Here is a 114601-nt window from a genome sequence, read left to right as displayed (position 1 = left end):
GCCTGGTGCGCGAGCACGGCGAGATCGGCCTGATCATGATCGACTACCTGCAGTTGATGCAGATCCCCGGTTCCAGCGGCGACAACCGTACCAACGAGATCTCCGAGATCTCTCGCTCGCTGAAGGCGCTGGCCAAGGAGTTCAATTGCCCGGTGGTGGCGCTGTCGCAGCTCAACCGCTCGCTCGAGCAACGCCCGAACAAGCGCCCGGTGAACTCCGACCTGCGAGAATCCGGCGCCATCGAGCAGGATGCCGACGTGATCATGTTCGTCTATCGCGACGAGGTGTATCACCCGGACACCGAGCACAAGGGCATTGCCGAGATCATCATCGGCAAGCAGCGTAACGGTCCGATCGGTTTCATCCGCCTGGCCTTCATCGGCAAGTACACCCGCTTCGAGAACCTCGCTCCGGGTAGCTACAACTTCGACGACGACGAGTAAATGCGCTGTTCGGATTTCCCGTTGGAGCGGTCCATGGCCGCGAATGAGCGGTGCGGTTGGGTCAGGTACACCGCGTTGGGGCTTTCGCGGCCGCTGACCGCTCCTACAGCAGGGATCCAGGTTCAACGAGCTCTGCAGGCGGAAAATTCGCCAGCCATTTCCGACTAAAGCCATCGGAATTGGTTATTTTTTGTGCTATATTCCGCGCCCGCGATTTTTCATACGGTCATCGACATGCAAGCAGCCAAGCCGCTTTTTGACTATCCCAAATACTGGGCCGAATGCTTCGGCCCAGCGCCTTTCCTGCCTATGAGCAGGGAGGAGATGGATCAGCTTGGCTGGGATTCCTGCGACATCATCATCGTCACCGGTGATGCCTATGTCGACCATCCGTCGTTCGGCATGGCCATCATCGGCCGGCTGTTGGAAGCCCAGGGGTTTCGCGTGGGCATCATTGCCCAGCCGAACTGGCAGTCCAAGGACGACTTCATGAAGCTGGGCGAGCCTAACCTGTTCTTCGGTGTCGCGGCCGGCAACATGGATTCGATGATCAACCGCTATACCGCCGACAAGAAGGTGCGTTCCGACGACGCCTACACGCCCGGCGGCCAGGCCGGCTCGCGGCCAGACCGCGCCAGCCTGGTGTACAGCCAGCGATGCAAGGAAGCCTACAAGCATGTGCCGATCGTGCTGGGCGGCATCGAAGCATCGCTGCGCCGCATCGCGCACTACGACTACTGGCAGGACAAGGTTCGTCATTCGATCCTGATCGACGCCTGCGCCGATATCCTGCTGTACGGCAACGCCGAGCGCGCCATCGTCGAAGTGGCCCAGCGCCTGTCGTACGGTCAGAAGGTCGAAGAGATCACTGACATTCGCGGCACCGCGTTCATTCGCCGCGATACGCCCAAGGACTGGTACGAGGTCGACTCGACCCGTATCGATCGGCCAGGCAAGGTCGACAAGATCATCAACCCGTACGTCAACACTCAGGACACCCAGGCCTGCGCCATCGAGCAGGAGAAAGGCAACGTCGAAGACCCGAACGAAGCCAAGGTCGTGCAGATCCTGGCCAGCCCGCGGATGACGCGGGACAAGACGGTGATTCGCCTGCCTTCCTTCGAGAAGGTGCGCGGCGATGCCGTGCTGTACGCCCACGCCAACCGCGTGCTGCACCTGGAAACCAACCCAGGCAATGCCCGTGCCTTGGTGCAGCGGCATGGCGAAGTGGACGTGTGGTTCAACCCGCCGCCCATTCCCATGACCACCGAGGAAATGGACTACGTGTTCGGCATGCCCTATGCCCGGGTTCCGCACCCGGCGTACGGCAACCAGAAAATCCCGGCCTACGACATGATTCGTTTCTCGGTGAACATCATGCGCGGCTGTTTCGGTGGCTGCACCTTCTGCTCGATCACCGAGCACGAGGGGCGGATCATCCAGAACCGTTCCGAAGAGTCGATCATTCGCGAGATCGAAGAGATCCGCGACAAGGTGCCAGGTTTTACCGGAGTGATCTCCGACCTTGGCGGGCCGACCGCCAACATGTACCGCATCGCCTGCAAGAGCCCGGAAATCGAATCCGCGTGCCGCAAGCCGTCGTGCGTGTTCCCGGGGATCTGCCCGAACCTCAACACCGACCACTCGTCGCTGATCCAGCTGTACCGCAGCGCGCGGGCACTGCCGGGCGTGAAGAAGATCCTCATTGCCTCGGGCCTGCGCTACGACCTGGCGGTGGAGTCCCCCGAGTACGTCAAGGAGCTGGTGACGCACCACGTCGGCGGCTACCTCAAGATCGCCCCGGAGCATACCGAGGAAGGTCCGCTGAATCAGATGATGAAGCCGGGTATCGGCTCGTACGACAAATTCAAGCGCATGTTCGAGAAATTCTCGAAAGAAGCGGGCAAGGAGCAGTACCTGATCCCGTACTTCATCGCCGCCCACCCCGGCACCACCGATGAAGACATGATGAACCTGGCGCTGTGGCTCAAGGGCAACGGTTTCCGTGCCGACCAGGTGCAGGCGTTCTACCCCTCGCCGATGGCTTCGGCCACCGCGATGTACCACTCGGGCAAGAACCCGCTGCGCAAGGTCACCTACAAGAGCGACAACCTGACCATCGTCAAGAGCGAGGAACAGCGTCGCCTGCACAAGGCATTCCTGCGCTATCACGACCCCAAGGGCTGGCCGATGCTGCGCGAGGCACTGGAACGCATGGGCCGTGCCGACCTGATCGGTCCGGGGAAACACCAGCTGATTCCGTTGCATCAGCCGGCTACCGACACCTATCAGAGTGCGCGACGCAAGAATTCCACCCCGGCCGGCAGCCACAAGGTGGCCAAGGAAACCCGCATCCTGACCCAGCACACCGGCTTGCCGCCGCGTGCCAGCGACGGTTCCAAGCCGTGGGACAAGCGCGAGCAGGCCAAGGCTGCCGCCGAGGCGCGCAGCAAGCAGGCCGCCAAGGATCGCCAGCAGGCTGCCAAGCCCGGCAAGGGCAAGGGCAAGCCGACCCGCCAGCCGGTCCTGCCGCGCTGATGCACGTTGCGCTGCCGTGAGCGCGATGGCTTACGGCTCGGTGTGACCGTCAGGCTCGGTGTCGTTCGACTTCGGCTGCGCCCGTCGCGGTGGGCGGGCGGCGATGGCGTCGTGGGCTGGGTTGTCGGTCGTGTCCAGCACTCCGTCTCTGGTCGCACTGCGGATGGCGTCGATCAGTGCCTGGGTGGGGCGCAACGACGTCTTGCGCTGTCTTGAAGGCTGCGCGGTGAGCAGGGCTTGCGCAGCGGTGTCTTGGTCGGTTGGCATGGGAATATCTCCTGATTGAATGAGCGCCCACATTAAGGTGAGCGCCTCCTGCCTGGGCAATACAGGTTTATCGCACCACGATGCGTCCAATGTATGCGACGCTGGCACACGCCGAACGAGGGCAACCGTTCGATCGGATGTCCCGCTTCGCAGTGCAGTGGCTGAACCCTCCACATGGCATAAGTCTTGCGCCGTGCACTTACCTTCCAGGCTCGCAGGAGGCACGTCGTGTCGATTCATGTCGCACTGAACCATGTCACCCATTATCGCTACGACCGCGCCGTCGATGTCGGCCCTCAAGTGGTGCGCCTGCGCCCCGCGCCGCACAGCCGCACGCGGGTGCTTTCCTATGCCTTGAAAGTGTCGCCAGCGCAGCACTTCATCAATTGGCAGCAGGACCCACAGGGCAACTACCTGGCCCGCCTGGTGTTTCCGGAGAAGGCCACCGAGCTGCGCATCGAAGTGGACCTGGTTGCCGAGATCGCGGTGTTCAATCCCTTCGATTTCTTTCTCGAACCGCATGCGCAGCAGATGCCCTTCGCATACACCGACGAAGAGCAGCATGAGCTGGCTCCCTACCTGGAAACCCTGGCCCTGACGCCCAGGTTTCAAGCGTACCTGGACGGCATCGACCGTACGCCGATCCCCAGTATCGATTTCCTGGTCAGGCTGAACCAGCAACTCAGCCATGACATTCGCTACCTGCTGCGCATGGAGCCGGGCGTGCAGACGCCCGAGCACACGCTGCTCACCGGTGCCGGTTCGTGCCGCGATTCAGCCTGGCTGCTGGTGCAGCTGATGCGCCGACTGGGGATTGCCGCGCGCTTCGTCTCCGGCTACCTGATCCAATTGGTCGCCGACGAGCAGGCCCTCGACGGTCCGTCCGGTACCGATGTCGATTTCACCGACCTGCATGCCTGGTGCGAGGTGTATTTGCCGGGCGCTGGCTGGATTGGTCTGGACGCCACGTCCGGGCTGTTTGCCGGGGAGGGCCACATTCCCCTGGCGTGCAGTCCCGAACCTTCTTCGGCGGCGCCGATCAGTGGCCGGGTGGAGCCCTGTGAGGTGACGTTTTCCCACCGGATGTCGGTGCAGCGTATCTGGCAGACGCCACGCGTCACCTGGCCGTTGAGCGAAGAGCAATGGGCGGACATGCTGGCCCTGGGGCAGCGGGTCGATGCCGATCTGCGCGCAGAGGACGTGCGCCTGTGCATCGGCAGCGAGCCGACCTTCGTGGCCATGGATGGCGCCGATGCCGCAACGTGGGAAGCTCGAAGCGACGCACCTGCCAGTGGTTTCAAGGCTACGTCGATGCCAGGCGTGTTCAAGGTCGACGTGCCGCCATCCACAAGCTGGGCGCAGTCGGTCCAGGGTGTGGATGAGCTGTACGAGCAGGCCCGGCAGGGTCGCCTGGAGGCCCAGCGATTCATGATCGACGGTCGGCAGACCGGCACCGGCGCGGGTAATCCGTTGCTGCTGGGTGGGACGACGGCGGCGGATTCGCCGTTTCTGCGCCGGCCCGACCTGCTGCGCAGTCTGATCGGCTATTGGCATGATCATCCGGCGCTGTCGTATCTGTTCAGTGGCACGGCCTGGCCGACCCCGCGGGTCGACGAAACGCGCGGCGATGCGTTGTACGAACTCGAGATCGCTCTGGCGCAATTGCCCGTTCCCGGCGTGCCGTGCCCAACAGGGCTGATCGACCGTGTGCTGCGCCATCTGTTGGTGGATATGACCGGTAACCCTGCCGGCGCGCAGTTCTGCATTGCCCGTCTGGACGGTGACGGACCAGGGGAGCGCGCGGGGCTGCTGCGCCTGCAGGGCCTGGAAATGCCACCCCATGGGCGCATGAACCTGGCTCTGCAACTGTTGCTGCGCAGCCTGGTGGCGCGCTTCTGGCGCAAGCCCTACGCACCGGCCAGGCTGACCCGCTGGGGTACACAGCTGCACGACCGCTTCATGCTGCCGTACTTCATCGAGCGCGATTTCGCCGAGGTGATCGACGATCTGAATGCACACGGCTATGCCGTGGATGCCGGATGGTTTGCCGCACAACGGGCGTTTCGCTTCCCCACGATGGGCGACTGCGTTGTAGAGGGGATTGCCGTGGAGCTGCGCCATGCCCTGGAGCCTGGCCCCGGACGAGGCAGTGCCAGTGGCGCGCCGCAGTCGCCGGACGCATCGCTGGAGCGCCTGCAGGTGCGCGTCAATGGGTTGCTGGCCGATCGTTACCGGCTGGCTGTCAATGGCCAGCCCCTGCCGCTGACCGCTACCGGTCGTGCCGGCGAGTTCGTTGCGGGAGTGCGCTACCGTGCCTGGCAGGCCGATCACGGCGATGACGTCGCCGGCCAGGCGCATGTGCCGCTGACCTTCGACATCGTCGACACCTGGACGCAGCGCTCGCTGGGTGGGTGCCAGTACCATGCGGTGCACCCCGGCGGGCGCAGCTACGACAGCCCACCGGTGAATGCCAACGAAGCCGAAAGCCGGCGTCTGGCGCGGTTCTTTCGGATCGGCCACAGTCCCGGCAGGCTGGTACTGCCAGCGCTCAAGGTGGACGATGACTTGCCGATGACCCTGGACATGCGCCGCGTTCCTCAAGGCGGGGTGTGAGCCATGGACGGTATCCGCGCACCGTGCAGGCTGCGATAATCGTTCTTCTCAACGCTGCCCCCGAGCTTCGCCATGTCTGACCTGCTCGATCGTTACTCGCTGTCCGGCGGGTCCTATCATGAAATGCTCGAACCCGATGGCGGCGTGCGCCCGCACTGGCGGCGCCTGTTCGAGCATCTGCAACGCAGTGCGCCAGGCCAGTTGTCGCAGCGCCAGGCGTCGCTGACACGGCAGATCCAGGAAAACGGCGTCACCTACAACGTCTATGCCGACCCCAAGGGGGCCGATCGGCCGTGGGAACTGGACCTGCTGCCGCACATCATTCCTGCCCACGAATGGCGCCAGGTCGCGGCGGGTATTGCCCAGCGGGCACGCTTGCTCAACGCCGTGCTGGCCGATATCTATGGCCCGCAAACGCTGATTGCCCAAGGGCTGCTGCCCGCCGAGCTGATCTTCGGGCACAACAACTACCTGTGGCCGTGCCAGGGCATGCAGCCGCCGCAAGGCACGTTCCTGCACCTGTATGCGGCGGACCTGGCGCGCACGCCCGATGGACGCTGGTGGGTCACCGCCGACCGGACCCAGGCGCCCTCCGGCGCAGGCTATGCGCTGGAAAACCGCATGGGCCTGTTGCGGACCTTTCCCGAGCTGTACCGCGACTTGAAAGTCGAGCACATGGCCGGCTTTTTTCGCACCGTGCAGGACACCATGAGCCGACTGGCCGCCAGCGCCAACGAGGCGCCGCTGGTGGTGCTGTTGACGCCTGGGCGGTTCAACGAAAGCTATTTCGAGCATCTGTACCTGGCACGCCAGCTCGGCTATCCGCTGGTCGAGGGCAGTGACCTGACCGTGCGCGAGGCGACCGTCTACCTGAAGACCTTGAGCGGTCTGCGCCGGGTGCACGCGATCATGCGTCGCCTGGACGACGATTTCTGCGACCCCCTGGAGTTGCGCACCGACTCTGCCCTGGGCGTGCCCGCCCTGCTCGACGCCGTGCGCCAGGGCAATGTGATGGTGGCCAATGCCTTGGGCAGCGGCGTGCTCGAATCGCCCGGGCTGCTGGGTTTTCTGCCGCGCATCTGTGAGCATCTGTTCGGCGAAACCTTGATCCTGCCGTCAATCGCCACCTGGTGGTGCGGCGAGCCGCCGGTGCTGGCCCAGGCCCTCGAGCGGCTGGACGAGCTGGTGATCAAGCCGGCCTTCCCGTCGCAGAACTTCGGCCCGGTGTTCGGTCGGGATCTGGACGCCGCCCAGCGTCAGGCGTTGACCGAACGCATTCAGGCCCGACCCTATGCCTACGTCGCTCAGGAAATGGCGCAGCTGTCCCTGGCGCCGGTGTGGCATGGCCACGGCAACCACCTGCAACCCAGGGCGATCGGCATGCGCGTGTTTGCGGTCGCCGCCGCCGACGGTTACCGGGTGTTGCCCGGCGGCTTGACCCGAGTGGCCACGGACGCCGATGCCGAAGTGGTGTCGATGCAGCACGGCGGCGCCAGCAAGGACACCTGGGTGTTGGGCGAGCACGCTCCGGTCGGCGAGCAGTGGCGGGCGCAGCGGAGCATCGGGGTCCATGACCTGGTGCGCATGGACCCCTACCTGCCTTCGCGGGTGGTGGAGAACCTGTTCTGGTTCGGCCGTTACTGCGAGCGTTGCGACGGCAGCGCACGACTGCTGCGGATCATTCTCGGCCGCTATCTGGACGGCGACGATCCTCAGGCGCTGCAGGCCGCTGTCGATCTGGCCGAGAGCCTGCACCTGTTGCCCGAGGAGGGCGACCTGCGCGAGCGCCTGCTGATGGCCCTGCGCGGTGAGGATTGGGCGTTCAGCCTGCGTGCCAACCTGCAGCGTCTGCAATGGGCGGCGTTTCAGGTGCGCGGCAAGCTGTCGCGAGAGAACTGGCAGGCGTTGGGCGAACTGCAGCGCGAGTCACTGGTGCTTGAAGTCGACGTGCCGGACCTGGGCGAGCTGCTCGACTTCCTCAATCGACTGGTGATGAACCTGGCTGCACTGTCCGGTTTTGCGCTCGACGACATGACCCGCGATGAAGGCTGGCGTTTTCTGATGATCGGGCGACGCATCGAACGCCTGCAGTTTCTCAGCAATGGCTTGTCGGCGTTTCTGGCAAGCGATGCGCTGGACGAACAGGCTGGCCTGGACTGGCTGCTCGAGTTGGGCAACAGCAGCATCACCTATCGTTCACGCTACCTGGCCGTGCCGCAGTTGATTCCGGTGCTGGACCTGCTGTTGCTCGACGCCCAGAACCCCCATGCCGTGTTGTTCCAGCTCAAGCTGGTGGCGCGGGCCGTACGCCGCCTGAGCGATGAATTCGACCTGCCGGTGGATCGCGCCCTGGAGCCACTGATCGAGCGCGTGGCGCGCTTCGATCTGGGTACCCTGGAAAACGCGCTGTTCGGTGAAGCCAGCGTGCGCGCCGTGCTCGACGGACTGCGCAGCCTGCTGGAGGATATCGCCAGTGTCAGCGTGCAGGTATCGGACCGCCTGGCGTTGCGCCATTTCGTCCATGTCGACGATGTCAGCCAGCAAACGGTGTCGGTGTGATGAGTGCGCATTACCAGATCGTTCACGACACCCGTTACTGCTACGACAGCCCAGTGTCGCTGGCCAAGCAGCTGGCTCACCTGTGGCCGAGGCCTTGCGCCTGGCAGGTGTGCCATGAGCACGCACTGCAGATCAGCCCCGAACCGACCCGGCGTACCGATGAGCTCGATGTGTTCGGCAATCCGCTGACGCGGCTGGCGTTCGAGCGCCCCCACGATGAACTCAAGGTTGGCGCGCGCCTGCATGTCGAGGTGCTGCCACGAGCGCCGGTCGTGCTTGCCCTGTCGCCGGCCTGGGAGTCGACCCGCGATGCCCTGTGCTATAGCGGCCGGCCAGTCGCCGCGCAGGTGCTGCAAGCCTGTCGCTACCGCTTCGAATCCCCCTACGTGCGCCTGAAGAAAAGCTTCGTGGCGTTTTCCGCCAGTTGCTTTCCGTCCGGCAGGCCGATGCTGCAGGGTGCCCAGGCCTTGATGCAGAAAATCTTCAGCGAGTTCACCTTCGATGCCATGGCTACCCAGGTGGCGACGCCGCTGGTCGAGGTGTTGGAGAACCGTCGGGGCGTCTGCCAGGACTTCGCCCACCTGATGCTGGCCTGCCTGCGCTCGCGCGGTTTGGCGGCACGGTACGTCAGCGGCTACCTGCTGACCCAGCCACCGCCAGGGCAGCCGCGAATGATCGGCGCGGATGCGTCGCATGCCTGGGTGTCGGTGTTCTGCCCGGTGCTGGGATGGGTCGATTTCGATCCCACCAACAACGTTCAACCGGGGCTGGAACACATCACCCTGGCATGGGGGCGTGATTTCAGCGACGTGTCGCCCTTGCGCGGAGTGATTCTGGGCGGGGGTGGGCACGATCCCGAGGTGCGCGTGACCGTTCTGCCGATGGTTTGAGCCGAATGTTTACAGCGAATGTCTGACTGCTGGCAGAGTGCTGCAGCCTGCGGCCAATCGTGAAATGATTGCCGCCGTAGCCATTTCCCCTGCCTGGAGACTCACATGTTTGCAAAAGCTGTAGCGGTATCGGTGCTTGCCCTGGCCAGCGGTCAGTTGCTGGCGGCCGAGTGCTCGACCACCGTCGATTCGACCGACCAGATGACCTTCGGCAGCAAGGCTATCGAGATCAGCAAGAGCTGCAAGACGTTCACGGTCAACCTGACCCACTCCGGCAGCCTGCCCAAGGAAGTCATGGGCCACAACTGGGTCCTGAGCAAGGAAGACGATGCCCGCGGCATCGCGATGGACGGCATGAGTGCCGGCATCGACAACAGCTACCTGAAGAAAGGCGACGAGCGCGTGATTGCGTACACCAAGGTCATCGGCGCCGGGGAGAAGGATTCGGTGTCGTTCGACGTGTCGAAACTGTCGGCAGACCAGAAATACCTGTTCTTTTGCTCGTTCCCGGGTCACCTGGCCATGATGAAGGGGGCGGTGACCCTGGTCGATTGAGTGTTCGCTTCGACCACGTAGGAGCGGTCATCGGCCGCGAAGCAGGCGACGCGGTATGCCTGATTCACCGCGTTGACCTTTTCGCGGCCACGGACCGCTCCTACAGGACGTCCGCCATTGCGTGTACTGGCTTCAAGCAGGCACCTTGAACACGTGGCGCAGGTAGGCGACGAAATTGGGGTCGCGGCATTGGGTCTTGGCGGCTTCGTCGGAAATCTTCGCCACCGGTTGGCCGTTGCAGTCGGTCATCTTCAGCACGATGTTCATGGGTTCCACGCCTGGAATGTCGCAGGTCAGGTTGGTGCCGATGCCGAAGCTCACATTGATGCGCCCGCGCAGTGCGCGAAATATCTGCAGGGACTTGGGCAGGTCCAGCCCATCGGAAAACACCAGGGTCTTGGTCATCGGATCGATGCCCAGCTTGCGGTAGTGGGCGATGGCCTTTTCCGCCCAGACCACCGGGTCACCCGAGTCGTGGCGCAAGCCATCGAAGAGCTTGGCGAAGTACAGGTCGAAATCCCCCAGAAACGCATCCATGGTGATGCAGTCGGTGAGCGCGATGCCAAGCAGGCCACGGTACTCGCGCACCCAGCAATCGAGTGCGGCGATCTGGCTGTCGATCAAGCGCGGCCCCAGTTGCTGGTGAGCCATGATCCATTCATGGGCCATGGTGCCCAGCGGCTTGAGATCCAGCTGACGGGCCAGGTGCATGTTGCTGGTGCCGACGAAGCGCCCCGGAAACTCGTGCTTGAGCACCGTGACCACTTCCTCCTGCACCTTGTAGGAAAAGCGTCGACGAGTGCCGAAGTCGGCCACCTGCAATTCGGCCAGCTCTTCGCTGCTGGCATTGGCCTGCAGCCATTCGAACTTGCGATAGAGTTTTTCCCGCGGCTGGCTGAGCAGCACATCGGGATAGCGAATGCGATTGCGTACCTCGCTGACCGTGGCCAGCAGTGGCACTTCGAACAGGATCACGTGCAGCCACGGCCCGCGCAGGCGAATGAACAGCTGGTCGTTCTCGATGCCGATGCTCAGGTAGCGCAGGTTGAAGCGAAACAGACCCAGGAAGCGCAGGAAGTCGGGCTTCATGAAATTGATGCCTTCCAGAAAGCTCAGCTGGTCCGGGCCCAGACTCAATTCGGAGAGCTGCTCGAGCTGTTCGCGAATGTCGTTCAGGTAGGGCCGCAGGTCTTCGCCGTTGCGACAACGAAACTCCCACTCGACATCGACGTTGGGGTAGTTGTGCAGTACAGCCTGCATCATGCTCAACTTGTAAAGATCGGTGTCGAGCAGGTTTTGCACGATGCGATCGGCGAATACGCTCTCGCTCATCAGGGTCTCCAGAACCGCGTGCCTCATTTGGAACGGCGGTGGCGCACAGTAGGGGCACATTCTGCCAGCTTTTTGGAGAGCGGGTGGATGTGACGTGCCTTCCCCTGCGCGACCCGTGCCAGTGCCCTGCGCAGGCCCGCGAAGAGAGACGCGAAGTGGCCTGCACCCGGCACTGCAGGAGGATCCTGTGGTGCGCGGTGTAGCGGTTATGCACCGACAGTGTGCACTTCGGTTACGTCGGCGGTTACAGCGTGGTTGCCCACGGGCGCTGCGTGGGGTTGCAATGATGGCGCGCACGGGTTGTACCCGCACTCTTTGCGGGTTCCACCATTCCCGTGCCAGACGGTTGCACGACCTGTAGAAAATGGTTCCGGGGCAGTGAAGTGCTCCTGAAAATGAAAACTGCGCAAGTTGGGCAAATGCGCTGGCACGGCCCTTGCTCTGAGCAATGCGCTGAAGCTGTAGTGCCAACCAAAAAAATTCAGGAGCACCACTCATGTCGCAGACGTTCTACAGGAAAGGTTTTCTGGCTCTCGCAGTGGCAGCTGCGCTGGGCGCTTCGTCGATTGTTCAAGCCGACATCAAGATCGGCGTAGCAGGGCCGATGACCGGTGCCAACGCATCGTTCGGTCAGCAGTACATGAAGGGTGCACAGGCGGCAGCCGATGCCATCAACAAGGCCGGCGGCGTGAATGGGGAAAAGATCGTCCTGGTTGCCGGTGATGACGCCTGCGAGCCGAAGCAGGCCGTGGCCGTCGCCAACCGGCTGGCCGATCAGGACAAGGTCGCAGGGGTGGTGGGGCACTTCTGTTCCTCGTCCACCGTTCCGGCATCCGAGGTGTATGCAGACGCCGGCGTGCTGATGATCACCCCTGGCTCGACCAACCCGACCGTGACCGAACGTGGCCTGCCGGCGGTATTCCGCATGTGCGGTCGCGACGACCAGCAGGGCATCGTGGCCGGCGACTACATCGTCGACGTGCTCAAGGGCAAGAAAGTCGCAGTGATCAACGACAAGGACACCTACGGCAAGGGCCTGGCCGATGCCACCTCGGCACAGCTGACCAAGCGCGGTGTGAAGCCGGTGCTGGAAGAAGGCCTGACCCGCGGCGAGAAAGACTTCAGCGCCCTGGTCACCAAGATCCGCTCCACCGGCGCCGATGTGGTGTATTTCGGCGGCCTGCACCCCGAAGCCGGGCCACTGGTTCGGCAGATGCGCGAACAGGGCCTCAAGGACGTCAAGTTCATGTCCGACGACGGCATCGTCACCGACGAACTGGTCACCACCGCTGGCGGTGCGCAATACGTCGACGGCGTGTACATGACCTTCGGCGCCGATCCGCGCATGCTGCCCGACAGCAAGGCGGTGGTTGAGGAGTTCCGCAAGTCCGGCTACGAGCCAGAGGGCTACACTCTGTACGCCTACGCTTCGTTGCAGGCCCTGGCTGCAGGCTTCAACGGCGCCAAGTCGAACAAGGGCGAAGAGGCTGCCAAATGGCTGAAGGCCAACCCGGTCAAGACCGTCATGGGCGAGAAGGCCTGGGACACCAAGGGTGACCTGAAAGTGTCCGACTACGTGGTCTACCAGTGGAACGCCGAGGGCAAGTACAAGCAGCTGGAACAGCAGAAGTAGGACGTTTGCACTGGCGCATGCCAGTCCGGGCCGCCCTTGAGGTGGCCCACGTTTCCCTCAATACCGCCTGACAGGTGGCGGGCGGGCCGAGGCCTGTCCGCACCTTGCGCGGTGCGCGGTTCCAGACGTTCGTGAGAGTGCATGATGGACGGTATCTTCCTGCAACAAATGATCAACGGCCTGACCCTGGGGTCGGTGTACGGCTTGATCGCCATTGGCTACACCATGGTCTATGGCATCATCGGCATGATCAACTTTGCCCACGGCGACGTTTACATGATCAGCGCCTACCTGGCCGCCATAGGTCTGGCCGTGCTGTCGTTCTTCGGCCTCGAATCCTTTCCGTTCCTGATCCTTGGCACATTGGTGTTCACCATCGTGGTGACCGGTGTGTACGGCTTCGTGATCGAGCGCGTGGCCTACAAGCCGCTGCGCAACTCGACCCGGCTGGCGCCGCTGATCAGCGCCATCGGCATATCGCTGATTCTGCAGAACTACGCGCAGATCAGCCAGGGCGCTCGCCAGCAAGGCGTCCCGACCCTGCTCGAAGGGGCCTGGCGCCTTGAAGTGGGCACCGGTTTCGTGCAGATCACCTACACCAAGATCTTCATCCTCATTGCCGCCTTCGTGGGCATGGGCGTGCTGACCTACATCATCAAGTTCACCAAGCTTGGGCGCATGTGCCGCGCCACCCAGCAGGATCGCAAGATGGCCTCGATCCTGGGCATCAACACCGACCGGGTCATTTCCTATGTGTTCATCATCGGCGCGGCCATGGCGGCGCTGGCCGGCGTGTTGATCACCATGAACTACGGCACGTTCGACTTCTATGCCGGGTTCATCATCGGCATCAAGGCGTTCACCGCAGCGGTACTGGGCGGCATCGGCTCATTGCCCGGCGCCATGCTCGGTGGCCTGATACTGGGGGTTGCCGAATCGCAGTTCTCCGGCTTGATCAACTCCGACTACAAGGATGTGTTCAGCTTCGGCCTGTTGGTGCTGATCCTGATCTTCCGTCCCCAAGGCCTGCTGGGTCGCCCACTCGTGGCGAAGGTATAAGTATGTCCGCACCTACTGCCAAACCTATCGATATCAAGAAAAGCCTGGTCGACATGGTCATTGCCGGCCTGCTGGCGCTGATCGTGTTCGGCCCCATCGTCGGCATCGTGCTCGACGGCTACAGCTTCAACCTGCAACCGGCCCGCGTCGCCTGGCTGGTGGCAGCGGTGATGGCCGGGCGCTTCCTGCTCAGCCTGTTCCTGCAGACGCCGCGTGGCCGCAGCATTTCCCAGAGCTTCGAAAGCTCGGGGTCGGGCGTGCACGTGCTGCCGCCGGACTACAAGTCGCGGCTGCGCTTCATCATTCCAGCGCTGATCGTGATCGCCATCGTGTTCCCCATCTTCGCCAACAAATACATCCTCACCGTGGTCATTCTCGGGTTGATCTATGTGTTGCTGGGCCTGGGCCTGAACATCGTGGTCGGGCTGGCCGGCCTGCTCGACCTGGGCTACGTGGCGTTCTATGCCATCGGCGCCTACGGCCTCGCATTGGGCTACCAGTACCTGGGCCTGGGCTTCTGGTCGGCGTTGCCGCTGGCTGCGATCGCGGCGGCGCTGGCGGGGTGCATACTGGGTTTCCCGGTGCTGCGAATGCACGGGGACTACCTGGCCATCGTGACCTTGGGCTTCGGCGAAATCATTCGCCTGGTGCTCAACAACTGGTTGTCGTTCACCGGCGGTCCCAATGGTGTGCCGGTACCTTCGCCCACCTTCTTCGGCCTGGAGTTCGGTCGTCGTGCCCGTGACGGCGGGGTGCCGATCCACGAGTACTTCGGCTTCGAATACAACCCCGACCTGAAATTCCTGTTCATCTACGCCGTGCTGTTCCTGGTGGTACTGGCCGTTCTCTACGTCAAGCATCGACTCACCCGCATGCCGGTAGGGCGTGCCTGGGAAGCCCTGCGCGAGGACGAGATCGCCTGCCGCTCGATGGGCCTGAACCACGTGTTGGTCAAGCTTTCGGCCTTTACCATCGGTGCCTCCACCGCAGGCCTGGCCGGGGTGTTCTTCGCCAGCTACCAGGGCTTCGTCAACCCGACCTCGTTCACCTTCTTCGAGTCGGCGCTGATCCTTGCCATCGTCGTGCTGGGCGGCATGGGCTCCACCGTGGGTGTGGTGATTGCTGCCTTCGTACTGACCGTGGCCCCGGAGCTGCTGCGCAGTTTCTCCGAGTACCGAGTATTGCTGTTTGGCGTATTGATGGTACTGATGATGATCTGGCGGCCACGTGGCCTGATCCGTATCAGCCGTACCGGCATCAAGCCAGTCAAGGGCGCATTGATCGACGCCAAGGGGACTACGCCATGAGTAACGAAGTCATTCTGTCGGTCGAGAAGTTGATGATGCATTTCGGTGGCATCAAGGCCTTGAGCGATGTCAGCCTGCAGGTCCGGCGCAACTCGATCTTCGCCCTGATCGGCCCCAACGGCGCCGGCAAGACCACCGTCTTCAACTGTCTCACCGGGTTCTACAAGGCCACCGGTGGACGTATCGAACTCAACGCTCGCGGCCAGAAGACCAATGTCATCAAGTTGCTGGGCGAGCCGTTCCAGGCCACTGATTTCGTCTCGCCACGCAGCTTCGCCAGCCGTGTCTGGTACAAGATGTTCGGCGGGACTCACCTGGTGAACCGCGCCGGGCTGGCCCGGACCTTCCAGAACATTCGTCTGTTCAAGGAAATGTCGGTGCTGGAAAACCTGCTGGTCGCCCAGCACATGTGGGTCAACCGCAACATGCTGGCAGGGATCCTCAACACCCGTGGTTATCGCAAGGCCGAAGAGGACGCTATCAAGACCGCGTTCTACTGGCTGGAAGTGGTGGACCTGGTGAACTGCGCCAACCGCTTGGCCGGTGAGCTTTCCTACGGCCAGCAACGGCGTCTGGAGATCGCCCGGGCCATGTGCACGCGGCCCCAGGTGATCTGCCTGGACGAACCGGCGGCGGGCCTCAACCCGCAGGAAACCGAGGCCCTGAGCGGCATGATCCGCCTGCTGCGTGACGAGCACGACATGACGGTGGTGCTGATCGAACACGACATGGGCATGGTGATGAGCATTTCCGACGACATCGTGGTACTGGACCATGGCAATGTGATCGCCAAGGGCGGGCCGGAGCAGATCCGCAACGACCCCAAGGTGATCGCCGCCTACCTGGGTGCCGAAGAGGAGGAGCTGGTATGAGTACGCCCATCCTCGAAATGAAGGAGATCGACGTTCACTACGGCCCGATCCAGGCGCTGAAGAAAGTATCGCTGCACATCAACGAGGGCGAGACGGTCAGCCTGATCGGTTCCAATGGCGCGGGCAAGTCGACGCTGTTGATGTCGATTTTCGGCCAGCCGCGCGCCAGTGCGGGGCAGATCATCTACCGGGGTACCGACATCACCCAGAAGTCGTCCCACTACATCGCCTCCAACGGCATTGCCCAGTCGCCGGAAGGCCGTCGGGTGTTTCCCGACATGTCGGTGGAAGAAAACCTGATGATGGGTACCATCCCCATCGGCGACAAGCATTCGAGCGAAGACATGCAGCGCATGTTCGAGCTGTTTCCACGGCTCAAGGAACGGCGCAATCAGCGCGCCATGACCATGTCCGGAGGCGAGCAGCAGATGCTCGCCATTGCGCGTGCGCTGATGAGCCGGCCCAAGCTGTTGCTGCTCGACGAGCCGTCGCTGGGGCTGGCGCCGATCGTGGTCAAGCAGATCTTCTCGACCCTGCGCGAGCTGGCCCAGGGCGGCATGACCATCTTCCTGGTCGAGCAGAACGCCAACCACGCCCTGCGGCTTTCCGACCGTGCCTATGTGATGGTCAACGGCGAGATCCGTCTGACCGGCACGGGGCGTGAGTTGTTGAGCAACGACGAGGTGCGCAACGCGTATCTGGGCGGGCATTGAGCAGATGTGAAAGGCTTGCCGAACGCCCCGTCAGGGGCGTTTTTCGTCACCCTGCCCAATTGTGGAAAACAAATTCGCTGCAGTGTCAAAGTGCGACATAAAACCACTGTTGGTCACTGAAATGCCACAAAGCACGCTTGTCCCCAATTGCTGTGGAACCGGTTGTGGACAAGTTGGTGGTATACCTCTGCAGGCCACGGTACACGGGGCCTGCAGTCAGTTGATCAAAAATCGAACAACAAGTTGGACAGTCGCGCGAACGGGCTTTGTCAACTGTTTTATCCACCGTGCCAATCAGAGTGACAGCACTCGCACAGGCTGTGGATAAGTCTGTGAACAAGCCTTGGAAATACTTCGAAAAGTGGCGGTTTCACTGGCGTTGCGCCTTTGGTCGTATGACCACTGCAGACGCAGTGCCGTACCTGCATGCGCAATACACCTCACCGGTCAAGCCAAAAAATTCTAATGGCTCCCGGCCAGCTTGGCCCCAGGGGTTGCCGTGCAGAAGGGAGTTGCCCCCAATCTCTGTGGAACGGCTTGTGGATAAGTTGCGGGTAACCGCACTGGGACCCGCAACCACGAGGGTCTGCGGGCGCTGTTCGATTATTGATCAGTTGCATACGGCCCGTACGCCGGGCATTCTGCAAAACCCCATTCACGGTGGCGACGATTCGAACGGCCTGCGCATTGCGTGGGCACGCTCCGTGGCTATCCCCGCAGGAGACCCGCATGACTTCCACGGTATTCATCACTGGCGCCACGTCCGGATTTGGCGAAGCCTGCGCGCGACGTTTCGCCGAGGCAGGCTGGTCGCTGATTCTCACCGGCCGTCGCGAAGAGCGCCTGATGGCGCTGAGCGAAGAGCTGTCGGCAAAGACGCGGGTGCATCCGCTGGTGCTCGATGTGCGCGATAGAAAGGCCATGGAGGCAGCGATTGCCGGGTTGCCTGAGGAGTTCGCCAGCATCAGCGGGTTGGTCAACAACGCCGGCCTGGCCTTGGGTGCCGATCCTGCACCCAAGTGCGACCTGGACGACTGGGACACCATGGTCGATACCAACGTCAAGGGCCTGATCTACGCGACGCGGCTGTTGCTGCCGCGCCTGATTGCCCACGGCAAGGGGGCTACCATCGTCAACCTGGGTTCGGTGGCGGGTAATTACCCGTATCCCGGCAGCCATGTGTACGGCGCCACCAAGGCTTTCGTCGGGCAATTCTCGTTGAGTCTGCGCTGTGACCTGCAGGGCACCGGCGTGCGCGTCACCAACCTGGAACCCGGGATGTGCGAAAGCGAGTTCTCGCTGGTGCGTTTCGGCGGCGACCAGGCACGTTACGACGCCACCTATGCCGGCGCCAATCCGATCCAGCCGCAGGACATCGCCGAAACCATCCACTGGATTCTGACCCAGCCGGCGCACATCAACATCAACAGTCTGGAAGTGATGCCGGTCACGCAATCGTGGGCCGGCTTCGCCGTGGAGCGTCCTGGCAAGGCTTGATCGGCCCTGGCGTCAGAGGAACGCCTGCAGGCCCTGGTAGCAGGTCAGCAGGTGGTAGGGGGTGGTCGATGGCATGTCGGTGCGGCTGACCACCCCGGTGCCATCGCGGCATTCGTGCCAGCCGCCGGTGTGCAGGAAGCGCTCGCGCAGTACCTGCAACTGCGCGGCCACCGCCGCACCGGGCTGCAAGGTCAGCGCCCGCAGGTATTCGGCCTGTGCCCAGATACGCTGGGTGGCGTCCAGCACCTGGCCGTCGAGCGTGAGCATGCCCGTGACCACGCCGTCCCGAACGCCCGTGCGTTGCGCATAGGTGAAGGCGCGTTGCAGGGAGAGGTGCAGCGCACTGCCCTGCAACAGCGGTGAGGTCTGCACGAGGAACAGCCATTCGAACTGATGACCGGGCTCGAACCAGTTATCCACCGCTCCGCGCGGCTTCTCCAGCATGATCCCGTGCTCGGGTTCCACGAAGCGCGCCTGCATCGCTTCGCATAGCGCCTGCAGCGCCGTTTGTGTGGGCTGGTCGCCACGCACTGCCAAGGTTGCCAGGAAGCCCTCGGCCAGGTGCATCAAGGGGTTCTGCAGTGGGCCGGTGCCCAGGTTGGCCCAGCCTTCGCCGAGCACGGCTTCGTAGAGCCCATCATCTGTGGAAAAGCGCGTGGCGATGACCTCGAGGGCGGCATTGAGCACCGATTCCACCAGCGGTTCGCGCACCTTGGCCCAGTAGTGCGCACAGGCGAAGACAATGAATGCGTGGGTGTAGAGATCCTTGCGTCGGTCCAGCGGGCGGCCTTGGGCGTCGATGCTGTAGAACCAGCCGCCGTGTTCGGCGTCGTGGAAATGCCGTTGCAGGGAACGGAACAGGGTGGCGGCGTGTTCGCGCGCACCGGGTTGCTCGATCAGGCTGGAAAAGACATACAGTTGGCGGGCGCAGGCCATGGCGCGGTAGCGCTGCACCGGCAACGGCTGGCCGGCAGCGCTCACCGCTTCGAACGGCAGGCCGAGTTCGCTATCGAAGCCGGCGCCTTGCCACAACGGCAATACGATTTCGCGAAAGTGCGCTTGGGTGGCCGCCAGGGCGGCGTGCAGCGTTGGGTCGGGCATTGGCGGGATCATCGGAGGCGTTTTGCGCGACATGGTAGCAGGTGTCGGCCACGGCGCCCAAGACAAGGCCCCCGGGCAGGGGGCTTGGCGCGATCAGCCGGTAAGCAGCCATGCGCCGGTCATGGCCGACAGCGCACCGGCCACGCGTACCAGTGGCGCGGCTGCCGTTGGCAGGAACCGAACGACGCCATAACCCGCCGCATGCAGTGCTGCGGTCGCCATGACGAAACCGGCAGCATAGGCAACCGGGCTGGACATCTCCGGCAATTCCAGGCCGTGAGCGACGCCGTGAAACAATGCGAACAGCGCAGTGGCCACCACCGCCAAGGCTAACGGTGGCCGCACGGCCAGTGCCACGGCCAGGCCCAGGGCCAGTACCGAGGCGGCAATGCCGCTTTCCAGTGCAGGCAGTTGCAGGCCGGCGAAACCCAGCAGGCCACCGATCAGCATGGTGCCGACGAAGGTGCAGGGCAGGGCCCAGCGTGCCGCGCCTTGCTGCTGCGCCGCCCACAGGCCGACGGCGAGCATCGCCAGCAGGTGGTCGAGGCCACCCAGGGGGTGACCGATGCCGGCCAGCAGGCCATTGTCGCCGTGTCCCGGATGAGCGAAGGCCACCGCCGGTGTCAGCAGCAGGGCTGCGCAGGTGAGAAGCGTCTTGAAGGTCATGCGGGTCTGTTCCTTATCGTCGTGTTCACGGTAGTTGCGAGCAAGGGTGCGCTGGGTTCAGGCGGCGTCGAGCAGGCCTTGGCGTTCGATGAAGGCAATGATCTGTTCCAGGCCCTGACCGGTCTTCTGGTTGCTGAAGACGAACGGCTTATCGCCGCGCATGCGTCGGGTGTCGCTGTCCATCATTTCCAACGAGGCCCCTACCAGCGGCGCCAGGTCGATCTTGTTGATCACCAGCAGGTCGGACTTGCAGATGCCAGGGCCGCCCTTGCGCGGCAGCTTGTCGCCGGCGGACACGTCGATCACGTAGATGGTCAGGTCCGACAGCTCGGGGCTGAAGGTGGCGGACAGGTTGTCCCCACCCGATTCCACGAGGATCAGGTCCAGGCCCGGAAAGCGCCGGTTGAGCTGGTCCACGGCTTCCAGATTGATGGAGGCGTCTTCGCGGATGGCGGTGTGCGGGCAGCCACCGGTTTCCACACCGATGATGCGCTCGGGCGCCAGGGCCTGGTTGCGTACCAGGAAGTCGGCGTCTTCGCGGGTGTAGATATCGTTGGTGACCACGGCCAGGTTGTAGCGCTCGCGCAGGGCCAGGCACAAGGCCAGGGTCAGCGCGGTCTTGCCAGAGCCTACCGGGCCTCCGATACCGACACGCAGGGGTTGGGTATTCATGGTGACTCTCCTAGGAACGGAACAGGCGGCTGTACTGGCGCTCGTGGGCCATGCTCGCCAATGACAGGCCGAAAGCGGCGCTGCCGTAGTGTCGGGGATCCAGTTCGGTGGCTGCGAACTGGGCCTGCTGCAGCGTCGGCAGCAGTTGTGTGGTAAGTCGCTGAGCAGCCTGCTGGCCCAGGGGCAGGGTCTTCATGAGCACCGCCAACTGGTTTTCCAGCCAACTCCACAGCCAGGCCGCAAGGGCGTCCTGCGCAGGGATGTTCCAGGCGCGCGCGGCCAGTGCCCAGCCCAGGGCCAGGTGGGGCTCTTCGATCTGAGCCAGATAGTGGCGGGCCGTAATGTCCAGTTCGGCAAGGCCGAGCAGCAGTTGCTTGAGCGAATAGCCCATTTGCCGGCTTTCGAGTTGCAGTTCGCGGGTTTCGCGGCTCGAGCGATGTTCGGCACCTAGCTCCAGCAGTTGTCCCCAGTCCTCTTCGGCGGCAGCCACGCAGTGGGCCAGCAGCAGGGGCGCCTCGAAACGGGCCAGGTTGAGCAGCAGTTGGTCGGCGATCCAGCGATGGGCGCTTTGCGCATCGGTCACCGTGCCGTTTTCCACGGCCATCTCCAGGCCCTGCGAGTAGCTGTAGCCACCGATCGGCAGTTGCGGGCTGGCCAGGCGCAGCAGGGCCCAGGCGTTGTTCACGTGCGCACGCCGAACTGGTGCAGTTTGGGCGCGTAGTTGAAGTCTTCCTCGCCATGGCGCGAATGGTGATGGCCACCGCCATAGGCGCCATGTTCGGGATGAAAAGGTGCCAGCAGGGGTTGGGTCTGGGCGCCGAGTTGTTCGAGCATGGCCTTGAGCACGTAGTCGTCGAGCAGGCGCAGCCAGCCGTCACCCACCTGCAGGGCCACGTGGCGGTTGCCCAGATGGTAGGCGGCGCGAGTCAGCTCGAAGGCGCTGCTGCAGGTGACATGAAGCAGCGCCTCGGGCCGTGCGCAGACCCGCACCACGCGGCCGTCTTCGGCCTGCAGGCACTCGCCGTCGTGCAACGGAGGTTGACCGCGTTCCAGAAACAGGCCGACGTCTTCACCTTCGGCACTGAAACAGCGCAGGCGACTCTTGCTGCGGGCTTCGAAGTTGAGGTGCAGTTCGGCAGCCCATTGGCTTGCGGGCGCGATTCTGCGATGGATAACCAGCATTGGACGTTTCCATTGAAGGGCAGTGGCCAATGCAGAGCAAGTGTCTTGCCAACCGGTAGTGAGCTAACGGGGCTGCGGGATCAGGATGAACGAGACTCGGCGCAATGCACTCGTGCGGTGCGTAGCGGCTTGAGACGCACCAATTCGAGGCGAACGAGTTATTGGTTGAGACCTTTCCAGTATTTGGCGCCGATGAAAATGAAGCGCAGTTGCTGGCCGATCTTCGCCTCGGGGGTCAGGTGGGCCGGCAGGTCGGCAGCGGGTGGGTCGATCAGTTCGGGAAGCGTGGCAAACACGGCCTTGACGACAAGGTCAGCCATCACCTGCAGTGACGCTCCGCTCAGGTGCTGCCATTTGGGCATGGACCCCAGGTCGGTGGCCAGGTCGGCGCTGATGCCGGCGCGCAAAGTGGCAATGGCCTGGCGCACGGGCAGGGACCCTCCGTATTGCTCGCGGGCGAGGAACAGGAATTGCGGGCGATTGGCAGCCACTCCGTCGAGAAAGATGCGGACGGAAGCCGCTGTGAGGCCGCCGACCACTATTTCATGGTGACGAACCAGGCGCAGCGTAGCGCGGAACGTGGCGTCGACTTCGTTGACCAGGGCCAGGCCGAGCTGATCCATGTCGTCGAAATGGCGATAGAAACCGGTGGGTACGATGCCAGCAGCCTTGGCGACTTCGCGCAGGCTGATACTGCCGAAGCCTCGACCGGCCGCCATCAGTTGGCGTGCGGCTTCGAGGAGGGCGAGACGGGTCTGCTGTTTCTGTTCGGCGCGAGGCAACATCGACGGAGCTTCTGTGAAGGACAGCGCAGAACTCTAGCAAATTGACAGGCGGGGCGTCGAACCAAGCGGGTGCAGCGATGGATTACGCGGGGGCGGCAAGCCCGGCTTGGGGAGGCCGGGCTTCGTCGGATACCTCAAACCACTGCCTCATGCGTTGGCTTGGTCTTGACGATCGAGCAGACGCTGCGAGCCGTTCTCGGCGAAGGTACCTTGTGGGGTGCGATCCGAACCGTCCTCAGCGAAAGTGGCCTGTGGCGTACGGTCGGAGCCGTTCTCGGCGAAGGTGCCTTGTGGGGTGCGATCCGAACCGTCTTCGGCGAAAGTAGCCTGTGGCGTGCGGTCGGAGCCGTTCTCGGCGACAGCGCCTTGTGGGGTGCGGTCGGAACCGTCTTCCGCCAGGTAGGGCTGGCTGAAGCTGGCAGCGCTGGAACGCAGTTCGGCGGAAACACTTTGATCGGCGGCTGGCATGGCGAAGGCGTTGGCAGCGAGGACCGAGAGAGTCAGGGAAAGCAGCAATTGGCGTTTCATGATGGTGGCGCTCCTTGGGAGGGCAGTAATTGGGTACAGAGCTAATGCTACTCTTTGAAATTCGATAGAAAAGTTCATAAAGGCAATGGTAACAATCAACGAAAATGATGTTTTGCCGTGAGGGCTCTAGATCGAGGGTTTCAGTGCACCAGCACAGTGAATTCTCGGGCCCTGAGCACCGTTGTCGAGCGTCACCATCGGTAACGTTGATAGTGGAAGAAGCATGTTGCTTCTGCATTGGACGCGTTGTGTCAGGCGGATCGCATGCACCGCTGACGCGGCTTGCGCCGCTGCTACAGGGAGTAGACCGCGATCCCTGTAGCAGCGGCGCAAGCCGCGTCCGGGTTCATCGCATTGCATCAGGCACACCGCATCCGCCGTTGAAGCGGCTCGCGTCCGGGCTCGAAAAGCCAAAAACTAAACCCTCGAGGCGTTTATCAGTCCTACCCTTGTTAGGTAGCACCCCCTGTGCTCGCGGGAGCACGCAGTCTCAAGGAGCCCGCAATGACGCGCCCACGTAAAATCATCGCCTGGACCCTGGGCAGCCTGTTGGTCCTGCTGGTGATATTGGTGGTGGTGATCGCCACCTTCGATTGGAATCGAATCAAGCCCACGCTCAACGAAAAAGTGTCCGAAGCCCTGCATCGCCCTTTCGCCATCAATGGCGACCTGGCTGTGCATTGGCAGCGCGAAACGGATGAGGGCGGCTGGCGGGCCTGGGTGCCATGGCCGCGCTTCGTCGCCCAGGACATCACCCTGGGCAACCCCGACTGGTCGCAGAAGCCCCAGATGGCGAGCCTGCAGAAGGTCGAGTTTCGTCTCTCGCCCTTGCCTTTGCTGGCCCAGCGGGTGGTCATACCGCGTATCAACCTGACCGGGCCCGACGTAGCCCTGCAGCGCCTGGCGGATGGACGCGCCAACTGGACCTTTCAGTTCGACGAAAAAGACCCCGATGCCGAGCCCTCCAAGTGGGTCATGGACATCGGTGCCATAGGCTTCGACAAAGGCGTGGTGGCTTTCGACGACCAGACGCTCAAGACCTCGGTCAAGGTGTTGATCGATCCATTGGGCAAGCCCATCGCGTTCAGCGATATCGTCGGCAGCGGTGCGGCCAAGAAAGTCGCCGACCAGGGCGCCAGTGCGCAGGATTATGCCTTCGGCTTCAAGGTCGATGGCCGCTACAAGGACCTGCCGCTGTCGGGGTCGGGCAAGATCGGCGGGCTGCTGGCGCTGCAGGATGCAACACGACCGTTTCCGGTGCAGGTCGACGTGCGCATTGCCGATACCCGCGCAGCGGTTGCCGGTACCCTGACCGACCCACGCAATCTCGGTGCCCTGGACCTGCGCCTGCGCCTGAGTGGCAGCAGCCTGGGCAACCTGTATCCACTGACCGGGGTGACCCTGCCGGATTCGCCTGCGTACGAAACCGACGGGCACTTGCTGGTCAAACTGCACGAGCCCGGCGGCGCGTCGTTCCGCTATGAAGGCTTCAACGGCAAGATCGGCAACAGCGACATCCATGGTGATCTGGGCTTCGTCGCCAGTCAGCCAAGGCCCAAGCTGAGTGGCGCGCTGGTCTCGAACCAGTTGCTGTTTGCCGACCTCAAGCCTTTGATCGGCGCTGACTCCAATACCGAGCAGAAGGCTCGTGGCGGCGCAAGCAAGCAACCCACCGGCAAGGTGTTGCCAGTCGAAGAGTTCAAGACCGACCGCTGGCGTGCCATGGACGCCGATGTCGAATTTACCGGACGCAAGATCGTCCACAGCGAAGAATTGCCGTTCACCGATCTGTACACCCATGTGGTGTTGAACGACGGCAACCTGCGCCTGGAACCTCTGCGCTTTGGCGTGGCCGGCGGCAAGCTGGATGCACAGATCTCGCTGAACGGGCGCACTACGCCGTTGCAGGGCAGGGCCAAACTGACCGCCCGCGGGTTTCAGCTCAAGCAGCTGTTTCCCACGTTCGAACCCATGCGCACCAGCTTCGGCCAGCTCAACGGCGATGCCGACATCACCGGTACCGGTAATTCAGTCGCAGCGCTACTGGGTTCGGCAGATGGCAATTTGAAGATGCTGGTCAATGATGGCGCCGTGAGCCGCGACCTGATGGAAATTGCCGGGCTCAATGTCGGTAACTACCTGGTGGGCAAGATCTTCGGCGACAAGGAAGTGGAGATCAACTGTGCGGCGGCCTCGCTGGGCATCAAGAACGGGCTGGCCAGCACCGATCTGTTCGTTTTCGATACCGAGAACGCGATCATCTACGTCGACGGCACGGTGAATTTCAAGCAGGAACAACTGGACCTGAAGATATCGCCGGAATCGAAGGGCTTCCGCCTGCTGTCGCTGCGCTCGCCGTTGTATGTGCGCGGCCCGTTCGCCAAGCCCAATGCCGGGGTGCAAGCCGTGCCACTGCTGCTGCGCGGCGCGGGCATGATTGCGCTGGGCGCTACCATCGGGCCGGCGGCCGGGTTGCTGGCACTGGTCGCGCCTAGTGGCGGTGAGCCGAACCAGTGCACGCCATTGCTCGAACAAATGAAGTCGGGCAAGGCGCCCAAGACGGTGCCTGCTTCCTGAGGCTCGGTTGGAAGGCGGCTCCCCCGGAATGACCCGCACCTGTGTGGGAGCGGGCTCTGCCCGCGAAGCGGGCGCCGCGGTGTATCAGGTGAATTGAGGCGCGCCCTTCGCGGCCACGGACCGCTCCTACAAGCAGGCGTGGTACTCCTGTAGGAGCGGTCATCGGCCGCGAAACGGGCCTTGCGGTGTATCAGGTGAATTGAGGCGCGCCCTTCGCGGCCACGGACCGCTCCTACAAGCAGGCGCGGTACTCCTGTAGGAGCGGTCATCGGCCGCGAAACGGGCCTCGCGGTGTATCAGGTGAATTGAGGCGCGCCCTTCGCGGCCACGGACCGCTCCTACAAGCAGGCGCGGTACTCCTGTAGGAGCGGTCATCGGCCGCGAAACGGGCCCTGCGGTGTATCAGTTGAAACACATCTCCGCTGACGCGACCGTCAGGCACAAAAAAGCCAGAACCTGAGTTCTGGCTTGGGACTTGCGGCAGGTTGTTACAGCGAGCCGTAGATGTCCGCCATGTCATCGGCGTGTTCTTCTTCCTGAGCCAGGATGTCTTCGAAGATACGGCGAGTGGTAGGGTCTTTGTCGCCAATGTACTGGATGATTTCGCGGTAGCTGTCGACGGCGATCCGCTCGGCCACCAGGTCTTCGTAGACCATTTCCTTCAGGCTGTTGCCAGCCACGTACTGGGCGTGGGAATTCTTGCTCAGCAGGTCCGGGTTGAACTCCGGCTCGCCGCCCAGCTGCACGATACGTTCAGCCAGCTTGTCGGCGTGCTCGGCTTCCTGTTCGGCGTGCTCGAGGAACTCGTCGGCCGCGACGCTGGCCTTCAAGCCACTGGCCATGAAGTAATGGCGCTTGTAGCGCAGCACGCATACCAGCTCTGTCGCCAGCGAGCTGTTGAGCAGCTTGATGATCTCTTCGCGGTTGGCATCGTAGCCTTCGGTGACCGCACCGTTCTCGACACCTCGGCGCGCACGGGCACGCAGTTCATCGACGGGAGTCATTTTGGAAGTTTCTAGGTCGATCATGTTCGTCTCCAGCTATACGGTTTTGGCCGTCGCGCTCTGTTGCCCCGAATTCGGGGCCCGGCGGGATCGGTACAGAAGTCTTGCTACACAGATGTGAGTCGTGGCGGCGACGAAAAGTTTTATTACAAATGGCCCGGGGAGGGCCTTTCGTCAGCCGCCTGGGGCAGGGTTACGGTGCGGTTTCGTTGAGCTTGCGTTGCTCGCAAGTCATGAAGCCCTTGGTGGCGACGTGGCCAGAGCTGTCGAAACTCACGTAGTAAGGCTGCTGATGGCCTTCACGGGTCAGGATGTAGTTATTGCAGGTGCCGTACATGGAGTTGGCAGTGCCGGCAACGACGGTCGAAGGCGTGCCGCCGATGGCCAGCACCTGTTGCATGGTCATGCCTTTCTCGACCTGCTTGACCAGTGGCGCGTCACGGTAGGTCACGAAGTCCACCGGGTTCTGCACCGTGGTGTTCGATGAACAGCCAGCCAGCGCGGCTACGGCAAAGAGTGCTGCCAAGGATTGCTTGTACATGGGGAGTCGCTCCTTCGATGGGCCGTGAGTGGCCCCGTGATGCTTTGAGCGCATCGACCGCGCGATAGTTCTGAAATCTTTCAGGCAGCAAAGCGTCTGCAGGGCCGTTGAAAACGGGCTGCGGCGGAAAACAAATGACGCAATTTAGCCGGGGCTCGGCATGCGTCCGCCTACTGGCCCTTCGCTCACAACGCTGGCAGACTGCCTGTCCTTTCGAATCGCTCGCTTCTGAGGCTTTATGCCCATGTTTTCTTCGCGTCAAGTGCTGATCGCCAGCTGGATTCTGGTGTTCGGCGGCCTTCTGCTGGTCTTGCCGATGCGCTTGCTGCCGAGCTTGCTGGCTGGCCTGCTGGTATTCGAACTGGTCAACATGCTCACGCCGCAACTGGAGCGACTGATTGCCGGGCGGCGTGCACGGTGGGTGGCGGTGGCGTTGCTGGGCACCTTGGTGGTCAGCAGCCTGGCGTTGCTGTTCGCCGGCGTCATCAGTTTCATCCTGCACGAGGCAGAAAACCCCGGTGCTTCGCTGAACAAGTTCATGGGCGTGGTGGATCGAGCCCGCGGCCAGTTGCCGCCTTTCATCGACGCCTACCTGCCGGCCAGTGCCGCCGAGTTTCGGGTGGCTATCAGCGGCTGGCTGAGCAAGCACCTGAGCGATCTGCAACTGGTGGGCAAGGATGCGGCGCACATGTTCGTGACCTTGCTGATCGGCATGGTACTGGGCGCCATCATCGCCCTGCAGGCGATCCCCGATCCCGAAAACCGCAAGCCGTTGGCCGCGGCGCTGTTCGACCGCCTGGCCCTGCTGGTGCGAGCCTTTCGCAACATCGTTTTCGCGCAGATCAAGATTTCACTGCTGAACACCTTCTTTACCGCCATTTTCCTGGCCGTGGTGTTGCCGCTGTGCGGGATCAAGCTGCCGCTGACCAAGACCCTCATCGTGCTGACCTTCCTGCTCGGGTTGTTGCCGGTGATCGGCAACCTGATCTCGAACACGCTGATCACCATTGTCGGGCTGTCGCTGTCGATCTGGGTGGCGGTTGCGGCGCTGGGCTATCTGATATTGATCCACAAGGTCGAGTACTTCCTCAACGCGCGGATCGTGGGCGGTCAGATCAGCGCCAAGTCATGGGAACTGCTGCTGGCCATGCTGATATTCGAGGCAGCGTTCGGACTGCCCGGGGTGGTGGCGGGGCCGATCTATTATGCCTATCTGAAAAGCGAGTTGAGGCAGGCGCAGTTGGTCTAGGGTTCACTGGCCTCTGCCCGCGAAGAGGGCTCGCCGCCCGCCCCGCTCCCACAGGTATTGTGGGAATGGGCATTGTAGAAATGGGCAGTGTGGGAGCGGGCTCTGCCCGCGAAGAGGCCGGACCTGCCTTACTCGGTGCCGTAGCGCTTGCGGGCCTCGATGGCCAGGCCGCTGCCGATGCTGCCGAAGATATTGCCTTCCACATGCCGCGCGTTGGGCAGCATGGCCGCCACGCCATGGCGCAGGGCCGGGATACCGCTGGAGCCGCCGGTAAAGAACACCGTGTCGACCTGCTCAACGCCCACGCCTGCCCGGTTCAGCAACTCGGACACACTGCCACGCACCCGTTCGAGCAGGCCGTCGATGGCGGCTTCGAACAAGGCCCGGCTCAGCTCCACGCTCAGCCCCGGCTCGATGCGGTCCAGTGGCAGGTGACGGCCGGCAGCTTGCGTCAGCTGGATCTTGGTTTCCTCGACTTCCATCGCCAACCAGTGCCCGGCTTTCTGCTCGATCAGCTTGAACAGGCGGTCGATACCGTCCGTGTCCTGGATGTCGTAGCGCATGCTGGCCAGGGCCAGTTGCGCCTTCTGCAGGTACACCGAGTTGATCGTGTGCCAGGTCGCCAGGTTCATGTGGTGGCTGGTCGGCATGAAGGCGCCGCTCTTCATCCGGCTGCCATAGCCGAACAGCGGCATGACGCCCTGCAGGCTGAGCTGCTTGTCGAAGTCGGTGCCGCCGATGTGCACGCCTCCGGTCGCCAGGATGTCGTCCACGCGGTTGTCCAGCGCACGTCGCTCGGGTGCCAGGCGCACCAGGGAAAAGTCGGAGGTACCACCGCCAATGTCGACGATCAGCACCAGCTCCTCACGCTCGATGGTGGACTCGTAGTCGAACGCCGCTGCAATCGGCTCGAACTGGAAGGACACGTCCTTGAAGCCGATCTTTTTCGCCACCTCGGCCAAGGTGTCTTCGGCTTCTTGGTCGGCGGCCGCGTCGTCGTCGACGAAGTGCACCGGTCGCCCCAGCACGACCTGGTCGAACTCACGCCCGGCGTTGGCTTCGGCGCGCTGTTTGAGCTCGCCGATGAACAGGCCCAGCAAGTCCTTGAACGGCATCGCCGTGCCCAGCACACTGGTGTCGTGCTTGATCAGCTTGGAACCGAGCAGGCTCTTGAGCGATCGCATCAGGCGGCCTTCGTAGCCTTCCAGGTATTCGTGCAGCGCCAGACGCCCGTACACTGGACGCCGCTCTTCGAAGTTGAAGAAGATCACCGAGGGCAGGGTGATCTTGCCGTCTTCCAGGACGATCAGCGTCTCGCTGCCCGGGCGGTGCCAGCCGACAGTGGAGTTGGAAGTACCGAAGTCGATGCCGCAGGCGCGGGCCGGGGATGCGTTTTTCATGGCAAGGCAGGTCTGTTCAAAAAACGGCCGCGCAGTGTATGCCAGTTGCGTACAGAATCAAGGCCTGCGACCGCCTTGAAAGCGCGCCGGCGGCCCCAACCTTCTAGCCATCGACCGCGCTGTACAACCCACTGTTCACATCCAGTGGCCTGCAGCCGATAAACTTCCCATGCGTTGCCGAGTCCGACCAGTAGGCGCGGGCGGCGCGCATTCGCTCATTGATGGTGATGCTTAGATGGATTTCAAAGACTATTACAAGATTCTGGGCGTCGAGCCGACAGCGGACGAAAAGGCGATCAAGACCGCCTACCGCAAGCTGGCGCGCAAATATCACCCCGACGTCAGCAAGGAAAAGGACGCCGAAGACAAGTTCAAGGAAGCCAGTGAGGCCTATGAGGCGCTGAGCAATGCCGACAAGCGCGCTGAATACGACGAGCTGCGCAAGTATGGCCAGCATGGCCGTCCGTTCCAGGGCCCGCCCGGTTGGCAGGGTCGCGGTGGCGGTGGTTTCCATGAAGAGAACGCAGGCGACTTCTCCGATTTCTTCAGCACCATCTTCGGTAACGGCGGTGGTCGTGGTGATCCCGGTGGCAATCCGTTCGGCCGTGGCGGTCAACAGCGCAGCGCAGCGCGCAAAGGTCAGGACGTGGAAATGGAACTGACCGTGTCGCTCGAGGAAACCCTGGCCGAGGAATCGAAGAAGATCAGCTTCAAGGTGCCGCAGTACAGCGCCGCTGGCCAACGCCTGACCGATGTGGTCAAGAACCTCAACGTGAAGATTCCCGCAGGCGTTGCCGACGGCGAGCGCATGCGCCTCAAGGGCCAGGGCGCGCCCGGCGTTGCGGGCGGTGCCAGCGGCGATCTGTTCCTGACCTTGCGTCTGGCGGCCCACCCTCTGTTCGAGGTGGACGCTCCCGACCTGGTCATCCAGGTACCGCTGGCGCCTTGGGAAGTGGCGTTGGGCACCAAGGTCGCGGTGCCTACGCTGACCGGGCGGATCAACCTGACGATTCGCCCGGACAGCCAGAACGGCCAGCGCCTGCGTGTCAAAGGCATGGGCCTGAAGAACAAGCTTGGCGGCCGCGGCGACCTGTTCGCCCAGCTGAAAGTGGTGATGCCCACGCAGGCCGACGAATCCACTCGCGCGGCCTGGGCCGAGCTGGCCAGGCACGCCGAATTCGACCCGCGCGAGAACTGGGGACGCTGATACCGCTACGCCTCGATGCCGGACCCCTTGCCGGCCGCTGGCATTTTCAGGCTGATGTCGCCGCGAATCGGTATCAGCCCGGGGGTCAGCACTTCGCCGGTATCGAGGCCGAAGCGCAATGGCTGATCGCCGTCCACCAGCTTGACCCGCAGGCTTGGGGTTCCGATCAGATTGGCCAGGCCTGGGGTGCGGCTATAGTGGTTGGCCACGGTCTGGTCGGTCAGCGCCAGCCATTTTTCATCGGGCTTGAGGCTCTGCAGCGCTTCGATGCGTTTGTACGCGTAGTAAACCCGCAGGCGTTGCTGCAGATGTGGCGCCGGGTTGCTCAGGCCGTCGGTGGACAGGCTGGCAGCGCAGTCCAGGGCTTTCACGCTTATGCCTTGGCGCCGCGCTTCCACCAGCACCTGGCGCAGGGTGTAGCGACCACTGTCCAGGGTGGTGCCACGGTTGTGCAGGTCACGCAGCTTCTTCTCCAGATCGCGGCCCAATATCCCGGTCGCGTGAAAGCGGTCGAGCAGGTCCTGATGCAGGTCCTTGAGCAGGCCTTGCACGTACAGCGTCTTGACCTGCTGGGCCTTGAGCGTGGACATGTATTTGATCAACAGCTGGCAGCTGCCGACGGCATTCCTGGCCTCGTTGACCACCACCCCGGTATTGCTGGCATACACTTGAGTGAAAAACTCTTTGGGCGTCATGGTGGTGCTCACCGCCGGAAGGCGTGGGCTGTGCTGTGGGGTAGAGGTCAGGAAGAAGGCTTCGGCTTCCTTGCCCAGGTTCGTGCGCAACTCGATCAGCTGTGAGCGGGCGGTGCGCAGCACGCTGTCGATGGGCCCGGTCATCAACTGATGTGCGCCGGGATTGACCAGCATGGCGGTGATGTCACGAAAGCCAGGTGAAGTGTCGAAGGCGGCCAGCGCCTCGGTGCTGGCCGCCAGGTTCTCGGGGGCGGTCATGGTGAACAGCTCCCAATGGCCGGTCCAGCTTCTCTGCACGGGGTAGCTGCCGGTGATCTGCTCGGGGGCGATCGGATCGACGATCACCCAGCGCTCCAGCGAGTCGATGTGGGTGACCTGAAAGATCTTGCCCTCCAGGCGAATGTAGTGCTGGCCATCGGGGTTGGTGAACACGCCCTGGTAGATGCCGGTGCCTTCCGGCAATCCGGTCAGGTCTTCATCCGTGGCGATGAGGTCCAGGGGCGAACCACCGGGAGTCACGCGGTCGATCTGAGCCAGGTCAGTGCTGTCCAGGTCGAGCGCGGCGCCCAGCTCCTCGAAGTTTCCCAGCTCGGCGATGGCTTCGTCGCCCACGCCGCGCAACAGCGGCATATCCAGCAGGATGTTCAGTGCATCCAGGATCGCCGCCCTGAAGGCCGCTTGACGGGCCTTGGGTACGGTCCCGTGCACGGCGTTCGCCAGGTGCGTACCAAAGGCTATCGAACCCGCCGCCACGGCCACCAGGGCCACTGCCGGGTCCGCCGGTGCCATGGGCGTGACGATGCGCATGAATGCCTCCAGGTCGACGAGGAACAGCTCCCTGCGCAGTTCGTGATTGCCGTTCAACAGTTGCCTGGCATCGAGCTTGAGGCGTTTGCCCACGGTATCGAACAGCAGGCTGAACACGTCCTTGTCGATCGTCGTCGCGTTGCCGTTGAGCAGGCGCTGCCCGGCTTGCCATGGCGTGGTACGGATGCGCTCCAGGGTCGCCAGCAGCAGGCCCCGCGGTGGCAGGATCGACTCTCCGGGGGTGTCGAAGTGAGCGATCAGGCGCTCTCGGCCTTGCTCGTGGGCGGCCGTTTCGGCCACCCACTCGTACATCTGCTGTTCATTGTGAAAGACCCGGAACCAGGCGGCAGGGATGTACAGGATCTGCGGGCCCTTGCCAGTGGTGATGCGCAGTATGTCGAACGAGGTCAGGTCGCCCAGGGTAAAGCTCTTGACCGTTGCCTGGGTGCGAGTCGTGTGCAGCCGTTTCAGGTCCTCCAGGGTCGGCGGTCCTGCGATGGGGCCGGCCAGGGTGTCGAACACCAGTCTCAGCTCCCGATTGCTCAGCGCTCCGCTGTTGTAGGCATTCCAGCTGAAGCTGAAAAACAGGATCTTGATCAGCACGCGGCCGTCATCGGCATAGTCACGCAGGAAGGCGTCCAGGCGCTTCTTGTAGTGGCTGGAGAAATCCGTGGCCCAGAACGCTTTCATGATCTGCGAGGGCGCCAGGGGGACCTGATTGGTTTCGTTGTAGATCCCGGCCTGCTGGACGGTATAGAACCCGGACATCTGATCGAGCAGGTCGAAGTTTACTTGATAGAACGTCTTGAACCGGCGCAGGACCAGCTCCGTGACGGTCAGCGTTTCCTTGGGCTTGCCCATGTGCTGCTGTCCGGTAAAGGCGCGGGGGTTATTCTGGGCGTTGTCGAAGTCGTGCCAGTAGACGGTGTCCGGATCCAGATCCAGGTGGGTATGGAACTTGAGCAGCTTGATGCCCCAGTCCCGCGCGCACTCGCGCAGGTCAGGGAAGTTCGCGTAGTAGCGGTCGGCAATGGCACTGACGTTTTCGGCCGATAGCGGGGTGGCGCCGGTCATGGTGGAGCTCCTGGATCGAATGGAGCTGCACCATAGAAAATCCGCCGGGGGGTTACGGCCTACATAGTTAGGCTGGCCCTGTCCGGGACAGCCTTGTCGGCACGGCGCATTGAGAACAGGCCTCTTAGAACAGGCTTCTTAGAACAGGCCTCTTAGAACAGGAAGTAGCGCTGCGCCATGGGCAGCACATCCGCCGGTTCGCACCACAGCAGCACGCCATCGGCCTTGACCTGGTAGGTCTGCGGGTCGACGTCGATGTCGGGCAGGTAACCGTTGTGGATCAGGTCGGTCTTTTGCACCGAGCGACAGCCCTTGACCACCGCGATCTGCTTCTTCAAGCCCAATTGCTCGGGCACGCCTGCGTCCAGCGCGGCCTGGCTGATGAAGGTCAGGCTGGTGGCGTGGCGCGAGCCGTCGAAGCTGGCGAACATGGGGCGGTAGTGCACCGGCTGCGGCGTGGGAATAGAGGCGTTGGCGTCGCCCATGAGGCTGGCGGCGATGGCACCTCCCTTGAGGATCAAGGTTGGTTTGACGCCGAAGAAGGCCGGACGCCAGAGCACCAGGTCAGCCCATTTGCCGATTTCGACCGAGCCCACTTCGTGGCTGATGCCATGGGTGATGGCCGGGTTGATGGTGTACTTGGCGATGTAGCGTTTGGCGCGGAAGTTGTCGTTGCCCTCGGCGTCTTCGGGCAGCGGGCCGCGTTGTTTCTTCATCTTGTCGGCGGTCTGCCAGGTGCGCGTGATCACCTCGCCGACCCGACCCATGGCCTGGCTGTCGGAGCTGATCATGGAGAACGCACCGAGGTCGTGCAGGATGTCTTCGGCGGCAATGGTCTCGCGTCGAATGCGGCTTTCGGCGAAGGCCACGTCCTCGGCGATGCTGGGGTCCAGGTGATGGCAGACCATGAGCATGTCGAGGTGCTCGTCGATGGTGTTGCGGGTGAACGGGCGGGTCGGGTTGGTCGAGCTGGGCAACACGTTGGCGAAGCCGCAGGCCTTGATGATGTCCGGGGCGTGGCCGCCGCCGGCCCCTTCGGTGTGGTAGGTATGGATGGTGCGGCCCTTGAAGGCAGCCAGGGTAGTCTCGACGAAGCCCGACTCGTTGAGGGTGTCGGTATGAATCGCAACCTGCACGTCGTATTGATCGGCCACGTTCAGGCAATTATCGATGGCGGCCGGCGTGGTGCCCCAGTCTTCGTGCAGCTTGAGCCCGATGGCCCCGGCCTTGACCTGTTCTATCAGCGGCTCGGGCAGGCTGGCGTTGCCCTTGCCGGTGAAACCGATGTTCATGGCGAAGGCATCGGCGGCCTGGAGCATGCGCGCCATGTGCCACGGCCCCGAGGTGCAGGTGGTCGCATTGGTGCCGGTGGCAGGCCCGGTGCCGCCGCCGATCATGGTGGTGACGCCGCTCATCAGCGCTTCTTCGATCTGCTGCGGGCAGATGAAGTGGATGTGGGTGTCGATGCCGCCAGCGGTGAGGATCATGCCTTCGCCGGCGATGACCTCGGTGCTGGCGCCGATGGCGATGGTCACGTCCGGCTGGATGTCGGGGTTGCCGGCTTTGCCGATCGCGGCGATGCGCCCGTCCTTGAGGCCGACGTCGGCCTTGACGATACCCCAGTGATCGATGATCAGGGCATTGGTGATCAGCGTGTCGACCACTTCGGCGGCCAGCAGCTGGCCCTGGCCCATGCCATCGCGAATGACCTTGCCACCGCCGAACTTCACTTCTTCGCCGTAGGTGGTGAAGTCTTTTTCCACTTCGATCCACAGGTCGGTATCGGCCAGGCGGACCTTGTCACCGACGGTCGGGCCGAACATGTCGGCATAGGCTTGTCTGGAAATCTTCATCGGTATGCCCTGGAATTCAGTTGTGTATGGACCCTGTGGGATCAGAGGTCACCCATGATGCGCCCGGCGAAGCCATATACCCGGCGCAAGCCGGCCAGGTCCACCAGTTCCACTTCGCGGCTCTGGCCCGGTTCGAAACGCACGGCGGTTCCGGCGGGAATGTTCAGGCGCATCCCGCGAGCAGCCGGGCGGTCGAAATGCAGGGCGTCGTTGGTTTCGAAGAAGTGATAGTGCGACCCCACCTGAATGGGCCGATCGCCGCTGTTGGCCACGGTCAGGCTGAGGGTGCGCCGGCCGATGTTGAGCTCGATGTCGCCAGGCTGGATCCGGTATTGGCCAGGAATCATGAAATAGCTCCTCGAAGCGAAGAAAGACGGTGGTTCAAGCCGAGGCCCGGGGCGGCTCGGCGCCTGGCTGCAGCGCCAGTTGCATGAAGGTCAGGTCCAGCCAGCGGCCGAACTTGATGCCTACCTGGGGCATCTGCCCGGTGGTGACGAAACCCAGGCGCTCGTGCAAATGGATCGATGCCTGGTTGCCGCTTTCGATGGCGGCCACCATGACGTATTTGCCGCCCTCGCGAGCACGCTCGATGAGCGCCTGCATCAGCCGCGCGCCGAGACCTTTGCCGCGCTGGTCGTTGCGCACGTACACCGAGTGCTCGACGCTGTAGCGAAAGCCTTCGAAAGGTCGCCAGTCGCCGAAGGAGGCGTAGCCAGTGACCTCGCCTTGTTGCTCTGCCACCAGGATCGGATAACCCTGCGCCTGGCGCGCCTCGAACCAGGCCTGACGGTTGGCCAGGTCGACCGGCTTCTCGTTCCAGATCGCCGTGGTGTTGAGCACTGCATCGTTGTAGATCGCGCAGATCCCAGGCAGGTCGCGCTCGGTTGCATCACGAATCATGGCGTGCCTCAGGCGATGGGTTGATGGACGGTGACCAGTTTGGTGCCGTCGGGAAAGGTGGCTTCCACCTGGATCTCCGGGATCATTTCCGGAATACCTTCCATGACCTGTTCGCGGCTGAGCAGGGTGGTGCCGTAGTGCATCAATTGCGCCACCGTCTGGCCATCGCGGGCGCCTTCGAGCAGCGCCGCGGAGATCAGCGCCATGGCTTCCGGGTAGTTCAGCTTGAGGCCACGGGCCAGACGGCGCTCGGCTACCAGGCCGGCGGTGAAGATGAGCATCTTGTCTTTTTCGCGGGGTGTCAGGTCCATGGGTGTTCCTTCAGAACTTTGGTTGGCAGTGAGGGCCTCTTCGCGGCCACTGGCCGCTCCTACGGCTACCCGGCAGATCGCCTGTGGGCGTGGCCGGCTGCCGCAGGCAGGTATCCGGCAGATCGCCTGTGGGCGTGGCCGGCTGCCGCAAGCAGGTACCCGGCAGATCGCCTGTGGGCGTGGCCGGCTGCCGCAAGCAGGTACCCGGCAGATCGCCTGTGGGCGCGGCCGGCTGCCGCAGGCAGGTACCCGGCAGATCGCCTGTAGGAGCGGTCAGCGGCCGCGAAAGGGCTGGCAGATTCAATCAGGTGCTCCAGATCCGCGGGGCCAGCGCTTCGCGGCCGAGCACGGCCGGGCGCAGCATCTTCCACAGTTCTATCAGCCAGTCGCGCGCATGCAGTGCCTCGTCGGCCAGGCAGCGTGCCACCAGCAGCCCCGGCAACTGGCTGAGGTCGCCGCGTACGCGCGTCGGCAGTGTCCGGCAGCGTTCAAGCAGGGCCGGGTCGATCTCGCCGGTCACCAGCAAAGTGGCGAACACCGGCTTGCCTCCCAGGCCCACGGCCGAGTCGAGCAAGCCATCGTTGCCGATGATGCGCTGGCGTTCATGCCACAGCAGTTCGCCGTCTCGGCGAATTTCCAGCCGCGACTGAAAATGCCCCTGGTCGAAACGCTCGGCTGCCGCCGGTCGCCCTACGGCGACGATGTCCCAATAGAACAACCGGGCATCGCCCTGCAGGTGAATACGGGTATCCAGTTCGGCCTGGGCGGCACTGTAGACGATGGTCTCCTGGGGCAGCCATTCCAGCGTGGCGCCCGCGGCCACATGCAGTTCGGTGTTTTGACAGGCAGGGCTGTTGGCGCGGTACCACTTGGCCGCGCCCGGTGTGGTCAATTGCGCCCAGGCGTTGGCCTGCACCTGGGCGCTGATGTCCAGCCGATCGCCCCCGGCGATACCGCCAGGCGGATGCACGATGATGTGCTGGCACACCTCTGGCCCTTCGGCATAAAGGTGCTTCTGCACCCGCAACGGGCCGAAATGGCGGCGCAGGATCGGTCGCGTACTGTCGCCGAACCGCGCGTACCCCAGCTCCAGCCGGGCGTGCCAGCTGGGCGTGTAGGGCAGGGAAGTGACGGGTAGATTCATGGCCTTCATTCTTGTTCGGGTCGCGGCAGATTAAATGGTTACCAGGCCGCGTACACCCTCCGATTCCATGTTTTCACCCCGACCCTGCTGAACGATTTCACCGCGCGACATGACCAGGTACTGATCGGCCAGTTCGGCGGCGAAATCATAGAACTGCTCGACCAGCAATATCGCCATGTCGCCGCGCGCGGCCAATTGCTTGATCACCGCGCCGATCTCCTTGATCACCGACGGCTGGATGCCTTCGGTGGGCTCGTCGAGGATCAGCAGCCGTGGCCGGCTGGCCAGCGCCCGGCCGATTGCCAGTTGCTGCTGCTGCCCGCCGGACAGATCGCCACCGCGGCGGTGCTTCATCTGCAGCAGCACCGGAAACAGTTCGTAGATGAACGCCGGCACTTCGCGTGCCTCACTGCCGGGGAAGCGTGACAGCCCCATCAGCAGGTTTTCCTCGACCGTCAGGCGGCCGAAAATCTCGCGGCCCTGGGGCACGTAGGCGATGCCTGCATGCACCCGCTGGTGTGGCTTGAAGGCGGTGATCGGCTTGCCTTCCCAGGCCACGCTGCCTTGCTTGGCCGGAATCAGGCCCATCAGGCACTTGAGCAGGGTGGTCTTGCCGACGCCGTTACGCCCCAGCAGGCAGGTCACTTCGCCGATGTTCACAGCGAACGAGAGGCCGCGCAGGATGTGGCTGCCGCCGTAGTATTGGTGAAGCTGGTCGACTTGCAGCATAGGTTTTGTCCTTGTTCTTGCAGTGTCCGGGCGGGCTTCTTCGCGGCCGCTGACCGCTCCCACGGTCGATTACCGTAGGAGCGGTCAGCGGCCGCGAACGGACCTCAACGCCCCAGATAAACCTCGATCACCCGCTCATCGGCCTGCACCGCCTCGAGCGACCCTTCGGCCAGCACGCTGCCCTGATGCAGCACCGTCACATGGTCGGCAATCGAGCCGACGAAACCCATGTCGTGCTCGACCACCATCAATGAGTGCTTGCCGGCGAGGGTCTTGAACAGTTCGGCGGTGAATTCGGTTTCGGCATCGGTCATGCCCGCCACCGGCTCATCGAGCAGTAACAGCTGAGGGTCCTGCACCAGCAGCATGCCGATTTCCAGAAACTGCTTCTGGCCGTGGGACAGCAAGCCTGCCGGGCGATCGATCGACGCGCTCAGGCGAATGGTCTCCAGCACGTCGACGATGCGCTCATGCTGCTCGGCGCTCAGCCGCGCACGCAGGCTGGCCCAGACCGACTTGTCGGTCTTCTGCGCCAGCTCCAGATTCTCGAACACACTCAAGGCTTCGAACACGGTCGGCTTCTGGAACTTGCGGCCGATGCCGGCCTGGGCGATCTGCACCTCGCTCATGTGGGTCAGGTCCAGGGTTTCGCCGAACCAGGCCTTGCCCGCGGTGGGACGCGTCTTGCCGGTGATGACGTCCATCAGCGTGGTCTTGCCCGCGCCGTTGGGGCCGATGATGCAGCGCAGTTCGCCCACGCCGATGTACAGGTTGAGGTCGTTCAACGCCTTGAAACCATCGAAGCTGACGCTGATGTCCTCCAGGGTCAGGATGGTGCCGTGGCGGGTGTTCAGCCCCGGTCCGCTGGCCTGGCCCAGGCCGATGGCATCGCGGCTGGTGCCGGCGTCGCTGTTGGGGTCCAGCACCGGTTCGAGCATGAACTCGGCGGTCGCGGTGATTCTCATTGTTCACCCCTTTTCTTCAGCAGGCCGATCACGCCCTTGGGCAGGTACAAGGTCACGATGATGAACAGCGCGCCGAGGAAGAACAGCCAGTATTCGGGGAATGCCACGGTGAACCAGCTTTTCATGCCGTTGACGATGCCTGCACCCAGCAGTGGCCCGATCAGCGTGCCGCGTCCGCCCAGAGCTACCCAGACGGCGGCCTCGATGGAGTTGGTCGGCGACATCTCGCTGGGGTTGATGATGCCGACCTGCGGCACGTACAGCGCCCCGGCGAGGCCGCACAGCACCGCGCTGAGCACCCAGACGAACAGCTTGAAACCGCGCGGGTCGTAACCGCAGAACATCAAGCGGTTCTCGGCGTCGCGCAGTGCGGTCAACACCCTGCCGAACTTGCTGCGCGCCAGGCGCCAGCCCACGTACAGACTCAGAACCAGCAGCGCCACGGTGAGCAGGAACAGCACGGCACGGGTACCTTGGGAGGTGATGCTGAAGCCCAGGATGCTGCGGAAGTTAGTGAAGCCGTTGTTGCCGCCGAAACCCGTCTCGTTGCGGAAGAACAGCAGCATGCCGGCGAACGTCAGTGCCTGGGTCATGATCGAGAAGTACACGCCCTTGATCCGCGAACGGAAGGCGAAGAAACCGAACACCAGTGCCAGCAAGCCTGGGGCCAATACCGCCAGGCACATGGCCCAGAGGAAATGCTCGGTACCCACCCAGAACCAGGGCAGCTCGGTCCACGACAGAAACGTCATGAACGCCGGCAAGCCGTCACCGGCCGCCTCACGCATCAGGTACATGCCCATGGCATAGCCGCCCAGGGCGAAGAACAGCCCGTGGCCCAGCGACAGCAGGCCGGCGTAGCCCCAGACCAGGTCCAGCGCCAGGGCGACGATGGCATAGCAGAGGATCTTGCCGACCAGGGTCAGGGTGTAGGCCGAGACCTGCAAGCCGTTGCTGGTCGGCAGCAGTGACAGCAGCGGCAGGGCGATGAGGATCGACAGGATCACGACGCCGATGGCGAGGGTCACTTTCGGCCCGGCTTTCTGCGCAGCAGTGAGCATCAATGGCTGGTTCATCAGTCGATCACCCGTCCTTTCAGTGCGAAGAGGCCTTGCGGACGTTTCTGGATGAACAGAATGATCAGCGCGAGGATCAGGATCTTGCCGAGCACCGCACCGATCTGCGGTTCCAGGATCTTGTTGGCGATGCCCAGGCCGAACGCGGCGGACACGCTGCCGGCCAGTTGGCCGACGCCGCCCAGTACCACCACCAGGAAGGAATCGATGATGTAGCTCTGCCCCAGGTCGGGGCCGACGTTGCCGATCTGGCTCAGCGCCACGCCACCCAGGCCGGCAATGCCCGAGCCCAGGCCGAAGGCAAGCATGTCGACGCGGCCGGTGGGCACGCCGCAGCAGGCTGCCATGTTGCGGTTCTGGGTCACGGCGCGCACGTTCAGGCCCAGGCGGGTCTTGTTCAGCAGCAGCCAGGTCAGCACCACCACGGACAGGGCGAAAGCGATGATCACGATGCGGTTGTACGGCAGCACCAGGTTGGGCAGCACCTGCCAGCCGCCGGAGAGCCAGGCCGGGTTGGCCACTTCCACGTTCTGCGCACCGAAGATCAGGCGAATCGCCTGGATCAGCATCAGGCTGATACCCCAGGTCGCCAGCAGGGTTTCCAGGGGGCGTCCGTACAGGTGGCGGATGACGGTGCGTTCCAACACCATGCCGATCACAGCGGTAACGAAGAAGGCCACGGGCAGCGCGATCAGCGGGTAGTACTCGATGGCGCCTGGCGCCAGGCGCTGGACCAGCATCTGCACGACGTAGGTGGAGTAGGCGCCGAGCATGAGCATCTCGCCATGGGCCATGTTTATCACACCAAGCAGGCCGAAGGTGATCGCCAGGCCCAGGGCGGCCAGCAGCAGGATCGAACCCAGGGACATGCCGCTGAAGGCCTGCCCCAGGATGTCGCCGATCATCAGCTTGCGCTTCACTTGAACCAGGCTGGTCTCGGCAGCGGTGCGCACCGCCGTGTCCGCTTCGACACCGGGCGCCAACAGGTTTTCCAGACGGGTGCGCGCCAGTGGCTCGCCGGTTTCACCCAGCAGGCGTACCGCAGCCAGGCGCACGGCAGGTTCGGGATCGACCAGTTGCAGATTGGCCAGGGCCAGGGTCAAGGCGGTTTTCACCGTTTCGTCCTGTTCACCGGCGGTCTGCCGGTCGAGCAGTGGCAGTTGGCTGGGCTGCGCCGAGCGTTGCAGTTGCTGCGCGGCGGCCAAGCGTACCTGAGCATCGTTGCTCAGTAGTTGGTGGCTGGCCAGGGCGGTGTCCACCAGGCCGCGCAGACGGTTGTTGAGGCGCAACTTGCGCACCGGTTCGATGGCCGCGGCAGTGCCGTCGGCAGGAGTCATCTGGCCATTGGTTTCGATGAACGGTTTTTTCTCGGCATCGGCCGCCACTCGGCCGTCCTGAAGGGCGGTGAGCAAAGCCATCCGCGCCGGCTCGGGCTGCGCAGCCCAGGCTTCCAGCAGTCGAACCTGCTCGGCGGATGAAGCACCGGTAAAATCACTGGCGTCGTTGGCGCTCGCCACCATGGGCAAGAGCAGAACGACAGCGGTGAAGAATTTGATGAGGGACATGGCAAGTCCTTTGAATTGAAGGCAACACCCGCCCCCTTTGTGGGAGCGGTCATCGGCCGCGAAAAAAAAGCTGCGGTCTATCAGCTGCACTGCGATAGCCCTTCGCGGCCATAGACCGCTCCTACAGAAAACTCGCGGTCCACCGTAGGAGCGGTCATCGGCCGCGAAGAGAGCGCTGCGGTCTACCAGACGCACCGCGCCGCCCCTTCGCGGCCACGTGGATCAGTTGCTCTTCACCGCATGATCCGGCTTCTTGTCGTTGCCAGGAATGTACGGGCTCCATGGCTGGGCGCGGATCGGCTCCTTGGTCTGCCACACCACGTTGAACTGACCGTTGTCCTCGATCTCGCCGATCATCACCGGCTTGTGCAGGTGGTGGTTGGTCTTGTCCATGGTCAGCGTGTAGCCCGACGGCGCGGCGAAGGTCTGCCCGGCCATGGCCTCACGCACCTTGTCGACATCGGTGGATTTGGCCTGGTTGGCGGCCTGTGCCCACATGTTGATGCCCACGTAGGTCGCTTCCATCGGGTCATTGGTGACCACGGTGCCGGCGTTCGGCAGGTTCTTGGCCTTGGCGTAGGCTTTCCAGTCAGCAACGAACTTGGTGTTTTCCTTGTTCTCCACCGACTGGAAGTAGTTCCATGCCGCCAGGTTGCCCACCAGCGGCTTGGTGTCGATGCCGCGCAGCTCTTCTTCGCCGACCGAGAAGGCCACCACCGGTACGTCGGTGGCCTTCAGGCCCTGGTTGGCCAGTTCCTTGTAGAACGGCACGTTGGAGTCGCCGTTGACGGTGGAGATGACCGCAGTCTTGCCGCCTGCCGAGAACTTCTTGATGTTGGCGACGATGGTCTGGTAGTCCGAGTGACCGAACGGGGTGTAGACCTCTTCGATGTCCTTGTCGGCGACGCCCTTGGAGTGCAGGAAGGCGCGCAGAATCTTGTTGGTGGTGCGTGGGTAGACGTAATCGGTGCCCAGCAGGAAATAGCGCTTGGCCGCGCCACCGTCTTCGCTCATCAGGTATTCGACCGCCGGGATCGCCTGCTGGTTGGGCGCCGCACCGGTGTAGAACACGTTCGGCGACATCTCCTCACCCTCGTACTGCACGGGGTAGAACAGCAGGCCGTTGAGTTCTTCGAAGACCGGCAGCACCGACTTGCGCGACACCGACGTCCAGCAGCCGAACACCACGGCCACCTTGTCCTGAGTGATCAACTGCCGTGCCTTCTCGGCAAACAACGGCCAGTTGGACGCCGGGTCCACCACCACCGCCTCGAGCATCTTGCCATTGACGCCACCCTTGGCGTTGATCTGGTCGATGGTCATCAAGGCCATGTCTTTCAGCGAAGTCTCCGAGATAGCCATGGTGCCAGACAGCGAATGCAGGATGCCGACCTTGATGGTCTCGGCAGCCTGGATCGTCCAGGACAAACCCATGGCAGCGATCGATGCGGAAAGGGTGAACGCCTTGATCAAGCTACGACGCTTCATTGTGCAATCTCCATGTACGGAATGTCGTTCCGGTGCGGCAGGTGGGGACTTCTCGCTGGAGTATTGCAAGGGGTGTGCCGGAGTCGCGCAGGGGCGCAATACGTGCCGGTTGAGGTAAGGCAACGCAGCGGCGCGCACCGTGCTGGTGCTCGACTGGCAGGATGGTGCGCAGGGTTGAGTGGTATTGGTGCGCCGGACTACTTGCGCGACCCATCAGGCAGATCGCGTGCACCGCCGACGCGGCTTGCGCCGCTGCTACGGGATTGCGCGCACCGCCGACGCGGCTTGCGGTGCTGCTACGGGATCGCGTGCACCGCCGACGCGGCTTGCGGTGCTGCTACGGGAATGGGTGCACCGCCGACGCGGCTTGCGCCGCTGCTACGGGGACCGTGAATCCCCTGTAGCAGCGGCGCGAGCCGCGTCCGGGCGCACCGCAGATGTATGCAGGATGACTCAGACAGCTTCGACCGAAGGCCGCACCCGCAGCAGCACCCGATCCGCCACCCACACCAGCAGCAGGGACAGGCCCACCAGCGGAAACAGCACGCCCACCGCAACCATCACCCCGACCGCCACCTTCCATCGCGGCAGATCATGGCGCAGCGGCGGTACACCGAGCTTGCCCTGTGGCCGGCGCTTCCACCAGATCACCAGGCCGCTGACCGAACTGAGCAGGATCATCAGGCACACCAGCAACACGATGATCTGATTGACCGGGCCGAACATCTTGCCCTCGTGCAGCATCACGCCGGTTTCGGTAGCACGGGCGATCAGGCCGTACTGTGCCCAGCGCACATCGGCCAGAACCTGACCGCTGTACTGATCGATGTGCAGGGTCGCGTCGTTGCGTGGGTCGTCGGCGAATACCGCCACGGTGAACACGCCGCTCGCGGTGGTCGGCAAGGTGATGCTGTAGCCCGGCTCCACCTGCAATCGCGCCGCTGTATCGACCACGCTCTGCAGGCTGATCTGCGGCGCCGCCGGGGCATGCACGTGCTCGCCATGAGCCATGTGTTCGGCATGCGCGCCGCTGGACTGTGGCATCGGCGTGTGTTCCATGGCCCACGGCACGGTCTGCCGGTGGGCCTGGTTGAGTTTGCCAGCCTGCTCGTCGGAGGTGGGCATATCGTTCCACATGGCGGCAGGGAACTGGTTCCACAGCTGGGCATACTGCTTGCCCCAGAAACCGGTCCAGGTCATGCCGCTGAGCAGCATGACCAGCAGCAACGCCGCGCCCCAGAAACCGACTGCCGCATGGACATCGCGCCACAGCGCCCGGCCACGGCTGCGCCAGCGCGGCCAGAGCACGCCGCTGGCCGCGGTGCCGCGCGGCCACCACAGGTACAGGCCGGAGATCACCAGCACAATGCCCCAGCCGGCGGCCAGCTCTATCAGCCGGTCGCCGAGGGTGCCGATCATCAATTCGCCGTGCAGCGCCCTGGCCACCGCCTGCAGGTTCCACTTGGCATCCTGCGCGCCCAGCCATTCGCCGGTGTAGGGATTGACGAATACATTCAGTTCGCGGCCATCGGCATGGACCACGAACTGAGCGCTGCGCTCGGCGGTGCTGGGCGGCAGGTACTGGCCGATGGCACCACGCGGGTAGGCGTTGTGGGTTCGCACCAGCAATTCATCGGCGCTCAGGCGCTGCTCGGCCACCGGCACCACCAGCAGGTCACGGTACATCCAAGGGTCCAGCTGTGGCTTGAACAGGTAAATGATTCCGGTCAGCGCGAGCAGGATCATGAACGGCGCGACGAACAGCCCGGCGTAGAAATGCCAACGCCAGGCAAGGTTGTAGAAAGAGGTTTTCATGGAGAAGGCGTGTTCCGACTTATCGTGTACTCAACAAGGCCCCATGCGCTGCCCGTCCCCTTCCACAGGTCAACCGCGCTCCCGCGCGGGAGCGAGCCTTGCCTGCGAAGACATTCGCAGGATCAGCAACGCCCACTGTGGGAGCGGGGCGGGCGGCGAGCCTTCTACCCGCGAAGAGGCCCGCGTTGACAACGCACAAGCGTGTGTATGTTTGGCGTGGAAGCTCAAACCAACGCAGGCGGCGCTCGCGTGCGCGCGCCGAGGAACACCGCCTGTGTAGCGTGCCCCGCGCGGGGCTCGGCCATGAATACACTGTGCGGGCGCTGCGCATTCGCCCCCGCAATGGCCAGCGCCTGAGGCAGCGCTGGGCAATGGAAGAACAGGCTGCAGTAACCGCACTTTTCCATCAGTGCGTGCAGGTCGCCGCCGCTCGCGCCGCTGCCATGGTGCTCGCCGTGAGCTGCGTGGTCCATGGCGGGCATGTCGATGGCGGGCATGGCGCTGCCCAGCGCCACGCCGGACATCCTGTGGTCCATCGGCATGGATTGGGAAATCAGCGGGCCGATGAATATCATCAGCATCGCGAACAGGCTGATCCAGCTGGCGCGCGCCTTGGCAGACGGCGTGGAAGGAGGGCGTTTGGCGCTCAGCGCATTCATTCAGTCAATGCGCATGCTCGGTGGTCTCTTCCTGCGCGGGCGCCTGCTTGAGCACCTGTACCTCCACCACGAAATCACCGGCCTTGGCAAAGTGCAGCGTCACGGGAAAGTGCTGGCCGGCCTGCAATGGGCTGCTCAGCTTGAGATCCAGCAGCATCACGTGAAACGCCATCGGCGCGAAGACCGCGTGGCCGCTCGCCGGAACGGTGACACCCTGGACCTGCTGCATTTTCATCATGCCGTCCTGGTTGATGTGCTGATGCAACTGCGCCTCTGCGGCGATGGGCGTGTCGACGCTGGTCAGCGTGTCGTCGTCGAGCCCGCGGTTGCGCAGCTCGAAGTACACCGCCGCTGTCGGCGAGCCGGGTGGCAGTTCCTGGGACCAGGGTTCGACGATGAGCAGGTCACCCGCCTTGTATTGACGGACGTCGCCTTGCGCGGCGGCAGCGAGCAGCATGAGCACACAGGCAGACCAGAACCTTTTCATCGCAGACACCCCGATACGAAAGCCGCCATTGTAGCAGCGGCGCGAGCCGCGTCGGCGGCATACCAAATAAATCTGGTCCACCGCGCAAACCGCATCATCAGGCACCGCAATACCCTGTAGCAGCGGCGCAAGCCGCGTCATCAGGCACCGCAATACCCTGTAGCAGCGGCGCAAGCCGCGTCATCAGGCGCCGCGATTCATCTGCACCAGCAATGAGGCCGCATCCATGAACATGCGATCCACCGCGGGCAGCGCCGGGCGCTTGAGCACCAACACCGGCAACCCCATCTCCCGCGCCACCTGCAGCTTGGGTTCGGTCGCGCCGCTGCCGCTGTTCTTGCTGACCAGCACGTCGATCCGGCGGCTGGCAAACAAAACGCGTTCGTCGTCCAGACAAAAGGGACCACGGGCGCCGATGACCTCGCATTGCGCCGTGCCTGGGTAGGGGTCCAGCGCCCGCAGGGTCCAATGCTGATGCGGCGGGATCTCGTGGAGGTGCTGCAGAGGTTCGCGACCCAGGGTAAACAGTGGTCGCTGGAACGGTGCCAGCGCCTGCACCAGTTCAGTCCAGTCGACCACCTCTCTCCAGTCGTCACCCGCCTGAGGCGCCCAGGCCGGACGGCGCAAGGCCCAGCACTCGATGCCGGCCACGCCCGCCGCCTTCGCCGCATTGGCGCTGATCTGCGCCGCATAGGGATGAGTCGCGTCCACTAGCAGCGTAATGCCCTCGCCACGAATGTAGGCTGCCAGCCCTTCGGCACCGCCATACCCACCGACGCGCACCTGACAGCGCAGGTCGGTCGGCACGCGGCCCACGCCCGCCAGGCTGTAGACATGTTCAGGCCCCAGGGTCCGCGCGATCGCCAGGGCCTCGGTCACGCCACCCAGCAGCAGGATGCGCTTCATGGACTCACCCCCGCCTGCCCGACGATCCCGCCCTGGCGATCGATGGCGAACACCTCCACCTGAACCCGATCCTGTACCACGCTGCGAGCGAATTGCCAGGCATGGCGGCAGACCTCATCGCCCAGCTTCACGCCCTCGGCATGGGCCAGGGCCAAGGCTTGCTGGCTGGTGTTGGCCGCGCGAATCCGCGTTTGCAGGTCACTGCCTGCGCCGACGTCGCTGGCCCAACCCGCCAGCTGTGCAAGATCGATACTCGAATGACGACTGTGCAGGTCCATGTGTCCGGCCGCCAGCTTGCTGATCTTGCCGAAACCGCCGCACAGGCTGAGTTTGTCCACGGGCACCTTGCGCAGGTGTTTGAGTACCGCACCGACGAAGTCGCCCATCTCGATCAGGGCGATCTCGGGCAACGCGTAGACCTGGCGCATGGTGTCCTCGCTGGCGTTGCCGGTGCACGCGGCGATGTGCCGGTAGCCGTTGGTGGTCGCCACATCGATACCTTGATGAATGGAAGCGATGTAAGCGGCGCACGAGAACGGCCGCACGATACCGCTGGTGCCCAGGATCGACAGCCCGCCGAGGATGCCCAGGCGCGGGTTCATGGTCTTGAGCGCCAGGCCAGCGCCGTTCTCGACGTTGACGGTAACCTCGAAGCCGCCGCCGTAGCCATGTTCCTCGGCCAAGCGCACCAGGTGCTCGCCGATCATCCGCCGCGGCACCGGATTGATCGCCGGCTCACCGACACCCAGCACCAGCCCTGGCCGGGTGACCGTGCCTACGCCGACGCCAGCCACGAAATGGATGCCGGGCTCATCGAGCAGACGCACCTGGGTGTACAGCAAGGCGCCGTGGGTCACATCCGGATCATCGCCGCCATCCTTGAGCGTACCGGCTTCAGCGCCGTCGGCATTCAGCCGGCAGAACTCCAGGCGCATCGACACCTGCTTGCCCTTGGGCAACACGATATGCACCGCATCGCTGGCGCCACCGCCGAGCAACAGGCGCGCGGCGGCCAGGCTGGTGGCCGTGGCGCAACTGCCGGTGGTCAGGCCGCTGCGCAGTGGTGCCGGCTGTTCCGCTGTTTCTTCACGCATCGAGGGGTTTGACCGCTTCGAGCAGGGTGATCGGCAACGCTTGGCGCCAGGTGTCGAACTCGCCCAACGGGCAGGCCTGGGCAATGTGCAGGCGGGTCAGTTCGCCGCCGTGGTGCTCGCGCCACTGCACCAGCGCCAGTTCGCTTTGCAGCGTGACCGCGTTGGCCACCAGACGGCCACCGGGTTTGAGCGCCGCCCAGCAGTCGGCCAGGACGTTTTCGCGGGTGACGCCACCGCCGATGAAGATCGCGTCGGGCGTGGCCAGCTCGGCCAGGGCCTGAGGCGCCCGACCGCGCACCAGCTGCAGGCCCGGCACGCCGAGGGCATCGCGGTTGTGTTCGATCAAGGCCTGGCGGCCCTCGTCGGATTCGACCGCGATGGCGCGGCAACTGCGGTGGGCACGCATCCATTCGATGCCGATCGAGCCACAGCCGGCACCGACGTCCCACAGCAACTCGCCCGGCTGGGGTGCCAGGCGTGCCAGGGTCACCGCGCGAATGTCACGCTTGGTCAGTTGGCCATCGTGGCGAAAGGCAGTGTCGGGCAGGCCGGCCAGGGGAGACAGCCGCGGAGCGTCCGGGCTTGCCTGGCATTCGAGGGCGATCAGGTTGAGCGCGGCGATCTCGCTGAAGTCATCGTTGGCGGTACCGTCGATACGACGTTCGCCGGGCCCCCCCAGGTGTTCGAGCACGGTCATGCGGCTGGCACCGAAGCCGCGCTCGCGCAGCGACCGTGCAACGGCTTGCGGGCTTGCCCCATCGTTGCTCAAGACCAACAGGCGCTGGCCGCTGTACAGGTGCGCGGCGAGCGCCGCGACCGGACGGGCGACCACCGACAGGGTCACCACGTCTTGCAGGGCCCAGCCCAGACGAGCAGCGGCCAGAGAGTAGGAGGACGGCGAGGGCAATACGTGCATCTGCGCAGCCGGGACCTGCCGCGCCAGGCTCGCGCCGACGCCATAGAGCATCGGATCACCGCTGGCCAGCACGCAGACCGCCTCGCCGGGCTCGGACAGTACCGCATCGAGGCTGAACGGACTGGGCCAGGCGACGCGGGTACCGACGATACAGCGCGGCAGCAGTTCGAGCTGGCGTGGCGAGCCGACGATGCGCCGCGCGCTCAACAACGCACGTCGCGCCTGTTTGCCCAGGCCCGCAAATCCGTCTTCACCGATACCTACCAGGGTCAGCCAGGCCGACATGAATATTCCTCATACAAAACTATTCCGACGGGCAGACTTTTCATGCCTTCGGCCAAAGCAGGCATAATACCGCGCCTTACCCATTCCAGTGGTTTTTCGCGCGTGTCCGGTGCCCCTTTGAACAAGACTTCGAACGTTGTCCGCCCCTCGGCGTGTCCGGGGTTGCTGCGTATCGTGCAGGCATTGGACGGAGGGATCTGCCGTATCAAACTCGCCGGCGGCGAACTGGGTGCGGACCAGGCCGAGGCCGTCGCCGAAGCCGCCGAGCGGTATGCCGGGGGAACGATCGAGGCGACCAACCGCAGCAATCTGCAGATTCGAGGTATCGGTGAACGTCATCAGGCCTTGATCGAGCACTTGCTGCAGGCTGGCTTGGGTCCACGGGACGCGGCCGGTGACGATGTGCGCAATGTCATGCTCGGCCCCACCGCCGGCATCGACCCCCGCCAGGTCGTCGACACGCGCCCACTGGCGGCCCAGGTCATCCACAGCCTGGAAACCGAGCCGCGCTTTCATGCGCTGTCGGCCAAGTTCGCCGTGCAGTTGCACGGCGGCGAGCGCCTGGCGATGCTCGAGCATCACCACGACCTGTGGCTGTCGGCCTTCGAACGCGATGGGCAGTGCTGGTGGGCGTTCGGCCTGGCCGGCTGTCCCGGGCGCGACCCTGCCGTGGGCGCCGTGCCTTTCGAGCAAGGCCATGCCTTGGTGGTGGCGGTGTTGGACCGCTTTCTCGAACTGGCGCGCCCTGAACACACGCGAATGCGCGATCTGCTTGCCGACGCCGTCTTCGCAGGCACAGGGCTCAGCCGCCCGCCTCGCTCCCACAGGATCCTCGTCGCTGATACCACCATGCCAGCCCCCACAGCCAAGGCAGGCAAGATTGCTGCACCAGTGGGAGCGGGCTCTGCCCGCGAAGAGGCCGCCACTGACACTACCCAGGCATTCCTCAGCACCCTGGGTCTGCCTGTTTGCCCTGCACCACTTGGCAGGCCGCTGGCCACCTTCAAACTGGGCATCCAGCCACAGCGCCAACCGGGCCTGAGCTTCATCTGCACCCTGGTCCCTCTGGGACGGCTGACCCCAGCGATGCTGCGCGGCGCCGCCCAGCTCGCTCGCGAACACGGCAACGGCACCCTGCGCATGACCCCGTGGCAGGGCCTGCTGCTACCTGACCTGCGCGATCCCGAACCCGTGCTCCAGGCCCTGACCCAGCTGGGCTTCATCACCGGGCTGCAACAGCCCTTGGCGGCCATGATCGCCTGCACGGGCGCCAGCGGCTGTGCCAAGGGCCTGGCCGACACCAAGGCGGATGCCGTTCGCCTCGCCGCTTTGCTGCCTGCGCGGGCGCCGCTGAGCGTACATCTGAGCGGCTGCCCACGTTCATGCGCCGCGGCCCATGTCGCCCCGGCGACCCTGCTGGCCAGTAGCGCCGGCCATTATGACCTGTATCTGCGCGACGCCGAACGACCCGGATTCGGGACTCTGCTCGCGCGCCATCTTTCACTGGATGCGGCCGCTGCCCTGCTGCGCGACCGCTCACGGAGCGACACCCATGATTGACTACATCCGCGATGGTCAGGAGATCTATCGCAATTCCTTCGCCATCATTCGTGCCGAAGCGAAGCTGGATCAGATCCCCGCAGACCTGGAAAAGCTCGCCGTACGGGTCATTCACGCCTGCGGCATGGTCGATGTCGTGCAGGACCTGCGCTTCTCGCCCGGCGCCGGCAAAGCCGGCCGCGACGCCCTCGCCGCCGGCGCGCCGATCCTGTGCGACGCGCGCATGGTCGCCGAAGGCATCACCCGCGCCCGACTGCCTGCGAACAACCAGGTGATCTGTACCCTCAAGGACGACAGCGTGCCAGCCCTTGCCCAAGCCTTGGGCAACACCCGCTCGGCGGCTGCGCTGGAGCTGTGGCGGCCCCATCTGCAAGGCTCGGTCGTGGTCATCGGCAATGCGCCGACCGCGCTGTTCCACCTGCTCGACATGATCGATGCCGGCGCGCCCAAGCCCGCCTTGATCCTCGGCTTTCCAGTCGGTTTCGTCGGCGCGGCCGAGTCCAAGGCCATGCTGGCGGCGGACAGCCGTGGCGTGCCGTTCGTCATCGTCGAAGGCCGCAAGGGTGGCAGTGCCATGGCCGCCGCCGCGGTCAATGCACTGGCCACGGAGGTCGAGTGATGCAACCGCGTGGCCGTCTGCTGGGACTGGGCGTAGGCCCGGGCGATCCCGAACTGATCACCGTCAAGGCGCTGCGCCTGTTGCGCGAGGCGCCGGTGGTGGCCTATTTCGTCGCCAAGGGCAAGAAGGGCAATGCCTTCGGCATCATCGAGGGCCACCTGCAGGCTCTGCAAACCTTGCTGCCGCTGGTCTACCCGGTGACCACCGAAGCACTGCCAGCGCCGCTGTCCTACGAGCACGTCATCAGCGATTTCTACGACACCGCCAGCCTGGACGTCGCCGCGCACCTGGATGCCGGCCGTGACGTGGCGGTGATCTGCGAGGGCGATCCGTTCTTCTATGGCTCCTACATGTACCTGCACGACCGGCTCGCCGAGCGCTATGAAGCCCAGGTGATCCCTGGCGTCTGTTCGATGCTCGGCGGTGCTTCGGTGCTGGGCGCACCCTTGGTGTATCGCAACCAGAGCCTCTCGGTGCTCTCGGGCGTGCTGCCGGCGGACGACCTCAAGCGTCGCCTGGCCGACGCCGACGCCGCCGTGATCATGAAGCTGGGCCGCAACTTTCCCAAGGTCCGCCAGGTGCTGATCGAACTGGGTCTGGCCGAGCGCGCCCTGTATGTCGAGCGCGCCACCATGGCCAACCAGAAGATCGTCCCCCTGGCCGAGGTCGATCCGACCTCGTCGCCCTATTTTTCCTTGATCATCGTTCCGGGTGAGAGGTGGCAAGGCTGATGAACGCCCCAGCAATCGTCATTCTCGGCAGCGGCGCCCTGACCACCGCGCGGCGCCTGCAGCAACTCTATCCACAGGCGCTGATCCACGGCCTGGTCGAGCGCGTGACCGGTGTCGAGCGCAGTTATCAGGACTTCGGCGCTACCCTGCGTCAGTTGTATCGGCAGAACACCCCGATCATTGCCCTGTGCGCGGCGGGCATCGTCATCCGCTGCCTGGCGCCGCTCCTGCTGGAGAAGGGCGCCGAACCGCCGGTGCTGGCCGTGGCCGAAGATGGCAGCGCGGTGGTGCCGCTTTTGGGTGGCCTGGCCGGGGTCAACGTGCTGGCTCGCGAGATTGGCGCAGGCCTGGGAATTGCGGCTGCGATCACCACCAGCGGCGAGCTGCGCTTCGGTACCTGCCTGCTCAACCCGCCCAGCGGCTATGCCCTGGCCGATCTGGAACTGGGCAAGCGCTTCGTTTCCGACCTGCTCGCCGGTGAGCAGGTGCGCGTCGAAGGCGCCGCGCCCTGGCTGGCCGACGCACGGCTGCCCGAAGACGCACAGGCGCGCCTGGCCATTCATGTTGGCAGCGAGGCGCGGGCACCGGTTGCCCACGAACTGCTCATCCATCCGCGCAACGTGCTGGTGGCGGTGAATTCAGCGTTGCCCCATTTGGCGGAGGCCGTGCGTGACGCACTGCAGGGCCGTCGTATTGCCCTGCCATCACTGGCGTGCCTGCTGGCGGACGAGGGCGCCATGGCCGATTCTGCGCTGCACGATGCTGCCGCCGACTTGGGCGTGCCGCTGCGGTTTGCCCCGGCGCAAGGCTCGCTGGTGCAGATGGCCGGCCACGCGGTGCCGCAGTCGTCGCCCGTGGCGATCGGCGAACACATGGCAGTCGCCATGGCCGAGCAGCCACTGGACCTGTCGGGCATTGGCCGGCCGCGCGGACGTCTGGCCGTCATCGGCCTGGGCCCCGGCGCCGCCGACCTCATGGTCCCGGCGGTCAAGACAGAGCTGGCGCGTGCCAACGACATTCTGGGCTACGAGACCTACGTGCGCATGGCCGGCCCGTTCCGCGCCGATCAGGTGCTGCACTGCACCGACAATCGCGAAGAGATGCAGCGTGCCCGGCACGCCTTCGAATTGGCCGCTCAGGGTCGCTCGGTGGTGGTGGTATCGTCCGGTGACCCCGGCGTGTTCGCCATGGCAGCTGCGGTGCTGGAGGCGCTGCACGAATCCGCCGACCCGAGTTGGCACGCGGTAGAGCTGCAGATGCTGCCAGGCGTCTCGGCCTCCCTGGCCACGGCGGCCCAGGCCGGCGCACCGCTGGGCCATGATTTTTGCGTATTGTCGCTGTCCGACAATCTCAAACCCTGGGCCATCATCGAGAAGCGCCTGGACCTGGCCTGTCAGGCTGATCTGGCCCTGGCGTTCTACAACCCGATTTCCCGCTCGCGGCCGTGGCAACTGGGCAAGGCGCTGGACATCGTCCGCCTGCATCGCACGCCTGCCACCCCCGTCGTGTTGGGCCGCGACATCGGCCGTCCCGGCCAGACCTTGCGGGTCATCACGCTGGGCGAGCTGACGCCTGAGCAGGTGGACATGCGCACCATGGTGCTGGTGGGTTCTTCCACCACCTGCACCTTCGCCAAGGCCGCGGGCGGCACCTGGGTATACACCCCACGCTGGTACGGCACCAAGCCCTGATCTACAAACGAACACCAACCGCCGCCGAACGCCCCCTGTAGCAGCGGCGCAAGCCACGTCCGCCCGCACCGCGCATTTCCTGACGTACCGCGTATGACGCCGACGCGGCTCGCGTCAGCCCTGTAGCAGCGGCGCAAGCCGCGTCCGGCTGCACCGCGCATTTCCTGACGTACCGCGTGTGACGCCGACGCGGCTCGCGCCGCTGCTACGGGGTCAGGGGGTTTTCAACGGGGGGGATGATGGCCTCGCGCTCTGAGGCCCAGTGCTCCACCAGTTCGCGCAATTGCGACATTTCGATCGGCTTGGCCATATGCCCGTCCATGCCGGCCTGGCGCGCCTGCTCCTTGTGCTCGCTGAGAATATGCGCGGTCAGCGCCACCACCGGTGTGCGCACGCGCTGGTTGCCCATTTCCCAGGCACGCAACTGACGGGTCGCCGAGAAGCCGTCGAGAATCGGCATTTCACAGTCCATCAGCACCAGGTCGTAACGCTGGGCCTTCATCGCCTTCAGCGCTTCCTCGCCATTGCTGGCCGTGTCGGGATGCAGGTTGAGCTTGCCGAGCATGCCGCGGATCACCTTGGTGGAAATGTTGTTGTCTTCGGCCACCAGAATACGAAAGTCACCTGGCACATCGATAGGCGCCAGGTGGGCGGCAGCGAGTGGCGGTGCCTCGCTTTCTCCACGATGGCTGAGCTCGTCGGCCAGGGTGGTCTTGAGGGTGTACCCTGCCACCGGTTTGGCCAGGATGCGCTTGATCCCGGCATTGCGAGCGACCACCTTGCTCGGCGCATTGCTGATACCGGTAAGCATGATCAACAGAATGTCGTGGTTCAGGCTTGGATCTTCCTTGATCTTCGCGGCCAGCTGCATGCCGGTCATGCCGGGCATGTTCTGGTCCAGCAAGACCACGTCGAAATAGTCACGCAGGTGCGCCTTGGTTCGCAGCAAGGCCAAGGCCTCCTTGCCCGACGGCACGGAGCTGACATTCAGGCCCCAGGCACTGCACTGCTGCACCAGTACCTTGCGGCAGGTCTCGTTGTCGTCGACCACCAGCACCCGCGCGTTCTTGAGCGGCAGGTCGAGGTCCGAAGAGGGCTGCTCGAGGCGTTGCGGATCCAGCGGCAGGGTCAGCCACAGGGTGCTGCCATGCTCACTGCCGCTCTTGATGCCGAAATCTCCCTTCATCAACAGCACCAGTTGGCGGGCGATCACCAGCCCCAGGTGCCCGCTCAGGCGGTTGCCGTCGAGCAGGTTGGTACTGCGCAATTCGGTGTGCAGCAGCGCTTCGCGTTCGGCGCCGGGCATTGGTTCGCCACTGTCCTGCACGGCGATGCGCAGGCGTGGGGTGGCGCTGCGCTGGTCGAGCGCCACCACCAGCAGGATCTCGCCCTGGTCGGTCTTCTTCAGCGCGTTGTCCAGCAGGCTCAGCAGCGCCTGGCGCAGGCGTGTCGGATCACCACTGATGACTCGCGGAACCTGGGGCTGGGTAAAACTGATCAACTCGATGTTCTGCTGCTCGGCCTTGGCGCGAAAGATGTTCAGGCAGTCTTCGATCAGGGCGTGCAGGTCGAACTGCACATCGTCCAGCTCGATCTGCCCGGATTCGATCTTGGAGATGTCGAGGATCTCGTTGATCAGACCGAGCAGCTCGTTGCCGGCACTGTGGATGGTCTGCACGTAGTCGCGTTGCTTGACCGACAGCGGTGTGCCCAGCAACAGTTCGGTCATGCCCAGGACGCCGTTCATGGGGGTGCGGATCTCGTGGCTGAGCTTGGCCAGGAATTCCGCCTTGGCGTTGATCTCGGCAGTGCTGGCCGCCAGTTGCCGGCTGGCGCTGAAGCGATCCTCGCTGATGCTGCGCAGGCGCTGGGTCAGCGCGGCGTTGAGGATCACCCCGCCCACCATGGCAAACCCGAGCAAGGTGAAAATCAGCCACTGCGAAGGTGTGCGGGTCAGGCCCAGCAGCGCCGGCAACACCACCAGGCAACCCAGGTTGCACACCAGCAGCCCCAGGCAGAAGGTGCGTGCCGGGCGATAGCCCTGCAGCCAGTGCCAGATGCCGATCATCAGCATGGTCATGCTGGTCAGGGCCAGCAGGCCGTAGGCGAAGAAGTTGAACGGCAGGCCGTCGATGAACAGCAACAACAGCCCACACAGGGCGATCAGGGCAACCTCGGCCTTGATGATGCGGTTGGAGCGCTGATGGCCGCGTACGGCAAAGAAACGCAGGCAGAACATCAGCCCGGTCATCGATGCCAGCAGCAGCGCGCTGTAGGCGGCGGGTGTACGCGCTGCCGGCCACAGCGAAACCCAGGGCCCGGTGAAGTTGAACAGGATCAGGGCAGAGGCCAGCAGGCAGGCCTGGGAGCAGGCCAGCCACAGGCTGCTGCTGGAGCGGCGATGGGCGAAGCACATCAGGTTGTGCAGGATGAGCATGGCAACGCAGCCCAGCAGCAGACCGAACAGCAACGGCTCCCGTTGATCGGCGGCCGCTGCGGAAGAGGATTGCAGAACGATGCTGGGGCGGATCTGGTGTTCGGAGGCGATACGCAGGTACACGTCGAGATGTTTCTGGCTCACCGGCAAGGTCAGCAGATGGTCGCTGCTGGCCAGCGGCGCCTCGGTGTTGGCATCGGTGTCCGACGACACACGTCTGATCAGCGTGTCGGCGTCGAGCACATAGAAATCCAGGGCTTTCAGGTCAGGGCAGAAAATACGCAGCAACAATTCCTGGTCGGTCGGCGGCAGGCGATAGTGCAGCCACAACGCGCCGTTGGGCCCGGCCGCGTTGACCTGGCGCAGTTGCACCGGGGCGAACTGGTTCTGGAAGCGTTCGGAGCGCACGTCGCCCAACTGCAGCCGGCCGTCTTCGTCCATCAACATCGACCAGCCGCCCACCGACTCTGCCTGGGCGCCGAGCACACAGAGCAGGGCCAGCAGGCCGGCGGTGAATCCTATGGCAGTCCTGAGCCAGCGCAAGGCGAAATCCCTTCGTAGATGAATGCCTGATTATAGCCGCGTGCGCCATGAAACGTGTGTCGGGGGCTTGAAGCCCCCGACAGTCACCACGCTTATTTGCCGCTTTCGCGGGCAATGGCCCGGTAGCCGATGTCATGGCGATAGAAACAACCCTGCCAATCGATCTTCGCGGCCAGCGCATAGGCCTGGCGCTGCGCGGCGCCGACGCTGTCGCCCAGTGCCGTGGCGCACAGCACGCGACCCCCTGCGGTGACGACCTGGCCGTCCTTGAGTGCGGTGCCGGCATGGAACACCTTGCCGGTCTCGGCAGCCGCTGCGTCCAGGCCGCCGATCGCATCACCCTTGGCATAGTCACCCGGATAGCCACCCGCCGCCAGCACGATGCCGACGCTGGGCCGTGGGTCCCACTGCGCCTCGACCTTGTCCAGCGCCTGGGCGAAAGCCGCTTCGATCAGCAGGATCAGGCTCGACTGCAGGCGCAGCATGACCGGCTGGGTTTCAGGGTCGCCGAAACGGCAGTTGAACTCGATGACCTTGGGGTTGCCGGCCTTGTCGATCATCAGCCCGGCATAGAGAAAACCGGTGTAGACATTGCCTTCGTCCGCCATGCCGCGCACAGTCGGCCAGATGACCTGATCCATGACCCGCTGGTGAACCTCGGCGGTCACCACCGGAGCAGGGGAGTACGCCCCCATGCCGCCGGTGTTCGGGCCGCTGTCGCCGTCGCCAACGCGCTTGTGGTCCTGGCTGGTGGCCATGGGCAGCACGTTCTTGCCGTCGACCATGACGATGAAACTGGCTTCCTCGCCGTCGAGGAACTCTTCGATGACCACCCGCGAGCCGGCGTCACCGAAGGCGTTGCCGGCGAGCATGTCGCGTACGGCGTCTTCGGCCTCCTGCAGGGTCATGGCAACGATCACGCCCTTGCCCGCGGCCAGACCATCGGCCTTGATCACGATCGGCGCACCTTTTTCACGCAGGTAAGCCAGTGCCGGTTCGATCTCGGTGAAATTCTGGTAATCGGCGGTGGGAATCTTGTGCCGCGCCAGGAAATCCTTGGTGAAGGCTTTCGAGCCTTCGAGTTGGGCCGCGCCCGCGGTGGGGCCGAAACAGTCCAGGTTGCGCGCGCGGAACAGGTCGACCACGCCAGCCACCAGCGGCACTTCGGGGCCGACGATGGTCAGCGAAACGTTCTGTTCGGCGAAGTCCGCCAGTTGCTCCAATGCCAGCACGTCGATAGCGACGTTCTCGCACTTGGCCTCGGTGGCGGTACCGGCATTGCCCGGTGCCACGAACACTTTCTGGACCCGTGGGTCCTGGGCGACTTTCCAGGCCAGCGCATGCTCGCGCCCGCCGCTGCCAATGATCAATACGTTCATGGTTCAAAACCTCGGTAAAGCGGAATTCTAAGGGTGTTCGCGGTATGCCGCGCAACGGCCTGACGCGGCTCGCGCCGCTGCTGAAGGGGCGGCGTACCCGTGAAACATCACGGTAGGAGGCCGCAGCTTCAATGCGGCCGTCGCCGAATCAGTGGCGGAAGTGGCGCATGCCGGTAAACACCATGGCGATGCCGGCTTCGTCAGCGGCCGCAATCACCTCGGCATCGCGCATCGAGCCGCCCGGTTGGATCACGGCGGTGATGCCCACCTTGGCGGCATTGTCCAGGCCGTCGCGGAACGGGAAGAACGCATCCGACGCCATGACCGAGCCCTGCACCTGCAGGCCGGCATGTTCAGCCTTGATCGCTGCGATGCGCGCCGAATTCACCCGGCTCATCTGCCCGGCACCGACGCCGATGGTCTGGCGGTTCCTGGCGTAAACGATGGCGTTGGACTTCACGTACTTGGCGACTTTCCAGGCGAAGATCAGGTCATGGATTTCCTGCTCGCTGGGCGCCCGGCGGGTCACTACCTTGAGGTCATCGGCACCGATCATGCCGATATCCCGGCTCTGCACCAACAGACCGCCGTTCACCCGCTTGTAGTCCCATGCCTCGGCACGCTCGGCCGACCATTGCCCACACGCCAACAGGCGCACATTGGCCTTGGCCGCCACGATGGCGCGGGCTTCCTCGCTGACGCTCGGGGCAATGATCACTTCGACGAACTGACGCTCGACGATGGCCTTGGCAGTGGCCGCGTCCAGCTCGCGGTTGAAGGCAATGATGCCGCCGAACGCCGATTCGGTATCGGTGGCGTAGGCCAGTTCGTAGGCCTGACGGATGCCGCCCTCGGCGTCCGGGCACACGGCCACGCCGCAGGGGTTGGCATGCTTGACGATGACGCAGGCTGGCTTGACGAAGCTCTTCACGCATTCCAGGGCGGCGTCGGTATCGGCCACATTGTTGTAGGACAGCTCCTTGCCCTGCAGCTGGGTTGCCGTGGCAATGCCCACTTCGGCCGGCTGCGCCTCCACATAGAATGCCGCTTTCTGGTGCGGGTTCTCGCCGTAGCGCATCTCCTGCGCCTTGACGAACTGGCTGTTGAAGGTCCGCGGAAACTCGCCGCGGCCTTCGGTGCCCAGGCGCTCGCCGGTCTGGTCGATGGTGCCCATGTAGTTGGCGATCATGCCGTCGTACGCGGCGGTATGTTCGAACGCCTTGAGCATCAGGTCGAAGCGCTGCGCGTAGGTCAGGCCGCCGGCCTTGAGCCCGGCCAGCACTTGGGCATAGTCACCGGCGTTGACCACGATGGCCACGTCCTTGTGGTTCTTCGCCGCCGAACGGACCATGGTCGGCCCGCCGATGTCGATGTTCTCGATGGCCGTGGCCAGGTCGCAGCCAGGCTTGGAAATCGTCGCCTGGAAGGGGTAGAGGTTGACCGCCACCAGATCGATCGGCTGGATGCCGTGCTCGGCCATGATCGCGTCGTCGGTACCGCGGCGGCCGAGGATGCCGCCATGGATCTTCGGATGCAGGGTTTTCACGCGGCCGTCCATCATCTCGGCGAAGCCGGTGTAGTCGGCCACTTCCACGGCGGCCACGGCGTTGTCGCGCAGCAGCTTGAAGGTACCGCCGGTGGACAGGATCTCGACGCCAAGGGCTTCCAGTTCGCGGGCGAATTCAACGATTCCGGTCTTGTCGGAAACGCTGATCAAGGCGCGGCGGATCGGCAGGCGGGTGGTCTGGTCGGTCATCACGATTTCCATCTTCAAAGCGTAGAAGTCAACAAAAAAGGCGAACCGCTGGGTCGCCTTTTCTGGTTTGAATGCTTCGGTTACAGCAGGTCGTACTGCTTGAGTTTCTTGCGCAGGGTGCCTCGATTCAGGCCCAGCATCTCGCTGGCCTTGGTCTGGTTGCCCTTGACGTGGTTCATGACGCTTTCAAGCAGGGGAGCTTCGACTTCGGACAGCACCAGGTTGTACACGTCCGTGACGGAGGCGCCTTCGAGGTGGGCAAAGTAGTTGTGCAACGCCTTCTCGACACTGCCGCGCAGGGTCTGGCCCTCTTCGCTCGGCGTGTTCAGATGCTGCTTGAGGTTTACATTGTCGCTCACAGGCGTTGTTCCACTCACTAAAGTCTCGCTCATCATCGTCATGCGGCCACCTCTTTCGCGTCCCTTTCACCAAGGCTTCTATAGCGCTCGCCGAAAAACTCGCGAACGTTGGCGCATTGCTCTTGCGTCTCTTGCAGCCCATTGAAATGGCTGCGAAATTCACGCCCGCCAGGCTGTGTACACAGGTACCAGCCAACATGCTTGCGGGCGATGCGCACGCCCATCACATCACCGTAAAAGGCGTGCAGGGCCTGCAGATGTTCCAGCAGAATGCTTTCCACTTCACTCAACTGCGGTGCCGGCAGCAGCTCGCCGGTGCGCAGGTAATGCTCGATCTCCCGGAAGATCCAGGGCCGACCCTGGGCCGCGCGCCCTATCAGCAGGCCGTCGGCACCGGTCGCCTGCAGTACCTGCCGGGCCTTGTGCGGTGAATCGATGTCGCCGTTGGCGAAGACCGGGATGGACACCGCCTGCTTGATCGCAGCGATGGTGTCGTATTCGGCTTCGCCGGTGTAGAGGTCGGCGCGTGTGCGACCGTGCACCGCCAACGCGGCAATGCCCGACTGCTCGGCAATCTTTGCAACAGCGATGCCATTGCGGTTGGAGCGGTCCCAGCCTGTGCGAATCTTCAAGGTCACCGGTACATCCACGGCGGCCACCACAGCTTCCAGAATCTGCGCCACCAGCGCTTCATCCTTGAGCAAGGCAGACCCCGCCGCCTTGTTGCACACCTTCTTCGCCGGGCAGCCCATATTGATATCGATGATCTGCGCCCCGGCCTCCACGTTCGCCCGTGCCGCCTGGGCCAGCATCTGCGCGTCCCCTCCGGCGATCTGCACCGAGCGTGGCTCGGGATCGCCCTCGTGGACCATGCGCAGACGGGACTTGCGGCTGTTCCACAGGCTCATGTCGCTGGTGACCATTTCCGACACCACCAGGCCTGCGCCCAGGCGTTTGCACAACTGACGAAAGGGCTGGTCGGTAACCCCGGCCATGGGAGCCAGGATCAGCGAGTTGCTCAAGGTGTATGGGCCGATGCGTACCGCCGACATAGGACTTCCCTGTTGTGGGGCCGGATCATGAGAGTTCGAAAAAGGGTTGGCATAATACCCGCTCTCGATGACGGGTTAAAGATAGATTTGGATAAAATCTGAACAGTTATCTGCCCGCGCGGACAGCTTTGAACGGGCGCAGTCCACCCTTGCCCCACAGCATCTGGCTATTCGGGCGAGCGGAAACTGAGGCTGTAATTGACCGCCGAAGGGCCTGGGTCGAGGATGTCCAGGGCAATGTGGATGGGCGTTTGCGGCGGCATCTCGGCCTTGCCGGCCAACTCGCCGTCGAGGTATTCGCTGGGCTTGAAGCGACGGCTGGCGATCAACTGGCCATTGAGGTCGGCAAAGCGCAACTCCAGCAACGGAAAAGGCTGCGAGAACGCAGCGCGGTTGTAGATGATCGCATCCACCACCAGCGCCCCGGCGAACTCGGGATGGCTGCGCACCACCAGGTTGCTGCTTTTTACCAGGGCAATATCGACCTTGGCCGGCACACTGCAGCCTATAACGGGGCACAGCTGCTGGAACAGCGGCCGGTACTGGTCCTGACGGGCCAGTTCGGCGAAATGATAGACCACGTACTGCACGCCCAGGCCCAACGCGGCAACGATCGCCAGGCCCAGCCACAACAGGCGCTTGCCCCAGTGCGAGCGGGGCTTCTCCCAGGCCAGTTGCATCGGCTCGTCCAGCAGGTCGGCCAGATCGTCCTCATCCCGCACGGCAGGTTCATTGCGGGTTGCCTGGCCCTTGCGAGTGCTGGTGGCGGCAGCAAGAGGCGGCTCGTCTCGATCATGCTCGTCGAGTGCCGATAACCGGCCGTGGCCATCCACCGACGGCTCGTCATCGACGTGGGCCTGGTCGAGGGCCTCGGAATGGCAAAACGAAGGCTCGGTCCGCTTGGCGGGTGTCGGCGCTTGGTCTTCGTCCAGTGCCGGCAGCCGTTCGATGATCGGTGGCAAGGCCGCCGCATCGGTATCGGCGTCGTCCCGGCGCGCGCTCAGGCTGTCCATTCTGGGAGTGTCACCCAGCTCGAGCCGATCCAGGTCTATGTCACCATTGGTCCACGGCCGCGGAGCCAGCTCCGGCGGTCTGGGCAAACTGGCCGGGGTCAAGGTCGCGCTCTGTTCGAGCAGCTGTCGGGCCGCATTGAAGACCTGCAGGCAGGAGCCGCAGCGAACCACGCCGCGCGCCACGCTCAGTTGGTTGTGGCTGACGCGGAAGCTGCTTTGGCAATGCGGGCACTGGGTGACGAAACTCTCGCTCATGCGCAGGTCCTGGTAGGGCCGGGGGACATTCTGGATGGGGCTCAGCGGCGACGGCCGCTGATGCGTACCCAGCCGTCACGGTTGGCAATCGGATCCAGCTCGAAGTCCTGTGCGTAGGCTGCCGCGACTTCTTCGCCCTGTTCGGCGAGGATGCCGGACAGCGCCAGCAGCCCGCCAGGCCGGACCAATCCGCTGAGCTGGGGTGCGAGGCTGACCAGCGGACCTGCAAGAATGTTGGCGACCAGCACATCGGCCTGCTGAGCGGGGAGGTCGGCAGGCAGGTACACCGGGAAGCGATCGTCGGCAATGCCATTGCGCTGGGCGTTGTCGCGTGAAGCCTCCAGCGCCTGCACATCGATGTCGGTGCCGACCGCCTGACGTGCGCCCAACAGCAACGCAGCGATGGCCAGAATGCCCGACCCGCAGCCGAAATCCAGCACCTGCGTGTCCTGCAGCTGCTGCCCGTCCAGCCATTCCAGGCACAGTGCCGTGGTCGGATGGGTGCCGGTGCCGAACGCCAGGCCTGGGTCCAGCAGCAGGTTGACCGCCTCGGGTTCCGGGGCCTGGTGCCAGCTGGGCACGATCCACAAACGGCGGCCGAAGCGCATGGGCTGGAAATTGTCCATCCAGCTGCGCTCCCAGTCCTGGTCCTCGATCACTTCGGCGTGATGCTCGGGCAGGGCGGCGTCGGTCAACAACTGCAAGTGGGCGAAGACTGCGCCGGCGTCGGTGTCGGCTTCGAACAGCGCCAGCAAGTGGGTGTGCGACCAGAGCGGCGTGGTATTGAGTTCGGGCTCGAAGATCGGCTGGTCCTCGGCATCCATGAACGTCACGGACACGGCACCGACTTCCAGCAGGGCGTCTTCATAGGTTTCGGCTTGTTCTGGGCTGATGGCCAGACGGACTTGCAGCCAAGGCATGGCGGGCACCTTCGATCTAAACGGGGGGCGCAGCACGTTCGCTGCGACAAGCGCGCCAGTTTACGCGAGGACAGGCGCGAGGACCAAAAAAAACCCGGCTCGAAAGCCGGGTCGTTTTTACATCTACACCTTCACGTCGACAACCGAATCATTTCTGGCCGGCCAGCTTGTGTTCCAGGTAGTGGATGTTGACGCCGCCCTTGCAGAAACCTTCATCGCGCACCAGGTCGCGGTGCAGTGCGATGTTGGTCTTGATGCCGTCCACGATGATCTCGTCCAGGGCGTTGCGCATACGGGCCATGGCCTCGTCGCGGTCCTTGCCCCAGGTGATCAGCTTGCCGATCAGCGAGTCGTAGTTCGGCGGTACCGCATAGCCACTGTACAGGTGCGAATCGACGCGAACGCCGTTGCCGCCCGGTGCGTGGAAATGCTTCACGGTGCCGGGGCTCGGAATGAAGCTCTTCGGGTCTTCGGCGTTGATCCGGCACTCGAGCGAGTGGCCGCGAATGACCACGTCGTCCTGGGTGAACGAGAGCTTGTTGCCGGCGGCGATGCTGAGCATCTCCTTGACGATGTCGATACCCGTGACCATCTCCGATACCGGATGCTCTACCTGCACGCGAGTGTTCATCTCGATGAAGTAGAACCGGCCGTTTTCGTAGAGGAACTCGAAGGTACCGGCGCCGCGGTAGCCGATCTCGATGCAGGCCTTCACGCAACGCGCCAGGACTTCCTCGCGCGCTGCTTCGTCGATGCCCGGTGCCGGTGCTTCTTCCAGCACCTTCTGGTGCCGGCGCTGCAGCGAGCAGTCACGGTCGCCCAGGTGGATTGCCTGGCCCTGACCGTCGGACAACACCTGGACTTCCACGTGACGCGGGTTGGTCAGGAATTTTTCCAGATACACCATCGGGTTGCCGAACGCGGCACCGGCTTCGGTGCGGGTCAGCTTGGCCGAGGCGATCAGGTCTTCTTCCTTGTGCACCACGCGCATGCCGCGACCACCGCCGCCGCCAGCGGCCTTGATGATCACCGGATAGCCGACTTCACGGCCGATGCGCAGGGCCTCTTCCTCGTCTTCGGGCAGCGGGCCATCGGAGCCGGGCACCGTCGGTACGCCCGTCGCGATCATCGCGTGCTTGGCCGACACCTTGTCGCCCATCAGGCGAATGGTTTCTGCAGTCGGGCCAATGAAGGCGAAACCGGATTTCTCGACCTGCTCGGCGAAGTCCGCGTTCTCGGCGAGAAAGCCGTAGCCTGGGTGAATGGCAGTAGCGCCAGTCACTTCGGCCGCTGCAATGATCGCCGGGATATGCAGATAGGACAGGTTGGCAGGCCCCGGCCCGATGCACACCGACTCGTCAGCCAGGCCAAGGTGCATGAGCTCCTTGTCGGCCTTGGAGTAGACGGCAACGGTCTTGATGCCCAGCTCTTTGCAGGCACGCAGGATCCGCAAGGCGATTTCGCCGCGGTTGGCGATCAGAACTTTTTCCAACATCGCAGGCTCTCCGCTGGTCAAACGATGGTGAACAGCGGCTGGTCGTACTCAACCGGCTGACCGTCTTCTACCAGGATCGATTCGATCACACCGCTGGTTTCAGCTTCGATGTGGTTCATCATTTTCATTGCTTCGACGATGCACAGGGTATCGCCTTTCTTGACCGTCTGGCCTACTTCGGCAAAGGCCGGCGAGGCTGGCGACGCCTTGCGGTAGAAGGTGCCGACCATCGGCGAACGGGCCACGGTGCCGTTGAGCTTGGCAGCCACAGGCTCGGCCGGGGCGGCAGGTGCAGCGGCGACGGGCGCTGCGGCAGGCGCGGCCATCGGCGCCGGTGCATAGTACTGCTGGGCCGGGGTCTTGCTGTGACGGCTGATCCGTACGGATTCTTCGCCTTCCTTGATTTCCAGCTCGTCGATGCCGGACTCTTCCAGCAGCTCGATCAGTTTCTTGACTTTACGAATATCCATCAATCATCAACTCCCAAGGGTCGGTCAGGGGCGTTCAGTAGGTGTTCTTGCCATGCGCCTTTCGAAGAAGGCTGCAAACACTCATGTGCCGTTGAAAAGGGCCGAGTGACGGCGAAAATTCTCGAACGTGCCGGTGAAAAATACGCACGTCGAACAGTGGGATGCTCATCGACAGCAGCGCGTCACGTCAGGGGTGACATCGGTCATGAAAAGCTGTCGAGTCATGTCCATTTCAAGCGGTGTCTCGCCTTCGGCTTCACGGGCAAAGCGGGCGAACTATGCCGGAAACCTCAGGCGTATGTCCAGTTAAGCGCAATAGCCCGCACGTTGTCCGATGTTTGCGCAAAATTTGTGACTCGCTTGTCGGTTTCGGTCACCACCCGAGTCATGGATTGCCAGCGGGAGGTATTTTCCCGAGGAACGTTGCCGCATCGACTTCACCGACGACCCGCGAGGCTGCCTGTTCATTGCCGTTGCCGTCGAAGAACAGCAATGCGGGCGGCCCGAACAGCTTGAAGCGATCGAGCAGGGCACGCTGTTCCGCGTTGCTCTGGGTGATGTCCAGGCGCACCTTGCGGTAACCCTGCAGCCCTGCGATCACCTGCGCATCGGTCAGCACTTCATGCTCGATGACCTTGCAGCTGATGCACCAGTCGGCATACCAGTCCAGTACCAGCGGTTGCCCGGCGGCAGTTGCCTGGCGCAGTGCCAGCTCGAAGCCTTCGGTGGTGGTCACCGTCTGCCAGGCGTCCTGTGCAGCCGTCGGGGCAGTCGCTGGCGCACCGGTCGTGGCCGGGCGCGCCAGCGGCTGGAACGGATCGGATTGGCCGCTCAAAGCGCCGTGCCAGCATGCCAGGGCATAAAACACGAAGGCCAGCCCGAGCACCTGTTGCAGACGCTGGCGCGCAGGTTTGGCCACCCACTCCAGAGCCCCCATGAACACACCGATGCCGGCTGCCAGCAGGCCGATAAGCAGCAGGGTCACGCTGCCTGGCAGCACCCGAGCGAGCAGGGCGATGGCCAGGCCCAGCAGCAAGACGCCGATGGCGTTTTTCACGGTCACCAGCCACGGCCCGCTTTTGGGCAGCCAGGCCGCGCCACCGGTAGCCACCAGCAACAACGGCGCGCCCATGCCCAGACCCAGTGCAAACAGTTTCAGTCCGCCCCCCAGGGCATCGCCGCTGGCGCTGATATAAAGCAGCGCACCGGCCAGCGGCGCCGATACGCACGGCGACACCAGCAGGCTCGACACGACCCCCAGCACGGCGGCTCCCCACAGCGAGCCGCCCTTGGCATTGCCGGCCACGCGGTCGAGGCGCTGGCTCACGGCAGCCGGCAGTTTCAGCTCGAACAGGCCGAACATGGCCAGCGCGAATACCACGAAGAACAGGGCGAACGGCACCAGCACCCACATCGACTGCAGCCGTGCCTGCAGGTTGAGTTCGGCGCCGAACTTGCCCATCAGCGCACCCAACAGGGCGAAACAAGCGGCCATCGGCAGCACATAGGCCAGCGACAGGCTGAAGCCGCGCAGCCCGCCCACCTGCCCGCGCAGCACCACGCCGGACAAGATTGGCAACATAGGCAGCACGCAGGGCGTGAAGGTCAGGCCGATACCGGCCAGAAAGAACAACGCCAACTCATGCCATTGCCAGCCTCCCGAGGCCCCGGCATCGCTCGCCGCCGGGGCAGCCTGGCCGATGCCAGGTACGGAAAGGCGCTGGGTTTCCGGTGGGTAGCACAGGCCTTTGTCGGCGCAGCCCTGGAAGCTTACAGCCAGGGTGAAGGCGCGCGAGTCTCCGGCGGGGCGAGGGATCTTCACGTCGAGAATGCCGTGGTAGACCTCGACATCGCCGAAATACTCGTCGTGTTTCTGCTCGCCGGCCGGCAGTTGCGCGGCCCCCAGCGCGATGTCGGCAGGCTCGGCCTTGAATTCGAAGCGATGGCGGTAGAGATAGTAGCCTTCGGCAATCACGAAGCGCAGGGTGATGTCCTGCGCAGAAGCCTCTACCTGTTCGAGTTGGAACGCCTGGCCGACCGGCAGGAAGTCGGCGCCGTTGTTCAGCGAAGCACCGCCCAGAGTGGCGCTGGGCCGTGCGTCGAGCAGGCCGGAGGCCGCGACGGGCAGTGCGAAAACCAACAACAGAAGGCAAAGCAGGCGGCGCATGACAGTTCTCGAACAGCAATTGAGCGCGCATCATACTGGAGCGATGCGGTACTGCCGAATCGCCAGGGCCCGATTTCATGTAACAGGATGGGTCGCCCAGATAGGGTCGCCCGGATAAGGTCGCCCGGACAGGGTCGCCCAGTCCGCTACAAGCCCTAGACCCTGAACGCCTGCACCGCCGTGCGCAATTCGCCACCCAGACGCAACAGATGCTCGCCCTGCGCGCGCCCTTGGCCGATGCGCAGCAGGTTGTCTTCACCCAAGCCATGGATGCGCTCGCCGTGCTCGCGAATCTCGCCCACGGCACCGCTCTGCTGCGCGGTTGAATCAGCGATGCGCACGGCGGTGGCAGAGATGGTCTGGATGGCCGCGACGATCTGCGCCAGCGCCCCGTCCGCTGCCTGAGCCTGGCTGGCCGTCGCCTGGGCATGAACGACCTGGGCGCGCATGCCGTGCACGGACTCGCGCGCCGCCGTCTGCAGGTTGCCAATCAAGCTCTGGATCTGATGGGTCGCCCCGGTCGTGCGCGACGCCAGCGAACGGACCTCTTCGGCAACCACCGCGAAGCCGCGGCCCATTTCTCCAGCACGCGCCGCTTCGATTGCGGCATTGAGGGCCAGCAAGTTGGTCTGGTCGGCGATCGAGCGGATAACGGTCAGCACGCCACCGATGGTGGCCGACTCCTCGGCAAGCTGCTCGATCATCTGCGCGTTGCCCTGCACTTCACCCACCAGCGCATGCAGCCCTTTGAGGCTCTGCCCGATGACATGCTGGCCATGCTCCACCGCTTCGCCCGCCGATCGGCTGGCCGCAGCTGCCTGGCTGGCATCGTCCGCTACCTGGCCGATGGTTGCCTCCAGCTCGCCCAGCGCATCGCGAATCTGTGCGGTATCGCCGGCCTGACGCAGTGCCCCCTGGTGCAGGCCACCGCTGAGTTCGGCCAGTTGGTGACTGCTGCCAGCCACTTGCTCGGCGTTCTGGCGAATGGTGCCGACCAACGCGACCAGATACAGGCGCAAGCGGTTCAGAGACGCTTCGATGGCCTGTAATTCATGGTTGGTACGGCCCAGAGCGACGGGCTTGACGAAATCCCCCTCGGCCCAGGTCGACAGGGCTGGATCCAGGCGGGTCAGCGCACCGGCCAGGCGGCGCTGCATGCGGTCGATGAGCAATGCGATCAACAGGATCAGGCCGATCATGGCCCCTTGCAGCAGACGCACTTCACCCTGGATTCTGGCATGCTCCCCACGCACGGCCGGTTCCAGTTCGCTCAGGCCATGCTGGACTGCGCCGATGCGTTGCTGGGCGGCATCGGCCAGTTCGGTACGCCGCTGGATCAGCTCGCGGGTACGGCCCAGTTCGGCTGGATAGCGCGTCAGCAAGCTGGCCAGCTCACGCTTGAGGTCCACGCCATCATCCTGAGCCTCGCCGGTATTTTCGTTCTGCAAACCCATCAGCGCCGCAAAGTCATCGGCCCCCGACGCGGTGGAGCTGGCTACCCCCAGCAGCGGCAGGCTTTGCAGCGTGTCGGCCTGGGCCCTGATGCCGGCCAGTTCGCGCTCGACGTCCGCAGCCAGTTCGCTGCGCCCGCTGCTGATCATCTTCTCGCGTGCCAGGGACAGTTTTGCCAGGTGCTGGCTGGCAGGCAGCAGTGCCGCCTGATAGGGCCCGTTGCTCGCGGCATACCGAGCCAGTTGTTCCAACGTACCGCCCAGCTCGCGCTCGGCCTGCACCAGCAGCGCCTGTGGATCGCCCGCCAGCTTGCCGGCAGCGAGCAACTGTTCGGCAGTGAAGATCCTCAGCGCATCGACATCGCCGTGCAGTGGGCCACTCAGTTCACTGGGCAAGGTGGCGATCCCCTCACGCAGCCGGGTCAAGCCCTGGGTCGCTTCGGCATGGCGCAGCGCATCGCCGCTGTTCAGGTAATCCTGGACGTTGCGCACGACGTCGTCCTGAAACTGCCGGGACAATTGCAGGTAGCGCTCCATCAACAGATAGGGTCTTTCCAGCGCCCGTTGCGACCACCACAGCGTCGCCGCCAGGGCGGTGCACACGGCGACCAGCAGCAGGGTGTTCAGATTGGTAAGCAGTTTCAGGCGCATGGGGGCACTACCAGCAGCGAAATGGTCAGTGCGTGAAGGTAGGGGCGGTCTGTTACAGACACGTGACTTCAACCTGAAAAAGATGGCATATGGCCTGTATTTTCGGTCGGCCATTGAATTCGACGCTCAGACACATCCGGATGTCTTTACCGCGACTGCGACATGCCGATGCATCCTTTATAGTGGCGATACTGCCTTGCCTGGAAAACTTTGCCCATGGGAGGCACGTTAGCCGGGTGGCGAGGTCAGAACCCATGAATTCCGCGATAGAAAGGACATAAGTCATGCTGGACTGGAAGAATCGTGCGGGCAACGGCGCAGCACGCGAGCGTGCCGACAGCAGTGGCGGCCCACGCAGCCATGTCAAGAGCCTGCTGCTGAGCAAGGCCGTGCTGGGTGCGCTGGCTGTCTATCTGGTGGTGACCCTGTTGCTGGGCTGGTACTGGAGCGAAGAGCCCGAACTGTTCCCGGTGCAGCAGAATGCCCAGTCGGCCGCACAACGTGACGGCCGTCAGATGGTGGTCGGCTACACCACGGTGGAAACCCTCAAGACAGTGGCATCGACACTGCTGAACAAGCCGGGTGGCTACATTTCCAACGACCGCTTTCCGCCTGGCTTGTGGATGGACAACATGCCCAGCTGGGAATACGGCGTACTGGTCCAGGTCCGCGATCTGAGCCGTGCGCTGCGCAAGGACTTCGCTCGTTCGCAGTCGCAGTCCGCCGAAGACGCCGACCTGGCCCGCGCCGAGCCGCGTTTCAACTTCGACAACAAGAGCTGGGTGCTGCCTTCCAGCGAGTCCGAGTTCCAGGAAGGCATCAACCTGCTTGCCCGCTACCAGAATCGGCTGTCCGATCCTAGCCAGACCAACGCATTGTTCTACACCCGTGCCGACAACCTGAACAACTGGTTGGGCGACGTCGGTACGCGCCTGGGCTCGTTGTCGCAGCGTTTGTCTGCCAGTGTCGGTCGCGTCAAGCTGAACACCACGCTCAAGACCGAAAGCGTGATTGCAGGCCAGGCGCCGCAGGTCGACGAGGAAATCGTCGAGACCCCGTGGATGCAGATCGACAACGTGTTCTACGAGGCACGCGGTCAGGCCTGGGCGCTGTCGCATCTGCTGCGCGCTATCGAAGTCGACTTTGCCGATGTGTTGGCGAAGAAGAATGCAACCGTCAGCGTGCGCCAGATCATCCGTGAACTGGAAGCGTCCCAGGCACCGGTATGGAGCCCGATGATTCTCAATGGCAGCGGTTTCGGCATGTGGGCGAACCACTCGCTGGTGATGGCCAACTACATCTCGCGGGCCAACGCCGCCGTCATCGACCTGCGCCAACTGCTGTCGCAGGGCTGAAGACATGCCGATCTCGACCCAGGAGGTCGAACATCGTGCAGCGTCCGATGCCGAGTCGATCGCCTGGGTCGACGAGTCCGATCAGCTGCTGGGGACCTTGCCCAGGTCAGAGCTGCGCGAACGTGGGCTGATCGGCCGCGGCACCTACATTCTCCTGTTCAACAGCCAGGGCGAACTGTGTGTGCACCGGCGTACCTTGAGCAAGGCGATCTACCCTGGCTATTGGGACGTGGCCGCAGGTGGCATGGTGCAGGGCAACGAGACCTACATCGAATCAGCCGCGCGCGAACTCGAGGAAGAACTGGGTGTGCGTGGCGTCCAACTGACTGCACACGAGCATTTTCTGTTCGACCAGCCGGGCAACCGAGTCTGGTGTGCGGTGTTCTCCGCGGTCTGGGATGGCCCGCTGGAGCTGCAGCCCGAGGAAGTGCTGGAGGCCCGGTTCGTCCCGGTCCAACAGGCTCTGGATGAAAGCACCACCGAGCCCTATTGCCCCGATTCCCTGGCTGCATTGCTGCGATTCCTGACCTGCCGGGACAACGCCTGACTCCGCGCACCATCATGTAGGAGCGGCCATCGGCCGTGAATCACACGACGCGGCTCGCCTGATACACCACGCTGTGCTTTTCGCGGCCACTGACCGCTCCTACGTGCATCCCCTGCACCCTGTAGGAGCGGTCATCGGCCGCGAAACGGGCATCGCGGTATTACCTGTACAGCCTCGCACTTCATGAAATCATCCGATCCTCGGCAATTGACTCCACCAGGCACTTAGCATGTACCCGGTTTCCCGCTAAACTGCTCGGCCTGATCCATTTCACATGAGGCATGCCGGTGGCCAAGAAAGCCGCATCCTTCGCCGCCCTCGGCGGCCTGGTGTTCTCCACCGACAGCGGTCGGCATTGTCCGGACTGCCGTCAGCCCATCGACGCCTGCACCTGCAAGCAAACGGCCGTGCCCGAGGGCGACGGCATCGCCCGTGTGCGGCGCGAAAGCAAAGGTCGCGGCGGCAAGACCGTGACCACGATCACCGGTGTCCCACTCCCGGCCGATGCGCTCAAGGAGCTGGCGACCACCCTCAAGCGCCGTTGCGGCACAGGCGGTGCGTTGAAAGACGGCATCATCGAAATCCAGGGCGACCATGTCGAGCTGCTGCTCGCCGAGCTGGTCAAGCAGGGCTTCAAGGCCCGCAAGTCCGGTGGTTGAGCCGCACACCCTGTAAACTTGAAGTACTCGCCGGGGTCTACCCCAGCAGGCGCAGCAATCGTCATCTTTACCCTCTACACTGCGCAGGGCCCGACGGCCCGCGACAACCGACTTTTTTCATAGGGGACCTCGATGTCCGTACGACGCACACGTAAAGACGATGGCAGCCAATGGACCGTGGCCGACAGCCGCAGCGTTTATGGCATTCGCCACTGGGGCGCTGGTTATTTCGCCATCAACGAGGCCGGCCGTGTCGAGGTTCGTCCGAACGGCCCGGACAGCTCGCCGATCGATCTTTACGAGCAGGTCGACCAACTGCGCAAGAGCGGCCTGTCGCTGCCGCTGCTGGTACGCTTCCCCGATATCCTGCAAGACCGCGTACGCCAGCTGACCGGTGCCTTCGATGCCAACATCGCTCGCCTGGACTACCAGAGTCGCTACACCGCGCTGTATCCGATCAAGGTGAACCAGCAGGAAGCGGTGGTGGAAAACATCATCGCCACCGAAGGCGTGTCGATCGGCCTGGAAGCCGGCTCCAAGCCGGAGCTGCTGGCCGTGCTGGCCCTGGCGCCCAAGGGCGGGACCATCGTCTGCAACGGCTACAAGGACCGCGAATTCATCCGCCTGGCCCTGATCGGCCAGAAGCTGGGTCACAACGTCTTCATCGTCATCGAGAAAGAGTCCGAAGTGGCGCTGGTGATCGAAGAGGCGGCCGAGCTCAAGGTCAAGCCGCAGATCGGTCTGCGCGTGCGCCTGTCGTCCCTGGCTTCGAGCAAGTGGGCCGACACCGGCGGTGAGAAATCCAAGTTCGGCCTGTCTGCCGCCCAGTTGCTGTCGGTCGTCGAGCGCTTCCGCGAAGCGGGCGTGGACCAGGGCATCCGCCTGCTGCACTTCCACATGGGCTCGCAGATTGCCAACCTGGCGGACTACCAGCACGGCTTCAAAGAAGCCATTCGCTATTACGGCGAGCTGCGTTCGCTGGGCCTGCCGGTCGATCACATCGATGTGGGCGGCGGCCTGGGTGTCGATTACGACGGCACTCACTCGCGCAATGCCAGCTCGATCAACTACGACATGGACGACTACGCCGGTGTCGTGGTGGGGATGCTCAAGGAGTTCTGCGATGCCCAGGGCATGCCGCATCCGCACATCTTCTCGGAGAGTGGCCGCTCGCTGACTGCGCACCACGCCATGCTGGTGGTGCAGGTCACCGACGTCGAGCGTCACAACGACGAAGTGCCCGAGATCGTCGACAAGCAAAGCCTGCCCGAAACCCTGCAGTGGCTGGTCGATCTGCTGGGTCCGACCGACATCGAGATGGTCACTGAAAACTACTGGCGCGCGACCCACTACATCAGCGACATCGCGGCGCAGTACGCCGACGGCAAGGTCACCCTGGCGCAGAAGGCCCTGGCCGAACAGTGCTACTTCGCCGTGTGCCGCCGCCTGCACAACTCGCTCAAGGCCCGCCAGCGCTCGCATCGCCAGGTGCTGGACGAGCTCAACGACAAGCTCGCCGACAAGTACATCTGCAACTTCTCGGTGTTCCAGAGCCTGCCCGATACCTGGGCCATCGGCCAGGTACTGCCGATCCTGCCGCTGCACCGTCTCGACGAAGAGCCGCTGCGCCGCGCCGTACTGCAGGACCTGACCTGCGATTCCGACGGCAAGATCAAGCAGTACGTCGATGAACAGAGCATCGAAACCAGCCTGCCGGTGCACGCCGTCAACCAGGGCGAGGATTACTTGCTGGGTATCTTCCTGGTCGGCGCGTACCAGGAGATCCTTGGTGACATGCACAACCTGTTCGGTGACACCGACTCGGTGAACATCTATCAGCGCCAGGACGGCAGCGTCTACAGCGCCGGCATCGAAACCCACGACACCATCGAAGACATGCTGCGCTACGTGCATCTGTCTCCCGAAGAGTTGATGACGCATTACCGCGACAAGGTTGCCAGCGCCAAGATCACCGCGCGCGAGCGCACCCAGTACCTGGACGCCTTGCGCCTGGGCTTGACGCGTTCTTCGTACCTGTCGTCGTAACGAGTGGGTCTGGTTGCCCGGCTCCTCACGCTCGCCGCCCTGCTGGGGCTGCTAAGCGCTTGTTCCGGGCTGCGCACTCTGGATGCCGTGACGGCGTCCGGCGGCTACCAGCTCACGCAGGGCGTAGCCTACGGCGCCGACCCGCGGCAGAAGCTGGACGTGTACCGCCCCACTCGACCACTGCCGGAAACTCCGGTGGTGGTTTTTTTCTATGGGGGTACCTGGAATAGCGGCGAGCGAGGCGACTATCGTTTTGTCGCCCAGGCGTTGGCCGCCCGTGGGTTGCTGGTGGTGGTCGCCGACTACCGCCTCTATCCACAGGTGCGCTATCCCAGCTTTCTCGAAGACGGCGCCGATGCCGTTGCCTGGACCTATCGAAACATTGCTCGGTACGGTGGCGACGTTCGCCGTCTGTTCGTGATGGGCCACAGCTCCGGCGGCTATAACGCGGCCATGCTTGCCCTCGATCCGCAGTGGCTGCGTAAAGCCGGGGTCCCCGCCAATGCGCTGCGCGGCTGGATCGGCCTGGCCGGCCCCTATGATTTCTTGCCGATCGAGAATCCCGAAGCCAAGCCGGTATTCTTCTTCCCCGATTCACCGCCCCAATCGCAACCCATCAACCAGTCTCTGGCAGGCTCGCCCCCGGCACTGTTGATCGCCGCCACGCACGACAGCACCGTCGACCCCGTGCGCAATAGTGAGGGCCTGGCCCGCCGACTGCGCGCCGCCGGCGTCCCCGTGCAGGAGCGCTATTACCGGCGCCTGAACCACCGCACCCTGATCGCCTCCTTTGCCTGGCCACTGCGCTGGCTGGCACCCGTGCTGGAGGACGTGGAGCGGTTCGTCAAGGCCAAGCCTGAAACAGCGGAAGTCCGTTTGCGCGAATAGATGAATCTTGCCGGTTCGCCGCAGACGTTATTGTCAGATTTTATTATGGTAGATACTGAAAGCGCGGCGTGCAGAGGTCATTGAGCCAGAGCCTGGCGCGTTTCAGGGTGAGGGCGGAATTTTACAGTTGCAAGAGCCTTGCAAGCAGTATCCAAGCATTCTGCTATTATCAAAAGTCCATATGGAAAAAGCCCGCTCTATGGCAGGCTTTTTCTGTGAGGTCAAAGGCTCACTGGTATTTATCTTCGATCTTGCGCTTTTCTAGTGTGTAGGCTTTCAGATCGATCTCATTGGTGGTGAGTTTGGAGTCAAGCTCGTTCATGTCATGTTTTCTCAAACTGGCGACATGCTCTCTGCTAGCGTGATAGTTCAAAGTTTCGGCAGCGTCGTAGCCGCTGACCGGGTCCCATAGAATGGACGCTGGCCACAGAAGCAGGTTGACGACGCCCCAGCCATAGGCGCGGCCATAAAACGACCCACCGCCAGGCAATAGCCCAAGGCCGGCACCGAGGACGGGTTGTTTGACTTCCACGGCGAGGTTTTTGGCGCGGAGCATGGCAAGTTCGGATTGCTGGGCGGAGTTGAGTCCGCTCGCGCAGCCAGTGGTTAATACGATAAGCGTGGCGGCAAACAAACTGCGAAGTGTAGGCATCCCTATTCCTTATTTACGGATTTCCAATCGATAGTGAAGTGGAAGGCGGCGTAGTCTATAGGCAGGATATGAATATGTATCGCTTGTCAGCGTGATTTTAACTAATGGTTACAGTTGGCTGGAGGCGGAGTTGTGAAAGTGCAGAGAAGGCCTTGTTACTTCTAGTAATGATCTAGCGAAGTTTTGCTGTATCCTATGCAGATTGGATGTTGACTCTTCCTGTCATAAGAAAGTGCCGGCATTGACCAATAACGTTTAGCTGATTGATTGTCAGTTTATCGTATTGAAATTTTTGCCATAGGGATATATGGGTGCTGTTCGAGGTATAGAAGCTGTGAACGGAGTGTGGAACGTCGTTCATACCCATCCCCTACGATACCCATTCATCCCTGCGCTGCAACCGCCACGCAATCCATCCCAGCGTCGCCGCACGCAGCGCCATGAACAGCAGGAAACTGATCCACAGGCCATGATTCCCGAACCCGGTGCTCCACCAGCCGATCGGAAACATCACAGCTACGCTGACCAGCATCGCATTGCGCATCTCCCGGGCGCGGGTGGCGCCGATGAACAGGCCGTCCAGCAGGTAGCTGCCTACCGCAATCAGCGGCAGCACCGCCAGGTATGGCAGGAACGGGTAGGCCGCCTCGCGGACACTGGCAATATCGGTCTGCAGGTTGATGAACACATGCCCGCCCAGCACAAACAGTACGGCAAACCCGCCGCTGGCAATCAGCGACCACCCCAGGGACACCACCATCGAGCGGCGCAGCGTCTGCCGATCGCGCGCGCCGATGGCGTGGCCGCACAGGGCTTCGACCGCATGGGCCAGGCCGTCCAGCGCATAGGCGGTTATCAATAGGCCATTGAGCAACAGCGCATTGGCGGCCACAGTGGCATCGCCGAAGCGGGCGCCCTGGATGGTGATCAGCAGAAAGACCCCGGACAGCGCCAGACTGCGCAGGAAAATATCGCGGTTGACCCCCAGCAGCGGGCGCCAGTTGCGCCATGACCTCAGCGCCGCCCAGGCCATGGCTCCCGGATACGCTCGCAGGGAGGGCCGGGTAAGTGCCAGGCCGAGCAGGGCGCCGACCCATTCGGCTATCACCGAGGCGCGCGCCGAGCCGATCACGCCCCAGTCCAGGCCGAGCACGAACCACAGGTTCAGGGCGATGTTGACCAGGTTGGTGGTCAGCAGCAGTTGCAACGGCGCGCGGGCATTCTGGGTACCAAGGAACCAGCCGATCAAGGCGTAGCTGGCGAGGGCGGCAGGCAGCCCCAGCAGACGTGTCTGGAAGAAATCGTGGGTGGCTTGTTCCAGTGCTGCAGACGGTGCCATGAAGCTCAGGGCCAGATGGCTGAAGGGCAGCGCCAGCACGCATAGCAGCAAGGAGAACAGCAGGCCGAGGGCCAGACCCTGCACCAGAATCTGGCGCAGTGCACGACCATCACGGCGTCCGGCAGCCTGTGCGGCGAACCCCGTGGTGCCCATGCGCAGAAAACTCATCAGCGACACCATGAAGGTGAACAGGCTGCCCCCCACGGCCACTGCGCCCAACTGGTGGGCATGGGGCAGATGGCCGATCACCGCGCTGTCCACCAGCGTCACCAGGGGCACCGACAGGTTGGACAGGATCATCGGCGCAGCCAGGGCCCAGACCCTCTTGTGAGTAGGGCGATGACGCCAATCGGTCAGTAGGATGGCCATGTAAGCTCCGAAGTCGGGGCCGGGATTGTAGCTCAGCCCACTGTAGGAGCGGTCCGTGGCCGCGAAGGAATCCGCGCGGTATACCCTACACACTTCACTACACTTGTCTCAGCCGGTAACCCCGGCCACGAAACCATCAATATTGATATATATTCCCAGCCTTGCTTTTCACTGCCTTGGGTACCTCGAATTGAACAAAGGACTGTTTCTGGCCTGCGCCCTGGCCCTGCTTGGCGGGTGCGATTCATCGACATCGGAGAAACCCGTCGAGCCCCCGCCACCGGCCGCCGTGAATGCTCTGCCCAAGCCTGTGGCGAGCGTCGATCTGCCGGCCCTGGCGCAACGCTACAAGGGCCGTGAACTCGCCGTAGCCGACGCCTCCGAAGTCCAGCTGGACGGTGCCAGCACCCTTTCAGTGACCTTCACCGCACCGCTGGATCCCAAGCAGAACTTCGCCGACAAGGTTCACTTGGTCGACAGCACCCGCGGCAAGCTGGACGGCGCCTGGGAACTGTCCGACAACCTCATGGAGTTGCGCTTTCGCCACCTGGAGCCCAAGCGCAAGCTGGTGCTCACGGTCGATGCCGGGCTGCTCTCCGTGAACCAGAACACCCTGGCTGCGCCACACACCGTTCGTCTCGAAACCCGAGACCTGCAACCCACCGTGGGTTTCGCCAGCCGCGGCTCGTTGTTGCCCACCCGGCTGGCTGAAGGCTTGCCGGTCATTGCCCTGAATGTCGACAAGGTCGACGTCGAGTTCTTCCGCATACGACCCGAGCAACTGCCGGCCTTTCTCAGCCGCTGGGGCCGTAACAGCAGCCTGCAAAGCTACGAATCGCGCGAGCTGTTGCCCATGGCCGAACTGGTCTACGGCGGTCGCTTCGATCTCGATCCCGCACGCAATACCCGCGAGACCCTGCTGTTGCCCCTCGGCGGCATCAAGCCATTGCAGCAACCGGGCGTCTATCTGGCGGTGATGCGTGCCTCCGGCAGCTACGACTATGCGCAGCCGGCGACGCTGTTCACCCTCAGCGATATCGGCCTGTCCGTGCATCGCTATGCCGACCGCATGGATGTATTCACCCAGGCCCTGGAGGGCGGCAAGGCCTTGGCCGACGTCAGCCTGCAGTTGCTCGACGCCCAGGGCCGGGTCATCGGCGAAGGCAAGACCGACGCCGCCGGCCATGCCCAACTCGCCTCGCCGGTGAAAGCCGAAGTATTGCTGGCGCATCAGGGCGACCAGACCAGCCTGCTGCGCCTGAACACTGCGGCACTGGATCTGGCCGAGTTCGACATCGCCGGAGCCAAGGCACACCCGTTGCAGTTTTTCGTCTTCGGTCCGCGAGACCTCTACCGTCCCGGTGAAACGGTGCTGCTCAATGCCCTGTTGCGCGACAACGACGGGCACCCGGTCAAACCGCAACCGGTAAGCGTCGAGGTGCGCCGCCCGGACGACCAGCTCAGTCGCAAATTCGTCTGGCAGCCGGACGCCTCCGGCCTGTATCAGTACCAGTTGCCACTGGCTGGCGAAGCGCCGACCGGGCGCTGGCAACTGCTGCTCGACCTGGGCGACGGCAAGCCTCAGGTTCACGAATTCCAGGTGGAAGATTTTCTCCCCGAGCGCATGGCGCTGGACCTCAAGGGCGCGGACACGCCCATCGCGCCCGCCGATGCGCTGGCTGTCGAGGTGACCGGCCGCTATCTGTACGGCGCGCCGGCTGCGGGCAATCGTTTGAGCGGCCAGGTTTACGTGCGTCCGCTGCGCGAAGCTGTGTCGACGCTGCCCGGGTTCCAGTTCGGCTCGCTGACCGAAGGCGAGCTCAGTCAGGACCTGGAGCTGGACGAGACCACCCTCGACGCGCAAGGCAGGGCGACTCTGGCCATCGACAGCCGCTGGGGCGAAACCAGGTCCCCATTGCAGGTGGTGCTGCAAGCCAGCCTGCAGGAATCCGGTGGCCGGCCCATCACCCGTCGCCTGGTGCAACCGGTATGGCCTGCGGACCGCCTGCCCGGTGTGCGAGGAACGTTCGAAGGCGAGAACGTGGACGGCGATGGACCGGCCGAGTTCGAATTGCTCGTCGCCGACGCCCAGGGTCGCAAGCTGGCTGCCGATGCCCTCAAGGTACGCCTGGTGCGCGAGCGTCGCGATTACTACTGGAACTACTCCGAAAGCGACGGCTGGAGCTACAACTACAACGAAAAATACCTGAACCTGAGCGAGGAAACCGTTGCAGTTGCCGAGGGTGGCACAGCCAAGGTCAGCTTTCCCGTTGAGTGGGGGCCGTACCGGGTCGAGGTCGAAGATCCGCAAACCGGGCTGGTCAGCAGCCTGCGTTTCTGGGCCGGCTACAGCTGGCAGGACAACACCGAAGGCGGCGCGGTACGCCCCGATCAGGTCAAGCTCGCCCTGGACAAACCCCACTACGCAGATGGCGATACGGCCAGGGTGACAGTGACACCGCCCGCAGCCGGTACCGGCTATCTGCTGGTGGAGTCCGCCGAGGGCCCCTTGTGGTGGCAGGAGATCGACGTACCCGCCGAGGGCAAGGCCTTCGACATCAAGGTCGATCCGAAATGGGCCCGCCATGACCTCTACATCAGCGCGCTGGTGGTTCGCCCCGGCGAACGCAAGGCCAACGTCACCCCCAAGCGTGCGGTCGGCCTGCTGCACCTGCCGCTCGATCGCGCCCCACGCAAGCTGGCGGTGACCCTCGACGCGCCTGCGAGCATGCGCCCGCAGCAGCCCCTCACGGTCAAGGTGACGGCCCGCAACAGCGACGGCAGCATCCCACGTCAGGCCCATGTGCTGTTGGCGGCGGTGGACGTAGGTATCCTCAATATCACCCAGTACGCCACCCCCGATCCTTTCGCTGCGCTGTTCGGCCGCAAGGGCTATGGCGTCGACCAACTGGATATCTATGGGCAGTTGATCGAAGCGGGGCAGGGCCGGCTGGCCAGCCTGGCGTTCGGTGGCGACGCGGCCGATTTGGCCAAGGGCGGCAAGCGCCCGCAGACCAGCGTCACCATCGTTGCGTTGCAAAGCGCTCCGGTGACGTTGAACGAGCAAGGCGAGGGGCAGATGACCCTCGATATCCCGGACTTCAACGGCGAACTGCGCGTGATGGCCCAGGCCTGGACCGATGATCGCTTCGGCATGGCCGAGGCGCGCACGGTGGTCGCCGCGCCGCTGGTTGCGGAACTGTCCGCGCCGCGCTTCCTGGCCGGTGGCGACCAGGCCCGCATTGCGCTCGACATCACCAACCTCACCGAACGAGCGCAAACCCTGACCGTGCAGGTGAACGCAGACGGCCCGTTGACCCTGCTGGACGCCCCCCGGCAACCGCTGCAACTGGCCAAGGGGCAACGTCAGACCCTGCATCTGCAGGTACAAGCCACGGGCGGATTGGGTCAAGGTCACATCAAGGTACGGATCGACGGGCTGAACCTCCCCGGCGAAACCTTGCCTGCCATTACCCGGGACTGGACCCTGGGCGTGCGCCCCGCCTATCCGGCGTTGGTCAGGCATCTGCGCAGCGTGCTCAAGGATCAGCCCTGGACGCTTCCCGCCGGTGCCCTGTCGCCGCTCGAGCCCGCCGGGCGCGAGGCCCTGCTCAGCTTGTCGAACCGACCGCCGCTGAACATCGGCGAGCAGATCAAGGCGCTCAAGGCGTACCCCTACGGCTGCCTCGAGCAGACCGTCAGTGGCCTCTATCCGTCGCTGTATTCCGATGCCGCCAGCCTGAAAAAGCTGGGTGTGGAAAGCGACACCGACGCCGAGCGCACGCGCAAGATGGACATCGGTATCGAGCGGCTGCTGGGCATGCAGCGCTACAACGGCAGCTTCGGCCTGTGGGGTGCGGATGGCGAGGAAGAGTACTGGCTGACTGCCTACGTGACCGATTTCCTCCTGCGTGCCCGTGATCAGGGCTACGCCGTACCGCCCGAGCCCGTGAAGAAAGCCAGCGAGCGACTGTTGCGCTATCTGCAGGAGCGCGATTTGATCGAGGCTGACTACAGCGACAATCTCGACCACACCCGCTTTGCGGTCCAGGCTTATGCCGGCCTGGTGCTGGCGCGTAGCCAACAGGCGCCGTTGGGCGCACTGCGCAGCCTGTTCGAACGGCGCAGCGATGCGCGCTCGGGCCTGCCACTGGTGCAATTGGCGATCGCCCTGCAGAAAATGGGTGATCAGCCCCGTGCCGATCAGGTACTGCAAGCCGGTCTGGCGGCAGCACGCAACGACAGCGACTGGCTCGGCGACTATGGCAGCCCGCTACGTGACCAGGCGTTGATCCTGGCCTTGCTGCAGGAGAACGATCTGAGCAAAGCCACACTCGAAGAGCGCCTGTTCACCCTCTCGGATATGCTCGCCAGTAGCAGTTGGCTATCGACCCAGGAGCGCAATGCCTTGTATCTGGCCGGTCGCAATGCGCTGGCCTTGCCCGAGCAGGCCTGGACTGCCCAGGTGCGAAGCGCCGACGTCAGTCACCTGTTGAGTGACGCCCAGCCAGCGCTGAAACTGGCGGACGGCGCGCTGTCCGAGTCGCTCACCGTTACCAGCCAGGCACAACAGCCGCTGTATCAGCAGGTGACGCTGTCGGGCTATCCGGTACGGCCGCCGGCGCCGCACGAAGACAACCTGTCGATCCGTCGCCAATACCTGGGCCTGGACGGCGAGCCGCTCAAGCTCGATACCCTCAAGAGTGGCGAGCTGGTGCTGGTGCATCTGGTGGTAGGCGCCAAGCAGCGCGTGCCCGATGCCCTGGTCGTCGACCTGCTGCCCGCTGGCCTGGAAATCGAAAACCAGAACCTGGCGCAGAGTGCCGCCAGCCTGGATAACGCCAGCAGCAGTGTCCGGCAGTGGCGTGAGTCGATGCAAAACGCCAATCTGCAGCATCAGGAGTTTCGCGATGACCGCTACGTGGCCGCACTCAAGCTCGATGGCTATGGCAGCACGCACCTGCTGTATCTGGCGCGTGCGGTAACGCCGGGTATCTACAAGGTACCGCCACCGCAGGTGGAATCGATGTACCGGCCCAACTGGCAGGCTGTCGGTGCTACGCCAGCGGACCTGACGGTACGCCCGAGGTGAGGTCGGGCAGGGGCAGCGAACGGCTGCCCTTGCCATTCGACCCATGGCTCACTGAATGATCCAGCTCAGCAACCACAGGCCCAGTACGACCCAGATGACACCCATGATGATCGATGCACGCATGAAAGCTCGGACGGCGGAGTACAGCAACAGCAAGCCGACGATCAACGCGGCGATGGTAACGACATTGGTGTCCATGCCCAGGGTCCTCGACAGGCCGTCGACGAAATTTCCGCCCGCGTTGCCGAGCAGGCTGAACAGCCAGCTCAGGCTGTCTACCACCCAGCGAATGATTGCGCCCAGGGCCTGTCCCAGCCACTCGAAAAAGCCTTCTACATGCATAGTTGCGTCCTGATTCGGTTAGTGGCATTCATGCCATTGTGCCCCCTTTGGCCATGCGCCAGCGAACCAAGTTCCCGACAGCGCCAGCAAGGTTGGCGCACTTGATCCGCAGCTTTGCAGTTTTTCCGAAAACGCGTCGAGGCAGATTCACACGCCGTGCGCTGTTGGCGATTTGTGTGCCGGTCTTTCTTCTGTGGCTGGCCGATCGACTCTGGCCACTACCGTTGCCCCGGGATGATCTGGCACGCGTGGTACTTGCCGAGGACGGCACACCGCTGTGGCGTTTCGCCGATGCCGAAGGGGTATGGCGATATCCGGTCAGCGTAGACCAGGTTTCGCCCTATTATCTCGAAGCTTTGCTGACCTACGAGGACCGCTGGTTCTACCAGCATCCAGGGGTCAACCCGCTGGCACTGGCTCGTGCTGCCTGGCTCAACCTCAGCGGCGGTCGGGTGTTGTCGGGCGGCAGTACGTTGTCGATGCAGGTGGCGCGCCTGCTCGATCCGCATTCACGGACCTTCTCCGGCAAACTGCATCAGTTATGGCGAACCGCGCAGCTGGAGTGGCACCTGAGCAAGACGCAGATCCTCACGCTGTACCTGAACCGCGCGCCATTCGGCGGCACCTTGCAGGGTGTGGCGGCGGCCAGTTGGGCGTATCTGGGCAAGTCGCCTGCGCAGCTCACCCGCAGCGAAGCCGCCTTGCTGGCGGTGTTGCCCCAAGCGCCCAGCCGCCTGCGTCCCGACCGCCATCCGCAACAGGCGCAAGCCGCTCGCAACAAAGTGCTGAAGCGCATGGCCGAGCACGGCGTGTGGCCCATTGCACAGGTACGCGAAGCACAACAGGAGCCTTTGTTGCTGGCCCCGCGCCAGGAGCCGGCGTTGGCGCCATTGCTGGCCAGGCGCCTGAACCGCAGTGACAGTCCGCCGCTGATCCACACCTTGATCGACGCCAGCCTGCAACGGCGCCTGGAAGACCTGCTGCTGGGCTGGCGTGCGCGGCTGCCCGAGCGAACCTCGGCGGCCATCCTGGTGGTGGACGCGCAGACCATGGCCGTGCGTGCCTACCTGGGCTCGGTGGACTTGGCCGATGACCGGCGCTTCGGCCATGTCGACATGGTCAGTGCTGTCAGGTCGCCGGGCTCCACGCTCAAGCCGTTTCTTTACGGCATGGCCATGGATGCCGGCCTGATTCACTCCGAGTCTCTGTTGCAGGATGTCCCGCGACGCTACGGTGATTACCGCCCCGGCAATTTTTCCGCTGGGTTCAGCGGTCCGGTCGCGGCCAGTTCGGCGCTGGCCCTGTCGCTCAATCTGCCAGCGGTGCAGGTGCTCGAGGCGCTGGGTCCCAAGCGCTTTGCCGCGCAGTTGCGCAACGGCGGCCTGCACCTGAGCTGGCCCGTGGCCGCCGAGCCCAACCTGGCGATGATCCTGGGCGGGATGGGCAGTCGGCTCGACGATCTGGTCGCCGCCTACAGTGCTTTCGCCCGCAGCGGCAACAGTGCCTCACTGCGCTGGCAACCGCAGGATGTACTGCGCGAGCGGCAGATGATGTCGGCGGGCGCGGCGTGGATCGTGCGGCGCATCCTCAGCGGCCAGGCGCGCCCGGATCAAGACCTGCACGCCGAACTCGTCCAGCGTCCGGCGCTGGCCTGGAAGACCGGTACCAGTTACGGTTTTCGTGACGCCTGGTCGATCGGCATCGGGCCGCGTTATCTGATCGGAATATGGATCGGTCGCCCGGATGGCACCCCGGTACCCGGCCAGTTCGGCCTGGCTTCGGCCGCGCCGTTGATGCTGCAGGTACACGACGTCCTGAGCAACCGCGATGCGCAGCGGGCCATCTCGACGCCTGTCCAGCGCGTACCGTCCAGCGTCGGCGTCGCCGCGATATGCTGGCCGCTGGGTCAAGCACTGGATCGCCGTGACCCCAACTGTCGGCGCCAGCGCTTTGCCTGGACACTGGACAAGACCATCCCGCCCACTTTGCAGGCGCTGGACCAACCGCTGGGTACCGGGCTGCAGGAACAGGTCTGGCTCTCGCCTGCAGGGCTGCGCACCAGTGCCTCCTGCCCCGGCGCCCAGGCACGCTCCATCGCCCTGTGGCCGGCCGCACTCGAACCCTGGCTGGCCAAGGCCGAACATCGCCGGATGCGGGTGCCGGACTCGGATCCACAATGCCCCGCGCCACCGTTGCCGGCCATGGCACCCTTGTCGATCGTCGGCGTGCGCAGCGGTGATCGGCTGCGCCATCCGGCCGCCGATGCCGGCCCGCTGCGGATACACCTCGACACGCTCGGCGGGCAGGGGCAGCGTTGGTGGTTCATCAATGGCATGCCCCAGCAAAGCAGTGCGCAGGGCACTGGCCTGAACGCGGTGTTCGAGCGCACGGGACGTTATCAGGTCACGGTGCTGGACGAGGCGGGGCAGACTGCCAGGGCCGAGCTGACCGTGGTGGACTGAGCCTGTCGGATGCCAACCCGGCATATCAGCTCAGCCAGAACAATGTCTGCGCGAACCCTGCCAGCAGAAACGGGGTGAGCGGCAGCACGGCTGCCGACTCGGGGTTCAGGTACTCCACCTTGCGCCTATAGCGAATGCTCAAGCGGTACCAGATCATCGGTGACACGAAGACCCACAGCACCAGGGCCACGATACCGCCGATCAGCGTGCCAACCAGGTGACTGCTGTCCGAAGCCAGCGCCAATGCCCAGAGCAGCTTGACCTCGCCACAGCTCAGGCGGCCATTGAGGTAGCCAGGCAAGGTCAACGCCATGCTCAATACCAGCGCTGCGGCCGCCTCGACCATGCTCGAGCCGATCCAGGTATGCCCGGTGGCGAACAGGCACACCAGCGCCAGCACCCCTGCGCCAACGGTCAGTTTGTCGGCGATGCGCCGGTGCCGGATGTCCTGCTCGGCGCACAGGGTAAACCACAGGAGAAGAACGAGACTTGGCATGGCAGCACCCACTTGAATACGGCAGTGGCTCACTTCTGAAACAGACCTTCTGTTTCAGATTAGACGCCTGACGCTGACGATGGGGTTGCTGCGACACTTTTTTTGCTGCTGCTGCTGGCGGCAGGCTCAGCGAGGCGGGTAGGTGGACAGGATGTCGTTCACCGCCTTCTGGATGACGGTGCTGCGCTCGCTCGGCGAAACGGCATTGTCGTTGACCAGTTGCTCGGTACTGCCGCGCCACACCAGCTTGCCGTCCCGTGCATCGAGCATGTCCAGCTGCAGGGTCGCGACCTTGTAATCGACGCTGCGTGTTTCGTTCATGGCGGGCGAGGCCCAATACGGACCCCAGTAGCCCCCACCCCAGCCACCGCCATAATTGGTGGTGACCTGCTGCTGACGGTTGTCGACGATCAAGTAGGCTTGCAGCGTGACGTCGGCACGGCCACCGGCAGCCGCTGGGCGCAGTCCGCGCTGGTCGAGCTGACTGCTCACGGCCTGGCGGATGCGCTGCTCGGTGAGGTCGCTGCGCACCCGTGGATCGTCCGGCCGATATTGCACCGCCGGCTCTTTCCAGGCCCAGCTGCGGTAGGCCGCGAAGTCACGGCTGGCATCGAAATCATGATTGACTCGAGGGGTTTGACAGGCGCTCAGCAACAGCGCCAGCGGTAGAACGGCAAGGCGACGCAACATGGTGAAATCTCCTGTGGGTCAGGACGGAGGATAAGCCGTCAGCGCTTTTTGCACAGCGTTGCGTAACGCCTCGTTACGATCGCTCAGGCTGCCCTGGCTGCTGGTTTCAGCACTTGCGCTCCAGACGGGCTGGCCGCTCTTGCCGTCGAACAGGTCGATGCGCACCACCATCACCTGGATCTGGTAGGTGCGTACCACCGGATAGCTGCCATAGCCGCCATAGCGGTCGTAGCGATCATAGCCGCCGTAGCCGGCACCGTAGCCGACATCGTCGCGGGTTTGTTGCAGGCGGGTTTCCATGCGCAGGCTGGTGCCGACCCGCAAGTCCGCGCTGTCGCCACCTCGCTGGGGTCGCAAGCCGCGTTGGTCGAGGGCATTGCTGACCGCTTCGGCGATCTGCGCAGAGTCCGCCCAACTGGTCCCGGCCGGTAGCTGCCCGTTGGCCCAGGCCCAATTGCGATACCGGGCATAGTCGCGCGGGAGCGCGGGGTAGGCACTGGCATCGAATGTCTGCGCCGCCTGCGCGGGGGCAGGTGGCAGGGGCCTGGAGCTGGCGACATAGGGATTGGGGCTCTGGCAGGCCGCCAGGGTCAGGCAAACAGCGGATAGGGACAGGCGACGCATGGCAGTCTCCGAAATACCGGTCAAGCGGGGCGGCAGATCCAGTGCAGGTAGCGACCCAGACCGGCAAACGCCGGGTGTCGTCGATGGGCAAGCTCCATTGTCACCAGTTGTTCCAAGTCGGCGCGCTTCTGGAAATCGATGGGCATGTAGTCGTGGAACACGCGCACACCGCTCCTGGATTCGACACGCCAGGCGCCGTCAAGTTGCGCAGCCAGTTCGCGCGGGTCCAATGGCTGCTGAGGCGTAAGGCTCTGCTTTTCGCCTGCCAGTTCATTGCTGTTCAGTTTGCGAAAGTGACCCTTGAGCAGATTGCGGTAAACCAGCGCATCGCGGTTGTAGAACGCCAATGACAGCCAGCCGTTGGCGGCAGTCAGCGAATGCAGGACGGGCAGAATGGCATGGGGCTCGGCCAGCCATTCCAGCACGGCGTGGCAGATCACCAGGTCGAATGCGGGCAATCCGAGCGCGGGCAGCTGCTGCCAGGACGCCTGGATGAACGTGGCGCTCTGGCCCGCTGCCGCGAAGCGCTCGCGCGCGCCCTCGAGCATCGGTTCGGCCGGTTCGCTGAAGGTGACATGGTGACCTTGCTCGGCCAGCCACAAGGCCATGTGGCCCAGGCCGCCGCCAATATCCAGCACGCGCAGGGAGCGCTGTGGCAGGGTTTCGCGCAGGTCGGCCTGGAGCACGGCAAGGCGGATCGCGCCCTTGGCGCCGCCATAGATCTTTTCGGCAAAGCGGGTCGCCAGTTGATCGAAATGGCGATCGTTCATCGAGCGAACCGCCGCTCGCTGTCAGCGAGTTTGGCGCGTACCACCTGGTCCATGTCCAAGCCCAGTTCGCTGCACAGCAGCAACAGGTACAGCACCACGTCACCGACTTCTTGGCCGGCATGTTCGAGCTGCTCGGGCGACAGTTGTCGTGACTGGTCTTCGGTCAGCCACTGGAAGATTTCCAGCAGCTCGGACATTTCCACGCTGGCCGCCATGGCGAGGTTCTTCGGGCTGTGAAAGCGCCGCCAATCGTTGTTTTCGCGTATCTGGTGGAGGCGTTGGGTAAGTGCGTCTAGGTTCATTGCAAAGCTCCTGAAGGCGCATAGCTTCAAGCCGAACTTTGCCGAACGCAATAGCTACAGAGCCAGAGGTCCCCAGGTGCCGCTCATGTGCAACAGCTCGTCGCGCCCATGCAATGCCAACTGCCCGCCGAGCCCTGCAGCGCTGGCGCGCAAGATCAACTCGCTGGGCAGGCGTACCGGTTTGTGGAATTCCACCGCCAGTTGGTAATTGCTCAACGGCAGGCGTTCGCGCAGGGCTGCCACACTTTGCGCCAGGCTCCACATGCCATGGGCAATGGCACTGGGAAAGCCGAACAGACGCGCGCTCAGGGCGCTCAGATGGATCGGGTTGTAATCGCCGGAGACGCGTGCGTAACGGCGTCCGGTGTCCGCCGCCGCATACCAGCGATGCACCTCCATCAGAGCCTGGTCCTGATGCTGGGCAGGAGCGTGCACGGGCTCTTGCAGGCCTTCGATTCTGGCATGGCGACACAGAAAAGTGCTGTGTTCCTGCCACAGCGGCCCCAAGGGGTCATCGACTTGGGTCACCAGGTCGAACGTCACGCCTTTTTCATGGCGCTGCAGGTTCTGCGCATGCACGCTGACCCGTACACCGGCCACCCCGCCCAAGGGTCGCAACACCTGAATGCGGTTGCGTAGGTGCACCAGGCCCAGCAGGGGAAACGGAAAGCTTTTATCGGTCATCAAGCGCATCTGCAAGGCAAAGGCCAGCACATGCGGGTAAGTGGCCGGCAGCATGCCGCCTTCGCCGAACCCGCACAGTTCGCGGTAGGCCGCCAAGTGTCGTGGGTCTGCCGACAGACTGCAACGCAGGCCCAGCTCAGGCAGACGCTCGCCAGTGATCTTGCGGTTGAGCGCTGCTTTCAGATAGGCGCTGGGCAGGTCGGGATTGCGTGCCAAAGTCTGCCAGTGAATTGCCATGTCAGGCCCCCAGAATGCTTTGGCCGCACACGCGCAGCACTTGGCCATTGACCGCACCACTGCCGGGCTGGGCCAGCCAGGCAACGGCTTCGGCAACGTCCTGCGGTTGGCCACCCTGGCCCAGTGAGCTCATGCGCCTCCCGGCTTCGCGCAGGGCAAAGGGCATCTGCGCCGTCATGCCGGTTTCGATGAAGCCAGGGGCCACGGCGTTGATGGTCGCACCGCGCGTGGCCAGCCTGGCGGCGAACGCTTCTGCCAGGCCGATCAGTCCGGCCTTGCTCGCGGCATAGTTGCTCTGCCCACGGTTGCCGGCAATCCCTGACGTCGAGGAAAGCAGTACCACGCGCCCGTCATCGCGCAGCGTGCCGCTGTCGAACAGCGCCTGGGTCAGCCGTTGCGGAGCGAGCAGGTTGACCGCGAGCACCGAGTCCCAATAGTCGGGTGTCATGTTGACCAGGGTCTTGTCGCGGGTAATGCCGGCGTTGTGCACCACGATGTCGATTCCCTCCGGCAGCGCGGCGATCAGCTGGCTTGCAGCGTCGTCGGCGCAGATGTCGAGGTCTATCGTGCGACCGCCCAGCCGTGCCGCCAGCGCTTGCAGGTCATGGCGTGCCTGGGGCACATCGAGCAGGATCACTTCGGCGCCGTCGCGCGCCAGGGTTTCCGCGATCGACGCACCGATGCCGCGTGCGGCGCCGGTGACCAGCGCCTTGCGGCCCGCCAACGGGCGGGTCCAGTCAGTGACCTGGCGGGCGCTGGCCTGCAGCGACAGCACCTGGCCCGACACGAAGGCACTCTTGGGCGAAAGAAAGAAGCGCAACGCACCTTCCAGCTGTTCGTCGGCGTCAGGCGCGACATACAGCAGCTGCAAGGTGCCACCGTTGCGCAACTCCTTGGCCAGCGACCGGCTGAAACCTTCCACAGCGCGCTGGGCGATGTGTGCTTCAGGGTCTTCGAGGTCGCGGGGGTTGCGTCCCAGAATGACCATGTGCGCGTTGTGGTCCAGGCTCTTGATCACCGGCTGGAAGAACTCGCGCAAGCGTGCCAGTTGGGTACCATCGACGATCTCGCTGGCGTCGAACACCACGGCCTTGAGCTTGGGCCCAAGGCCAGCGGTCCAGCTTGGGAGGTCGGCGGCGCCGTACGCGGTGTCGGTCAAGCGCGAAGCGAAGCTGGCCACCTTGTTGGCGAGCCCGCCGCCGCCCAGTAGCAGAGCACCTTCTACCGGTCGCAACCGTCCGGCTTGCCAGCGCTCCAGGCGTGCCGGCGAAGGCAGGCCGATGGCCCCTACCAGGCGACGACCGAGGTCGGAGTTGGCGAAGTCGATATATCGATCGGACATGGAACGTGCTCCGGTTCAAAGGGTTCAAAGTGTGGACCACGGCAAGGCGCGCGTCGTTCGCCCGGGCCCCGTGCCATGCATCATGCTCGACCCGGAATCTCGCTTCCGCCTTTCAATCCAGGAGGTTCGACATGAACCTAGACACGCATACGGTGCGCCGGGTTGCCATCGTTGGCAGCAATCGTATCCCGTTCGCTCGCGCCAACGGGCCCTACGCCCGAGTCGGCAATCAGGCCATGCTCACGGCCGCACTCGAAGGCCTGATCGAACGTTATGGTCTGCACGGCCTGCGCCTGGGTGAGGTCGCGGCCGGTGCGGTGCTCAAGCATTCCCGCGATTTCAACCTGACCCGTGAAAGCGTACTGGGCTCGCGGCTGTCGGCACAAACGCCGGCCTACGATGTTCAGCAAGCGTGTGGCACAGGTCTGGAAAGCGCGCTGCTGGTGGCCAACAAGATCGCTTTGGGCCAGATCGAATGCGGCATTGCCGGCGGTGTCGACAGTGCATCCGATGCGCCCATCGCGGTCGATGAAGGCTTGCGTCAGATCCTGTTGCAGACGCATCGAGCCAAATCGCTCGGCGAACGGGCCAAGGCATTGCTGCAACTGCGGCCGCAGCATTTGCGGCCCGAACTGCCGCGCAATGGCGAGCCGCGCACCGGTCTGTCGATGGGGCAGCATTGCGAGCTGATGGCGCAGCACTGGAACATCCCGCGTCACGAACAGGATGAGCTGGCGCTGCGCAGTCACCAGAACCTGGCCGCCGCCTATGCGCAAGGTTGGCAGGACGATCTCACCACGCCATTCGGCGGGCTGGTCCGCGACCATAATCTGCGTCCCGACCTGACCCTGGAAAAACTTTCGGCGCTCAAGCCCGTGTTCGAGAAAAACCGGCAGGGCACGCTCACGGCAGGCAATTCCACGCCCTTGACCGACGGCGCGTCGGTGGTGCTGTTGGCCAGCGAAGCCTGGGCCAGGGAGCGCGGGCTGCCGGTGCTGGCGTACTGGCGCGATGGGGAAACCGCTGCAGTGGACTTCGTGGGGGGGCAGGAAGGGCTGCTGATGGCGCCGGTCTACGCGGTTCCGCGGCTGTTGGCGCGCAACGGCTTGAGCCTGCAGGATTTCGATTACTACGAAATACATGAGGCCTTCGCCGCACAAGTGCTCTGCACCCTCAAGGCCTGGGAGGATGCAGACTACTGCCGCACGCGCTTGAACCTGGATGCGTCGCTGGGTTCGATTGACCGCAGCCGCCTCAACGTCAAGGGCAGTTCACTGGCGGCAGGGCACCCGTTCGCGGCCACCGGTGGCCGCATCCTCGGCAACCTGAGCAAGCTTCTGGACAACGCAGGCAGCGGTCGCGGCCTGATTTCGATTTGCGCAGCCGGTGGCCAGGGCGTCACGGCAATCATCGAGCGCTGACGGTTGCGCCCACAGGCACGCTGGTCGCTTCCACGCGCAGTTGGTTGGCATAGTTTTCCGCCATGATCGAACACACGATCAGCTGCAGCGGGTGATAGATCATGATCGGCAGCAGAATCAAGCCCAGTCCGGGGTTGCTGCCGAAGATCAACGCCGCCATCGGTGCGCCTGCCGCCAATGACTTCTTGCTGGCGCAGAACACGGCGGCCACCTTGTCGGCGTGGCTGAAGCCCAGCAGTTTGGCGGTGCGTGTGGTCAGCAGCAGGATCAGCGCCAACAGCAAGGCGCTCCCGCCCACGGCCATGGCCAATACCGATGCGCCCTGCTGCTGCCACAGCCCCGATACCATCGAATTGCAGAAGGCGGCATACACCAGCAGCAGGATCACGGCCTTGTCGATCAAGTTGGTGTAGCGCTTGTGCCGGCCGAAGAATTTGCCGAACAACGGCCGCATTAGTTGCCCCAGCACCAGCGGCAACAGCAGCATGGCGCACAGGTCGAGCAGGGTTTCCCCCAGGTCGATGCCCCCCGAACCGCCACCGACCACCAGCGCGCACAGAAACGGCGTGATGAAGATACCCAGCACGCTCGACAGGCTGGCGTTGAGGATCGCTGCCGGCACGTTGCCGCCCGCACTGCCCGTCAATGCCACCGATGACGAAATGGTCGAGGGCAGGGCGGCAAGGTACAGAAAGCCCACCATCAAGGTGCCGGGAATGAACGCGCCAAGGGTCTTGTCGCAGGCCAGCCACAGCAGCGGGAACACCACGAAGGTGAAGGCTTGCACCATCACATGCAGGCGCCAGTTCTTCAATCCGTGGCGGATCTGCTCGCTGGACAGGTTCATGCCATGCAGAAAGAACACCACGAACACGCCGATATTGGTCACCAGACCTGCGTGCATGGCACCGCCGGTGGCGCCGAACCTTGGAAAAATCCAGGCCAGCAGGACTGCCAGCACCATGCCGCAGAGGAACCAGTCGGTTACCACGCGCTTGAGGTGTTTGAGAATGTGCATGAATGAATCGCCTGTGCGTCGATGGACATTGAGAACGGCAGGCTAACTCAGGCACTCTATTACCGTCTTGCGACAGAGGGCCAATCAATGCCGCCAAACGGACATGCATCGTCACCACGCCCCATACCCGCCCTGGCAAGCCTGCCTCGACCGTTGTATGCGCGTGCCGAAAGCCTGGGTGCGGGATCGTGGACGCCCGCCCATCGACATGATTGGGCGCAGTTTTCCTACGCCATCAGCGGCGTCCTCGGCGTGCACACCGATGAAGGCAGTTTCTTCGCGCCGCCGCAGTGGGGTATCTGGATTCCGGCGGGAGTGGAACACAAGGTCGTCACCTCGATGCGCGCCGAGATGCGCAGTCTGTACGTGCGCAGAGAAGAGTCGCCCTTCCTCACGGAGCACTGCAAGGTGCTTGAGGTCACCCCGCTGGCACGCGAACTGATCAAGGGTTTCTGCGAGTTGCCCCATGACTACCCAGCCGGTGACACCGCTCAGTCACGTCTGGTGCAGGTATTGCTGGATCAGTTGGCAGGCCTGCCCGAGGTGGCGTTCTCGTTGCCCCTGCCCAGGGAACATCGGCTGTTGGCGTTGTGCAACCAGCTGATCGCTGCTCCCGATCAGGCCACCACGCTGACCCAGTGGGCAGGGCGCCTGGGAACGTCGGAAAAGACCCTGATGCGCCTGTTCCAGCGCGAAACCGGCATGAGCTATCGGGCCTGGCGGCAGCGCATGCGGCTGCTGTCGTCGCTGCAGGCGCTGGAAAACGGTGACAGTGTGACCACGGCCGCACTGAACAACGGTTATGAATCGACATCGGCCTTCATCGCAGCTTTCAAGGCGCTGTTCGGTTTCACCCCTGGCGAGCTTTAATGCGTGAGCGCCGCTGTCCATCAGCTGCGAAAGCGCTATGATCGTCCACCGCTTGGCGAGTTGTTTGCATCCTTTTACAGGCTCGGGTCGGCAAGCCGCGCTCGCTGTGAGACGATGCCGCCAGAATTCGCGTGTTTGGCTACGAAGGACCCAGAATAAAAGCTGATGAAGACTCCAAAACGCATTGAACCGCTGATCGAGGACGGTCTGGTGGACGAGGTGCTGCGACCGCTGATGAGCGGTAAAGAAGCAGCTGTCTATGTGGTGCGCTGTGGCAAGGAATTGCGCTGCGCCAAGGTCTACAAGGAGGCGAACAAACGAAGCTTTCGCCAGGCGGCCGAATATCAGGAAGGCCGCAAGGTGCGCAACAGCCGACAGGCTCGGGCCATGGCCAAGGGCTCCAAGTTCGGCCGCAAGGAAACCGAGGACGCCTGGCAGAACGCCGAGGTCGCGGCGTTGTTCCGGCTGGCCAGCGCCGGTGTGCGTGTGCCCAAGCCGTACGATTTTCTCGAGGGCGTCTTGCTCATGGAGATGATCTGCGACGAGGACGGCGATGCAGCCCCACGTCTCAACGACGTCGAGCTGGAACCGGACCAGGCGCGCGAGTACCACGCGTTCCTCATCCACCAGATCGTGCTGATGCTGTGCACAGGCCTGGTGCACGGCGACCTCTCCGAGTTCAACGTGCTGCTGACACCCGATGGCCCGGTGATCATCGATCTGCCGCAGGCCGTGGATGCGGCGGGCAACAACCACGCCTTCAGCATGCTCGAGCGTGACGTCGGCAACATGGCCAGCTATTTCGGCAGGTTCGCTCCCGAGCTTCGCCAGACGCGCTACGCCAAGGAAATGTGGGCGTTGTACGAAGAAGGCAAACTGCACCCGGCCAGCGTGCTGACCGGCGAGTTCGCAGAAGAAGAAGTGGAAGCCGATGTGGGCGGGGTCATGCGTGAAATCGAGGCCGCGCGCCTGGACGACATTCGCCGACGCGCCGCACGCGAGGCCGATGACCAGCCGACCAAGACAACGGAAGAACCGCCTCCGCCCTGGTTGCAATAAGCGGCCTGCTTGCCAGCTGACGCCGTTTTCCCTTGGTCAGCTGCAACAGCCCCCGGATGCCAGCTCCTGAAGGATCGGGCAGTCCGGGCGGTCATCGCCGTGACAGTGTTCCACCAGGTGTTCAAGGGTGTTGCGCAGGCTGCTCAGCTCGCCGATGCGGCGGTCGAGCTCGTCGATATGCCGGCGAGCCAGCTGCTTCACGTCGGCGCTGGCACGCTTGCGGTCTTGCCACAGCGTGAGCAGCCTGGCCACTTCCTCCAGGGAAAACCCAAGGTCGCGCGAGCGCTTGATGAAACCGAGCGTGTGCACGTCCGCTGCCTGATACAGGCGGTAGCCGCTGTCGGTGCGCACGGCTGGCGCGAGCAGGCCGATCGACTCGTAGTAACGGATCATCTTTGCGCTGAGGCCGCTTTCGCGGGCGGCCTGGCCAATGTTCATGCTCGAAATGTCCTCGGATGCGTTTGCGCCAGTATCAACCTTGCCCCTCTGGCAAGGTCAATACTCCAGAGGCTCGGGCTTCAAGTACAAGCCGGCGCTGCCTGCAGCGATACGGAATTTCTGAATCTGCCCGGCCTGCAGGGTCACGATTACCGGTTTGTACTCGGTCATGCCCGGCGCGCACCCAGGCGTTTGCCCCGGAAGCTGACGCAAACCGACCGACACGGGGCCTGGCGGCAGGTTGAACGACGTGGCCTGCTCCTGAAACAGTCGCCCGACCAGTTGGTCCTGCAGGTACACCCCGATCTCGCAGGACGTGGCGACTTCCAGGCGCTCGCGGGAAACGATCAGAATGCCGTATGGCTGACCGGTACTGGCACCGGCCCAACAGCTCTGCGCTGCCAGGGCACACATTCCGAAAAGCCATGCAGTGGTAGGGCGCATCGAGTTACTCCTGGCAGGGTGGCAAGCGTCCAGCTTGGACGAGCTGCACGGGGAATTCCAGCCCGGCCGATCCGTGCAGAACTTGATCTTTACCTTGACCTTGCCCCGATGGGAAGGTTGAGAATGATCGCAATCCCGTCCCGCGAGGTATTACCCATGCAACAGTTCACCGTGCAAGGCATGACCTGTGGCCACTGCGTACGCGCCGTGACCCAGGCAATCACCGCTCAGGATCCGGCTGCCCAGGTCCAGATCGACCTGGCAGTCGGCAAGGTCGAAATCGACAGCAACCTGCCGCCCGAGCGAATCGTCCAGCTGATCAGCGAAGAAGGCTACAGCGCGACACCCGCGTAACCCGGTTAGACTACGTCGCCTGTATTGTCAGGACGTAGTGAATACCCGATGAACTTCAAGACCATTCTGATCCTGGGGGCGCTCAGCGCATTCGGCCCCCTGGCAATCGACTTCTACCTGCCGGGCTTCCCTGCCATGGCGCTTGCCTTCGGCACCGACGAAAAGCACATCCAGACCACCCTGGCTGCCTACTTCCTCGGTCTGTCGATCGGCCAACTGATCTACGGCCCGGTCGCCGATCGCTTCGGTCGCCGGGTGCCCCTGCTCGTGGGCGTTTCGCTGTTCACCGCAGCTTCGCTGGCCTGTGCCTTCGCACCCACCCTGGACTGGCTCATTGTTGCCCGTTTCGTCCAGGCCCTGGGCGGTTGCGCTGGCATGGTGCTGGCCCGCGCCATCGTCAGTGACAAATGCGATGCAGTCGGCTCGGCCAAGGTGTTCTCGCAACTGATGCTGGTCATGGGCCTGGCGCCGATCCTGGCACCCATGCTCGGTGGCGTACTGGTCAACAGTTGGGGCTGGCAGTGGATCTTCATCCTGCTCACCCTGTTCAGCGCCGCCTGCACTTTGGCCGTCGCCCTGGGCCTGCCGGAAAGCATGCCCGCCGACAGGCCCAGACGCCCCCTTGCAGGCGCCCCCAGGCTGTACGGCGGCTTGTTGCTGGACCCTGTGTTCATGGGGCATGCGCTGACCGGCGGAATCGCCATGGCCGGCATGTTCGCCTACATCGCCGGGTCACCGTTCGTATTCATCAAGCTCTACGGCGTACCTGCCGAACACTATGGCTGGCTGTTCGGCAGCAATGCCGCAGGGTTCATCCTGATGGCGCAGGTCAATGCGCGCCTTCTGTCGCGCCGCGGTCCGGCGTTGCTGCTGTCACGCACCGTGTGGGTGTACATGGCAGCGGGTGCGGTACTGCTGGCACTCAGTGCGCTGCGGCCAACGGTCTTGTGGCCATTGCTGATCCCACTGTTCGTCTGTCTGGCGAGCCTGGGCGGGATCATCCCCAACGCCTCGGCGTGTGCCATGAGCGGACAGGGCTCACGCGCCGGCAGCGCTTCGGCGCTGTTGGGGTGCCTGCAATTCAGTCTTGCCGCCGCCGCCGCGTCGTTGGTCGGATTACTGCATGACGGCACGGCAATGCCGATGGCCTGGGTGATCGCTGGCTGCGGCATCCTTGCCGTCTGTGCGGCGGTACTGACACGCCGCTGCCAGCAGCGTCGCGACCTGCAGACAGCCCGCTAACCGGCGCTGGCCCCCCGCGCCTGCGGCAGGCCGTGGGGCGCCTGCAAGCGGGCTTCGAGGGTGGCGATGAAGGCCCGCGCCTCGGCTTCGCTGCGGAATGACACCGCATGCTGGTCCATACGCACCTGCCAGCAGCTGCCACGTGGTTGCTTCAACTCAGAAAGAAGAACTTTCATTGCGATGTCCTCGGGCTCGAGATGAGGACCCAGTGTAGTCCTCATTTCGGGCGTGCGAGCGTCATCGGATGCCCGTCAGACTGACGGCGAGGCAGCGCGAACCAAACAATCATGTAGGTCTGCAAGGACGGACATTGCGGGAAAAGTCCGCCCCGGCTGTGGGGTCAAACCTGTAATGAATGATGTATCCAACCGGTCTTCAGGCAACAGAGCGACGCGTTGCGGGCGCTTGAGCAAGCGTCCCGGAAAATGCCGATGGTAAGGGCGGGCCATACAAGTACAGGGTATTGCACACCCCTCGCATTCGATGCTGGTCCCCGGTGCTTTCGTCCAATTCCGTACAACGGCGGGGTGCATATAATCACCCCGGCAACCATTGCCAGATTGACGAACGTTTCCACAGGGAGTGAACACATGCAACCAACACCTTGCATCAGCCGGATCGCCACATTGCTGGCCGACCCCAAGCGCAGCGCCATGCTCTGGGCGCTCATCGACGGCACCACGCGAGGCGCCGACGAGCTGGCATCGCTGGCAGGTGTCTCGCCCTCGTCGGCAGGCGCGCATCTGGCGCGGCTGTCGGCAGGTGGTCTGCTGACCCTCGAAGCGCGTGGGCGCAAGCGTTTCTTCCGTCTGGCCAAGCCTGAAGTAGGGGCGGCGGTGGAGGCATTGGCCAGCGTCTCGTTGGTGCAAGCCAATGCGGGAATGGCGGCGCGCATCAGCGTGCCCAAACCGCGCTCGCCCAAGGCCCTGCATCAGGTGCGGCTGTGCGGTGATCATCTGGGCGGCGTGCTGGCGGCCGACCTGTTCCAGCGCATGGTCCAGAACGGCTGGCTCGAACACTATGAACAGCGGCTCGAAGTGACGGCGCTGGGCAGCAGCCGCCTGGCCAGCCAAGGCATCTATACGCAGGCATTGGTCAATCGCGAGCGCCAGCCGCTGCACAGCTGTTGCGACTGGAGCACCCAGCGCCCGCACGTCGGCGGCGCACTGGGTGCAGGGTTGCTGACCCTGTTCCTGCAGTCGGGCTGGCTCAAGCTCAACGAAGACAGCCGCACGCTGCAGGTTACCCGTCTGGGCATGAGCGAGATCGGTCGCTTGGGTACGTGATGGGGCGGGGGAGGCCGGGGTTCGACCCCGCCGGCCTCATTGCTTGATCAGGCGAGCATCCAGGCTGTTCTGCGCCAGGCGTTTGGCTTGGTCCTCGGTCATACCCAGATGGGTGTGCAGCGCGTAGTAGTTCTCGGTGACGTAGCCGCCGAAATAGGCCGGGTCATCGGAATTGACCGTGACCTTCACCCCACGTTCGAGCATGTCGAGAATGTTGTGCTGGCTCATGTGATCGAATACACACAGCTTGGTGTTGGAGAGCGGGCACACGGTCAGTGGAATCTGCTCGTCGATGATGCGCTGCATCAGGCGCTCATCCTCGATGGCGCGCACACCGTGGTCGATGCGCTGGATCTTGAGCAAGTCCAGGGCTTCCCAGATGTACTCGGGCGGGCCTTCCTCACCGGCATGGGCGACCGTCAGGAAGCCCTCTTCGCGGGCGCGGTCGAACACGCGCTTGAACTTGCTCGGCGGATGGCCCATCTCGGAGCTGTCCAGACCCACGGCAACGAACGCATCACGGAAAGGCAAGGCCTGATCCAGGGTCTTCTGCGCCTCGTCTTCGCTCAAATGGCGCAGAAAACTGAGGATCAGCCCGCTGTCGACGCCCAGCCGGGTACGGCCGTCATTCAGTGCGGCAGTGATGCCGCCCAGCACCGTTTCAAAGGCGATACCGCGGTCGGTGTGGGTCTGCGGATCGAAGAACGGCTCGGTGTGTACGACGTTCTGGGCCTGGCAGCGCAACAGATAGGCCCAGGTCAGGTCGTAGAAATCCTGCTCGGTGCGCAACACGTCGGCACCGCGGTAATACAGGTCGAGAAACTCCTGCAGGTTATTGAACGCATAGGCTCCACGCAGCGCCTCCACATCATTCCAGGGCAACGCGATCTTGTTGCGCTCGGCCAGGGCGAACAGCAGCTCGGGTTCCAGCGAGCCTTCCAGGTGCATGTGCAGTTCGGCCTTGGGCAAGGCATTGAGCCAGTCGTACATGGTGTTTTCGTTCTCTCATCAGGTGCAATCGTGCCCGATTCTACAGGTATTGCCCTTCACTCGCAGCCGCGAGGGCCCAACCGGCAGGTTCGTGCCGACGCCCGGCGGGTCGGCCCCGGTCGGAGGCCAGGCCATTCACGTCGAGGCGCGCGTGCTTTTTTCCACCACGCACATCGGCGTGCCCGCCACCGGCTCACGGACGATCTGCACCTGCACCTCGAATACCTGCTGCATCAATTGGGCATCGACGACCTGCCCAGGCGGACCATCGGCCACCAGCCGACCTTGATGCATGACCGCCAGATGATCGGCGTAGCGGCAGGCCTGGTTGATATCGTGCAACACCGTAACCACGGTCTTGCCTTCGGCGGCAAGCTGGCGCATCAGGTCGAGCAGCTCGACCTGATGGCTGATATCCAGGTAGGTCGTGGGCTCGTCGAGCAACACCACCGGCGTATCCTGCGCCAGCACCATGGCCAGCCAGGCCCTTTGCCGCTGGCCGCCGGAGAGGTCCGCCAGCGCGGTGTCGGCCAGTGATTCCAGGCCCATGCGCTTCAGGGCCTGCTCCACGGCGTTGCGGTCCGCGCCGCTCAGGCGCCCCCAGAAGCTGTTGTGCGGGCTGCGCCCATAGGCCACCAGCTGGGCAACGCTGACCCCTTCGGGAATGGGCAATACCTGCGGCAGGAACGCCACATGCTGCGCCAACGCGCGCGACGACAGCTGCGCGTAGGGTTGGCCATCCAGGCTCACCGTCCCGCATTGCGGCGTGATGATGCGTGCCAGGGCCTTGAGCAGCGTCGATTTGCCACAGCCATTGGGCCCGATCAGCGCGGTGACTTGCCCGCCAGGCGGGGTGAACGAGAGATTGCGTACGATAGGCGTGGCGCCGTAGCCGATATCGACGCCGTCGGCCTTGATGATGCTCATGATGTCAGCCCTTGAAGCGTGCCAGCAGCCAGAGAAAGTAAGGTGCGCCGATGACCGCGGTCAGAACGCCCGCCGGGATCTCGCTGGGCGCGATCAGTGTGCGTCCCAGCGTGTCGGCCAGCACCAGCAACAGAGCACCGATCAACATCGAGGCCGGCAGCAGGTGCTGATGATGCCCGCCCACCAGGCGGCGCGCCATGTGCGGCGCGACCAAGCCAAGAAAGCCAACCGGGCCGATGATGCCCACCCCCAGGCTGCTCAACAGCACCGCTGCGCCCATCGCCAGCCAGCGTGTGCGCTTGAGTGCGGTACCCAGGCTGTGGGCCGCTTCGTCGCCCAGGCCGATCAGGTTCAGCGGTTTCGCCAGGCCCAGCGCCAATGGCATCAGCACCACGAACGGCAGGGCCAGCGCCAGATGATGCCAACTGCGGCTCCACAAGCTGCCCGTCAAGGCCAGCAACGCCGTGTTGATGTCCAGCGGGTGCGACAGAATCAGAAACTCGGTGATGCTCGACAGGGTCACGGCGATCGCCACCCCGGACAACGCAAAGCGCACGCCGGAAAAACTCACACCGCTGTTGTACAGCGCCAGCAGCAGTGCGCCACCGGCGCCGCCCACGCCGGCCACCAGCGGGAGCCAGGTGAAGGGCAATTGCGGCACCGCGATGATGGCGATGGTCAGGGCCAGCCCCGCGCCCTGGGTCACCCCCAGAATCTCCGGGGAAGCCAGCGGGTTGCGAATCACCCCCTGCACCAGGGCGCCGGCCAGGCCCAGGGCGCTGCCGGTCAGGATCGCGATCAATCCGCGCGGCAAGCGATGATTCCACACTTCGAAGTCCAGCGGGTCATGCGCCAGCAAACGCTCGAACACTGCACTTGGCGCCAGCCAGGAGGTGCCTGCGCTCAGGCTCAGCCACAAGGCAGCGAGCAACAGCGCCAGCAGGATCAGCAGGCGAGGGTAGGGCCGGGTCATTGCGTACGCCTGGCTAGGTAGAGGAAGAACGGTGCACCGATCAGCGCGGTCACCACCCCAGCCGGCGTTTCCGCCGGGAAGGCCACGGCGCGGCTCACAAGGTCGGCCGCCAGCACGATCGCCGCACCCAGCAAGGCGCTCGCCGGAATCAGCCAGCGATAGTCGTTGCCCAGGTATTGCCGGGCGATGTTCGGCGCGATCAGGCCCACGAAGCCGATCGGACCGACCGCGCAGACACTGGCACCCACCAGCAGCAGACTGGCGAAAAACACCTGCAGGCGCAGGCTGGCGATACCGACGCCCAGCGAGCGAGCCGCCTCCTCGCCCAGATTCACCAGGTTCAGGCGTGGCGCGCAGAAGAGTGCCCACAGGGCACCGATCAGAGTGCAGGGCCACAACAGTTGCAGTTGCGCAGCACCGACGTTGGCCAGCGATCCGGCCAGCCAGTTGAGCACGCTCTGTGCCTGCGCCTCGACCAGTATCACGGTCAGCCGCGTCAACGCCGCACACAGTGCCGCCACGGTCACTCCGGCCAGCACCAGTCGGCCTTGCGCCGCCGCTGGGGACCAGGCGCCACCCAGGCTGAAAACGATCACCCAGGCCAGGGCACCCCCCACACACGTCATCAGCAACGCGCCGCCTGCGAACGGCAGGGCCACCAGGCCCGTGGAGAACAACGCCAGGCCCAGCGCGGCGCCTGCCGTGACCCCGAACAGGGACGGCGACGCCAAGCGGTTGCGGGTAATGCCCTGCATCAATGCACCGGCCAGTCCCAGGCAGGCACCGACCAACGCCGCGCAAAGTGCCCGTGGCACCCGCAGCTGGGCGACGATATAGGCCATGTTGCCGCCCTCACGGCCCTGGCTGAACAGCCCGTTGAAGGCATCCGCCTGGCTGATCGTGAACGGCGACCAGGCGTACAGCGACATCCAGAACAGCCCGGCGACGACCACCGTGCCCAGCGCCATCGCCCACCAACGCCTCATTCAGGGCGTCATGGCGGCTTTGCCGCCCTTGAGAATGGCCAGGGCGTCTTCGGCAATCTGCTCGGACGCCATCACCCCGCGGTTGCGGGCCCAGGTGTCACCGTCGACCTCTGCAACCTGATGATTGCGCACTGCGCCCAGCACTTGCCACAGCGGCTGCTGGCTCCAGCTGTCGACCAGGCTCGGATGCCGGTAGTGCCCGACGAGCAGCCACGCAGGGTCCAGCGCCAGCAGTTGTTCCAGGCTGACGAACTCGGTCGGTGCCGCGTTGCTGCGTACCGGCGGAACCTGCAAACCGATTGCCGCCAATACGCTGCCCGCATAGGAGTGCGGTCCATGTACGGAGAAGCTGTCTTCCCGCGCCACACCGAACAGCACCTTGGTACCGGCGGGCACCTGCCCGGCGATGTCGGCGAGGCTGCGACGGTTCTGCGCGATCCGCGCCTGCATCGCTTCGCTCTTGCCCAACGCCCGGCCAATCAACTCGGCGGACTTCAAGCTGCCTTCATAGTCTTCCCCGCGCGAAGGCAGCAGCAAGGTCGGCGCCAGGCTTGCCAGGTCGGCGTAGAGCGCCTGATGGCGATTGAGATCGGCAATGATCAGGTCAGGCTTGAGCCGCGCGATCTGTTCGATGCTGGGCTGGGCGCGCAGGCCCACCGAGCTCCACTGACCAATGGCCTGACGTACTCTGGGCAATACGCGATTGGCATCGCCATCGTCGGCGGCGCCAACCGGGGTGACGCCGACTGCCGCCAGGCTATCGAGAAAGGAGAATTCCAGCACCACCACACGTTGCGGCGCCTGGGGCAGATGGACGGTGTGTTGGCCATCGTTGATATCGATGGGCGCTGCGACGACCAGTCGTGTGCACAAGGCCAGGGCACTGGCGACGATCATCGAGGTGAGGCGGGAACTGCGCATGGACAAATACCTTCGCTGTGGAACCTGCGCGCTGGGCAGGCGCGCAAAAACGGCGGGTACTATTCCATATCAAGCTGTTGTGATCAAAAAACATTCTCTTTTACGAGTGTTTCGCGCTTTCGGGCTTACCTTCGAAACGGTGGGTGCGACTCAGCACTCCACCAGGTTGACCGCCAACCCGCCGCGCGAGGTTTCCTTGTACTTGTCGTGCATGTCGGCGCCAGTGTCACGCATGGTCCGGATGGCGTGATCCAGCGAGATGAAGTGCTCGCCATCACCGCGCAGCGCCATTTGCGCGGCATTGATCGCCTTGACCGCGGCAATCGCATTGCGCTCGATGCACGGCACCTGGACCAGCCCTCCGACCGGATCGCAGGTCAGCCCCAAGTTGTGCTCCAGGCCGATTTCCGCTGCGTTCTCGACCTGTTCGGGCGTGGCACCCAGCACCTCGGCCAAGCCGGCAGCCGCCATGGCGCAAGCCGAACCCACTTCACCCTGGCAGCCCACCTCGGCGCCGGAAATCGACGCGTTCTTCTTGCACAGGATGCCTACCGCCGCAGCTGCCAGGAAGAACCGGACCACGTCGTCGGCCGACGCTTCCGGGCAGAACTTCATGTAGTAGTGCAACACCGCCGGAATGATCCCGGCCGCGCCGTTGGTGGGGGCGGTCACCATGCGCCCGCCGGCGGCATTCTCCTCGTTCACCGCCAGAGCAAAGACGTTGACCCATTCCATGGCACTGAGGGTGGAGCCAATGACGTTGGGCTTGCCGATCTCTTGCAGATTCTGGTGCAGACGATAGGCCCGGCGGCGCACGTTCAGCCCGCCTGGCAGAATGCCTTGCCCGGTCAGACCTTTATCCACGCAGGCCTGCATCGCTTGCCAGATCACCGCCAACTGTTCGCGGATCTGCGCTTCGGAACGCCAGGCCTTTTCGTTTTCCATCATCAGTGCCGCAATGCTCAGGCCGGTGCGCTTGCACAGGCTCAGCAACTGCGCCGCCGAGGAAAAGTCGTAGGGCAGGACGGTGGTGTCGTTGTCCAGCACACCGCTGGCAGCCTGCTCGGCATCGACCACGAAACCGCCACCGACCGAATAGTAGGTCTGCTCATGCACCTCGCCGTTCTGCAGGTGCGCCACCAAGGTCATGCCATTGGGGTGGTAGGGCAGGCTCTCATCGAGCAGAAGCATGTCGCGCTGCCAGTCGAAATGAATCATGTGATCGCCCAGCTGCAGGCATTGCCGCTGGATCACTTCGTCGACCCGAGGCCCGACGGTGTCCGGGTCGACCCGATCGGGCCATTCGCCCATCAAGCCCATCAGGGTCGCGCGGTCACTGCCATGGCCTATGCCGGTGGCGGACAGCGAGCCATACAAGCGGGCTTCGATCCGCTCCACCAGCGGTGCCATGCCTTGTTCGGTGAGATTTTTGGCAAACAGGGCAGCGGCGCGCATCGGGCCCACCGTATGCGAACTGGAGGGGCCGATGCCGATCTTGAACATGTCGAATACGCTGATAGCCATGTCTGCCTCATTCTCTCTCTATACACTCGTGCCTTATCTTTGGCCTGACAGACATTTCAGACAAACGATACTTACTAAGTCACTGTTTAGCGGGGCTCACCGATGAGCAAGATCCTCAATGCCCAAATGCACGCCTGGCTGCAGGTGTTTGCCTGCGCCGCACGGCATCTGTCCTTCACCCGCTGCGCCGATGAATTGCATGTGACCCCCGGTGCCATCAGCCAGCAGATGAAGCAATTGGAAGATCGCCTGGGCTTTGCGCTGTTCCATCGGGTGGGTCGCGGCCTGCAATTGACTGCGCAGGGCCAGCGCCTTGCGGTGGTCGCCAACGAAGTGCACAGCCGCATCGACGAAGAACTGCGGCTGTTGCATTCCGGCACCATCGGCGGGGTGTTCAAGCTGCGCAGCATCCCTTCCTTTTTGAGCAAGTGGCTGATGCCACGGTTGCCCAGCCTCGAGCGGGCTTTTCCCGAGCTCCAGCTGCGGGTGATCGCCGAGGACAGCAGCGGCTCACTGCGTGACGACGATTTCGACCTGGCCATCGACCTCAACGATGGCAGCTACCCAGGCCTGGTCACTACACCGTTGCTGGAAGAGGAACTGTTCCCGGTGTGCTCGCCCACTCTGCTTGAGGGTCGTCCGCCCTTGGACAGCCCTGGCCAGCTGGTGCACTTCCCATTGCTGCACGACATAACCGCCTGGCGCGGCAGCTATGAATATGCAGAGTGGGAGTTCTACCTCTCGGCGATAGGCGCCGAAGGCATCGATGTGCGCCGCGGCCACACTTTCAATCGCAATCACCTGACCATCGATGCGGCGCGCATGGGCATGGGTGTTGCCATCGCCCGTCGCGCGCTGATCACCGACGAGCTGGAACAAGGCTCGCTGATCGTGCCGTTCGGATGGCCCATCCAGGCCCGCAAGAAATACGTGCTGGCGTACCGCGAAGGCGCCCTCAATACCCCCACCCGACGCGCCATCCATGACTGGCTGGTGGCCCAGGCACAGGGCCGGCCCTGAACCTTTGCCGTGATCGCACACTCTGATCCGCTGATTCTTGTTACATCCAGTTACTTACCGCGGCACAGGTCGCAGCAATCAGCGAAGGCAGGCCATGATCGCGTTACTCAAGCAGGAAAAATTTCTACTTCTGGCGGTGATCGCCGCATGCGTCGCCTTTCCGGCCGAGCACTACCTGCTCAGCCACGGCCAAGGCGTGGCTCTGGGCGCAGGCATCGCCCTGGTCGTGGCGATCATCTTCGCCTCGGTGCGCGTGGCGGGACATGCCGAATTGCTTGCCGAAAAATTCGGCGACCCCTACGGCACCATGATCCTCACCCTCTCGGCGGTACTGGTCGAAGTGGTGGTACTGGGCATCATGATGAGCAACGAGCCGTCACCGACTTTGGTGCGCGACACCATCTATTCGGCGGTGATGCTCGACATCAACGGCATCCTCGGCCTCGCCGCACTGATGGGTGGCCTCAAGCACGGCGAGCAGTCCTACAACGACGATTCGGCGCGTAGCTACAGCGTCATGATCCTCACCGCCATGGGCGTGTCCATGGTGGTCCCCGAGTTCATCCCCGAGGGCAACTGGAAGGTCTATTCGGGCTTCACCATCGGCGCCATGCTGGTGCTCTACGCGTTGTTCCTGCGCATGCAGGTCGGCCCGCACAGCTACTTCTTCAGCTACAACTACCCGGAAAAGAAGAAGCGCAAGGGCGTGACCACCGAACCCGAGAAGCCGGTTCATCTGGGTTGGTCGGTGGGTACCCTGGTGTTCGGTATCGTCGTCATCGGCGCCCTGGCCGAAGTCATGTCCAAGACCATCGACCTGGGTCTCGAGGGCACCGGCGCACCACCGGTGATGACGGCCATTCTGGTGGCAGCCATTTCCGCTGCGCCGGAAATCCTGACGGCACTGCGTGCAGCATTGGCCAACCGCATGCAGTCGGTGGTCAACATTGCCCTGGGTGCCTCGCTGTCAACGGTGATCCTTACCGTACCGGTCATGGAAGGCCTGGCCCTGTACAGCGGCCAGCCGTTCCAGATGGCAATGACACCGGTGCAGACAGTGATGATCTTCATCACCCTGCTGGTCTGCGCGATCAACCTCAACGACGGCGAAACCAACGCCATCGAAGGCATGACTCACTTCGTGTTGTTCGCGACCTTCATCATGCTATCGATCCTGGGCCTGTAAACCACCGTCTAACTGGCAACGCCCGCATCCTGTAGGAGCGGGCAGTGCCCGCGAAGAGGCCCCCGCTGACACCACCGCTTCCCTCGGACCTCACCAGTCGATCTTCTCGCCCTTGTAATCGAGAAACTGCAACCCACCCTTGCCCAGCTGCGCGGTGATCACATCCACCAATCCACGGGTACTGGTGGCAACGTCCAGACTGGCACCGTCGCCGCCCATGTCGGTCTTCACCCAGCCCGGATGCATCGACAGCACCGTCAACTGCGGCCGCGCCAACTCGGTCACGAAGGTATTGGTCATCGAATTCAAGGCCGCCTTGCTCGCTTTGTACAAGGCCATGGGCGACCCTTCAGGCATCGCCACACTGCCCAGCACCGAACTCATGAAGGCGATCGCACCGCCATCGGCGACATTGCCCGCCAGTCGCTGGGCCAGACGGATCGGCGCCACGGCATTGATGACGAACAGTTCACCGATGTCTGCATCGCTGGCCTGGTCGGTGTTGTAGCCCGCCGGCCCGGACACCCCGGCATTGATGAACAGCAGGTCGAAGGTCTGCTGCTGCAGCCGCAGGCTCAGGGCGTCCATGGACTCCAGGCGAGTCATCTCCAGCGCCTCCACCTTCGCGCCGGTGGCCGTCAGCGCCGGCGGCACCTTGTCCAGATCGCGAACCGTGGCCGTCACCTCCCAGCCATCTTCGCTCAAGCGTTCCACCAGCCCCAGACCCAGGCCACGGGATGCACCAATCACCAACGCTTTCTTTGCAGTTGTCATTGCCACTCTCCTGAACAAAGGAAACAGACTAGCACTCGCTGTCAGCAACGACGCGCTCAAGACGCGATGGCTTGCAGCACGATCCGTCCCCTGGAAAGGTCGGCAAGCTGCTGCGCCAGGGTAGCGATGGCCTCACTGGCCACTGCCAGCTGCAGATCGACCCCATTGCTGGTGAAATCTTCTGCAGTCACCAACCCCTGAACCTCGGCCACCCGAAGCTTGACCAGGGCCAGCTCACTGAATGTGCAGGAACAGCTCACCGCCACCCGCGCGATCAACAGGCGCTTGGGCGCCTGCTGCAGGCATTTGTTCGCCCCTCCGCCATAGGCACGGGCCAACCCTCCTGTACCCAACTGAATGCCGCCGTACCAGCGAATCACCAGCACCACCACCTGATCGCAATCCTGTGCCTCGATCGCCGCCAGGATCGGTCGGCCTGCGGTACCGCCTGGCTCGCCATCGTCGTTGCTGCGGTACTGATCGCCCAGTTTCCACGCCCAGCAGTTATGGGTCGCGGCCAGGTCACTGGTCTGTTCGATGAAGGCCTGGGCGTCCTGCACGCTGGCTATCGGCGCGGCGAGGGTGATGAATCGACTCTTGCGAATCTCCTCGCGGTACTCGCAGGGTCCCAGCAGGGTAGAAGGCATGCTTATCTCTTGGCTGTTGCAGTGGTCACACTGCAGGGGTCAAGCCGCATCCTTTCAGAATGATGCGGATCAGGTTGTCACTGGCGTGTTCGAAGTCTTGCCGCGTCAGGCGCGCCTGTCCGGTCACCCGGCAGATCTGCGTGGCGAAGTCGGCGTAATGCTGGGTACTGCCCCACAGCAGAAAGATCAGGTGCACGGGGTCGACGGGGTCCATCTTGCCGGCGTCGATCCAGGCCTGGAACACCGCGGCACGCCCCGCGAACCAGCTGCGGTAGTCCTGGCTGAAGTACTCGCTCAGGCACTCGCCGCCGCTGATGATCTCCATCGCGAAGATCCGTGACGCCAGTGGCTGGCGGCGCGAGAACTCCATCTTGGCACGGATGTAGCGGGTCAGCGCCTGCGCCGGATCATCCTCGGCGCGCAACGTATTGAAGGTGCTGTCCCACAGCTCGATGATGTTGCTCAGCACCGCAATGTACAGGCCGAGTTTGTTGGTGAAGTAATAGTGCAGGTTGGCCTTGGGCAAGCCTGCATTCAACGCAATGGTGTTCATGCTGGTGCCCTTGAAACCGTGCCGGGCGAACTCGTCTTCGGCCGCTTTTAGAATCGCTTCTTCATTCTTCTGGCGGATGCGGCTGGCAGGTTTGCCACTGGCCGAGGCGCTGTGCGCGGGGACTTCAAGACTCATGGGCGATTTCCGAACCGATCGTTTGAATACTGCAGATGCGTTGATAGCGTACCCGCCCTGATCCGACAAGCCTTGATGGATAAACCACGACGATCCTTCAGCGCGTCTGCGCCAGGCTTTCCAGAAAGCTTTCCAGCACCAGATGGGGCCTTCTGCCCTTGCGCGTCACCCAGGACAACGTCAGGTCATAGAACCGCTCGCTCGGTTTCAACGCCCGCAGACGCCCCTGTTGTACCCAGAAAGTGGCGTAATGGTCGGGCAGGTAGCCGATGTAGCGTCCCGTCAGAATCAGAAACGCCATGCCCTCGCGATCCGAGGCGCTGGCTGTGCACTTGAGCACCTGGTAACGCGCCTGGATATCGGCTGGCAGACGAAATGTCGGCGCGATGGCTTCCTGTGCGTTGAGGCGGTCGCCATCGAGCGCCTCGTCACTGGCGTAGAACAGCGGGTGGCCGACCGCGCAGTACAACAACGAACGCTCACTGTACAGCGGCTGGTACTCCAGCCCCGACAGCGGGCTCGACTGCGGCACCACGCCAACATGCAAGCTGCCATCGAGCACGCCCTGCTCGACCTGGCTGGGCGCGATCATCCGGATCTGGATGCGCACATCGGGCCCACGGTCCTTGAGTTGCGCCAGCGCATGGGTGATGCGCATGTGCGGCAGCGTCACCAGGTTATCGGTCAGGCCAATGTTCAACTCGCCACGCAGGTGCTGGTGCAGGCCGTTGACGCCGGTGCGGAAGCTTTCCAGCGCCGCCAGCAACTGCAGCGCCGATTGATAGACCTCGCGGCCTTCTTCGGTCAGGGAAAACCCTGCGCGGCCACGCTGACACAGGCGCAGGCCCAAACGCTGCTCGAGGTCGCTCATCTGCTGGCTGATCGCCGAACGACCGATGCCCAGGACGTTTTCCGCCGCAGAAAAGCCGCCGCACTCCACCACGCTGCGAAAGATGCGCAGCAGGCGAATATCGAAATCACTGACCTGCGCGAGCGGATCGGGGCGACGGCTCATAGTTTAGTAGCTGCCTGACTGAAGATCGAAAAAGTTGGGTTTTCCAGACTTTATCGTCGTGACACCGTAGAGGCAACACGCTTGTCATCGCGTCTTCAATCGCTCAATGAGGTCTGTGCACATGAACATGCCCGAGAACGCCCCTGTCGGCATCACCAGCCAGCTCAAGCTGGATGCTCACTGGATGCCGTACACCGCCAACCGCAGCTTCCAGCGTGACCCGCGGATCATCGTCGCGGCCCAAGGCAGCTGGCTGACCGACGACAAGGGCCGGCAGATCTACGACAGCCTCTCCGGTCTGTGGACCTGCGGTGCGGGCCATACGCGCAAGGAAATCCAGGAAGCGGTATCGCGTCAGCTCGGTGTGCTCGACTACTCGCCCGCGTTCCAGTACGGCCATCCGCTGTCCTTCCAGCTGGCGGAAAAAATCACCGACCTGACTCCCGGCAATCTCAATCACGTCTTCTATACCAACTCCGGCTCCGAGTGCTGCGACACCGCCGTGAAAATGGTCCGTGCCTATTGGCGCCTGAAAGGCCAGGCCACCAAGACCAAGATGATTGGCCGGGCCCGTGGCTACCACGGTGTCAACGTTGCCGGCACCAGCCTGGGCGGCGTCAACGGCAACCGCAAGATGTTCGGCCAGATGATGGATGTCGACCACATCCCCCATACCCTGCTGCCGGGCAATACCTATTCCAAGGGATCGCCGGAGGAGGGTGGCATTGCCTTGGCCGATGAAATGCTCAAGGTCATCGAGCTGCACGACGCTTCCAACATCGCCGCCCTGATCGTCGAGCCCATGGCGGGTTCGGCAGGCGTGCTGCCACCGCCCAAGGGCTACCTCAAGCGCCTTCGTGAAATCTGCGACCAGCACAATATCCTGCTGATCTTCGACGAGGTCATCACCGGCTTCGGGCGCACCGGCGCCATGTTCGGTGCCGACACCTTCGGCGTGACCCCGGACCTGATGTGCATCGCCAAGCAGATCACCAACGGCGCCATTCCGATGGGCGCCGTCATCGCCAGCACCGAGATCTACCAGACCTTCATGAACCAGGCGACGCCCGAGTACGCCGTGGAATTCCCCCACGGCTATACCTACTCGGCGCACCCGGTGGCCTGCGCCGCCGGCCTTGCCGCGCTGGAGCTGCTGCAGCGCGAAAACCTGGTGCAGAACGTCGCCGAGCTGGCACCGCATTTCGAAAACGTGCTGCACGGCGTCAAGGGCGCGAAGAACATCGTCGACATTCGCAACTATGGCCTTGCCGGCGCGATCCAGCTGGCGCCACGCGATGGCGATGCCATCGTGCGCCCCTATGAGGTGTCCATGAAGCTATGGAAAGCCGGATTCTACGTGCGTTTCGGCGGCGACACCCTGCAGTTCGGCCCAACCTTCAACGCCCAGCCGCAAGACCTCGATCGCCTGTTCGATGCTGTTGGCGAAGCCCTCAACCAGATCGACTGACCTTTTTTCCAAGGAGCCCATTGCATGAGCACTATCCAACACTTGATCAACGGCGATCTGGTTTCCAGCGGCGACCGTACGGCCGATGTCTTCAACCCGTCGACCGGCCAGGCCATCCGCAAACTCCAGCTGGCCAGCCGCGAGACCGTGCAACTGGCCATCGACGCCGCCAAGGCCGCGTTTCCAGCCTGGCGCAAGACTCCAGCGGCCAAGCGTGCCCAGGTGATGTTCCGTTTCAAGCAACTGCTCGAGCAGAACGAAGCCAAGATCGCCCAGATGATCAGTGAAGAGCATGGCAAAACGCTGGAAGACGCTGCAGGTGAACTCAAGCGCGGCATCGAAAACGTCGAGTTCGCCTGCGCAGCACCTGAGGTGCTCAAGGGTGAGTACAGCCGCAACGTCGGTCCCAATATCGATGCCTGGTCCGATTTCCAGCCACTGGGTATCGTTGCCGGTATCACGCCGTTCAACTTTCCGGCCATGGTCCCGCTGTGGATGTACCCCTTGGCCATCGTCTGCGGCAACTGCTTCATCCTCAAGCCGTCCGAGCGTGATCCCAGCTCTACACTCTATATAGCGCAACTGCTGTTGGAGGCGGGCCTCCCGGCTGGCGTACTCAATGTCGTGCACGGTGACAAGGTCGCGGTGGACGCGCTCATCGAAGCGCCGGAGGTCAAGGCACTGAGTTTCGTTGGCTCCACGCCGATCGCCGAGTACATCTACAGCGAAGGCACCCGTCGCGGTAAACGCGTTCAGGCCCTGGGTGGCGCGAAAAACCACGCGGTGTTGATGCCCGACGCTGATCTCGACAACGCGGTCAGCGCCTTGATGGGCGCAGCCTACGGTTCCTGCGGTGAGCGCTGCATGGCCATTTCGGTAGCCGTGTGCGTCGGCGACCAGGTCGCCGACGCCCTCGTGGCCAAGCTGACTCCGCAGATCAAGTCGCTGAAGATCGGCGCCGGCACGTCTTGTGGTCTGGACATGGGCCCACTGGTGACCGCCCAGGCCCGTGACAAGGTCTCAGGCTATGTCGACGACGGTGAGCAGGCCGGCGCCAAGCTGGTCGTGGACGGTCGCGGTCTGAGTGTATCGGGCAACGAAGAAGGCTTCTTCCTCGGCGGGTGCCTGTTCGACCACGTCACTCCGCAGATGCGTATCTATAAAGAAGAAATCTTCGGCCCGGTGTTGTGCATCGTCCGTGTCGAAAGCCTCGAGCAGGCCATGCAGTTGATCAACGACCATGAATACGGCAACGGCACTTGCATCTTCACCCGCGACGGTGAAGCGGCACGCCTGTTCTGCGACGAGATCGAAGTCGGCATGGTCGGCGTCAACGTACCGCTGCCGGTGCCGGTCGCCTATCACAGCTTCGGCGGCTGGAAGCGCTCCCTGTTCGGCGACCTGCATGCCTATGGCCCGGATGGCGTACGCTTCTACACGCGACGCAAGGCCATTACCCAGCGGTGGCCACAACGTGCCAGCCACGAAGCGTCGCAGTTCGCCTTCCCTAGCCTTTAAGCGTCGAGAAAGGGCGGGCCGCCAGGCCCGCCCTTTGCTTTTAGGGATATATGACAGTTTTTTGAAATTACCTGTTGACGCCCCTCTCAATGTGTCTATAATTCGCCCCACTTCCGGCGCAGCCGAAACGATAAACTCCTTGTTAATCAATGAGTTGGCCGTTTCAGAAGGTTCGGAAGGGTTTCGATCGTCAAGGTCGGAAGCGGTGAAAAAGGCAGTTGACAGCGGTTTGAAACGCTGTAGAATTCGCCTCCCGCTGACGAGCGATCGAAGCGAGTCAAGTGTTTGAAGTTGTTCAGGTTTCTGGCCAAATACTTCGAAATAAACGCTTGACAGAATGTGAGGCTAGCGTAAAATGCGCGCCTCGGTTGAGACGAAAGAATCAACCCACCGCTCTTTAACAATTGAATCAAGCAATTCGTGTGGGT

At 63.7% G+C, this 114601-nt stretch carries 100 protein-coding genes (1 of these 100 cut by a window edge); 36 read left to right on the top strand and 64 right to left on the bottom strand.

Going from position 1 to position 114601, the window contains the following annotated elements; all coding sequences use genetic code 11:
* A protein-coding gene (gene dnaB, locus IFT75_RS16490; protein ID WP_122480359.1) for a replicative DNA helicase crosses the window boundary here: on the top strand, positions 1-443 show its end. 955 nt of this gene lie to the left of the window's left edge; the window shows 443 of its 1398 coding nt (coding positions 956-1398); its start codon lies beyond the left edge, outside the window; the stop codon is at positions 441-443.
* A gap of 234 nt (positions 444-677) precedes the next feature.
* Positions 678-2981 (top strand): YgiQ family radical SAM protein, encoded by a 2304-nt coding sequence (locus tag IFT75_RS16485; protein WP_192055748.1) that lies wholly within the window; start codon positions 678-680, stop codon positions 2979-2981.
* A 30-nt stretch (positions 2982-3011) separates the two neighbouring features.
* Here IFT75_RS16485 and IFT75_RS16480 read toward each other — a convergent pair whose 3' ends face one another.
* Complete coding sequence (locus IFT75_RS16480; RefSeq protein ID WP_192055747.1) at positions 3012-3248, bottom strand: hypothetical protein; 237 nt, start codon at positions 3246-3248, stop codon at positions 3012-3014.
* 228 nt (positions 3249-3476) lie between these two features.
* On the opposite strand from IFT75_RS16480, the gene IFT75_RS16475 reads away from it, so the two are divergent.
* The 4 genes from IFT75_RS16475 to azu all read left to right on the top strand — a co-directional run bounded on the left by IFT75_RS16475 (position 3477) and on the right by azu (position 9865).
* Positions 3477-5861, top strand: coding sequence for a transglutaminase family protein (locus tag IFT75_RS16475; protein WP_192055745.1), 2385 nt, complete (start codon positions 3477-3479; stop codon positions 5859-5861).
* A 72-nt stretch (positions 5862-5933) separates the two neighbouring features.
* A complete protein-coding gene (locus tag IFT75_RS16470; protein WP_192055743.1) occupies positions 5934-8420 on the top strand; it encodes a circularly permuted type 2 ATP-grasp protein in 2487 nt (828 codons plus the stop codon).
* A complete protein-coding gene (locus IFT75_RS16465) occupies positions 8420-9310 on the top strand; it encodes a transglutaminase family protein (protein WP_192055742.1) in 891 nt (296 codons plus the stop codon). Before IFT75_RS16470 ends, IFT75_RS16465 begins: the two co-directional genes overlap by 1 nt.
* A gap of 105 nt (positions 9311-9415) precedes the next feature.
* Positions 9416-9865, top strand: coding sequence for an azurin (gene azu, locus IFT75_RS16460; RefSeq protein WP_122480353.1), 450 nt, complete (start codon positions 9416-9418; stop codon positions 9863-9865).
* Between the two features lie 132 nt (positions 9866-9997).
* Here the strand turns inward: azu and pncB are convergent, their stop codons facing one another.
* Positions 9998-11197: a nicotinate phosphoribosyltransferase gene (gene pncB / locus IFT75_RS16455; RefSeq protein ID WP_122480352.1), complete on the bottom strand. Its 1200-nt coding sequence runs from the start codon at positions 11195-11197 to the stop codon at positions 9998-10000.
* 496 nt (positions 11198-11693) lie between these two features.
* Between pncB and IFT75_RS16450 the strand changes: the two genes are divergently transcribed.
* From IFT75_RS16450 to IFT75_RS16425, 6 genes are all read left to right on the top strand, one after another.
* Complete coding sequence (locus IFT75_RS16450) at positions 11694-12830, top strand: branched-chain amino acid ABC transporter substrate-binding protein (protein WP_185795301.1); 1137 nt, start codon at positions 11694-11696, stop codon at positions 12828-12830.
* Positions 12831-12974: 144 nt separating this feature from the next.
* Positions 12975-13889 carry an ABC transporter permease subunit gene (locus tag IFT75_RS16445; RefSeq protein ID WP_122480658.1) on the top strand — a complete coding sequence of 305 codons (915 nt, stop codon included), beginning with the start codon at positions 12975-12977 and terminating at the stop codon, positions 13887-13889.
* Between the two features lie 2 nt (positions 13890-13891).
* Positions 13892-15196, top strand: a complete 1305-nt coding sequence (livM, locus tag IFT75_RS16440) for a high-affinity branched-chain amino acid ABC transporter permease LivM (RefSeq protein WP_122480350.1) — start codon at positions 13892-13894, stop codon at positions 15194-15196.
* Entirely contained in the window at positions 15193-16068 is an 876-nt protein-coding gene (locus tag IFT75_RS16435; RefSeq protein WP_122480349.1) for an ABC transporter ATP-binding protein, read from the top strand. The genes livM and IFT75_RS16435 overlap by 4 nt, the downstream gene beginning before the upstream one ends.
* Positions 16065-16781, top strand: a complete 717-nt coding sequence (locus IFT75_RS16430) for an ABC transporter ATP-binding protein (RefSeq protein ID WP_122480348.1) — start codon at positions 16065-16067, stop codon at positions 16779-16781. The genes IFT75_RS16435 and IFT75_RS16430 overlap by 4 nt, the downstream gene beginning before the upstream one ends.
* Positions 16782-17510: 729 nt before the next feature.
* The gene (locus IFT75_RS16425) at positions 17511-18278 is read left to right on the top strand and encodes an SDR family oxidoreductase (protein ID WP_122480347.1); all 768 of its coding nucleotides are present in this window, start codon (positions 17511-17513) and stop codon (positions 18276-18278) included.
* A 12-nt stretch (positions 18279-18290) separates the two neighbouring features.
* Here IFT75_RS16425 and IFT75_RS16420 read toward each other — a convergent pair whose 3' ends face one another.
* From IFT75_RS16420 to IFT75_RS16390, 7 genes are all read right to left on the bottom strand, one after another.
* On the bottom strand, positions 18291-19379 hold the full coding sequence (locus IFT75_RS16420) for an AGE family epimerase/isomerase (protein WP_192055740.1): 1089 nt from the start codon (positions 19377-19379) through the stop codon (positions 18291-18293).
* 93 nt (positions 19380-19472) lie between these two features.
* Positions 19473-20045 (bottom strand): HupE/UreJ family protein, encoded by a 573-nt coding sequence (locus IFT75_RS16415; RefSeq protein WP_192055738.1) that lies wholly within the window; start codon positions 20043-20045, stop codon positions 19473-19475.
* A gap of 57 nt (positions 20046-20102) precedes the next feature.
* Entirely contained in the window at positions 20103-20717 is a 615-nt protein-coding gene (gene ureG, locus IFT75_RS16410; RefSeq protein WP_122480344.1) for an urease accessory protein UreG, read from the bottom strand.
* 10 nt (positions 20718-20727) lie between these two features.
* Complete coding sequence (locus IFT75_RS16405; protein WP_185795297.1) at positions 20728-21402, bottom strand: urease accessory protein UreF; 675 nt, start codon at positions 21400-21402, stop codon at positions 20728-20730.
* The gene (gene ureE / locus IFT75_RS16400) at positions 21399-21899 is read right to left on the bottom strand and encodes an urease accessory protein UreE (RefSeq protein WP_122480342.1); all 501 of its coding nucleotides are present in this window, start codon (positions 21897-21899) and stop codon (positions 21399-21401) included. Before ureE ends, IFT75_RS16405 begins: the two co-directional genes overlap by 4 nt.
* Before the next feature lie 158 nt (positions 21900-22057).
* Positions 22058-22684, bottom strand: coding sequence for a TetR family transcriptional regulator (locus IFT75_RS16395; protein WP_192055736.1), 627 nt, complete (start codon positions 22682-22684; stop codon positions 22058-22060).
* A 147-nt stretch (positions 22685-22831) separates the two neighbouring features.
* Entirely contained in the window at positions 22832-23212 is a 381-nt protein-coding gene (locus IFT75_RS16390) for a hypothetical protein (protein ID WP_192055735.1), read from the bottom strand.
* 504 nt (positions 23213-23716) lie between these two features.
* On the opposite strand from IFT75_RS16390, the gene IFT75_RS16385 reads away from it, so the two are divergent.
* Entirely contained in the window at positions 23717-25789 is a 2073-nt protein-coding gene (locus tag IFT75_RS16385) for an AsmA family protein (protein ID WP_192055733.1), read from the top strand.
* 488 nt (positions 25790-26277) lie between these two features.
* On the opposite strand, the gene IFT75_RS16380 is transcribed toward IFT75_RS16385, so the two are convergent.
* Together IFT75_RS16380 and osmE are read right to left on the bottom strand one after the other, a co-directional pair.
* Positions 26278-26817, bottom strand: a complete 540-nt coding sequence (locus IFT75_RS16380; RefSeq protein ID WP_192055731.1) for a ferritin-like domain-containing protein — start codon at positions 26815-26817, stop codon at positions 26278-26280.
* Positions 26818-26986: 169 nt separating this feature from the next.
* Positions 26987-27334 carry an osmotically-inducible lipoprotein OsmE gene (gene osmE / locus IFT75_RS16375; protein ID WP_122480337.1) on the bottom strand — a complete coding sequence of 116 codons (348 nt, stop codon included), beginning with the start codon at positions 27332-27334 and terminating at the stop codon, positions 26987-26989.
* Positions 27335-27572: 238 nt separating this feature from the next.
* Between osmE and IFT75_RS16370 the strand changes: the two genes are divergently transcribed.
* The gene (locus IFT75_RS16370) at positions 27573-28583 is read left to right on the top strand and encodes an AI-2E family transporter (RefSeq protein ID WP_122480336.1); all 1011 of its coding nucleotides are present in this window, start codon (positions 27573-27575) and stop codon (positions 28581-28583) included.
* Positions 28584-28711: 128 nt separating this feature from the next.
* Here the strand turns inward: IFT75_RS16370 and IFT75_RS16365 are convergent, their stop codons facing one another.
* On the bottom strand, positions 28712-29983 hold the full coding sequence (locus IFT75_RS16365; protein WP_192055729.1) for an Hsp70 family protein: 1272 nt from the start codon (positions 29981-29983) through the stop codon (positions 28712-28714).
* A gap of 235 nt (positions 29984-30218) precedes the next feature.
* Here IFT75_RS16365 and IFT75_RS16360 point away from each other — a divergent pair, with 235 nt between their 5' ends.
* On the top strand, positions 30219-31190 hold the full coding sequence (locus IFT75_RS16360) for a DnaJ C-terminal domain-containing protein (RefSeq protein WP_122480334.1): 972 nt from the start codon (positions 30219-30221) through the stop codon (positions 31188-31190).
* A 5-nt stretch (positions 31191-31195) separates the two neighbouring features.
* Here IFT75_RS16360 and IFT75_RS16355 read toward each other — a convergent pair whose 3' ends face one another.
* The 17 genes from IFT75_RS16355 to cbiE all read right to left on the bottom strand — a co-directional run bounded on the left by IFT75_RS16355 (position 31196) and on the right by cbiE (position 49959).
* Complete coding sequence (locus IFT75_RS16355) at positions 31196-33766, bottom strand: membrane-targeted effector domain-containing toxin (protein WP_192055728.1); 2571 nt, start codon at positions 33764-33766, stop codon at positions 31196-31198.
* A gap of 152 nt (positions 33767-33918) precedes the next feature.
* Positions 33919-35619, bottom strand: coding sequence for an urease subunit alpha (ureC, locus tag IFT75_RS16350; protein ID WP_185795291.1), 1701 nt, complete (start codon positions 35617-35619; stop codon positions 33919-33921).
* Positions 35620-35660: 41 nt separating this feature from the next.
* The gene (locus tag IFT75_RS16345) at positions 35661-35966 is read right to left on the bottom strand and encodes an urease subunit beta (protein WP_185795290.1); all 306 of its coding nucleotides are present in this window, start codon (positions 35964-35966) and stop codon (positions 35661-35663) included.
* A 34-nt stretch (positions 35967-36000) separates the two neighbouring features.
* Positions 36001-36519 carry a GNAT family N-acetyltransferase gene (locus IFT75_RS16340; protein ID WP_192055726.1) on the bottom strand — a complete coding sequence of 173 codons (519 nt, stop codon included), beginning with the start codon at positions 36517-36519 and terminating at the stop codon, positions 36001-36003.
* An 8-nt stretch (positions 36520-36527) separates the two neighbouring features.
* Positions 36528-36830 carry an urease subunit gamma gene (locus tag IFT75_RS16335; protein WP_049861996.1) on the bottom strand — a complete coding sequence of 101 codons (303 nt, stop codon included), beginning with the start codon at positions 36828-36830 and terminating at the stop codon, positions 36528-36530.
* 304 nt (positions 36831-37134) lie between these two features.
* Entirely contained in the window at positions 37135-37974 is an 840-nt protein-coding gene (locus IFT75_RS16330) for an urease accessory protein UreD (RefSeq protein ID WP_192055724.1), read from the bottom strand.
* Positions 37975-38004: 30 nt separating this feature from the next.
* Positions 38005-38703 carry an urea ABC transporter ATP-binding subunit UrtE gene (gene urtE, locus IFT75_RS16325; RefSeq protein WP_122480328.1) on the bottom strand — a complete coding sequence of 233 codons (699 nt, stop codon included), beginning with the start codon at positions 38701-38703 and terminating at the stop codon, positions 38005-38007.
* A gap of 104 nt (positions 38704-38807) precedes the next feature.
* Positions 38808-39668: an urea ABC transporter ATP-binding protein UrtD gene (gene urtD, locus IFT75_RS16320; RefSeq protein WP_192055723.1), complete on the bottom strand. Its 861-nt coding sequence runs from the start codon at positions 39666-39668 to the stop codon at positions 38808-38810.
* The gene (gene urtC, locus IFT75_RS16315) at positions 39665-40744 is read right to left on the bottom strand and encodes an urea ABC transporter permease subunit UrtC (RefSeq protein WP_192055721.1); all 1080 of its coding nucleotides are present in this window, start codon (positions 40742-40744) and stop codon (positions 39665-39667) included. Before urtC ends, urtD begins: the two co-directional genes overlap by 4 nt.
* Positions 40744-42309: an urea ABC transporter permease subunit UrtB gene (urtB, locus tag IFT75_RS16310; RefSeq protein ID WP_192055718.1), complete on the bottom strand. Its 1566-nt coding sequence runs from the start codon at positions 42307-42309 to the stop codon at positions 40744-40746. Before urtB ends, urtC begins: the two co-directional genes overlap by 1 nt.
* A gap of 222 nt (positions 42310-42531) precedes the next feature.
* Complete coding sequence (gene urtA, locus IFT75_RS16305; protein WP_122480324.1) at positions 42532-43797, bottom strand: urea ABC transporter substrate-binding protein; 1266 nt, start codon at positions 43795-43797, stop codon at positions 42532-42534.
* Positions 43798-44250: 453 nt separating this feature from the next.
* Positions 44251-45612, bottom strand: a complete 1362-nt coding sequence (locus IFT75_RS16300) for a PepSY-associated TM helix domain-containing protein (protein WP_192055717.1) — start codon at positions 45610-45612, stop codon at positions 44251-44253.
* Between the two features lie 224 nt (positions 45613-45836).
* Positions 45837-46271 (bottom strand): DUF2946 domain-containing protein, encoded by a 435-nt coding sequence (locus IFT75_RS16295; RefSeq protein WP_192055715.1) that lies wholly within the window; start codon positions 46269-46271, stop codon positions 45837-45839.
* A gap of 4 nt (positions 46272-46275) precedes the next feature.
* Positions 46276-46758 (bottom strand): copper chaperone PCu(A)C, encoded by a 483-nt coding sequence (locus IFT75_RS16290; RefSeq protein ID WP_446731079.1) that lies wholly within the window; start codon positions 46756-46758, stop codon positions 46276-46278.
* 183 nt (positions 46759-46941) lie between these two features.
* Positions 46942-47664, bottom strand: coding sequence for a cobalt-precorrin-6A reductase (locus tag IFT75_RS16285; RefSeq protein WP_192055713.1), 723 nt, complete (start codon positions 47662-47664; stop codon positions 46942-46944).
* The gene (locus IFT75_RS16280) at positions 47661-48758 is read right to left on the bottom strand and encodes a cobalt-precorrin-5B (C(1))-methyltransferase (protein WP_192055711.1); all 1098 of its coding nucleotides are present in this window, start codon (positions 48756-48758) and stop codon (positions 47661-47663) included. The genes IFT75_RS16285 and IFT75_RS16280 overlap by 4 nt, the downstream gene beginning before the upstream one ends.
* The gene (gene cbiE / locus IFT75_RS16275) at positions 48751-49959 is read right to left on the bottom strand and encodes a precorrin-6y C5,15-methyltransferase (decarboxylating) subunit CbiE (RefSeq protein ID WP_192055710.1); all 1209 of its coding nucleotides are present in this window, start codon (positions 49957-49959) and stop codon (positions 48751-48753) included. The genes IFT75_RS16280 and cbiE overlap by 8 nt, the downstream gene beginning before the upstream one ends.
* A gap of 42 nt (positions 49960-50001) precedes the next feature.
* Between cbiE and cobG the strand changes: the two genes are divergently transcribed.
* From cobG to cobJ, 4 genes are read left to right on the top strand one after another with little or no spacing between them, the layout of a single operon-like run.
* The gene (gene cobG / locus IFT75_RS16270; RefSeq protein ID WP_244652772.1) at positions 50002-51519 is read left to right on the top strand and encodes a precorrin-3B synthase; all 1518 of its coding nucleotides are present in this window, start codon (positions 50002-50004) and stop codon (positions 51517-51519) included.
* Positions 51512-52138: a precorrin-8X methylmutase gene (locus IFT75_RS16265; RefSeq protein ID WP_122796485.1), complete on the top strand. Its 627-nt coding sequence runs from the start codon at positions 51512-51514 to the stop codon at positions 52136-52138. Before cobG ends, IFT75_RS16265 begins: the two co-directional genes overlap by 8 nt.
* Positions 52138-52869, top strand: a complete 732-nt coding sequence (locus IFT75_RS16260; RefSeq protein WP_192055706.1) for a precorrin-2 C(20)-methyltransferase — start codon at positions 52138-52140, stop codon at positions 52867-52869. Before IFT75_RS16265 ends, IFT75_RS16260 begins: the two co-directional genes overlap by 1 nt.
* The gene (gene cobJ, locus IFT75_RS16255; RefSeq protein WP_192055705.1) at positions 52869-54560 is read left to right on the top strand and encodes a precorrin-3B C(17)-methyltransferase; all 1692 of its coding nucleotides are present in this window, start codon (positions 52869-52871) and stop codon (positions 54558-54560) included. The genes IFT75_RS16260 and cobJ overlap by 1 nt, the downstream gene beginning before the upstream one ends.
* Positions 54561-54765: 205 nt before the next feature.
* Here the strand turns inward: cobJ and IFT75_RS16250 are convergent, their stop codons facing one another.
* From IFT75_RS16250 to IFT75_RS21670, 11 genes are all read right to left on the bottom strand, one after another.
* Positions 54766-57540: a hybrid sensor histidine kinase/response regulator gene (locus tag IFT75_RS16250; RefSeq protein ID WP_192055703.1), complete on the bottom strand. Its 2775-nt coding sequence runs from the start codon at positions 57538-57540 to the stop codon at positions 54766-54768.
* 92 nt (positions 57541-57632) lie between these two features.
* Positions 57633-58919: a phosphoribosylamine--glycine ligase gene (gene purD / locus IFT75_RS16245; RefSeq protein WP_122480313.1), complete on the bottom strand. Its 1287-nt coding sequence runs from the start codon at positions 58917-58919 to the stop codon at positions 57633-57635.
* A gap of 148 nt (positions 58920-59067) precedes the next feature.
* Positions 59068-60675 carry a bifunctional phosphoribosylaminoimidazolecarboxamide formyltransferase/IMP cyclohydrolase gene (gene purH / locus IFT75_RS16240; RefSeq protein ID WP_122480312.1) on the bottom strand — a complete coding sequence of 536 codons (1608 nt, stop codon included), beginning with the start codon at positions 60673-60675 and terminating at the stop codon, positions 59068-59070.
* An 80-nt stretch (positions 60676-60755) separates the two neighbouring features.
* Positions 60756-61076, bottom strand: a complete 321-nt coding sequence (gene fis / locus IFT75_RS16235; RefSeq protein WP_049861977.1) for a DNA-binding transcriptional regulator Fis — start codon at positions 61074-61076, stop codon at positions 60756-60758.
* Positions 61073-62086 carry a tRNA dihydrouridine synthase DusB gene (dusB, locus tag IFT75_RS16230; protein ID WP_192055701.1) on the bottom strand — a complete coding sequence of 338 codons (1014 nt, stop codon included), beginning with the start codon at positions 62084-62086 and terminating at the stop codon, positions 61073-61075. Before dusB ends, fis begins: the two co-directional genes overlap by 4 nt.
* 167 nt (positions 62087-62253) lie before the next feature.
* A complete protein-coding gene (locus IFT75_RS16225) occupies positions 62254-63354 on the bottom strand; it encodes a DUF3426 domain-containing protein (protein WP_192055699.1) in 1101 nt (366 codons plus the stop codon).
* Positions 63355-63395: 41 nt separating this feature from the next.
* Positions 63396-64274, bottom strand: coding sequence for a 50S ribosomal protein L11 methyltransferase (gene prmA / locus IFT75_RS16220; protein WP_122480309.1), 879 nt, complete (start codon positions 64272-64274; stop codon positions 63396-63398).
* Positions 64275-64422: 148 nt separating this feature from the next.
* Complete coding sequence (gene accC / locus IFT75_RS16215) at positions 64423-65769, bottom strand: acetyl-CoA carboxylase biotin carboxylase subunit (protein WP_122480308.1); 1347 nt, start codon at positions 65767-65769, stop codon at positions 64423-64425.
* A 17-nt stretch (positions 65770-65786) separates the two neighbouring features.
* Positions 65787-66239 carry an acetyl-CoA carboxylase biotin carboxyl carrier protein gene (gene accB / locus IFT75_RS16210; RefSeq protein WP_122480307.1) on the bottom strand — a complete coding sequence of 151 codons (453 nt, stop codon included), beginning with the start codon at positions 66237-66239 and terminating at the stop codon, positions 65787-65789.
* A 385-nt stretch (positions 66240-66624) separates the two neighbouring features.
* Positions 66625-68406 (bottom strand): protein-disulfide reductase DsbD, encoded by a 1782-nt coding sequence (locus IFT75_RS16205; protein WP_192055698.1) that lies wholly within the window; start codon positions 68404-68406, stop codon positions 66625-66627.
* 155 nt (positions 68407-68561) lie between these two features.
* The gene (locus IFT75_RS21670; RefSeq protein ID WP_446731080.1) at positions 68562-69563 is read right to left on the bottom strand and encodes a methyl-accepting chemotaxis protein; all 1002 of its coding nucleotides are present in this window, start codon (positions 69561-69563) and stop codon (positions 68562-68564) included.
* 1229 nt (positions 69564-70792) lie between these two features.
* Between IFT75_RS21670 and IFT75_RS16195 the strand changes: the two genes are divergently transcribed.
* The 5 genes from IFT75_RS16195 (at position 70793) to IFT75_RS16175 (ending at position 76003) form a co-directional block, all read left to right on the top strand.
* On the top strand, positions 70793-71863 hold the full coding sequence (locus tag IFT75_RS16195) for a DUF2333 family protein (RefSeq protein WP_192055694.1): 1071 nt from the start codon (positions 70793-70795) through the stop codon (positions 71861-71863).
* Between the two features lie 4 nt (positions 71864-71867).
* Positions 71868-72410: an NUDIX hydrolase gene (locus IFT75_RS16190; RefSeq protein ID WP_122480303.1), complete on the top strand. Its 543-nt coding sequence runs from the start codon at positions 71868-71870 to the stop codon at positions 72408-72410.
* Positions 72411-72697: 287 nt separating this feature from the next.
* On the top strand, positions 72698-73069 hold the full coding sequence (locus IFT75_RS16185) for a translation initiation factor Sui1 (protein WP_043193674.1): 372 nt from the start codon (positions 72698-72700) through the stop codon (positions 73067-73069).
* A gap of 132 nt (positions 73070-73201) precedes the next feature.
* Complete coding sequence (gene speA / locus IFT75_RS16180) at positions 73202-75115, top strand: arginine decarboxylase (RefSeq protein ID WP_122480302.1); 1914 nt, start codon at positions 73202-73204, stop codon at positions 75113-75115.
* A gap of 3 nt (positions 75116-75118) precedes the next feature.
* Positions 75119-76003, top strand: a complete 885-nt coding sequence (locus tag IFT75_RS16175; protein WP_446731078.1) for an alpha/beta hydrolase — start codon at positions 75119-75121, stop codon at positions 76001-76003.
* 229 nt (positions 76004-76232) lie between these two features.
* Here IFT75_RS16175 and IFT75_RS16170 read toward each other — a convergent pair whose 3' ends face one another.
* Both IFT75_RS16170 and IFT75_RS16165 read right to left on the bottom strand, forming a co-directional pair.
* Positions 76233-76655, bottom strand: coding sequence for a hypothetical protein (locus IFT75_RS16170; RefSeq protein ID WP_192055692.1), 423 nt, complete (start codon positions 76653-76655; stop codon positions 76233-76235).
* Between the two features lie 370 nt (positions 76656-77025).
* Positions 77026-78363, bottom strand: coding sequence for an MATE family efflux transporter (locus IFT75_RS16165; RefSeq protein WP_192055690.1), 1338 nt, complete (start codon positions 78361-78363; stop codon positions 77026-77028).
* A 190-nt stretch (positions 78364-78553) separates the two neighbouring features.
* Here IFT75_RS16165 and IFT75_RS16160 point away from each other — a divergent pair, with 190 nt between their 5' ends.
* The gene (locus tag IFT75_RS16160; protein WP_192055689.1) at positions 78554-83455 is read left to right on the top strand and encodes an alpha-2-macroglobulin family protein; all 4902 of its coding nucleotides are present in this window, start codon (positions 78554-78556) and stop codon (positions 83453-83455) included.
* A gap of 48 nt (positions 83456-83503) precedes the next feature.
* Here IFT75_RS16160 and IFT75_RS16155 read toward each other — a convergent pair whose 3' ends face one another.
* The gene (locus IFT75_RS16155; protein ID WP_192055687.1) at positions 83504-83797 is read right to left on the bottom strand and encodes a hypothetical protein; all 294 of its coding nucleotides are present in this window, start codon (positions 83795-83797) and stop codon (positions 83504-83506) included.
* 176 nt (positions 83798-83973) lie between these two features.
* Between IFT75_RS16155 and pbpC the strand changes: the two genes are divergently transcribed.
* Positions 83974-86259: a peptidoglycan glycosyltransferase PbpC gene (gene pbpC / locus IFT75_RS16150; protein WP_446731077.1), complete on the top strand. Its 2286-nt coding sequence runs from the start codon at positions 83974-83976 to the stop codon at positions 86257-86259.
* Between the two features lie 25 nt (positions 86260-86284).
* On the opposite strand, the gene IFT75_RS16145 is transcribed toward pbpC, so the two are convergent.
* The 7 genes from IFT75_RS16145 to IFT75_RS16115 form a co-directional block, all read right to left on the bottom strand.
* Complete coding sequence (locus IFT75_RS16145) at positions 86285-86755, bottom strand: prepilin peptidase (protein WP_192055683.1); 471 nt, start codon at positions 86753-86755, stop codon at positions 86285-86287.
* Positions 86756-86881: 126 nt separating this feature from the next.
* Positions 86882-87445, bottom strand: coding sequence for a DUF4136 domain-containing protein (locus IFT75_RS16140; RefSeq protein WP_122480295.1), 564 nt, complete (start codon positions 87443-87445; stop codon positions 86882-86884).
* 18 nt (positions 87446-87463) lie between these two features.
* Positions 87464-88069: a DUF4136 domain-containing protein gene (locus IFT75_RS16135; protein WP_192055682.1), complete on the bottom strand. Its 606-nt coding sequence runs from the start codon at positions 88067-88069 to the stop codon at positions 87464-87466.
* A 20-nt stretch (positions 88070-88089) separates the two neighbouring features.
* A complete protein-coding gene (locus IFT75_RS16130; protein WP_192055680.1) occupies positions 88090-88839 on the bottom strand; it encodes a methyltransferase in 750 nt (249 codons plus the stop codon).
* Entirely contained in the window at positions 88836-89141 is a 306-nt protein-coding gene (locus IFT75_RS16125) for a nucleotide pyrophosphohydrolase (RefSeq protein WP_185795262.1), read from the bottom strand. Before IFT75_RS16125 ends, IFT75_RS16130 begins: the two co-directional genes overlap by 4 nt.
* Positions 89142-89195: 54 nt before the next feature.
* Positions 89196-90062, bottom strand: coding sequence for a MaoC family dehydratase (locus IFT75_RS16120; RefSeq protein ID WP_192055678.1), 867 nt, complete (start codon positions 90060-90062; stop codon positions 89196-89198).
* A 1-nt stretch (position 90063) separates the two neighbouring features.
* Positions 90064-91404 carry a 3-oxoacyl-ACP reductase gene (locus IFT75_RS16115; RefSeq protein WP_185795260.1) on the bottom strand — a complete coding sequence of 447 codons (1341 nt, stop codon included), beginning with the start codon at positions 91402-91404 and terminating at the stop codon, positions 90064-90066.
* Between the two features lie 131 nt (positions 91405-91535).
* Between IFT75_RS16115 and IFT75_RS16110 the strand changes: the two genes are divergently transcribed.
* The gene (locus tag IFT75_RS16110; protein ID WP_192055676.1) at positions 91536-92825 is read left to right on the top strand and encodes an acetyl-CoA C-acetyltransferase; all 1290 of its coding nucleotides are present in this window, start codon (positions 91536-91538) and stop codon (positions 92823-92825) included.
* Here the strand turns inward: IFT75_RS16110 and IFT75_RS16105 are convergent.
* Positions 92812-93843 (bottom strand): bile acid:sodium symporter family protein, encoded by a 1032-nt coding sequence (locus IFT75_RS16105; protein ID WP_185795258.1) that lies wholly within the window; start codon positions 93841-93843, stop codon positions 92812-92814. The genes IFT75_RS16110 and IFT75_RS16105 overlap by 14 nt on opposite strands.
* Before the next feature lie 87 nt (positions 93844-93930).
* On the opposite strand from IFT75_RS16105, the gene IFT75_RS16100 reads away from it, so the two are divergent.
* Both IFT75_RS16100 and IFT75_RS16095 read left to right on the top strand, forming a co-directional pair.
* Positions 93931-94713, top strand: coding sequence for an AraC family transcriptional regulator (locus IFT75_RS16100; protein ID WP_192055675.1), 783 nt, complete (start codon positions 93931-93933; stop codon positions 94711-94713).
* Positions 94714-94878: 165 nt separating this feature from the next.
* On the top strand, positions 94879-95772 hold the full coding sequence (locus IFT75_RS16095; RefSeq protein ID WP_122480286.1) for a PA4780 family RIO1-like protein kinase: 894 nt from the start codon (positions 94879-94881) through the stop codon (positions 95770-95772).
* 36 nt (positions 95773-95808) lie between these two features.
* Here IFT75_RS16095 and cueR read toward each other — a convergent pair whose 3' ends face one another.
* Together cueR and IFT75_RS16085 are read right to left on the bottom strand one after the other, a co-directional pair.
* Entirely contained in the window at positions 95809-96210 is a 402-nt protein-coding gene (gene cueR / locus IFT75_RS16090; RefSeq protein ID WP_192055673.1) for a Cu(I)-responsive transcriptional regulator, read from the bottom strand.
* A 57-nt stretch (positions 96211-96267) separates the two neighbouring features.
* Positions 96268-96654, bottom strand: a complete 387-nt coding sequence (locus IFT75_RS16085) for a hypothetical protein (RefSeq protein WP_122714690.1) — start codon at positions 96652-96654, stop codon at positions 96268-96270.
* 156 nt (positions 96655-96810) lie between these two features.
* On the opposite strand from IFT75_RS16085, the gene IFT75_RS16080 reads away from it, so the two are divergent.
* Both IFT75_RS16080 and IFT75_RS16075 read left to right on the top strand, forming a co-directional pair.
* Complete coding sequence (locus IFT75_RS16080) at positions 96811-97008, top strand: heavy-metal-associated domain-containing protein (RefSeq protein ID WP_122480283.1); 198 nt, start codon at positions 96811-96813, stop codon at positions 97006-97008.
* A 48-nt stretch (positions 97009-97056) separates the two neighbouring features.
* Entirely contained in the window at positions 97057-98250 is a 1194-nt protein-coding gene (locus tag IFT75_RS16075) for a multidrug effflux MFS transporter (protein WP_185795255.1), read from the top strand.
* Here IFT75_RS16075 and IFT75_RS16070 read toward each other — a convergent pair.
* Entirely contained in the window at positions 98247-98426 is a 180-nt protein-coding gene (locus IFT75_RS16070) for a hypothetical protein (RefSeq protein ID WP_122480281.1), read from the bottom strand. The genes IFT75_RS16075 and IFT75_RS16070 overlap by 4 nt on opposite strands.
* Before the next feature lie 414 nt (positions 98427-98840).
* Here IFT75_RS16070 and IFT75_RS16065 point away from each other — a divergent pair, with 414 nt between their 5' ends.
* On the top strand, positions 98841-99536 hold the full coding sequence (locus tag IFT75_RS16065; protein ID WP_122480280.1) for an ArsR/SmtB family transcription factor: 696 nt from the start codon (positions 98841-98843) through the stop codon (positions 99534-99536).
* Positions 99537-99572: 36 nt separating this feature from the next.
* Here the strand turns inward: IFT75_RS16065 and IFT75_RS16060 are convergent, their stop codons facing one another.
* The 6 genes from IFT75_RS16060 to IFT75_RS16035 form a co-directional block, all read right to left on the bottom strand.
* Positions 99573-100526 carry an adenosine deaminase gene (locus IFT75_RS16060; RefSeq protein ID WP_192055671.1) on the bottom strand — a complete coding sequence of 318 codons (954 nt, stop codon included), beginning with the start codon at positions 100524-100526 and terminating at the stop codon, positions 99573-99575.
* A 135-nt stretch (positions 100527-100661) separates the two neighbouring features.
* Entirely contained in the window at positions 100662-101453 is a 792-nt protein-coding gene (gene fecE, locus IFT75_RS16055) for a Fe(3+) dicitrate ABC transporter ATP-binding protein FecE (protein WP_192055669.1), read from the bottom strand.
* 4 nt (positions 101454-101457) lie between these two features.
* Positions 101458-102426 carry an iron chelate uptake ABC transporter family permease subunit gene (locus IFT75_RS16050; protein WP_192055667.1) on the bottom strand — a complete coding sequence of 323 codons (969 nt, stop codon included), beginning with the start codon at positions 102424-102426 and terminating at the stop codon, positions 101458-101460.
* Positions 102423-103412, bottom strand: coding sequence for an iron-dicitrate ABC transporter permease FecC (gene fecC, locus IFT75_RS16045; RefSeq protein WP_192055665.1), 990 nt, complete (start codon positions 103410-103412; stop codon positions 102423-102425). Before fecC ends, IFT75_RS16050 begins: the two co-directional genes overlap by 4 nt.
* Positions 103413-104309, bottom strand: a complete 897-nt coding sequence (locus IFT75_RS16040) for a Fe(3+) dicitrate ABC transporter substrate-binding protein (protein WP_244652775.1) — start codon at positions 104307-104309, stop codon at positions 103413-103415.
* Between the two features lie 174 nt (positions 104310-104483).
* A complete protein-coding gene (locus tag IFT75_RS16035) occupies positions 104484-105857 on the bottom strand; it encodes an L-serine ammonia-lyase (protein ID WP_192055662.1) in 1374 nt (457 codons plus the stop codon).
* Positions 105858-105959: 102 nt separating this feature from the next.
* On the opposite strand from IFT75_RS16035, the gene IFT75_RS16030 reads away from it, so the two are divergent.
* A complete protein-coding gene (locus IFT75_RS16030) occupies positions 105960-106877 on the top strand; it encodes a LysR substrate-binding domain-containing protein (RefSeq protein WP_192055661.1) in 918 nt (305 codons plus the stop codon).
* Positions 106878-106971: 94 nt separating this feature from the next.
* Complete coding sequence (locus IFT75_RS16025; protein ID WP_192055659.1) at positions 106972-108063, top strand: calcium:proton antiporter; 1092 nt, start codon at positions 106972-106974, stop codon at positions 108061-108063.
* A gap of 90 nt (positions 108064-108153) precedes the next feature.
* Here IFT75_RS16025 and IFT75_RS16020 read toward each other — a convergent pair whose 3' ends face one another.
* From IFT75_RS16020 to IFT75_RS16005, 4 genes are all read right to left on the bottom strand, one after another.
* A complete protein-coding gene (locus tag IFT75_RS16020) occupies positions 108154-108837 on the bottom strand; it encodes an SDR family oxidoreductase (protein WP_122480271.1) in 684 nt (227 codons plus the stop codon).
* Positions 108838-108893: 56 nt separating this feature from the next.
* Positions 108894-109484 carry an IMPACT family protein gene (locus IFT75_RS16015; protein WP_192055657.1) on the bottom strand — a complete coding sequence of 197 codons (591 nt, stop codon included), beginning with the start codon at positions 109482-109484 and terminating at the stop codon, positions 108894-108896.
* 25 nt (positions 109485-109509) lie between these two features.
* Positions 109510-110172 (bottom strand): TetR/AcrR family transcriptional regulator, encoded by a 663-nt coding sequence (locus IFT75_RS16010; RefSeq protein WP_122714705.1) that lies wholly within the window; start codon positions 110170-110172, stop codon positions 109510-109512.
* Between the two features lie 97 nt (positions 110173-110269).
* On the bottom strand, positions 110270-111187 hold the full coding sequence (locus tag IFT75_RS16005; RefSeq protein WP_122480268.1) for a LysR family transcriptional regulator: 918 nt from the start codon (positions 111185-111187) through the stop codon (positions 110270-110272).
* A 121-nt stretch (positions 111188-111308) separates the two neighbouring features.
* On the opposite strand from IFT75_RS16005, the gene IFT75_RS16000 reads away from it, so the two are divergent.
* Both IFT75_RS16000 and IFT75_RS15995 read left to right on the top strand, forming a co-directional pair.
* Positions 111309-112655 carry an aspartate aminotransferase family protein gene (locus tag IFT75_RS16000; RefSeq protein ID WP_192055655.1) on the top strand — a complete coding sequence of 449 codons (1347 nt, stop codon included), beginning with the start codon at positions 111309-111311 and terminating at the stop codon, positions 112653-112655.
* A 24-nt stretch (positions 112656-112679) separates the two neighbouring features.
* Positions 112680-114173 (top strand): CoA-acylating methylmalonate-semialdehyde dehydrogenase, encoded by a 1494-nt coding sequence (locus IFT75_RS15995; RefSeq protein ID WP_122480266.1) that lies wholly within the window; start codon positions 112680-112682, stop codon positions 114171-114173.
* The last annotated feature ends 428 nt before the right edge of the window (positions 114174-114601 follow it).

This window comes from Pseudomonas sp. CFBP 8758 (genome assembly GCF_014841725.1).
Taxonomy (GTDB): Bacteria; Pseudomonadota; Gammaproteobacteria; order Pseudomonadales; family Pseudomonadaceae; genus Aquipseudomonas; species Aquipseudomonas baltica.
This window is presented reverse-complemented; position numbering and strand designations above follow the sequence as displayed.

Excerpts from the sequence above, each read along its gene's own strand:
- IFT75_RS16485 (WP_192055748.1), top strand. The coding sequence starts at position 678 with ATGCAAGCAGCCAAGCCGCTTTTTGACTATCCCAAATACTGGGCCGAA.
- IFT75_RS16480 (WP_192055747.1), bottom strand. The coding sequence starts at position 3,248 with ATGCCAACCGACCAAGACACCGCTGCGCAAGCCCTGCTCACCGCGCAG.
- IFT75_RS16470 (WP_192055743.1), top strand. The coding sequence starts at position 5,934 with ATGTCTGACCTGCTCGATCGTTACTCGCTGTCCGGCGGGTCCTATCAT.
- IFT75_RS16465 (WP_192055742.1), top strand. The coding sequence starts at position 8,420 with ATGAGTGCGCATTACCAGATCGTTCACGACACCCGTTACTGCTACGAC.
- azu (WP_122480353.1), top strand. The coding sequence starts at position 9,416 with ATGTTTGCAAAAGCTGTAGCGGTATCGGTGCTTGCCCTGGCCAGCGGT.
- pncB (WP_122480352.1), bottom strand. The coding sequence starts at position 11,197 with ATGAGCGAGAGCGTATTCGCCGATCGCATCGTGCAAAACCTGCTCGAC.
- IFT75_RS16450 (WP_185795301.1), top strand. The coding sequence starts at position 11,694 with ATGTCGCAGACGTTCTACAGGAAAGGTTTTCTGGCTCTCGCAGTGGCA.
- IFT75_RS16445 (WP_122480658.1), top strand. The coding sequence starts at position 12,975 with ATGGACGGTATCTTCCTGCAACAAATGATCAACGGCCTGACCCTGGGG.
- livM (WP_122480350.1), top strand. The coding sequence starts at position 13,892 with ATGTCCGCACCTACTGCCAAACCTATCGATATCAAGAAAAGCCTGGTC.
- IFT75_RS16435 (WP_122480349.1), top strand. The coding sequence starts at position 15,193 with ATGAGTAACGAAGTCATTCTGTCGGTCGAGAAGTTGATGATGCATTTC.
- IFT75_RS16430 (WP_122480348.1), top strand. The coding sequence starts at position 16,065 with ATGAGTACGCCCATCCTCGAAATGAAGGAGATCGACGTTCACTACGGC.
- IFT75_RS16425 (WP_122480347.1), top strand. The coding sequence starts at position 17,511 with ATGACTTCCACGGTATTCATCACTGGCGCCACGTCCGGATTTGGCGAA.
- IFT75_RS16420 (WP_192055740.1), bottom strand. The coding sequence starts at position 19,379 with ATGCCCGACCCAACGCTGCACGCCGCCCTGGCGGCCACCCAAGCGCAC.
- IFT75_RS16415 (WP_192055738.1), bottom strand. The coding sequence starts at position 20,045 with ATGACCTTCAAGACGCTTCTCACCTGCGCAGCCCTGCTGCTGACACCG.
- ureG (WP_122480344.1), bottom strand. The coding sequence starts at position 20,717 with ATGAATACCCAACCCCTGCGTGTCGGTATCGGAGGCCCGGTAGGCTCT.
- ureE (WP_122480342.1), bottom strand. The coding sequence starts at position 21,899 with ATGCTGGTTATCCATCGCAGAATCGCGCCCGCAAGCCAATGGGCTGCC.
- IFT75_RS16395 (WP_192055736.1), bottom strand. The coding sequence starts at position 22,684 with ATGTTGCCTCGCGCCGAACAGAAACAGCAGACCCGTCTCGCCCTCCTC.
- IFT75_RS16390 (WP_192055735.1), bottom strand. The coding sequence starts at position 23,212 with ATGAAACGCCAATTGCTGCTTTCCCTGACTCTCTCGGTCCTCGCTGCC.
- IFT75_RS16385 (WP_192055733.1), top strand. The coding sequence starts at position 23,717 with ATGACGCGCCCACGTAAAATCATCGCCTGGACCCTGGGCAGCCTGTTG.
- IFT75_RS16380 (WP_192055731.1), bottom strand. The coding sequence starts at position 26,817 with ATGATCGACCTAGAAACTTCCAAAATGACTCCCGTCGATGAACTGCGT.
- osmE (WP_122480337.1), bottom strand. The coding sequence starts at position 27,334 with ATGTACAAGCAATCCTTGGCAGCACTCTTTGCCGTAGCCGCGCTGGCT.
- IFT75_RS16370 (WP_122480336.1), top strand. The coding sequence starts at position 27,573 with ATGCCCATGTTTTCTTCGCGTCAAGTGCTGATCGCCAGCTGGATTCTG.
- IFT75_RS16365 (WP_192055729.1), bottom strand. The coding sequence starts at position 29,983 with ATGAAAAACGCATCCCCGGCCCGCGCCTGCGGCATCGACTTCGGTACT.
- IFT75_RS16360 (WP_122480334.1), top strand. The coding sequence starts at position 30,219 with ATGGATTTCAAAGACTATTACAAGATTCTGGGCGTCGAGCCGACAGCG.
- IFT75_RS16355 (WP_192055728.1), bottom strand. The coding sequence starts at position 33,766 with ATGACCGGCGCCACCCCGCTATCGGCCGAAAACGTCAGTGCCATTGCC.
- ureC (WP_185795291.1), bottom strand. The coding sequence starts at position 35,619 with ATGAAGATTTCCAGACAAGCCTATGCCGACATGTTCGGCCCGACCGTC.
- IFT75_RS16345 (WP_185795290.1), bottom strand. The coding sequence starts at position 35,966 with ATGATTCCTGGCCAATACCGGATCCAGCCTGGCGACATCGAGCTCAAC.
- IFT75_RS16340 (WP_192055726.1), bottom strand. The coding sequence starts at position 36,519 with ATGATTCGTGATGCAACCGAGCGCGACCTGCCTGGGATCTGCGCGATC.
- IFT75_RS16335 (WP_049861996.1), bottom strand. The coding sequence starts at position 36,830 with ATGGACCTGACACCCCGCGAAAAAGACAAGATGCTCATCTTCACCGCC.
- IFT75_RS16330 (WP_192055724.1), bottom strand. The coding sequence starts at position 37,974 with ATGAATCTACCCGTCACTTCCCTGCCCTACACGCCCAGCTGGCACGCC.
- urtE (WP_122480328.1), bottom strand. The coding sequence starts at position 38,703 with ATGCTGCAAGTCGACCAGCTTCACCAATACTACGGCGGCAGCCACATC.
- urtD (WP_192055723.1), bottom strand. The coding sequence starts at position 39,668 with ATGAGAATCACCGCGACCGCCGAGTTCATGCTCGAACCGGTGCTGGAC.
- urtC (WP_192055721.1), bottom strand. The coding sequence starts at position 40,744 with ATGAACCAGCCATTGATGCTCACTGCTGCGCAGAAAGCCGGGCCGAAA.
- urtB (WP_192055718.1), bottom strand. The coding sequence starts at position 42,309 with ATGTCCCTCATCAAATTCTTCACCGCTGTCGTTCTGCTCTTGCCCATG.
- urtA (WP_122480324.1), bottom strand. The coding sequence starts at position 43,797 with ATGAAGCGTCGTAGCTTGATCAAGGCGTTCACCCTTTCCGCATCGATC.
- IFT75_RS16300 (WP_192055717.1), bottom strand. The coding sequence starts at position 45,612 with ATGAAAACCTCTTTCTACAACCTTGCCTGGCGTTGGCATTTCTACGCC.
- IFT75_RS16295 (WP_192055715.1), bottom strand. The coding sequence starts at position 46,271 with ATGAATGCGCTGAGCGCCAAACGCCCTCCTTCCACGCCGTCTGCCAAG.
- IFT75_RS16290 (WP_446731079.1), bottom strand. The coding sequence starts at position 46,758 with ATGAAAAGGTTCTGGTCTGCCTGTGTGCTCATGCTGCTCGCTGCCGCC.
- IFT75_RS16285 (WP_192055713.1), bottom strand. The coding sequence starts at position 47,664 with ATGAAGCGCATCCTGCTGCTGGGTGGCGTGACCGAGGCCCTGGCGATC.
- IFT75_RS16280 (WP_192055711.1), bottom strand. The coding sequence starts at position 48,758 with ATGCGTGAAGAAACAGCGGAACAGCCGGCACCACTGCGCAGCGGCCTG.
- cbiE (WP_192055710.1), bottom strand. The coding sequence starts at position 49,959 with ATGTCGGCCTGGCTGACCCTGGTAGGTATCGGTGAAGACGGATTTGCG.
- cobG (WP_244652772.1), top strand. The coding sequence starts at position 50,002 with ATGCCTTCGGCCAAAGCAGGCATAATACCGCGCCTTACCCATTCCAGT.
- IFT75_RS16265 (WP_122796485.1), top strand. The coding sequence starts at position 51,512 with ATGATTGACTACATCCGCGATGGTCAGGAGATCTATCGCAATTCCTTC.
- IFT75_RS16260 (WP_192055706.1), top strand. The coding sequence starts at position 52,138 with ATGCAACCGCGTGGCCGTCTGCTGGGACTGGGCGTAGGCCCGGGCGAT.
- cobJ (WP_192055705.1), top strand. The coding sequence starts at position 52,869 with ATGAACGCCCCAGCAATCGTCATTCTCGGCAGCGGCGCCCTGACCACC.
- purD (WP_122480313.1), bottom strand. The coding sequence starts at position 58,919 with ATGAACGTATTGATCATTGGCAGCGGCGGGCGCGAGCATGCGCTGGCC.
- purH (WP_122480312.1), bottom strand. The coding sequence starts at position 60,675 with ATGACCGACCAGACCACCCGCCTGCCGATCCGCCGCGCCTTGATCAGC.
- fis (WP_049861977.1), bottom strand. The coding sequence starts at position 61,076 with ATGACGATGATGAGCGAGACTTTAGTGAGTGGAACAACGCCTGTGAGC.
- dusB (WP_192055701.1), bottom strand. The coding sequence starts at position 62,086 with ATGTCGGCGGTACGCATCGGCCCATACACCTTGAGCAACTCGCTGATC.
- IFT75_RS16225 (WP_192055699.1), bottom strand. The coding sequence starts at position 63,354 with ATGAGCGAGAGTTTCGTCACCCAGTGCCCGCATTGCCAAAGCAGCTTC.
- prmA (WP_122480309.1), bottom strand. The coding sequence starts at position 64,274 with ATGCCTTGGCTGCAAGTCCGTCTGGCCATCAGCCCAGAACAAGCCGAA.
- accC (WP_122480308.1), bottom strand. The coding sequence starts at position 65,769 with ATGTTGGAAAAAGTTCTGATCGCCAACCGCGGCGAAATCGCCTTGCGG.
- accB (WP_122480307.1), bottom strand. The coding sequence starts at position 66,239 with ATGGATATTCGTAAAGTCAAGAAACTGATCGAGCTGCTGGAAGAGTCC.
- IFT75_RS16205 (WP_192055698.1), bottom strand. The coding sequence starts at position 68,406 with ATGCGCCGCCTGCTTTGCCTTCTGTTGTTGGTTTTCGCACTGCCCGTC.
- IFT75_RS21670 (WP_446731080.1), bottom strand. The coding sequence starts at position 69,563 with ATGCAGCGCCGCCTGGCCGGTGCGCTGACCCGCCTGGATCCAGCCCTG.
- IFT75_RS16195 (WP_192055694.1), top strand. The coding sequence starts at position 70,793 with ATGCTGGACTGGAAGAATCGTGCGGGCAACGGCGCAGCACGCGAGCGT.
- IFT75_RS16190 (WP_122480303.1), top strand. The coding sequence starts at position 71,868 with ATGCCGATCTCGACCCAGGAGGTCGAACATCGTGCAGCGTCCGATGCC.
- speA (WP_122480302.1), top strand. The coding sequence starts at position 73,202 with ATGTCCGTACGACGCACACGTAAAGACGATGGCAGCCAATGGACCGTG.
- IFT75_RS16170 (WP_192055692.1), bottom strand. The coding sequence starts at position 76,655 with ATGCCTACACTTCGCAGTTTGTTTGCCGCCACGCTTATCGTATTAACC.
- IFT75_RS16165 (WP_192055690.1), bottom strand. The coding sequence starts at position 78,363 with ATGGCCATCCTACTGACCGATTGGCGTCATCGCCCTACTCACAAGAGG.
- IFT75_RS16155 (WP_192055687.1), bottom strand. The coding sequence starts at position 83,797 with ATGCATGTAGAAGGCTTTTTCGAGTGGCTGGGACAGGCCCTGGGCGCA.
- IFT75_RS16145 (WP_192055683.1), bottom strand. The coding sequence starts at position 86,755 with ATGCCAAGTCTCGTTCTTCTCCTGTGGTTTACCCTGTGCGCCGAGCAG.
- IFT75_RS16140 (WP_122480295.1), bottom strand. The coding sequence starts at position 87,445 with ATGTTGCGTCGCCTTGCCGTTCTACCGCTGGCGCTGTTGCTGAGCGCC.
- IFT75_RS16135 (WP_192055682.1), bottom strand. The coding sequence starts at position 88,069 with ATGCGTCGCCTGTCCCTATCCGCTGTTTGCCTGACCCTGGCGGCCTGC.
- IFT75_RS16130 (WP_192055680.1), bottom strand. The coding sequence starts at position 88,839 with ATGAACGATCGCCATTTCGATCAACTGGCGACCCGCTTTGCCGAAAAG.
- IFT75_RS16125 (WP_185795262.1), bottom strand. The coding sequence starts at position 89,141 with ATGAACCTAGACGCACTTACCCAACGCCTCCACCAGATACGCGAAAAC.
- IFT75_RS16120 (WP_192055678.1), bottom strand. The coding sequence starts at position 90,062 with ATGGCAATTCACTGGCAGACTTTGGCACGCAATCCCGACCTGCCCAGC.
- IFT75_RS16115 (WP_185795260.1), bottom strand. The coding sequence starts at position 91,404 with ATGTCCGATCGATATATCGACTTCGCCAACTCCGACCTCGGTCGTCGC.
- IFT75_RS16110 (WP_192055676.1), top strand. The coding sequence starts at position 91,536 with ATGAACCTAGACACGCATACGGTGCGCCGGGTTGCCATCGTTGGCAGC.
- IFT75_RS16105 (WP_185795258.1), bottom strand. The coding sequence starts at position 93,843 with ATGCACATTCTCAAACACCTCAAGCGCGTGGTAACCGACTGGTTCCTC.
- IFT75_RS16100 (WP_192055675.1), top strand. The coding sequence starts at position 93,931 with ATGCCGCCAAACGGACATGCATCGTCACCACGCCCCATACCCGCCCTG.
- IFT75_RS16095 (WP_122480286.1), top strand. The coding sequence starts at position 94,879 with ATGAAGACTCCAAAACGCATTGAACCGCTGATCGAGGACGGTCTGGTG.
- cueR (WP_192055673.1), bottom strand. The coding sequence starts at position 96,210 with ATGAACATTGGCCAGGCCGCCCGCGAAAGCGGCCTCAGCGCAAAGATG.
- IFT75_RS16085 (WP_122714690.1), bottom strand. The coding sequence starts at position 96,654 with ATGCGCCCTACCACTGCATGGCTTTTCGGAATGTGTGCCCTGGCAGCG.
- IFT75_RS16080 (WP_122480283.1), top strand. The coding sequence starts at position 96,811 with ATGCAACAGTTCACCGTGCAAGGCATGACCTGTGGCCACTGCGTACGC.
- IFT75_RS16075 (WP_185795255.1), top strand. The coding sequence starts at position 97,057 with ATGAACTTCAAGACCATTCTGATCCTGGGGGCGCTCAGCGCATTCGGC.
- IFT75_RS16070 (WP_122480281.1), bottom strand. The coding sequence starts at position 98,426 with ATGAAAGTTCTTCTTTCTGAGTTGAAGCAACCACGTGGCAGCTGCTGG.
- IFT75_RS16065 (WP_122480280.1), top strand. The coding sequence starts at position 98,841 with ATGCAACCAACACCTTGCATCAGCCGGATCGCCACATTGCTGGCCGAC.
- IFT75_RS16060 (WP_192055671.1), bottom strand. The coding sequence starts at position 100,526 with ATGTACGACTGGCTCAATGCCTTGCCCAAGGCCGAACTGCACATGCAC.
- fecE (WP_192055669.1), bottom strand. The coding sequence starts at position 101,453 with ATGAGCATCATCAAGGCCGACGGCGTCGATATCGGCTACGGCGCCACG.
- IFT75_RS16050 (WP_192055667.1), bottom strand. The coding sequence starts at position 102,426 with ATGACCCGGCCCTACCCTCGCCTGCTGATCCTGCTGGCGCTGTTGCTC.
- fecC (WP_192055665.1), bottom strand. The coding sequence starts at position 103,412 with ATGAGGCGTTGGTGGGCGATGGCGCTGGGCACGGTGGTCGTCGCCGGG.
- IFT75_RS16040 (WP_244652775.1), bottom strand. The coding sequence starts at position 104,309 with ATGATCGTCGCCAGTGCCCTGGCCTTGTGCACACGACTGGTCGTCGCA.
- IFT75_RS16035 (WP_192055662.1), bottom strand. The coding sequence starts at position 105,857 with ATGGCTATCAGCGTATTCGACATGTTCAAGATCGGCATCGGCCCCTCC.
- IFT75_RS16030 (WP_192055661.1), top strand. The coding sequence starts at position 105,960 with ATGAGCAAGATCCTCAATGCCCAAATGCACGCCTGGCTGCAGGTGTTT.
- IFT75_RS16025 (WP_192055659.1), top strand. The coding sequence starts at position 106,972 with ATGATCGCGTTACTCAAGCAGGAAAAATTTCTACTTCTGGCGGTGATC.
- IFT75_RS16020 (WP_122480271.1), bottom strand. The coding sequence starts at position 108,837 with ATGACAACTGCAAAGAAAGCGTTGGTGATTGGTGCATCCCGTGGCCTG.
- IFT75_RS16015 (WP_192055657.1), bottom strand. The coding sequence starts at position 109,484 with ATGCCTTCTACCCTGCTGGGACCCTGCGAGTACCGCGAGGAGATTCGC.
- IFT75_RS16010 (WP_122714705.1), bottom strand. The coding sequence starts at position 110,172 with ATGAGTCTTGAAGTCCCCGCGCACAGCGCCTCGGCCAGTGGCAAACCT.
- IFT75_RS16005 (WP_122480268.1), bottom strand. The coding sequence starts at position 111,187 with ATGAGCCGTCGCCCCGATCCGCTCGCGCAGGTCAGTGATTTCGATATT.
- IFT75_RS16000 (WP_192055655.1), top strand. The coding sequence starts at position 111,309 with ATGAACATGCCCGAGAACGCCCCTGTCGGCATCACCAGCCAGCTCAAG.
- IFT75_RS15995 (WP_122480266.1), top strand. The coding sequence starts at position 112,680 with ATGAGCACTATCCAACACTTGATCAACGGCGATCTGGTTTCCAGCGGC.